This window comes from Nocardia sp. NPDC052254 (assembly GCF_040679495.1).
Classification (GTDB): Bacteria; Actinomycetota; Actinomycetes; order Mycobacteriales; family Mycobacteriaceae; genus Nocardia.
This window is the reverse complement of record NZ_JBFAUW010000007.1, coordinates 143,737-259,079: the sequence shown is the minus strand read 5'-3', so window position 1 is coordinate 259,079 and position 115,343 is coordinate 143,737. Positions and strand designations below refer to the sequence as shown.

At 65.2% G+C, this 115,343-nt stretch carries 98 protein-coding genes, 1 tRNA gene, 2 pseudogenes and 2 riboswitches (1 of these 103 running past the window's edge); of the genes and pseudogenes, 60 read left to right on the top strand and 41 right to left on the bottom strand.

Annotation, left to right across the window (positions count from 1 at the left end; translation table 11 throughout):
• Positions 1-458, top strand: the 3' portion of a protein-coding gene (locus AB0L57_RS19970; protein ID WP_364964329.1) for a TetR/AcrR family transcriptional regulator. Its footprint begins 172 nt before the window's first position; only the last 458 of its 630 coding nucleotides appear in the window; its start codon lies off the left edge, out of view; the stop codon is at positions 456-458.
• 128 nt (positions 459-586) lie between these two features.
• Here the strand turns inward: AB0L57_RS19970 and AB0L57_RS19965 are convergent, their stop codons facing one another.
• Both AB0L57_RS19965 and AB0L57_RS19960 read right to left on the bottom strand, forming a co-directional pair.
• Entirely contained in the window at positions 587-1,012 is a 426-nt protein-coding gene (locus tag AB0L57_RS19965) for a holo-ACP synthase (RefSeq protein ID WP_364964058.1), read from the bottom strand.
• Positions 1,013-1,075: 63 nt separating this feature from the next.
• Positions 1,076-10,369, bottom strand: a complete 9,294-nt coding sequence (locus tag AB0L57_RS19960; RefSeq protein WP_364964327.1) for a fatty acid synthase subunit beta domain-containing protein — start codon at positions 10,367-10,369, stop codon at positions 1,076-1,078.
• 453 nt (positions 10,370-10,822) lie between these two features.
• Here AB0L57_RS19960 and AB0L57_RS19955 point away from each other — a divergent pair.
• From AB0L57_RS19955 to AB0L57_RS19945, 3 genes are all read left to right on the top strand, one after another.
• Positions 10,823-10,904: transfer RNA gene (locus AB0L57_RS19955), tRNA-Leu, on the top strand.
• A 313-nt stretch (positions 10,905-11,217) separates the two neighbouring features.
• Complete coding sequence (locus tag AB0L57_RS19950; protein WP_364964056.1) at positions 11,218-11,502, top strand: hypothetical protein; 285 nt, start codon at positions 11,218-11,220, stop codon at positions 11,500-11,502.
• 4 nt (positions 11,503-11,506) lie between these two features.
• Positions 11,507-12,544 (top strand): tyrosine-type recombinase/integrase, encoded by a 1,038-nt coding sequence (locus AB0L57_RS19945; RefSeq protein ID WP_364964054.1) that lies wholly within the window; start codon positions 11,507-11,509, stop codon positions 12,542-12,544.
• Positions 12,545-12,887: 343 nt separating this feature from the next.
• On the opposite strand, the gene AB0L57_RS19940 is transcribed toward AB0L57_RS19945, so the two are convergent.
• The 3 genes from AB0L57_RS19940 to AB0L57_RS19930 all read right to left on the bottom strand — a co-directional run bounded on the left by AB0L57_RS19940 (position 12,888) and on the right by AB0L57_RS19930 (position 17,311).
• Entirely contained in the window at positions 12,888-13,295 is a 408-nt protein-coding gene (locus AB0L57_RS19940) for a hypothetical protein (RefSeq protein ID WP_364964052.1), read from the bottom strand.
• 238 nt (positions 13,296-13,533) lie between these two features.
• Positions 13,534-15,951 carry a hypothetical protein gene (locus AB0L57_RS19935; RefSeq protein ID WP_364964049.1) on the bottom strand — a complete coding sequence of 806 codons (2,418 nt, stop codon included), beginning with the start codon at positions 15,949-15,951 and terminating at the stop codon, positions 13,534-13,536.
• Positions 15,952-16,837: 886 nt separating this feature from the next.
• Positions 16,838-17,311: a hypothetical protein gene (locus AB0L57_RS19930; protein ID WP_364964047.1), complete on the bottom strand. Its 474-nt coding sequence runs from the start codon at positions 17,309-17,311 to the stop codon at positions 16,838-16,840.
• 397 nt (positions 17,312-17,708) lie between these two features.
• Here AB0L57_RS19930 and AB0L57_RS19925 point away from each other — a divergent pair, with 397 nt between their 5' ends.
• The 5 genes from AB0L57_RS19925 (at position 17,709) to AB0L57_RS19905 (ending at position 23,508) form a co-directional block, all read left to right on the top strand.
• Positions 17,709-18,077, top strand: a complete 369-nt coding sequence (locus AB0L57_RS19925; protein WP_364964044.1) for a hypothetical protein — start codon at positions 17,709-17,711, stop codon at positions 18,075-18,077.
• 325 nt (positions 18,078-18,402) lie between these two features.
• Complete coding sequence (locus AB0L57_RS19920; protein ID WP_364964041.1) at positions 18,403-18,585, top strand: hypothetical protein; 183 nt, start codon at positions 18,403-18,405, stop codon at positions 18,583-18,585.
• Between the two features lie 11 nt (positions 18,586-18,596).
• The gene (locus AB0L57_RS19915) at positions 18,597-18,929 is read left to right on the top strand and encodes a hypothetical protein (RefSeq protein WP_364964038.1); all 333 of its coding nucleotides are present in this window, start codon (positions 18,597-18,599) and stop codon (positions 18,927-18,929) included.
• A 505-nt stretch (positions 18,930-19,434) separates the two neighbouring features.
• The gene (mobF, locus tag AB0L57_RS19910; protein ID WP_364964036.1) at positions 19,435-21,225 is read left to right on the top strand and encodes a MobF family relaxase; all 1,791 of its coding nucleotides are present in this window, start codon (positions 19,435-19,437) and stop codon (positions 21,223-21,225) included.
• Positions 21,226-23,508, top strand: coding sequence for an AAA family ATPase (locus AB0L57_RS19905; protein ID WP_364964324.1), 2,283 nt, complete (start codon positions 21,226-21,228; stop codon positions 23,506-23,508).
• 12 nt (positions 23,509-23,520) lie between these two features.
• Here AB0L57_RS19905 and AB0L57_RS19900 read toward each other — a convergent pair whose 3' ends face one another.
• Entirely contained in the window at positions 23,521-23,775 is a 255-nt protein-coding gene (locus AB0L57_RS19900) for a transposase (protein WP_364964034.1), read from the bottom strand.
• 98 nt (positions 23,776-23,873) lie between these two features.
• Here AB0L57_RS19900 and AB0L57_RS19895 point away from each other — a divergent pair, with 98 nt between their 5' ends.
• Positions 23,874-24,743, top strand: coding sequence for a hypothetical protein (locus tag AB0L57_RS19895; RefSeq protein ID WP_364964031.1), 870 nt, complete (start codon positions 23,874-23,876; stop codon positions 24,741-24,743).
• A gap of 346 nt (positions 24,744-25,089) precedes the next feature.
• On the opposite strand, the gene AB0L57_RS19890 is transcribed toward AB0L57_RS19895, so the two are convergent.
• Positions 25,090-25,359 carry a hypothetical protein gene (locus AB0L57_RS19890; RefSeq protein WP_364964028.1) on the bottom strand — a complete coding sequence of 90 codons (270 nt, stop codon included), beginning with the start codon at positions 25,357-25,359 and terminating at the stop codon, positions 25,090-25,092.
• Positions 25,360-26,105: 746 nt separating this feature from the next.
• Between AB0L57_RS19890 and AB0L57_RS19885 the strand changes: the two genes are divergently transcribed.
• A complete protein-coding gene (locus AB0L57_RS19885; RefSeq protein WP_364964026.1) occupies positions 26,106-28,292 on the top strand; it encodes a hypothetical protein in 2,187 nt (728 codons plus the stop codon).
• Between the two features lie 346 nt (positions 28,293-28,638).
• Here AB0L57_RS19885 and argS read toward each other — a convergent pair whose 3' ends face one another.
• The 5 genes from argS to AB0L57_RS19860 all read right to left on the bottom strand — a co-directional run bounded on the left by argS (position 28,639) and on the right by AB0L57_RS19860 (position 34,626).
• On the bottom strand, positions 28,639-30,405 hold the full coding sequence (argS, locus tag AB0L57_RS19880; RefSeq protein WP_364964023.1) for an arginine--tRNA ligase: 1,767 nt from the start codon (positions 30,403-30,405) through the stop codon (positions 28,639-28,641).
• 71 nt (positions 30,406-30,476) lie between these two features.
• On the bottom strand, positions 30,477-31,184 hold the full coding sequence (locus tag AB0L57_RS19875; protein ID WP_364964020.1) for a nucleotidyltransferase domain-containing protein: 708 nt from the start codon (positions 31,182-31,184) through the stop codon (positions 30,477-30,479).
• On the bottom strand, positions 31,181-32,098 hold the full coding sequence (locus AB0L57_RS19870) for a class I SAM-dependent methyltransferase (RefSeq protein WP_364964018.1): 918 nt from the start codon (positions 32,096-32,098) through the stop codon (positions 31,181-31,183). The genes AB0L57_RS19875 and AB0L57_RS19870 overlap by 4 nt, the downstream gene beginning before the upstream one ends.
• Positions 32,091-33,614: a pyridoxal-dependent decarboxylase gene (locus AB0L57_RS19865; RefSeq protein ID WP_364964015.1), complete on the bottom strand. Its 1,524-nt coding sequence runs from the start codon at positions 33,612-33,614 to the stop codon at positions 32,091-32,093. Before AB0L57_RS19865 ends, AB0L57_RS19870 begins: the two co-directional genes overlap by 8 nt.
• Positions 33,615-33,942: 328 nt before the next feature.
• Positions 33,943-34,626 carry a hypothetical protein gene (locus AB0L57_RS19860; protein ID WP_364964012.1) on the bottom strand — a complete coding sequence of 228 codons (684 nt, stop codon included), beginning with the start codon at positions 34,624-34,626 and terminating at the stop codon, positions 33,943-33,945.
• Positions 34,627-34,771: 145 nt separating this feature from the next.
• Here AB0L57_RS19860 and AB0L57_RS19855 point away from each other — a divergent pair, with 145 nt between their 5' ends.
• Together AB0L57_RS19855 and AB0L57_RS19850 are read left to right on the top strand one after the other, a co-directional pair.
• Positions 34,772-35,890: a hypothetical protein gene (locus tag AB0L57_RS19855; RefSeq protein ID WP_364964009.1), complete on the top strand. Its 1,119-nt coding sequence runs from the start codon at positions 34,772-34,774 to the stop codon at positions 35,888-35,890.
• Positions 35,871-37,034 (top strand): hypothetical protein, encoded by a 1,164-nt coding sequence (locus tag AB0L57_RS19850; protein WP_364964006.1) that lies wholly within the window; start codon positions 35,871-35,873, stop codon positions 37,032-37,034. The genes AB0L57_RS19855 and AB0L57_RS19850 overlap by 20 nt, the downstream gene beginning before the upstream one ends.
• Before the next feature lie 237 nt (positions 37,035-37,271).
• On the opposite strand, the gene AB0L57_RS19845 is transcribed toward AB0L57_RS19850, so the two are convergent.
• Both AB0L57_RS19845 and AB0L57_RS19840 read right to left on the bottom strand, forming a co-directional pair.
• Positions 37,272-37,745, bottom strand: coding sequence for a hypothetical protein (locus AB0L57_RS19845; RefSeq protein ID WP_364964003.1), 474 nt, complete (start codon positions 37,743-37,745; stop codon positions 37,272-37,274).
• Positions 37,746-37,806: 61 nt separating this feature from the next.
• On the bottom strand, positions 37,807-39,876 hold the full coding sequence (locus AB0L57_RS19840) for a GNAT family N-acetyltransferase (protein ID WP_364964000.1): 2,070 nt from the start codon (positions 39,874-39,876) through the stop codon (positions 37,807-37,809).
• Between the two features lie 828 nt (positions 39,877-40,704).
• On the opposite strand from AB0L57_RS19840, the gene AB0L57_RS19835 reads away from it, so the two are divergent.
• From AB0L57_RS19835 to AB0L57_RS19825, 3 genes are all read left to right on the top strand, one after another.
• The gene (locus AB0L57_RS19835; protein ID WP_364963998.1) at positions 40,705-41,730 is read left to right on the top strand and encodes a site-specific integrase; all 1,026 of its coding nucleotides are present in this window, start codon (positions 40,705-40,707) and stop codon (positions 41,728-41,730) included.
• Between the two features lie 121 nt (positions 41,731-41,851).
• Positions 41,852-42,679 carry a serine/threonine-protein kinase gene (locus tag AB0L57_RS19830; RefSeq protein WP_364963996.1) on the top strand — a complete coding sequence of 276 codons (828 nt, stop codon included), beginning with the start codon at positions 41,852-41,854 and terminating at the stop codon, positions 42,677-42,679.
• Positions 42,676-44,058: a hypothetical protein gene (locus tag AB0L57_RS19825; protein WP_364963994.1), complete on the top strand. Its 1,383-nt coding sequence runs from the start codon at positions 42,676-42,678 to the stop codon at positions 44,056-44,058. Before AB0L57_RS19830 ends, AB0L57_RS19825 begins: the two co-directional genes overlap by 4 nt.
• On the opposite strand, the gene AB0L57_RS19820 is transcribed toward AB0L57_RS19825, so the two are convergent.
• A complete protein-coding gene (locus tag AB0L57_RS19820) occupies positions 44,024-44,800 on the bottom strand; it encodes a hypothetical protein (protein WP_364963991.1) in 777 nt (258 codons plus the stop codon). The genes AB0L57_RS19825 and AB0L57_RS19820 overlap by 35 nt on opposite strands.
• 302 nt (positions 44,801-45,102) lie before the next feature.
• On the opposite strand from AB0L57_RS19820, the gene AB0L57_RS19815 reads away from it, so the two are divergent.
• From AB0L57_RS19815 to AB0L57_RS19800, 4 genes and pseudogenes are all read left to right on the top strand, one after another.
• On the top strand, positions 45,103-45,681 hold the full coding sequence (locus tag AB0L57_RS19815; protein ID WP_364963988.1) for a hypothetical protein: 579 nt from the start codon (positions 45,103-45,105) through the stop codon (positions 45,679-45,681).
• A gap of 150 nt (positions 45,682-45,831) precedes the next feature.
• A complete protein-coding gene (locus AB0L57_RS19810; protein ID WP_364963985.1) occupies positions 45,832-46,068 on the top strand; it encodes a hypothetical protein in 237 nt (78 codons plus the stop codon).
• A gap of 11 nt (positions 46,069-46,079) precedes the next feature.
• Positions 46,080-46,352 (top strand): creatininase family protein, encoded by a 273-nt coding sequence (locus tag AB0L57_RS19805; RefSeq protein WP_364963983.1) that lies wholly within the window; start codon positions 46,080-46,082, stop codon positions 46,350-46,352.
• 975 nt (positions 46,353-47,327) lie between these two features.
• Positions 47,328-47,552, top strand: a pseudogene (locus AB0L57_RS19800) (Tn3 family transposase); the annotation flags it as partial.
• A 179-nt stretch (positions 47,553-47,731) separates the two neighbouring features.
• Here AB0L57_RS19800 and AB0L57_RS19795 read toward each other — a convergent pair.
• Complete coding sequence (locus tag AB0L57_RS19795) at positions 47,732-48,589, bottom strand: alpha/beta hydrolase (RefSeq protein ID WP_364963980.1); 858 nt, start codon at positions 48,587-48,589, stop codon at positions 47,732-47,734.
• 172 nt (positions 48,590-48,761) lie between these two features.
• Positions 48,762-49,106: a hypothetical protein gene (locus AB0L57_RS19790; RefSeq protein ID WP_364963978.1), complete on the bottom strand. Its 345-nt coding sequence runs from the start codon at positions 49,104-49,106 to the stop codon at positions 48,762-48,764.
• Positions 49,107-50,276: 1,170 nt separating this feature from the next.
• Between AB0L57_RS19790 and AB0L57_RS19785 the strand changes: the two genes are divergently transcribed.
• From AB0L57_RS19785 to AB0L57_RS19775, 3 genes are all read left to right on the top strand, one after another.
• Positions 50,277-51,482 (top strand): peptidogalycan biosysnthesis protein, encoded by a 1,206-nt coding sequence (locus AB0L57_RS19785; RefSeq protein ID WP_364964322.1) that lies wholly within the window; start codon positions 50,277-50,279, stop codon positions 51,480-51,482.
• 19 nt (positions 51,483-51,501) lie between these two features.
• Positions 51,502-52,386, top strand: a complete 885-nt coding sequence (locus tag AB0L57_RS19780; RefSeq protein WP_364963975.1) for a pyridoxamine 5'-phosphate oxidase family protein — start codon at positions 51,502-51,504, stop codon at positions 52,384-52,386.
• A gap of 71 nt (positions 52,387-52,457) precedes the next feature.
• A complete protein-coding gene (locus AB0L57_RS19775; protein ID WP_364963973.1) occupies positions 52,458-52,742 on the top strand; it encodes a WD40 repeat domain-containing protein in 285 nt (94 codons plus the stop codon).
• A 186-nt stretch (positions 52,743-52,928) separates the two neighbouring features.
• Here the strand turns inward: AB0L57_RS19775 and AB0L57_RS19770 are convergent, their stop codons facing one another.
• Complete coding sequence (locus AB0L57_RS19770) at positions 52,929-53,939, bottom strand: alpha/beta fold hydrolase (protein ID WP_364963970.1); 1,011 nt, start codon at positions 53,937-53,939, stop codon at positions 52,929-52,931.
• 29 nt (positions 53,940-53,968) lie between these two features.
• Positions 53,969-55,027 carry a substrate-binding domain-containing protein gene (locus AB0L57_RS19765; protein WP_364963967.1) on the bottom strand — a complete coding sequence of 353 codons (1,059 nt, stop codon included), beginning with the start codon at positions 55,025-55,027 and terminating at the stop codon, positions 53,969-53,971.
• Between the two features lie 118 nt (positions 55,028-55,145).
• Here AB0L57_RS19765 and AB0L57_RS19760 point away from each other — a divergent pair, with 118 nt between their 5' ends.
• The 5 genes from AB0L57_RS19760 to AB0L57_RS19740 all read left to right on the top strand — a co-directional run bounded on the left by AB0L57_RS19760 (position 55,146) and on the right by AB0L57_RS19740 (position 60,058).
• Complete coding sequence (locus AB0L57_RS19760) at positions 55,146-56,024, top strand: nitrilase family protein (protein WP_364963964.1); 879 nt, start codon at positions 55,146-55,148, stop codon at positions 56,022-56,024.
• Positions 56,021-57,220 carry a hypothetical protein gene (locus AB0L57_RS19755; RefSeq protein WP_364963961.1) on the top strand — a complete coding sequence of 400 codons (1,200 nt, stop codon included), beginning with the start codon at positions 56,021-56,023 and terminating at the stop codon, positions 57,218-57,220. Before AB0L57_RS19760 ends, AB0L57_RS19755 begins: the two co-directional genes overlap by 4 nt.
• 88 nt (positions 57,221-57,308) lie before the next feature.
• Positions 57,309-58,622, top strand: a complete 1,314-nt coding sequence (locus AB0L57_RS19750; RefSeq protein ID WP_364963958.1) for an amidase — start codon at positions 57,309-57,311, stop codon at positions 58,620-58,622.
• Positions 58,623-58,907: 285 nt separating this feature from the next.
• Positions 58,908-59,240, top strand: a complete 333-nt coding sequence (locus AB0L57_RS19745) for a hypothetical protein (protein ID WP_364963956.1) — start codon at positions 58,908-58,910, stop codon at positions 59,238-59,240.
• Positions 59,241-59,311: 71 nt separating this feature from the next.
• Positions 59,312-60,058: a hypothetical protein gene (locus AB0L57_RS19740; protein WP_364963953.1), complete on the top strand. Its 747-nt coding sequence runs from the start codon at positions 59,312-59,314 to the stop codon at positions 60,056-60,058.
• A gap of 116 nt (positions 60,059-60,174) precedes the next feature.
• On the opposite strand, the gene AB0L57_RS19735 is transcribed toward AB0L57_RS19740, so the two are convergent.
• Positions 60,175-60,660, bottom strand: a complete 486-nt coding sequence (locus AB0L57_RS19735; protein ID WP_364963951.1) for a carboxymuconolactone decarboxylase family protein — start codon at positions 60,658-60,660, stop codon at positions 60,175-60,177.
• 90 nt (positions 60,661-60,750) lie between these two features.
• Positions 60,751-61,227: a carboxymuconolactone decarboxylase family protein gene (locus AB0L57_RS19730; protein WP_364963948.1), complete on the bottom strand. Its 477-nt coding sequence runs from the start codon at positions 61,225-61,227 to the stop codon at positions 60,751-60,753.
• A 174-nt stretch (positions 61,228-61,401) separates the two neighbouring features.
• Here AB0L57_RS19730 and AB0L57_RS19725 point away from each other — a divergent pair, with 174 nt between their 5' ends.
• Positions 61,402-62,292 (top strand): RNA polymerase sigma-70 factor, encoded by an 891-nt coding sequence (locus AB0L57_RS19725; RefSeq protein WP_364963946.1) that lies wholly within the window; start codon positions 61,402-61,404, stop codon positions 62,290-62,292.
• A 30-nt stretch (positions 62,293-62,322) separates the two neighbouring features.
• Here AB0L57_RS19725 and AB0L57_RS19720 read toward each other — a convergent pair.
• A pseudogene (locus AB0L57_RS19720) lies at positions 62,323-62,604 on the bottom strand (Tn3 family transposase); the annotation flags it as partial.
• A 589-nt stretch (positions 62,605-63,193) separates the two neighbouring features.
• On the opposite strand from AB0L57_RS19720, the gene AB0L57_RS19715 reads away from it, so the two are divergent.
• Positions 63,194-64,525 (top strand): cytochrome P450, encoded by a 1,332-nt coding sequence (locus AB0L57_RS19715; RefSeq protein ID WP_364963944.1) that lies wholly within the window; start codon positions 63,194-63,196, stop codon positions 64,523-64,525.
• Between the two features lie 190 nt (positions 64,526-64,715).
• Positions 64,716-66,608 carry an acyl-CoA dehydrogenase family protein gene (locus tag AB0L57_RS19710; RefSeq protein ID WP_364963941.1) on the top strand — a complete coding sequence of 631 codons (1,893 nt, stop codon included), beginning with the start codon at positions 64,716-64,718 and terminating at the stop codon, positions 66,606-66,608.
• A 140-nt stretch (positions 66,609-66,748) separates the two neighbouring features.
• Here AB0L57_RS19710 and AB0L57_RS19705 read toward each other — a convergent pair whose 3' ends face one another.
• Entirely contained in the window at positions 66,749-67,348 is a 600-nt protein-coding gene (locus tag AB0L57_RS19705) for a hypothetical protein (protein ID WP_364963939.1), read from the bottom strand.
• Between the two features lie 502 nt (positions 67,349-67,850).
• Between AB0L57_RS19705 and AB0L57_RS19700 the strand changes: the two genes are divergently transcribed.
• A complete protein-coding gene (locus AB0L57_RS19700) occupies positions 67,851-68,642 on the top strand; it encodes an MspA family porin (protein WP_364963936.1) in 792 nt (263 codons plus the stop codon).
• Positions 68,643-69,192: 550 nt separating this feature from the next.
• Positions 69,193-69,999, top strand: coding sequence for a thioesterase family protein (locus AB0L57_RS19695; protein ID WP_364963934.1), 807 nt, complete (start codon positions 69,193-69,195; stop codon positions 69,997-69,999).
• A gap of 28 nt (positions 70,000-70,027) precedes the next feature.
• Here the strand turns inward: AB0L57_RS19695 and AB0L57_RS19690 are convergent, their stop codons facing one another.
• Positions 70,028-70,654: a TetR family transcriptional regulator gene (locus AB0L57_RS19690; protein ID WP_364963931.1), complete on the bottom strand. Its 627-nt coding sequence runs from the start codon at positions 70,652-70,654 to the stop codon at positions 70,028-70,030.
• A 135-nt stretch (positions 70,655-70,789) separates the two neighbouring features.
• On the opposite strand from AB0L57_RS19690, the gene AB0L57_RS19685 reads away from it, so the two are divergent.
• From AB0L57_RS19685 to AB0L57_RS19650, 8 genes are all read left to right on the top strand, one after another.
• Positions 70,790-71,524 (top strand): nuclear transport factor 2 family protein, encoded by a 735-nt coding sequence (locus tag AB0L57_RS19685; RefSeq protein ID WP_364963928.1) that lies wholly within the window; start codon positions 70,790-70,792, stop codon positions 71,522-71,524.
• Positions 71,525-71,629: 105 nt separating this feature from the next.
• Complete coding sequence (locus AB0L57_RS19680) at positions 71,630-72,334, top strand: phosphatase PAP2 family protein (protein ID WP_364963925.1); 705 nt, start codon at positions 71,630-71,632, stop codon at positions 72,332-72,334.
• A gap of 54 nt (positions 72,335-72,388) precedes the next feature.
• Positions 72,389-72,940 (top strand): CYTH domain-containing protein, encoded by a 552-nt coding sequence (locus tag AB0L57_RS19675; protein WP_364963922.1) that lies wholly within the window; start codon positions 72,389-72,391, stop codon positions 72,938-72,940.
• Between the two features lie 282 nt (positions 72,941-73,222).
• Positions 73,223-73,708 carry a DUF2231 domain-containing protein gene (locus AB0L57_RS19670; RefSeq protein ID WP_364963919.1) on the top strand — a complete coding sequence of 162 codons (486 nt, stop codon included), beginning with the start codon at positions 73,223-73,225 and terminating at the stop codon, positions 73,706-73,708.
• 172 nt (positions 73,709-73,880) lie between these two features.
• Complete coding sequence (locus AB0L57_RS19665; RefSeq protein WP_364963917.1) at positions 73,881-74,090, top strand: hypothetical protein; 210 nt, start codon at positions 73,881-73,883, stop codon at positions 74,088-74,090.
• 77 nt (positions 74,091-74,167) lie between these two features.
• Entirely contained in the window at positions 74,168-74,488 is a 321-nt protein-coding gene (locus AB0L57_RS19660; RefSeq protein ID WP_364963914.1) for a hypothetical protein, read from the top strand.
• Entirely contained in the window at positions 74,488-75,069 is a 582-nt protein-coding gene (locus AB0L57_RS19655) for a carboxymuconolactone decarboxylase family protein (RefSeq protein ID WP_364963911.1), read from the top strand. Before AB0L57_RS19660 ends, AB0L57_RS19655 begins: the two co-directional genes overlap by 1 nt.
• Positions 75,070-75,175: 106 nt before the next feature.
• Positions 75,176-76,819, top strand: a complete 1,644-nt coding sequence (locus AB0L57_RS19650; RefSeq protein ID WP_364963907.1) for a GMC family oxidoreductase N-terminal domain-containing protein — start codon at positions 75,176-75,178, stop codon at positions 76,817-76,819.
• Here AB0L57_RS19650 and AB0L57_RS19645 read toward each other — a convergent pair.
• Positions 76,816-77,034: a hypothetical protein gene (locus tag AB0L57_RS19645; protein ID WP_364963904.1), complete on the bottom strand. Its 219-nt coding sequence runs from the start codon at positions 77,032-77,034 to the stop codon at positions 76,816-76,818. The two genes, AB0L57_RS19650 and AB0L57_RS19645, sit on opposite strands and share 4 nt — an antisense overlap.
• Positions 77,035-77,242: 208 nt before the next feature.
• Positions 77,243-77,445: riboswitch (cobalamin riboswitch) on the top strand.
• A 130-nt stretch (positions 77,446-77,575) separates the two neighbouring features.
• On the opposite strand from AB0L57_RS19645, the gene glyA reads away from it, so the two are divergent.
• The gene (gene glyA / locus AB0L57_RS19640) at positions 77,576-78,880 is read left to right on the top strand and encodes a serine hydroxymethyltransferase (RefSeq protein WP_364963900.1); all 1,305 of its coding nucleotides are present in this window, start codon (positions 77,576-77,578) and stop codon (positions 78,878-78,880) included.
• On the opposite strand, the gene AB0L57_RS19635 is transcribed toward glyA, so the two are convergent.
• On the bottom strand, positions 78,844-79,533 hold the full coding sequence (locus AB0L57_RS19635; protein ID WP_364963896.1) for a GntR family transcriptional regulator: 690 nt from the start codon (positions 79,531-79,533) through the stop codon (positions 78,844-78,846). The two genes, glyA and AB0L57_RS19635, sit on opposite strands and share 37 nt — an antisense overlap.
• Before the next feature lie 70 nt (positions 79,534-79,603).
• Between AB0L57_RS19635 and AB0L57_RS19630 the strand changes: the two genes are divergently transcribed.
• From AB0L57_RS19630 to AB0L57_RS19615, 4 genes are read left to right on the top strand one after another with little or no spacing between them, the layout of a single operon-like run.
• Complete coding sequence (locus tag AB0L57_RS19630) at positions 79,604-80,980, top strand: LLM class flavin-dependent oxidoreductase (protein WP_364963892.1); 1,377 nt, start codon at positions 79,604-79,606, stop codon at positions 80,978-80,980.
• Complete coding sequence (locus AB0L57_RS19625; protein ID WP_364963889.1) at positions 80,981-82,183, top strand: CoA transferase; 1,203 nt, start codon at positions 80,981-80,983, stop codon at positions 82,181-82,183.
• 51 nt (positions 82,184-82,234) lie between these two features.
• Positions 82,235-83,146 (top strand): CoA ester lyase, encoded by a 912-nt coding sequence (locus tag AB0L57_RS19620; protein ID WP_364963886.1) that lies wholly within the window; start codon positions 82,235-82,237, stop codon positions 83,144-83,146.
• Positions 83,147-83,163: 17 nt separating this feature from the next.
• On the top strand, positions 83,164-83,667 hold the full coding sequence (locus tag AB0L57_RS19615) for a flavin reductase family protein (RefSeq protein WP_364963883.1): 504 nt from the start codon (positions 83,164-83,166) through the stop codon (positions 83,665-83,667).
• A 4-nt stretch (positions 83,668-83,671) separates the two neighbouring features.
• On the opposite strand, the gene AB0L57_RS19610 is transcribed toward AB0L57_RS19615, so the two are convergent.
• The 4 genes from AB0L57_RS19610 to AB0L57_RS19595 all read right to left on the bottom strand — a co-directional run bounded on the left by AB0L57_RS19610 (position 83,672) and on the right by AB0L57_RS19595 (position 86,466).
• The gene (locus AB0L57_RS19610; protein WP_364963881.1) at positions 83,672-84,373 is read right to left on the bottom strand and encodes a hypothetical protein; all 702 of its coding nucleotides are present in this window, start codon (positions 84,371-84,373) and stop codon (positions 83,672-83,674) included.
• Positions 84,374-84,778: 405 nt separating this feature from the next.
• Entirely contained in the window at positions 84,779-84,994 is a 216-nt protein-coding gene (locus AB0L57_RS19605; RefSeq protein ID WP_364963878.1) for a CbtB-domain containing protein, read from the bottom strand.
• 8 nt (positions 84,995-85,002) lie between these two features.
• Positions 85,003-85,151, bottom strand: a riboswitch (adenosylcobalamin (AdoCbl) riboswitch).
• A gap of 389 nt (positions 85,152-85,540) precedes the next feature.
• Complete coding sequence (gene rsrA / locus AB0L57_RS19600; RefSeq protein WP_364964320.1) at positions 85,541-85,807, bottom strand: mycothiol system anti-sigma-R factor; 267 nt, start codon at positions 85,805-85,807, stop codon at positions 85,541-85,543.
• A 44-nt stretch (positions 85,808-85,851) separates the two neighbouring features.
• Positions 85,852-86,466 carry a sigma-70 family RNA polymerase sigma factor gene (locus AB0L57_RS19595; protein WP_364964317.1) on the bottom strand — a complete coding sequence of 205 codons (615 nt, stop codon included), beginning with the start codon at positions 86,464-86,466 and terminating at the stop codon, positions 85,852-85,854.
• 455 nt (positions 86,467-86,921) lie between these two features.
• Here AB0L57_RS19595 and AB0L57_RS19590 point away from each other — a divergent pair, with 455 nt between their 5' ends.
• The 3 genes from AB0L57_RS19590 to AB0L57_RS19580 all read left to right on the top strand — a co-directional run bounded on the left by AB0L57_RS19590 (position 86,922) and on the right by AB0L57_RS19580 (position 88,531).
• The gene (locus AB0L57_RS19590; RefSeq protein ID WP_364964315.1) at positions 86,922-87,422 is read left to right on the top strand and encodes an aminoacyl-tRNA deacylase; all 501 of its coding nucleotides are present in this window, start codon (positions 86,922-86,924) and stop codon (positions 87,420-87,422) included.
• A gap of 146 nt (positions 87,423-87,568) precedes the next feature.
• Entirely contained in the window at positions 87,569-88,069 is a 501-nt protein-coding gene (locus AB0L57_RS19585; protein ID WP_364963875.1) for a MarR family transcriptional regulator, read from the top strand.
• A 135-nt stretch (positions 88,070-88,204) separates the two neighbouring features.
• Complete coding sequence (locus tag AB0L57_RS19580) at positions 88,205-88,531, top strand: hypothetical protein (RefSeq protein WP_364963873.1); 327 nt, start codon at positions 88,205-88,207, stop codon at positions 88,529-88,531.
• Positions 88,532-88,560: 29 nt separating this feature from the next.
• On the opposite strand, the gene AB0L57_RS19575 is transcribed toward AB0L57_RS19580, so the two are convergent.
• Positions 88,561-89,394, bottom strand: a complete 834-nt coding sequence (locus tag AB0L57_RS19575) for an SOS response-associated peptidase (RefSeq protein WP_364963870.1) — start codon at positions 89,392-89,394, stop codon at positions 88,561-88,563.
• Positions 89,395-89,539: 145 nt separating this feature from the next.
• Here AB0L57_RS19575 and AB0L57_RS19570 point away from each other — a divergent pair, with 145 nt between their 5' ends.
• Positions 89,540-91,081, top strand: a complete 1,542-nt coding sequence (locus AB0L57_RS19570; RefSeq protein ID WP_364963868.1) for an aldehyde dehydrogenase family protein — start codon at positions 89,540-89,542, stop codon at positions 91,079-91,081.
• A gap of 57 nt (positions 91,082-91,138) precedes the next feature.
• Here AB0L57_RS19570 and AB0L57_RS19565 read toward each other — a convergent pair whose 3' ends face one another.
• Entirely contained in the window at positions 91,139-91,330 is a 192-nt protein-coding gene (locus AB0L57_RS19565) for a hypothetical protein (protein WP_364963865.1), read from the bottom strand.
• Here AB0L57_RS19565 and AB0L57_RS19560 point away from each other — a divergent pair.
• From AB0L57_RS19560 to AB0L57_RS19545, 4 genes are all read left to right on the top strand, one after another.
• Positions 91,285-91,803 carry an alpha/beta fold hydrolase gene (locus AB0L57_RS19560; RefSeq protein ID WP_364964312.1) on the top strand — a complete coding sequence of 173 codons (519 nt, stop codon included), beginning with the start codon at positions 91,285-91,287 and terminating at the stop codon, positions 91,801-91,803. The genes AB0L57_RS19565 and AB0L57_RS19560 overlap by 46 nt on opposite strands.
• 15 nt (positions 91,804-91,818) lie before the next feature.
• Positions 91,819-93,138, top strand: coding sequence for a 3-phosphoshikimate 1-carboxyvinyltransferase (aroA, locus tag AB0L57_RS19555; protein WP_364963863.1), 1,320 nt, complete (start codon positions 91,819-91,821; stop codon positions 93,136-93,138).
• Complete coding sequence (rsgA, locus tag AB0L57_RS19550) at positions 93,135-94,136, top strand: ribosome small subunit-dependent GTPase A (RefSeq protein WP_364964308.1); 1,002 nt, start codon at positions 93,135-93,137, stop codon at positions 94,134-94,136. Before aroA ends, rsgA begins: the two co-directional genes overlap by 4 nt.
• A 79-nt stretch (positions 94,137-94,215) precedes the next feature.
• The gene (locus AB0L57_RS19545; protein WP_364963860.1) at positions 94,216-95,424 is read left to right on the top strand and encodes a hypothetical protein; all 1,209 of its coding nucleotides are present in this window, start codon (positions 94,216-94,218) and stop codon (positions 95,422-95,424) included.
• 54 nt (positions 95,425-95,478) lie between these two features.
• Here AB0L57_RS19545 and AB0L57_RS19540 read toward each other — a convergent pair whose 3' ends face one another.
• From AB0L57_RS19540 to AB0L57_RS19530, 3 genes are all read right to left on the bottom strand, one after another.
• Positions 95,479-97,419, bottom strand: coding sequence for a ThiF family adenylyltransferase (locus AB0L57_RS19540; protein ID WP_364963858.1), 1,941 nt, complete (start codon positions 97,417-97,419; stop codon positions 95,479-95,481).
• Positions 97,420-97,577: 158 nt separating this feature from the next.
• The gene (gene secA / locus AB0L57_RS19535; protein WP_364963854.1) at positions 97,578-100,424 is read right to left on the bottom strand and encodes a preprotein translocase subunit SecA; all 2,847 of its coding nucleotides are present in this window, start codon (positions 100,422-100,424) and stop codon (positions 97,578-97,580) included.
• A 206-nt stretch (positions 100,425-100,630) separates the two neighbouring features.
• The gene (locus AB0L57_RS19530; RefSeq protein ID WP_364963851.1) at positions 100,631-101,113 is read right to left on the bottom strand and encodes an Rv3235 family protein; all 483 of its coding nucleotides are present in this window, start codon (positions 101,111-101,113) and stop codon (positions 100,631-100,633) included.
• A gap of 212 nt (positions 101,114-101,325) precedes the next feature.
• Here AB0L57_RS19530 and AB0L57_RS19525 point away from each other — a divergent pair, with 212 nt between their 5' ends.
• From AB0L57_RS19525 to bluB, 6 genes are all read left to right on the top strand, one after another.
• The gene (locus AB0L57_RS19525; protein WP_364963849.1) at positions 101,326-102,750 is read left to right on the top strand and encodes a wax ester/triacylglycerol synthase family O-acyltransferase; all 1,425 of its coding nucleotides are present in this window, start codon (positions 101,326-101,328) and stop codon (positions 102,748-102,750) included.
• 40 nt (positions 102,751-102,790) lie between these two features.
• On the top strand, positions 102,791-103,318 hold the full coding sequence (locus AB0L57_RS19520) for a hypothetical protein (protein WP_364964306.1): 528 nt from the start codon (positions 102,791-102,793) through the stop codon (positions 103,316-103,318).
• A 94-nt stretch (positions 103,319-103,412) separates the two neighbouring features.
• Positions 103,413-104,582 carry a ferredoxin reductase gene (locus AB0L57_RS19515; protein ID WP_364964304.1) on the top strand — a complete coding sequence of 390 codons (1,170 nt, stop codon included), beginning with the start codon at positions 103,413-103,415 and terminating at the stop codon, positions 104,580-104,582.
• Between the two features lie 196 nt (positions 104,583-104,778).
• Positions 104,779-106,179: a fatty acid desaturase gene (locus AB0L57_RS19510; protein ID WP_364963847.1), complete on the top strand. Its 1,401-nt coding sequence runs from the start codon at positions 104,779-104,781 to the stop codon at positions 106,177-106,179.
• 97 nt (positions 106,180-106,276) lie between these two features.
• Positions 106,277-107,533 carry an acyl-CoA desaturase gene (locus AB0L57_RS19505; RefSeq protein ID WP_364963844.1) on the top strand — a complete coding sequence of 419 codons (1,257 nt, stop codon included), beginning with the start codon at positions 106,277-106,279 and terminating at the stop codon, positions 107,531-107,533.
• Between the two features lie 104 nt (positions 107,534-107,637).
• The gene (gene bluB / locus AB0L57_RS19500; RefSeq protein WP_364963841.1) at positions 107,638-108,267 is read left to right on the top strand and encodes a 5,6-dimethylbenzimidazole synthase; all 630 of its coding nucleotides are present in this window, start codon (positions 107,638-107,640) and stop codon (positions 108,265-108,267) included.
• Between the two features lie 25 nt (positions 108,268-108,292).
• Here bluB and AB0L57_RS19495 read toward each other — a convergent pair whose 3' ends face one another.
• The 6 genes from AB0L57_RS19495 to AB0L57_RS19470 form a co-directional block, all read right to left on the bottom strand.
• On the bottom strand, positions 108,293-109,585 hold the full coding sequence (locus tag AB0L57_RS19495; RefSeq protein WP_364963839.1) for an acetyl-CoA C-acyltransferase: 1,293 nt from the start codon (positions 109,583-109,585) through the stop codon (positions 108,293-108,295).
• A 124-nt stretch (positions 109,586-109,709) separates the two neighbouring features.
• Entirely contained in the window at positions 109,710-110,372 is a 663-nt protein-coding gene (gene raiA / locus AB0L57_RS19490; protein ID WP_364963838.1) for a ribosome-associated translation inhibitor RaiA, read from the bottom strand.
• Between the two features lie 319 nt (positions 110,373-110,691).
• Entirely contained in the window at positions 110,692-111,336 is a 645-nt protein-coding gene (locus AB0L57_RS19485) for a ComF family protein (protein ID WP_364963836.1), read from the bottom strand.
• Between the two features lie 101 nt (positions 111,337-111,437).
• A complete protein-coding gene (lpqB, locus tag AB0L57_RS19480; RefSeq protein WP_364963834.1) occupies positions 111,438-113,249 on the bottom strand; it encodes an MtrAB system accessory lipoprotein LpqB in 1,812 nt (603 codons plus the stop codon).
• A complete protein-coding gene (gene mtrB / locus AB0L57_RS19475) occupies positions 113,246-115,138 on the bottom strand; it encodes an MtrAB system histidine kinase MtrB (protein ID WP_364963832.1) in 1,893 nt (630 codons plus the stop codon). The genes lpqB and mtrB overlap by 4 nt, the downstream gene beginning before the upstream one ends.
• Before the next feature lie 25 nt (positions 115,139-115,163).
• Positions 115,164-115,343 (bottom strand): winged helix-turn-helix domain-containing protein (locus tag AB0L57_RS19470; protein ID WP_364963830.1); only part of this gene is annotated, 180 nt, incomplete at its 5' end.

The window sequence follows — 115,343 nt, the reverse complement described above, 5'->3', positions numbered from 1 at the left end:
ACGTCATCGTCTGCGAGCTGAATCGGCAAGACCTGGTGGCCGTTTCCCAGGAGCTGGCCGATTTCCACGGCGAGATCCCGTCGATGGACTGGCTGCGGCACATGAACAAGCTCGTCGACCATCTGGCCGAGCTGTGGATGACCGATCCGTCGCGACGCGAGGTGTGGCTGGCCATGCAGTCGACACCGTCGACGCGTGCCACCGGCGCCATCCACGAAAAGGAATTCGCCGAGGCCGTGCAGCAGATGCTGCGCCCGTTGATGCCGCGCACCCCGCGCGTGCGCCGCTCGATGATGGCCCAGGTGCTGGTGCACGTGGTCTATTCGATGCTGAATTTCTCGGTGCAGGACGGCCTGAGCCACGAGGCGGCCGTCGCCGAACTCAAGCGGCTGATGGTGGCGTATCTGCTGATCGCGGAGAAGGAATCGCGCACGGGACAACGCGATACCGCGGGCTGAGGTCCGTCGCCACGTTCTGCTTCCGTCGTTCCGACGAAGACCGGAACCGATACGACGCGTGAGCGGGACGTCGCCGGTTCCGGCCTTCGCAGGAGCGACGGCAGGTCATGGCCGGGGCCACGAAAGCCTCAGGAGTTCTCGATCAGATCCGCCAATTCGCCCGGATCCTCGAGCACGACCATCGCGGCGGCCATATCGCCGTCGTGCGTGATCGACAGGTGCACCCGCACCCGAGGCAGGAATTCCGCTGCCAGGCCGTGCAATTTGATGCTGGGCCGGCCCCAGGCGTCGTTCACCACCTCGATGAGCGGATACGGATTGTCGCCGATCTGCGGGCTGCGAGCGAACCGGGACGAGGCCCAGGCCTTGAGCACGGCCTCCTTGGCCGCCCACCGCGCCGCGAAACTCCGCGCCGGGTCGGTGCCCTTGCTCTGGCAGTAGCGCCGCTCACCCGCGGTGAAACTCTCCCGGAGCATGGTGGTTCCGGCCCGTTCGAGCTGTTCGGCGAATTCGGAGATGGTCACCAGATCCAAGCCGATACCGAGGATGGTCATGAATCCGAAGATACGGATCGCGCGAACCATCCTCGGTATCGGTACATCGTTACCGGGGAGTTGTTACTTGACGGCATCCCGATCGGCCGCCAACTCGCCTGTCCCGCAGGAGCCGTGGGCCAGGTACAGGCCCTCGGTACCCAGGCGCGCCGAGTCCGACAGCAGCACATCGGCCTCGAGCTGGCGAATCTGCTTGGCCGGGGTGCCTTCCCCGCCCAGCCGGCGATCGGCCGGCCGCTCGTAGAGCGGCTCGCCACCGCACATCGCCTCCACCAGCCGCTGCCGGCCCGCGAGACGACGCTCCTCGGCGCGACGCAGGTAGTCCTCGCGGCGCTGCGGATCCAGCGCCTCGACGAAGGCCTGCGGATGCACGACCGCGAGCAGCCCGGAGACGTGCCCGAAGCCGAGCGAGGTCACCAGACCGGCCTTGAGCGCGAACCGATCTCCGAACCGCAGCGGCTGGCGTGCCCACACCAGATGCGGGTACTCGGCCATCTTCTCGTCGACGCAGTCCAGGCTGCGGTTCGGCGGAATCACGCCCTGTTCAAGCACCTGGCACAACCCGATCAGCTGGAAGGCGGCCGCACCGCCCTTGGCGTGACCGGTCAGCGACTTCTGCGAGACCACGAACAGCGGAGCACCGTCGGAGCGGCCCAGCGCACCGGCCAGCCGCTCGTGCAGCTCCGATTCGTTGGGGTCGTTGGCGGCGGTGGAGGTGTCGTGCTTGGACAACACCGAGATCTCGTCCGGTGCGACACCGAGTTTGCGCAGTGCCGCGGCCAGCCGCGATTCCGCACCGCCCCGGCCCGCGCTCAGGGCACCCAGGCCCGGAGCCGGAATCGAGGTGTGCACGCCGTCGGCGAAGGACTGCGCGAACGCGACCACGCCGAGTACCGGCAGGCCGAGTTCGGCGGCCACGTCACCGCGAGCGAGCAGAACCGTTCCGCCACCCTGGGATTCGACGAATCCGCCGCGGCGGCGGTCGTTGGCCCGGGAGAAGTAGCGGTCGCTGATGCCCTTGGCGCTCATCGCGGCCGAGTCGGCGGTCGCTGACATGTCGCCGAAGCCGACGATGCCCTCGATACCCAGATCGTCGTAGCCACCGGCCACCACGACCTCGGCCTTGCCGAGCCGGATCTTGTCGACCCCCTCCTCGACCGACACCGCCGCGGTCGCACAGGCCGCCACCGGGTGGATCATGCCGCCGTAGCTGCCGATGTAGGACTGAACCACATGCGCCAGTGCGACGTTGGGCAGCGCCTCCTGCAGGATGTCGTTGGCCCGCGGCTCACCGAGCAGGTTGTCGATGTAGAGCGAGCGCATCGACGACATACCGCCCATACCGGTGCCCTGGGTATTGGTCACCATCGCCGGGTGCACCCAGCTCATCAACTCGGCCGGGCTGAAGCCGCTGGACAGGAACGCGTCCACGGTGCACACGATGTTCCACAGCGCCACCCGGTCCACCGAGCTCGCCATATCGGGCGAGATACCCCAGCGGGTCGGATCCCAGCCCTCGGGGATCTGACCACCGACGGTGCGCGACAGCTTGGCCTTGCGCGGCACCCGGATCTCGGTGCCCGCCTGACGGATCACCTGCCAGTCGCTGGAATCGGCGACCGGGTTGATCACGGTGTGCTCGGGGTCCGCGGCGTGGAAGGCCCGAGCCTCGGCCTCGCTGTTGACCACGAAACTCAGATCCCGATCCAGGAAGACCGAGGTGAGCAGCGGCGCGGCATTGTCGATCATCGAGCCGTCGTCGCCGTAGCGGCGGATACCGCACCGCTGCACGACGGTGTCGTGGTACCGCTCGGCGATCTCCGATTCGTCGACGTACTCGCCGCTCTCGGTGTCGTACCAGCCCGGCTTGGGATCGTTCTCCCAGGTGACCAGACCGGTGGTCCAGGCCAGCTCGAGGACGCCGGCCGCGGACAGCTCGTCGGCGACCTCCATCTCGAAGCGGGTGCGCGCGGAACCGTAGGGCCCGAGCTCGCCGGCGCCGATGATGACGACCATATCGGCGAGATCGGCGGTGACCGGACCCCACGCGGGGGTGGGCAGCGCCGAGGTCAGGGTCGGCGGAACCGGCAGTGCCGCAATGGTTCCCGCCTCGTCGGCGGTCTCCGCCGCCGGCTCCCGCTCGGCCTGTTCGGCCAGCTCCGACAGATCCAGCTTCGCACCGGCGAGTCCGCCGGTCAGGTCGATCTGCTGCGGCGCGGTCGCGGTGACCGTGCGGGCCCGGGAGGTGCACCACTTGAGCAGTTCGTCGGCCATCTCCTGGGTGGACCAGGTCTGCACACCGGCGTTCTCCACGGCGGTGACCAGCGGATCGTTATGCCCCATCAGACCGGTGCCGCGCACCCAGCCGATCATGGCGTGTACCAGGGTGACCCGCTGCGCCCACGACTTCTCGACCCGCCACTTGGCGATCACGGCGTCGAGTGCGGCCTTGGCCTCACCGTAGGCGCCGTCGCCGCCGAACATGCCGCGGTTGGGCGAACCCGGAAGCACCACATGCAGTTTCGCGTCGACATCATGGTCGGCGCCGATCCAGGACAGACCACCGATCAGCCGTTCCACCGACCACAGCAGGACCCGCATCTCCATCTCGGCGCGAGCTCCGGCCTCGGTGAGGTCACCGCCGACTCGCGGTGCCGCGAACGGCAGCAGCAGCGTCGGGGTCATCGCGGGCTTCACGAGAACCTTGGCGCCACCGGCGTTGTCGATCTGCTCGTTGCCGACCCACTCGATCAGCGCGTCGATATCGCTGTAGGAGGCCATGTTCGCGGGCACGACCCACAGCGCGGCGCCCGCCCGGGCGTGCTCGCGGTAGAGCTGCTTGTAGAAGGCGAGGCGATCGTCGTCGAGCCGCGAGGTCGTGACGATGACCGTGGCGCCACCCGAGAGCAGACCACCCGCGATCGACGCGGCGATGGATCCCTTGCTGGCACCGGTGATCACGGCGGTGTCGGCGGACCAGACACCCTCGTCGGCGGTGTCGACGGCGATCTCGGCGATGCGCTGGTAGGTCCCGGCCAATACCGACCGGGCCTCCTTCATCGCCTGCTGCCGCCACCAGTTCGCCTGCGCGGCAACGGCTTCACCGGTTCCGGCGAAGCTCACGATCCGGTCCTCGCCCAGATCGCCGTCGGCGGCCAGCCACAAGGTGGCCAGATCCTCGCGGGCGCTGGCCCAGCGGTCGTCGATCAGCACGGACTTGCGGGCGTCGAAGGCCGGAGCCACCAGACGCGGCCAATCCGAACCCAATTCGGCCGAGACCAGGTCGACGAGCGATTCGTCGGTCGCCTCCGGAGCCGACACCTGATCGGTGAGACCCAACTGCTCGAGCATCACCCGGGCAGTCGTCGCCAGCACACCGTCGCGGCCGGTGATCTGCTCGGTGAACTCACCCAGCGCGGCGGCATCCACGGTGGCGCCACCGCCACCACCGGCGGCGGGCAGTGCGACGCTGATACCCCGGCGGCCGGCGACCGCCTGTACGGCCGCGTCGATCGCCGCGTCCACGGCGGCACCGTCGCTCAACGCACCCGACACCAGGCCACCGAGGTCGCCGCCGCGGATGCTGGCGCCCTCGCGGGTGCCCAGTGACACCTCGGCGGTGACGTGGTGTGCCCAGCCGTCGCCGAGCTCCCAGACCTTCTTCACCCGATCGGCGATGGCGGCCGGGCGCTTGCCCGACGGGCCGAAGACCTTGCGCAGGTGATCACCGACGGCATCGGACAGCACCGAACCGAACGGCTTGTAGGTGCGGGCCAGACGATCGACCGTGGCCGACAGTGCGCCCATATCGGCATCGGCGGCACCGTCGATCGCACCGAGCGACAGTTCCGAACCGAGGTCGACCAGCAGCTGATTTCGCCGCGAGGACACGCCGTCGCACAGCGCCTCGATGGTGTCCACCGGGCCGATCTGATCCATCCGCAGCTTGGTCCACAGCGCGATCAGCACGCGGGTGGCGTCGGCGGCGCTGAAGGTGATGTCGTCGGGACGCGGGCCGCCCGTCGCCACGGGCGCCGGTGCCGCGGCGACCGCGGCCGCCGGCTCGGCGGCCGGAGCCGATTCGGCCACAGCTTCCTCCGGCTCGTCGACCGGCGCCGGATCGGTGTCGGTGGAGTACACCACGCCGGCCTCGCGCTCGATGTTGAGCACCTCGACCGTGGTGGCCGAGTACTGCGGCAGCTTCAGGGTGTTGCCCGCCAGGTTCGCGACCGTCGGGGTTGCGGCCAGACCGATCTCGACGAAACGCTCCACCCCGAGGCCACCCTGCGCGGCATCGGTGAACAGCAGATCCTGGGTCTCGATCCAGCGCACCGGGCTGGCGAACTGCCAGGCCAGCAGCTCGATCAGCAGCACCCGGCACAGGTCGTTCGGACGCGCCGACCAGGAGTCGAAATCGTCCAGCACCGCGCGCAGCGGTTCCGAGGGCACCAGGTCCGCGATCTCGGCGACGAACTCGCGTTCCAGCGTGAACGGCCGCGGGACCAGGTTCGGAATGTAGCGTCCGGCAAGGATTTCCGGGTGCAGGTTCGCCGGCAGCAGTTCCTCGAGCTTGTGCCGGAACTCCGGCACACCCTTGCGCAGCACCGTGGAGTGGAACGGCACGTCGATACCGGGCACCAGCACGAAGGCCCGCTTACCGCCGAATTCGGCACGGCGGCGCTCGATTTCGGCCTCCAGCTCTTCCAGGCCGGCGACCGTGCCCGCGATCGCGTACTGCGAACCACGCAGGTTCAGGTTCACGACCTCCAAAAATTCACCAGCACGAGCGCCGATTTCGGAGACGAAGTCGATCACCTCGGCATCGGGCAGCCCGATCTGCGAGGGCCGGATCGCGGCCATCCGATAATCGCTGCGGCCCTGGGCATCCCGGGGCACCAGCTCGTGCATCGCCGAGCCGCGCTGGAAGACGACCTCGAGGACGGCCTCGAGCGGCAGCACACCCGCCACCGCGGCCAGCGCGTTGTACTCACCGACCGAGTGGCCGGCCAGCATCGCGCCCTCGACGAAGGCACCGGCCTCGCGCAGCTCGGCCACCTGGGCCACACCGAGGGTCGCCATCGCGACCTGGGTGAACTGGGTCAGGTGCAGAACACCCTGCGGGTGGCGGTATTCCACGCCACGGGCCTTGAGGTAGGTCGGGTTGTCGCGCACCACGGCGAGGATGGAGAAGCCCAGTGCCTCGCGGGTGTGCTTGTCGGCGCGATCCCACACCTGCTTGGCCGCCTTCGACCGCGACCGGGCGTCCAGTCCCATCCCCTTGGTCTGGATACCCTGACCGGGGAAGGCGTAGACGGTCTTCGGGGCCGCGAGCCGGGCGGTGGCGGTCATCACCAGATCACCACCGGTCCGGCAGGACACCTCCACGATCTCGCAGCCGCGGTCGACGGCGATCCGCTCGACCCGCACATCGATCTGCGCACCGGGCCGGACCATGCCCAGGAATCGGGTGGTCCAGGCGGTGACTGTCCGTGCGGGCAGCGGAGATTCGGGATCCACGGCCGATACGGCGTGCTGCGCCGCGGCCGACAGCCACATACCGTGCACGATCGGGCTGCCCAGACCGGCGAGCTTCGCCGCGGCGGAACTGGTGTGGATCGGGTTGTGGTCGCCGGAGACCTCGGCGAAGGCGGCCATCGCGCGCGGCGCGGTGAGCTCGACATCGCGACGACGGCGGCGCGGGGTATCGCTCGCGGAGTCGGAGACGGACCCACCGGCCTGCGGCGGATCGGTCAGCTCACCGCTACCGTTGCGGCCGCGAATCGCGAAGCGCTCCACCAGGGTTGCCACGGTCGGGGTCTCGAGGCCGTGATCCCGCATCACACCGACGGTGACCCGCACCTCGACGACCCGGCCCAGATCGGTGTCGACCACCGAGGCCGATTCGGCCCGCACACTGAGCACCGCTGCCTCGCTGGGCAATTCGCGCACGAGGTCGATCCGGTGATCGAGGTGGACCAGGTCGAGCATGCCCTCGATGACACTGCTGACGCTGCCGTTCTCACCCTCGGCCCGGCTGGCACCGAGCACCGCGAACACGGCCGGCCAGCAGGCGCCGACCAGTACATCCGGCACCTGGCGGCCGATGGTGCTGAGGCCCGCGGGCAGACCCGAGCCGGTCACCCCGGCGTGGTCGGCGATCATGTCCGGCGTCCAGGCCAGATTGACGTGCGCGACATGAGATGTCCCCGCGGACTTGACCTCCGGCAGTTCCTTCCCGGCGGCGACGGCCAGCAGCGCGGACATGGCCGCCTCGGCGTCGGCCTCGGTGACCACCGGGGCGCCACCGCCGTACACCGACTCCGGCACGGTGATGCGGATCCGCACCTCGTTGGCCGGCGACAGTGGAACGGCCAGCTCCACATACGCGTGATCGATATCGGGTCCGGCGGCGGGAGTCAGCGTGGCGCCGGTCGGGCGGTGCACGGCGCCCTGGGCATCCACGGTCCACGCGTCCAGGTCACCGAGCCGGTGCACCGGGTTGGCGGCGGTGCGCCCGGCCCACTGCACATCGGGTGCGGCCAGCACGACATCGATGGCGCCGGAACCGATTTCGGCGCGGCGGCGGCCATCGACGGCGGCGGGGGTGACGCCGCCCCGGATCAGCGTGTAGGCGGTGTCCTGCTCGAAGCGATCGAGCAGCTCGCCCACCGGCTCGTCGGCGCGGGTGATACCGGCGACCGATACCGTGCCCGGAATGACGCAGACCTGATCGGCGGTGTAGCGCGGATCGTGGGCCTGCCACAGCGAATCCGAACGCCACCACCGGCGCACATCGCCGTCGACGACCGGCACGAAGTTCACCGGCTTACCCGGGGTCTTGCACAGCGAGACGAAGAAGGGCACGTCGGCGGGGTGCAGGACGGTGTCCGCGGCGGCCGGGTAGTGCTCCTTCAGCGCGCAGATCACGTGCACCGGCTGCTCGAAGGCGCTGTCCTCGGCGAACAGGGTGGAGATGCGGCCACGGTCGGCGGGGTTGAGCCGGGCCTCCGCACGACGCACCATCTCGGCGAACCGGTCGCGCCAGGTGATGTCGGCCCAGACCGAGCGGGTGGCGTCGGCGATGGCATCGGCCAGATCGCTGCCGCAGTCGAAGCCGTCGCGGCCGGGCCGCATGTTCTCCGGCAGCAACGCGGCCAGTTCGACGTAACGCTCGAGCCAGCGCAGGTAGGTCATGGTCGCGACATCGCCGAAGTACGGCTTGGCGGTGCGATCGAGTGCCTCGATGATCTCCACGCGGCGGGCGGCGACGGCCTCGCCGTCACCGGCGACCTCGTCGAGCAGCCGGCCGGTCTGCGAGGCCGAGTTGTCGATCTCGTGGATATCGGCGCCCAGTTGGCTACGGCCGGAAGCCATTCCACCGGTCGCGGTGCCGGCGGCCACCCAGTCCGGGGTTCCGGGGGTGTCGACCAGCAGCTGCTTGACCTCGGGTGCGGTGGTGGCCTCCAGGGTGGCCATGGCCGCGGTACCGACCAGCACACCGTCCAGCGGCATCGTCGGGTAACCGTGCGGGACCGACCATTCACCGGTCAGATATTCGGTGGCCCGCTCCGGGGTGCCGATTCCGCCACCGACACACACCACCACATTCGCCCGGCTGCGCAGTTCGGCGTAGGTCTCGAGCAGCAGGTCGTCGAGGTCCTCCCACGAGTGGTGGCCACCCGCGCGACCGCCCTCGATATGCACGATGACCGGGTAGTCCGGCACCTCGTCCGCGATCCGCAGCACGGCACGGATCTGAGCGACGGTGCCCGGCTTGAACGCGACATGACTGATGCCGGCCTCGTTCAGTTCCTCGATGAGCGCCACAGCCTCGTCGAGTTCGGGAATGCCCGCGGTCACGACCACGCCGTCGAACGGGGCGCCGGCCGCGCGCGACCGCTGCACCAGACGCTTACCGCCCAGCTGCAGCTTCCACAGGTAGGGGTCGAGGAACAGCGAATTGAACTGCACGGTCCGGCCGGGCTGCAGCAGGGTCTGCAGTTCGGTGACGCGGTCGGCGAAGATCTGCTCGGTGACCTGGCCGCCACCCGCCAGCTCCGCCCAGTGGCCGGCATTCGCGGCGGCCGCGACGATCTTCGCGTCCACCGTGGTGGGAGTCATACCGGCCAGCAGGATCGGCGAGCGGCCGGTGAGGCGGGTGAAGGAGGTCTCGACCACGATGCGGCCGTTCGGCAGGCGAATCGGCTTGGGCGCGAAGGCGCTCCAGGCCGGGGCCACCTCCGGCGCCGCGCCCGGTGTGAACAGGCTGCGCTGTCCGGGGCGGGTCGCCACTGCGACGATGCCCACACCCGTGCCCTTGAGCGAACCCTGGGTCAGCCGGCTCAGCAGGTCACCGGGGCCGATGTCCAGAATCCACTGCGCACCACCGGAAACCGTGGTGTCGACCTCCTGCACCCAGTCGACCGGATCGACCAGGATGCGGCGCGTCAGCTCGGCGGCGACATCGGTATCGATATCGCATTGCGCGGCCCATCCCGAGACCAGCTCCACGGTCTCCGCCAGTGCCGGGTGGTGGAACGCGATCTCGACCTGCACATCTTCGAAGACCGGAGCGAAGACCGAGCCACCGCGCTTCTTGGCATCGCGGTCGCGGCTCTGCTCGGCATGGATCTCGGCGCACCGCTGCCGCACCCGCTCGAGCTGGGACACCGTGCCGGACAACACCGCCCGGCGCCGCCCGTTACGAATGGACACCACCGCGGCGACAGCCGGGTCCACACCCGCCGACACCTCGGCCACGACGGCACGCAGCTGCTCCGGATCGACATTGGACACCGCCACCATCGGCGACTTGTCCCCCACCGGGATGACCCCGCGCCGGCGGCCCACCAGCGTGGCGGCGGCACCGATCAACTGAGCCAGCGCCAGCAGTTCGACGTCCCGGGTACCTGGCGTGGCCGCGGCCTCGGCGGCCAGCAGCCCCTGTGAGTGCCCGACGATTCCGGTCGGCGCGTGCTCGGCGGTGTCGAGCCCCTGCATCCGCAGCGACCGCAGCGCCGCCACCTGGGCGAGGAAGACACCGGGCATGGAGACCGCGGCCGAACGCAGCGCCTGCGCGGACGGCGCCGCCGATTCGGCATCTTCGGCATCGTCGTCGAGTTCGTCCTCGAGCATCCAGGCGATCGGATCGAAGCCGACCGGACGGACCACCAGAAGGTGCGCCGCGACCGGGGCCAGGCGCGCCTCGGCCTCGCGCACCAGTCCGGTCAGCTCGGGCTCCAGGGCACTGTCGCGCCCGATCTCCTCCAGCTCACGCAGCCACTGGGCACCCTGACCACCGAAGGCCAGCGCATACCTCTCACCACCGAGCAGGCGATCCAGCAGCGACGACTTGATACCCGTATCCGAAACTCCCCCAACGACCTTCGCGTTCGGTTCGGTCCCGGTGCGTTCGTTGATCGTCAAGACGTATCGACTTCCTTCTCGTGGCGGCTCCCCCCGCGGGGCCCGCTCCTGGTGTGCACAGGTGTCCCTCGCCCCTGAGGACCTGAGGAAGCCTCAGGTTCGCACAAAATCATGAGGAAAGCCTCACGTTTCCTCTCACCCCCCACACCTACCCTCGAGTATTTCGGTACGTACGTACAAGAATGACTTCAAACATGACTCGAGCTCATTTTTGAACCCCCAGGTGGCAGGGTTACGCCCCGGTAAGAAAGTTGAGGGTTCCTCATATTGGGGGTTACCCAATCGTTATATTCCCAGGTCGTGTTACTCGTGGGTAGACGACACCCGTGCGCAGCTTCGCGATCGGCGCACGGACCGGTAGAGTTTGGACGGTCGTACCATCACGCGCGAGTGGCGGAATTGGCAGACGCGCTGGATTTAGGTTCCAGTGTCCTCGGACGTGGGGGTTCAAGTCCCCCCTCGCGCACGATTTCGTGTCACTGGTGACACATTCGGCGTCGGCGTGTGTGAGCGCACTCAACCACGCGAAGGACGACCAGTGACAACAGTGCGTGACCTGACCACTTTTGTGGCACGAATGCTATTTTTCGGTGCTTTCGTTCGAACCTCATTGCCCCGCGGCGTGTGGGGGTGGTGCGCGTGATCGCACCGGTGATCCCACCGCAGACGCCGTTGCAGCAGCTGATCCACGGCCCACATTCGCTTGCCCCGCTGCCGGTCCCGCTTCGAACGCCGACGTGGTCATCGGGGTGTCCACGGTCGGCCAAGGCGGGCGGGTCGTGGATCGCAAGGTCTTCTCCGCATTGGGCTGGGAAGCCGACGAACGGCTTACGCTGCGCTGCGCCGACGACGGAATCCTTGTCGCCTCCTCCGACGCCGAGGGCCCGATCCTGATGCGCGACTGGTCCATTCACATTCCCTTGCGGCAGCGGCGCCGGGTGCAGCTGGTCATCAGCGACCGCGTCCTCCTGCTCGGCAGACGCACCCACGGCCACTTGGCGATCGTCGCGCCCTCCGGGATGGAGACGCTGTTCGCCCCCGCCCTGGCATCGCTGGAGCGGTGACACGATGGCCACCAACACAACACCGGCGGCGTCGGCCGAGGCGGTCGCGGCCGCGCGAGTCCTGCTCGCGCAGATGGGAATCAGCCCCGCCGATCTCGTCGACACCACCGCGCTCGTCCCAACCTTCGCCGACGTAGTCCCGCAGGTCCGGGCCACGCTGCGTCCCGGCACGATGCGCACCTACGACGCGCATCTGCGGCGGCTGGAAACGCAATGGGCGACGCGACGCCTCGACAAGCCGACCCAAGCCGACCTCGAAGCCATGGCCCGAGCCGTACAAGAGCGCGCCCGCGCCAACCGCGCATCGCGCGGCGGAGGAAGCGCGGTCGAGCATTTCGTCAGCGCGGTGCGCTGCGTGTATCGCTATGCCGAGAGCACAGGCTGGATCCGCCCCAGCGACAACCCGGCCCGCAAGGTCGCCAAGCCGACCCGAAAACCCTCGCAACGCTATGCGATTCCGTCCGGGCAGCTGGCCGAGATCTGCGCGGTGGCCGCCGTGACCGGTGACGACGGGGAGCTGGACTCGTTGATCCTGCGCCTGCACATCGAGACCGCGTGCCGGCGCAGCGGGGCATTGGCTCTGCGACCGCACGACCTCGACGCCGACCAATGCCTGGTGTGGCTCCGCGAGAAAGACGGCACCGACCGCTGGCAACCGGTCTCCCCCACACTGATGCGTTACCTGCGTGCGCACGCCGCCGATCGCAACGCCCGTGTATCGGGGCAGCTGCTGCGCTACCGCAACGGCACACCGATCACTTCGCGGCGCTACGACCACATCTGGGCGCGCATCGGTGAAGAGTTGCCGTGGGTGGCGGTGCAGGGCGTGACCATGCATTGGCTGCGGCATACGACTCTGACGTGGGTGGAGCGCACCTTCGGCTACGCCGTGGCCCGTGCTTACGCCGGTCATCACGGCAAGGGCGCGGGCCCGACGGCCACCTACGTCAAAGCGAACCTTCTCGAAGTCGCCGCCGCCGTCGCCGTACTCACCGGCGAGCCCCATCCGTTGGCCACGGCCGGAGGACCTACGGCCACATGAACACTGCCGCGTGCACACCGGATCCCCGTTCACCAGAAGGACCGCACCACATGCCCGCACCCGACACAATCGTGCGCACGCCCACCTCGCCGAACAGCCCGGACCGTGCGCACGGTCGCGACCGTGCGCACGCCTTCTTCTGGTGTGTGCTCGTCGCCTCAGCGACGGTGAGCGTGACCGGCAACGCTGTGCACGCTGTCCTGCACGCACCGGTGCCGCCGATCGCGTTGCTGACCGCTGTGCACGGTGTCACCGTGCTGCAACGAAAGCAGGTGCGCACCACCGCTGCTCACCGGCTCGCCGCGTTCGCTCCGCTTCCTCATATGGATGAAAAGTCGTCAGGTCAAAGGCGGTGTATGTCGCGGCCTGCCTGGATTGTCGTGTTGCCGTCGCCGGTGGCGTTCACAGTCTGAGTGATCGTCGTGGTCGTGTTCCTGGTCGTGCCAGCCAAAAGCGGGGACAACTCGTCGTTCACCAGATGTCGGAGCTCTACCACCAGATCAGGATTTGAAGCCACGAACCGACGCAGACGAGCCCGCCACTCTCCGGCTAGCGCCTCGCGGGTCTGCGGGTCGTCGCCGGCAGCGACGATCTCGTCGTGGAGCTGGTCAAGATCGGCTCCGATCTGCCCCGCCTGCTCAGGATGGTGCTTACGCCACCACCCGACCACTACATCCTTCGCACCGGACCAGACGTCGGTCGCCATCAGCTTGACCAACGCTGTACCCGCTTCTACCACAACCGGATCCACAATCCCCCCATCAGCTCCTGGCGACATGATCCCCGCCATCATAGAGCCCCGGCGCCCCAACCTCATCGAGCGATGTCCACTCTCTGCCCGGAGCTTGCAGAACAGCTGGCGCCGCGGTCTGTTCAAGCGTTGCGCCCGGACCTGGGACATCAGCGGCCGTGGCAGCTTCCGGCGAAGGTGTATGTCGATGGTGCCGCTACGAATGCTAAGTCGACTGGCGACCTCTCGCGGGCCGTCCTCATTTGTCGAACTTACGACGGTAACCGGAAAAAATGTCTCTGGTAAACCTATCTACCTGATCGAATTTCCTGATCCCTCGATACGGGTGCGGTAACCCATCCCTGAAATCGCTGGAGTTGAACTTCGGCTGAAGAAGCCGGACGGAGTTCTCTGTTGCGAATTCATTCTCAACCGTGAGGGCGCCCTCCCGGATTCTGAATCGTGGGTCGAACTCGGACCGAATGACGCCGCAGATCTCGTTGCCGAACCGGGTTGCTTCGAGCATTAAATCGCACACGAGGCTTTGGGTATGCGAAAATTGATCGAGTAGCTCATCGTATTCATCCCGCGCATGGAAACCAGTTTTGTACACCCTCACGATCTCTAGATCTTTTCTTATGGGGTGTCGATCTGAGTATACGTCGAATTGCGTCAGAATATCTTCCAGGACCGACGTCATGCCATTGATGAGATTTTTCAAATTCTCATGCCTAGGTGGCCAAAATCTTTGTTGGACCCAAGTCGCAAGACTTCGGAGGCGGTCATATTCTTTCTCTAGCATACGCGGTGCGGGTGCCGCCAGGATGTAATTTGTAAAGGCGGGCCAGCGATCCCAATCAATTCTAGAATTAAATTCACCGATCAGTTGTGTCCAGATCTCTTCTTCAATCTTTGCCATTTGATGTAATTCGAGTTGCTGCGTCGCGCCGCGCTGGCCGAAGCGGTTTTCGTTGTGGCTGGATGAAACTTCCGACGGGTCCGGCTCTCTGACATCCGAGCTGGATGTTGAGTTCGTCGCCGATGGTCCGCCACCTCTGTTGAAGTGCGCGTCGCCTTCGACATAGATATGAACGATGTCACGGCCGGCTTGGTAGACCGAGTTGCCACTGCCGTGCATGACTGCCGATTGACGCATCTGATCTGTTGTCGCGCACCGCAGTTCGTCCACGAGATCAGGTGTTTGCGGTTCGAAGCCCATCCAGTCAGCGCTGGCGCTTGTTGCGTCTGGCTTGGATAATCCATCGCCTTCGCTAAGGCCCCTGGCAAGTGCACGTGGCGAGGGACGCTCTGGCCTGTCTGACTGAGAGCGCTCGCGGTCGCGCCAGAAATTGACGAAGTGGGCGTAGGGGTCCGTGTCGGATGCGGATTTCTGAGGAATGAAGAGCCGGTTGAGATCCGCATAGTGGGGTCGGAAGCCGCACCACATATCGAATATCCGAAGCATGGTATTCGGTCCGGGAGAATGGTGGAGATGAACGACGGCGACTCCAGCGCCGGCTGACTCGCTGGTATTACCGACGCTGGCCACGACTATCTTCCACATGGCTTCCGATCCCGTGCCGAGATCTCCGGCGATCGGATCGTCGCCGATCTGGTCCAATGCTGCGGCCAGCGCTGGTGCCAGTTGTTCGAAGGTTGTGGGTAGCTCAATGCCTGCTTCACGATTACACGATATGGGAAGAATATCAGTCTCGAAAAGCTTGTGTAGGCGGCGCTGCCCCCGCGGCCTGGCATAATCGGCCGCGCGCCAATAATCCATGAGTTTCTTGCGAAGCGCTGACTGTTCATCTCTCTTCGGAGATGCATGGACAAAGAGTATGTGTCGGAGAAGCGAGTCCTCGGCGTGGAGGGAACGATGGAACTTCATCGCACCGGTGAGAACGAACGCGTCAATTGCGGCGAGCAGGCCGGCCTCATCATTCCCGACGCGGCGGACGAAATCGTTCTCTGCCGCACCCGACGATTCAGCTTGCACGTCGTACGTGTCGAAAAACGCGTCCGGCCCGAGATAGCCAGGCAGTTTCGGTGCACATACTCTGAAATCGGTCTGGTCGACGGTGGATCTGTCGAGGTACGGACCTGCCGTGTACGTGACATATTGAGCTCGTGGTAGGGCGCGAAGCAGCGACTTGACGCTGCGGCTGACTTGAGAGCTGGGTTGTGCAATGTCCGTGTCCAGGTCGATTATGAGAGTAGGGATCTCGGCGACGGCCGACGGGTGGGCCTGAAGATCTGACTTCAGCTTCCAGAGGACGTCCCTATTCTTCTTGACAACCAGCAAGTGTGCCGCAACGCCACGCAGGTTCTTTGACGAGTTCAGAGGAAGATCGGGGACCCGCTTCTCGAAATTCAAACCGTTGACTACCGAGCCCTGTGTGCCATAGTCGAATTCGAGCCCCGTCAGGCGCACGATGCCAGGCGCCTTAGACATAGAGGGAAGGTCGGCGTCCGCTCGCAGCTGCACCCGACGACGGAGCTCGTTTCGGTTTCCTGTGAGCACGATGACGAGCCGGTATCCGGCATCGACTGCTTTGGCAATCAATCCGATCGCTGCGCTTGTGCGGTCGTACCCAATTTCGAACAAGATCACGCCAGCGCGGCGGCAGGGCTTTCTGGACGAGGGTGCAACGAGTTGGGCCAGAACCTCGTTCGCCACAGCTTCGGTTTGAGCGAGGACCGCGGGTGGCTGGCCGCACAGTGTGACAGCCTCCTTGTAGATAGTCCAACACCGTCCTTCCGGACGTCGGGTCGCTCCGCGGGGCGGAGCTGCCGCACCAGGCCGCGCCAGCAGACCCTCATGGTCAAGCTCTCTGACTCGTTCCCTCGGCGGTGCATCGCCGGCTGCGCGGATTGCCGACTGGGACTGGGGGTCTGACATGGCAACCATCCTGCCGCGTGACGTGGGGCGACGCATGGGAGTGTTGAGGTGGCGTCCACCCGCTCAAACATGCGCCAATCGGCCGCCTCCGGGCATGCAAGCACACACCTGGGCATGTGACACCGACCTGGGTCTGGGCGTTTCCCGGGCGTGGCTACCGCGATTGTCGGCGCACCGACGCTGCCAGCCCTCGTTGCAAGTCCGCGTAACACGTTCTGGTACAGCAACATCGGGCGGCAGCGGACCTGCGGTCAGTGGAGTGCGTGCATCGAACGGCAGCGACATGGTCGCCGACACAAGTGATGCGGACGCATCCGCAGGCGGCCGAGCGACAACCGGCATCGACCGCCGCTGATCGGAGCAAAACCAGCGACGCGCCGTAGAGATGCAGAACGAGGAAATCGGTAGGGGGATCGCCGTTTCGTCGGTTGAGTCGTCGTAGTGGACTCTATCCAAATACGTCATATCTCGGTCGTACCGGTCGCCGACCGCGAGAGGACCCCCAAGTCACACAGCTGGTGTGACCTCGAGCGATTCAACCGATGGATCCTTCGAGGCTCCAACACCACCGGCTGGTGCCCCTACCGGCCGATACCGACGCGCGTGGCCGGCGAACCGACCACGCGCCGACACAGAACAGATAGCGAGGAGGCGTACGCAGCTGTCAGGCTGCGTCGTCGTTCGGCAGCAGGGGCACGCCAGCGGCGTGAGCGGTGTCGTCGATCCATTTGATGAAGGTGAGTACCGAGCCGCCGGCGTACCGACGGACCCGATCCTGGATGGCGCGCAGGTCGTGGCCGGGCAGGAAGTCGCGGGTGGAGTATCCGCCACAGTCACAGGCGCAGAGGCGCTTTCGAAATTCGGCTTCTTCGGGCAGGTCGATGTAGCCGACAGGGTTCTGGGATTTGTTCGCCGCCGGGTCGGGCTGACCGATCCAGGCGTCGTACACCGGGTGTCCCTTCGCGAGCAGTGGGCCCTGGACGGCGAACCGGTCATCGTAAGGCACGACCTCGTCGATCTCTCCGATCGCGAGGACGGTCCCGCCGCCAGTGACCAGCGCGAATTTCTCTCGTCCGAGCCTGTCTGCGTTGGCCTTCCACGTTCCGCGGCCGGATTCCCACGCCTCTTCCTCGGTCATCCGCGGGAACCAGCCGACCCACTCCCGTCCCATCAGTTCCGCACCGTCGATTGGGGAGTACGTACCGAGCTTGAACCGAACAGCCATGATGGCATCCTCTCAACGTGAAACCGTGCAAGAGAGATGCTACATCTACTTTTCACCTCAGAATAGAACGATGCCATACCGTCATCTTCCCTCGGCCGTAGAGAGTCGGTGGCCATATGGGTGAACTGGATGTGAGGTCCAGATCCGCAAAAAGTTACGCCAAGCCTTCAGAACCCGTCTCGTACCTGGTGGCGCAAGCCGGAGCGGGCGGCAGGCCACGGTGGTGGTCCCGTATCACCCGCGCCTCGTCCTGCGATAGATCCCGCGAGGGAAGGAACCTCGCAGTGTTCAAGGGAGGCAGGGGATTCCGATGGAGTTGGTTGTAGGCGAGCAGCCCGAGTTCGAGTGGCGCCCGGAGCTGGAGGTGACCGTGACCGAGAAACTGCTCATGACTGTGGCGCTGGCCCGAGCCGCTGTCAGCGCCATCGCGATAGCTGGCCAGACGATCACCTACGGCAAACTGGCGACAGCTCTCGACGATCGGTTCAACTACCGACGGCCGGGCGTAATACTCGACCTGCTGTCACTCGACTGCATCCGCCGCGACGAGCCGTCTCTCGCTGCGCTCGTCGTCCAAGCCTCGACCGGCCGGCCAGGCGACGGCTACGTGCACGGCGACGTGCCGATCAAGAAGTACCAGAGACAGGTCCAAGAGTTCTGGCAGCAGCCATACCGGTGACCCTGGACGGTCTCCGGGTCCCAGACAGTCGCCCGAGATCCGGGTGCCATGGAGTTCCTGCACCGCCTGGGACTCCGAGCGTCGCCGGACGGTGCCAGACGATGACCTATCTGCGGTAGCCCGCTGTGTTGGTCGGATTGACAGCCAACCCGCTTAGCGTGACTTCTCGCGGATCCGGTCCCCACACCCCGTGAACGCGGAAGTTGTTGCCAAATAACAACGTTTATCGGGCGACTGGCGCGAATCCGATCTGCCCGAACCGTTCCGCCGCCCGGCGTTCGCTTCCGGGTTATCGGGCAACTTCGCCGATCGAGAGGAGACCACCGTGCGCAGCGGCACCGAAGTGGACGACGATCCGACTGTCGGCGATCCGGAGGTCGTGGCGCCGATCGAGGTGCATATCGCCGACTTCGTCACCGATCTGCGCAACATGAAAACCCGGCGAACACGATCCGCGCCTACCGCGCCTACCTGGTCGCCTTCGCCGAGCACGTCGACGGCGACCTGAAGGCGATGGGCGTGGATCCGGTGCGCGCCTTCCTGTCCGAGACCTCCGACCTGGCGCCGGCGACGCGCAAACACAAGCGCGCCGCGGTCTCGGCGTGCTGCCAGTGGGCGGTGCGCCACGACCAGATGCCGGCCAACCCGATGGGCAAGGTCGACACCATCACCGTGCCCAAATCTCTACCGCGTTCGGCGCCAGCCGCTGATATCTACCGAGTTCTGGACGCGCTCTGCGCGCGCTGGCCCCGCAAGTCGGGGCCGATCGATACGTCGAGCTGGGTGCTCACATCGCCGTCGACGGCCAACTTGAACCCTCGAATCATCGGGGACGCCGCATGCATCAACTGACACGACCCTTAAGACCTCAAGAAGGTCTGGCACTACCTCGCATGCTTCGGCCAGGCCGGGAAAAGAACCCACAACGGCCGTGGGCACTGACATTTCGGTAGCGAAAACTACTGACACCGAGTCGCGAACCCGCTGTTCAGCTACTGACATCGCGATGGCCTGGCGCATACCAGCGCCCGTGCTTATCCACCCCGCGACGCCGGGCCGCTTGCGGCAATGGAAAGCCAGAGGCAATCACCCAGCAACCCCACCATCGCACTCCCCATCACCCACTCACCAGATCATCACACCCCCACACACATTCACACCCACATTCCACTCAAACACATAACCCCCAACTCCCCTATCCCCCATAACCCCTCACCCCCATAACCACACAACACATGCAGACCTCTTGCACTCAGGCTGAGAATTTCCTTACGACTTGCGGTAATGCTGAAATTGATAAAACTACTACCCCTTCCAACCCTCGCATTCCGAATACCTATGGGTGTCTGATGGATACGTGACAGCGACGCTGCACAAAATTCTCGCCGGCACCAGCTACCTGTACTACCAACGCCAGGTAGCCGCCGCCGATGCCACCGACCTCGGCACATCCAGCCTCGCCGACTACTACTCCACCCGAGGCGAAGCACCCGGAACCTGGCACGGCACCGGCCTTACCGCCCTCGACATCTCAGCCGGCGAACAAGTCACCGAAGACCAGATGCGGTCCCTGTTCGGCCTCGGCCGACACCCCAACGCCACGGCCATCGAATACCAAATCCTCACCGACGCGATCGGCAAAGGCGCCAACCCCAAAGACGCCGTGCACGCGGCCAAACAGGCCAGTCGACTCGGCAAAGCCTTCCCGGCACGCCACGGCGACAACACCTTCCGCACCCGATGCGCCCAGGCATACCGAGAACACAACCTCGCCCACGGACTCGACGCCAACGCCGCCATCGATGAAGACACCCGCGCCCGCATCCGGACCGAGGTCGCGACAACGATGTTCGTCGAGAACTACGACCGCGCACCGCTCGACGATCGTGAACTCTCCGGGTTCGTCGCCCGCATCTCACGGCCTCAATCCGCCGCGGTCGCCGGGTTCGACATCACCTTCTCCCCCGTCAAAAGCGTCTCCGCGCTGTGGGCCATCGCGCCCAAACCGATCGCCGACGCCATCCAGGCGGCTCACGATGCGGCTGTCGACGATGCCATCGCGTGGCTGGAAAACAACGCCACCTACACCCGCCTCGGCACCGGAGGGGTGCGGCAAGTCGACGTCGAAGGGCTCGTCGCCGCACGGTTCACCCACCGCGAATCACGCTCCGGCGACCCTGATCTGCACACCCATATGCTCATCGCCAACCGGGTACGCACCCTCGACGGCAAATGGCGCACCCTCGACGGCGCCCACATCTACCGCAACCTCGTCGTCGTCAGCGAGATCTACAACACCCGTCTCGAACACCACCTCGAAACCAGCCTCGGCATCGGATTCACCGAACGCCCCGCACCCATCCCCAACAAGCGACCCATCCGCGAAATCAGCGGCATTCCAAACGAGTTGATCCGGCATTGGTCGCGCCGCGACGCCGCCATCAACGACCGACTCGGCACGCTCGCGGTGTCGTTTCAACAGCAGCTCGGGCGCGAACCGACACCGAAAGAAATGTTCGCCCTCGCCGAGCGCGCCACCCTCGAAACCCGCCCCGCCAAACACCTCTCCCGCTCCTACGCCCAACAACGCCACGACTGGCACACCGACGCAGCAACACTCCTCGGCGGAACAAAAGCTCTCCAGGACACCACCTCTTCGGTGCTCCATCGCCCTACAGGTGCGCGCCCGACGATCGACGAGGCATGGATTTCCCGCACCGCCGACGAGGTCGTCGCCATCGTTTCCGGGCAGCGTTCGGTGTGGCAACACCACCACATCCGTGCCGAAACCGAACGTCAAACCCGCGGCCACATCCACCCGACACAATGGCCGAACGTGGTCGAAGCCGTCGTCCGCGAAGCACTCTCGCCCACAAAATCTCTCGCCCGCAGCGACCCGGACATCACCGCCGAACCCGTCCTCCAGCACCCACCGACAGCCTTGCAACGCCGCGACGGAACCAGCGTCTACACCGTCCCCGGCAGCCAGACCTACACCTCCGCACGCCGACTCGGCACCGAACAACGCCTCCTCAACCTCTCGATACAACCCGGCGCCCGCACCCTCGCACCCGATCTGATCGCCGACGCGATTCACACCTACAACACCGATCCCGCCAACCACGGCAAGCCGTTGAACCCCGGATAGATCACCGTCGTCACCGAATTCGCGACCTCGCCCCTGCGCATCGCGGGCGCGAACGCGCCCGCCGGCACCGGCAAAACCACCGCCATGCGCGTGCTCATCAACGCCTGGCACGTCTCCGGCGGCACCGTCTTCGGACTCGCCCCCACCGCCGCCGCAGCCGCAGTGCTCGCCGAAACCACCGGCATCCGAGTCGAAACCGTCGACCGCCTCCTGTACGTCCTCGACCAACACACACCCGGCGCTCAGCCGATCACCGACTCCGCATACCCGCCGCCGCTACCGGAATGGCTGCTACAGATCGACGCCCGCACACTCGTCGTCCTCGATGAACACGTCAAACTCGGCGACGACAAACGGCTACGACTGTTCGAATTCCTCACCACCCGCGACGCCACCATCCGCTGCCTCGGCGACACCGCCCAACTTCCCTCCATCGAACCGGGCGGCACTGCCACCGACCTCACCGCGGCAAATACGGTCACCATGACCGACGTCGTCCGTTTCGCCGACCCCCACGAAGCGGCCGCGAGTCTCGCCCTACGCCAGGGTGATCAATCCGGCCTCGGCTACTACCTCGACCACCAGCGCATCCACTCCGGCACCCCCGCCGCTATCGCGGACAAGACGTACATGGCATGGTTCGCCGACCACCACGCCGGACGAGACACCCTCATGCTCGCCCCCACCCACGACCTCGTCACCGAACTCAACACCCGCGCCCGCACCGACCGCCTCACCCGCACCACCACACCCGTCGACGCAGAAATCGTTGTCTCCGACGGGCAACGCGCATCGGTCGGAGACGTCATCTGCACCCGCCGCAACAACCCCCGCCTGCGCCTCGGCGAGAGCGACTGGGTACGCAACGGCTACCGCTGGACAATCACTGCCATCCACCGCGACGGCAGCCTCACCGCCACACACCTGCGCGCGGGGCAACAACTCGGTGCCGCCACCGTGCTGCCCGCCCACTACGTCGCCGAACACGTACGCCTCGGCTACGCCATGACCATCGACTCCGCCCAAGGCATCACCGTCGACACCTGCCACACCGCACTCACCGGCAACGAATCACGCAACCAGTTCTACGTCGCCATGACCCGCGGCATCCACGCCAACCACGCCTACATCCCCACCACCCTCAAGTGCAGCGAACACTCCTACTGGACCGAACCCGCCGTCCTTCCCCACACCAGCACCGAAGTCATTCAACACATCCTCGCCCGCGACGCCACCCACACCAGCGCCCACGCCGACCTCCGCGGCACCCTCAACCCCCACAAACGACTCGGCCGCGCCGTCGACACCTACCACGATGCCCTCGGCCTCACGATCGAAAACGTCCTCGGCGAAGAAGTCCTGGACCGACTCGATCACGCCGCAGAACAGCTATTACCAGGACTTACCCACGCACCCGCCTACCCAGTACTACGCCAGCATCTCGCCGCCCTCGCCATCACCGGACACGACCCAGTCCGCGCACTCCAACGAGCAGCAAATGAACGCGAACTCGACACCGCACGCGACCCGGCCGCCGTCCTCGACTGGCGCCTCGACGCCACGAGGGCGCATTCCACCAGCGCGGGGGCGCTGCCCTGGACGCGCGCGATTCCGCTCGAACTCCGCAACGACGAGGCGACGCAACAGCTCCACGCCCGGGCCCGCATCATCACCACACTGACCCACCAGATTCACACCGACACTCAGGCATGGACACCAGCAACGGCACCCACATGGGCACACTCACTACTCCAAAATCGCTACCTCACAGCACAACTCGCTGTATGGCGAGCCGCCCACCACATCCCCGACACCGACCTACGCCCCACCGGACCACGCCGCTACCCAACCACCGAACGCCACTACCAACACCGGCTCGACACCCAAGTCACCGACGCCCTGGGCGATCTTCACACCGCCACCCACACCTGGTCCGCCCTCGCCAAGCGCATCGACACCCGGCTCACCACCGACCCATGGTGGCCCGTCCTCGCCCGACACCTCGACACCGCCGCCGACGCCGGCCACGACATCCAAGCCCTCCTCACCACCGCAGCCACGCAACGCCCGCTCCCTGACGACATGCCCGCCGCCGCCCTCTGGTACCGACTCGACCTCACCAGAGAAGCCGACGCAGAACCGTCACCACACGCTCGGGCGATCCAAGACGCCATCGATATCGCCCAACCAGAGGAAATCGAATTCGATGGCTTCAGGCCAGAACTGCTCGACCACGCGGAACCGGACACCGGCGCCGAGCCTGGCTACGATCTCGATCTCTAGAGACCCACGTCATCAATCAGCGGCACCGTGTGTGGGTGCATTGTGGTCCGATGAGCGGCTCATTCGATGCACTCGGTGGTCCGCGCTGGAGATCTCGACTGGCGCGGTGCCGTTGTAGGTCGCATACGCGGCCGCTGTCGAGAACCGTGTCGCAAGGCCGGTGCGGCCGACCAGCCGAGCTGCCAGTACCGGGCCGATGCCGTCAATGATCCGCAACCGAACGGGAAGTCGCCCGGACGCAGTCAGCTTGGTATGGGTGACAGACATGGGGCGATCTGGCGGATGAATTCTGCTCCGGGCCTACCGGTTTGATGCGGGTACCGCTGTCGCTGGTGTTGTCAGAGGCGACTCGTATCCTGCTGTTCATGGCAACGCGAAACCTGGCAACCAGGCTTCAGGCACTGATCGACGAGGCAGCGAACCTTGAGGCATTAGCAGACAAGATTCAGTGCGCCGACGAGGCTGCCGGTTTAGCAGCTGCCAGGACGTTATCGACGGAATACAGGAGTTGGTACAGCACCGCCTTGAGCCTTGTTTCCGACGACCTACGGGATCGGTTCCGTGCAGAATACGAAGGTGGCACGTGGACATATAAAATAAAATCATTTCTCGAAAAGTCACGCGAGCCGAACCCTTTCTATAATCCCGACCAAACCGCATCGGGCCTTAACTTCACCTTTTGGATGTGCCCGGTGAAAGAAAAATTCACCTCCCCTTTCCGGCAGCAGGTTAATTATCTCAGCGAGACACTTGCCCGAATTGGTTCAAACTCATCATCTGCGACGGCATTGGATTTTCTAGAAGGTGCGTCCAGGAAGCTTCCAGTCACCTTCGCACTCCTGACCACGGGCCACAGGGGGCGGACCGGCATTAGCGTAGACGATGAGTACGACGTGCAGCATATCCTACATGCGCTTCTCGTATTACACTTCGAGGAAGTCGAACCCGAGGAGCCTACCCCTAAAATGGCTGGCGCGTCGTCACGACTCGACTTCTTACTCAAACAGGAACGGGTTGCAATAGAAACGAAGATGATCCGACCGGGCCTGACCAGGAACAAACTTCGTAGCGAACTGGCTGACGACATAGTGTATTTCCGCGCCCATCCGCATGTAGATTCGCTCTTTATCTTAATCTACGATCCGTTGCGCAAAATTACAAATCCTACCGGATTTGAAAACGATTTAAACTCCGACTACGATGATTTCAAAATAAGCGTTGTGATTGCTTCTTAGGTATCCAACAATTCACGAAACCACATAGTAACAGGAAGACAGGCGTCGACCTACCCACGGCTATCGCTGAACGCATCTGATTGCAGACTAAGCAGCGAGGGCTGAGTTCCGATGCCTACACATGACCTGCGGTAACACTCGCCCAGGCAGAGCACAGGCGGCGCTGCCACCAGAACCACAAGCGCCGATCCAAACGCTACCCGACCAGGTTTCCAACACTGGAATGGGACAAATGCCAATTGCCGCACATCAAGGCTCGCGAGAAGACTATTCGTCTACCTCGGAAAGGCCGGGATGGCCCTTCGACGTTCGGTGGTCGAGATCGAGACTGAGCCTGGATGTTGCGCTACCGCCAGTGATGGTCCCGGGGTGCAGCCGCTGCCGAGCCGCAGTCGGCGAAGATCCACTCGAACGCTGACGTATCGACAACGCCGGAGGCGACGACATTGAGGGCGATCCCGGCGCTGGCCCACTCGGTGGTCGGGGCGACCCCACACACCCGGCGATTCAACGCCCGCTTGGCAATCCCGTAGCCACCCTCCGGGCAACCCACGGCCGGATCGGCGGCCAGATATCTCACAGCGGCCGTCTCGTTGCAGTCGAGGTGAGCCTCCATGATTCGACCGTCAGCGGCGCCAGCAACGACGTCGAGGACGCACCCACCGCCTGAGGAGCGGCCCTGCGCGCCAGCAACGGACGCAGCCCTTGCAACGTCGCTACCGCACCACAGTAACTCGGCTCCAGCAGAAGGGTTTTCCCGCCGCCCATGATCGCCAGTACCGCATCGATCGGACGGAACTAATCTCCTGGTTGACGAGGGACCGTCGCCCGTTCGGCGTAGGCAAATTGGCGTGGACCTCGGCATTGTCAAGATCGCAGCCGATCACCTCAGCACGACCGCGCTCGCAAAGCACCGACGCAGTCGCCGCACCGATTCCGGAAGCCGAACCAGTAACCACATAGGTCGGCCCCGCAACACCTCTGCGCGAAGTCATCGCGTCCTACCTACCCGCCCAGTCTCCTGGCTCGGCCACCAGTGCCGGGATACGCCATCACCGGACCTGTTGGGTCCAAGGCACTTTCGCTTGACATCAACTGCGAGTGTTCTTATCTTAGGGATGTCGCGCCCGTCAACTGCGGGCACTGCACACTGGGAACCGTCCGAGTGGCCCTCAAGAGGGCCGGGGAGACGGCCGGGCAAAGCAGTTAATGCTGTGATGCCCTGCCGGTCACCGCGTGCTGTGCATCAATGGTGACGAGACGCAGCGCGGACGATGCAATGCCCCCGCGTGCCGCCGATGAGCGGGCAGGGCTTCCGGACTTAGCCGGAATGACCTCGTGGCAAGCAGGTTTGGAGCCATCATGGCGACACCCATTTTCTCCGACTCCGGCGACTCGCAGCACGAGTCAAATCCGCCTAAGCAGGACATGGTTCCCGGTGCCGTGGAGACGGTCTCGCTCGATGTCGGCGGAGAGCCATTGGAAGTAGTGAATTTCCACAGCACACTGCCGATTCCGACTACTGCGAAGGACCGCAGTACTTTCGTTCGCGCGGCGGAAGCCGTGGGATTGCTCGACGAAGATGGTCAGCACGCGATGGCGCGGGCGCTGGTGCGGCCGGAAGCGGCGGCGCCGTTGATCAAGAATGGCCTGCTGGTTACCGAGACGGTCGAGAAGGCGACTCTCAGCCAGGTTCCCGGACATGTGTGGACAACGGAATTGTGGCCATTGCTGCAACCTCGGACCGAAGCCGAGTCGCTGACCGTGTCTCGGCCGAAGGTGCGCGGCACTCTCGACAGTGCCGGTAACCCGCTGGCCGAGCTGGCGCTCACGTTCAAGGACGTGCAACACCTCGCTGACTACATGCACCAGACGATCGTTCACACACGCCGGACTGGGAACGACTACGCGCCATCGATCCTAGCGAGACGCGTCGGCAGGCCAGTCCTGGCGCATGCCGTGCGGCTGGAATTCGAGGACGGTTCCCAACCGTTCCAGGTCTTGGCCGTGCGAGATGGCTTGACTCGGCTCGTCTGTGCGATCGCAGCCCGCTTGGGCGATAATGCTACTCCGGACGAAATTGCTGCCCGAATGATCAGCGATCTGCTCGCCACAGCACCCCCGAGGGCCGGCAAGGCGCCCGATGCCTCGCAGGATCACGCTCGCGGTCGCGAACGGGTAGCCAACGAGCTGCGGGCCCGCTTCACTGCTGGGGTCGCGACCGGATCCCCGACCGAGGAAGCGGTACGGATTGGGCAGACGTTCACGCTTCCGGCGCAGATCTATGTCGAAGTCAAGGCGACACCGACAGCGATGCTGCCAGCGGATGAGGTATTCGCTGAGGCGATCAGAGCGGTCGTCGGCTCCATCCACACGGAGTTCCGTAGCTGGGACACCGCCGCGCAGGCCATCGACGTCGGTGAGAGAGCGCTAGTACGCGCCCAGCACACCGGTCATCTCGAACAGGACGTAGTCAAGCTCGCGACAGGGGTGCTTGGCCCGGAGTACACAAGTCGAGTGTTCGGCGACAACACCATCCCCAACACCGCCCTCTGGCGCGCAATCTATTTGATCAGCACTGTTTCTCAGCCCAAAGCATACGAGGCACTCAAGAACCAGCTCCGGTCGTTGCTCGGAATGACCAAGATCCACAACAAGCGGTTCGCCGGCTATCTCGGGCCGTTGGTCGACATTCCATGGCGATCCACCAAGGGCCGTAGCCTCCAGCCAGCTCGGCGCGCATGGAGCAGCGGTGGTCCGATCCCATTCACCCTGTTCGGGACCGATTGGGAGCCAGTGCCGACGGATGATTTCCTCTCCCTGGTACCACGGTCACTGGACGGCGACGCAAATGCTCGACGAACCCTCCAGGTAGCCGGTGGTGTCGCCCTGGTTGCCGACCGGCTGCTCGCCAGCAACATCGGCAGTGCTCTGCACTCCGGCACAGTCCCGTTCCGCGCCGAGCCCAACGACATCATCGCGAAGTTGAGTGCACCGGACAACGTCGTCGGCCTCTATCAGCTCGCCTACGCTGCCAAAATGTTCCGGTCCGACCAGCCAGCAGTAAACTCCTTCAGCGAAAGGGACTTTCGGGATCAGGGCAACCTCCCTGCCGACATCTATACGGTGCCATCGGTCGATCCTGCGGACCCGAGCCAAGTTCTCCTCGATGCCGCCGGGCAGCCCCGACCGCTGACCCAGTTCGAAGTCGTGCGCATTTCTGACCCCGTACGTGCTGCCCAAGCCGTCGCTGAGGCTGGTGTGGAGAGCCAAGAGGGCTACACGATGCCGCAGAGCCCAGAAGCCCAGGCCAAAACCCTCAGGCAAAAACTGAGGACCGACTTGGAAATCGTCGACGACACCCTGTCCAGTCTGCTCGGACTTGCCGGGGGCGGGTCGGTGCTCGGCACTTGGGGCGACTGGTCTGAAATATCAACTCGGGCACAGAAGATCAGTTCACAGATTACCGTTCACGAACCTCCGGAGGAAGACGACCACCACTCGAGCGAGACCGACAACGACTACGACGATGAGCTGACCGAGGACTAACAGAGTGATTGCGGATCCCCGCAGATCTGCAGGGATCCGCAATCCGACGCCGTCGTGACCGACGAAACCGAGACGAACTCGCGGCTCCGTCTGACCGTCAGGCTGCACAGTTGGCCAGCGCTAATCGACTCGATCACCGACCGGAGGTTTTGTGCATCCCAGCCGTGCAGGTCACCATGACCTGCCTACCTCTTCGTGCCGCAGCCTCTAGAGCATTACGGCGTGGCGTGGCCCGCAGGCCAGATCTACGTTCCGCCGCTGTGTGATGCTTCTGGCCCGACGGTGAAGCCGGCGCCGCGGACGCGGTAGACCACGTCGCGGCGGCCGAGTTCTCTTCGATTAGCGTCTACATCCGCTCGGGCGCGGCGATTCCCAGCAATCCGAGCCCATGGGACAGTGTGGCCGCTGTGAGCCGACACAACGCCAGCCGGTTGCCCCGCACAGGTTCGTCCGCACTGAGGACCGGGCAGTTGTCGTAGAACGTGGTGAAGTCGCGCGCCAGCTCGTACAGATATCCGCACAATCGGTGTGGTTCGAGAGTTTCGGCGACCTCGCGGACGGTCGAGCTGTAGGCGTCGAGTTCCAGGGCGAGTGCGCGTTCGGCCGGTTCCAGCACCAGGTCGACATCGACGAGCGGTACCGGTTCGCCCGCCTTGCGCAGGATCGAACGGATCCGAGTGTGGGCGTATTGGAGATACACCGAGGTGTTTCCGTTGAACGCGATCATGCGGTCGAGGTCGAAGGTGTAGTCCTTGACCCGCGAGGTCGACAGATCGGCATACTTCACCGCACCGATCCCCGCCTGTTCGGCGATCTTGTCCAGCTCCGCCGAGTCCAGATCAGGGTCCTTCTCGGCCACCACGGCACGAGCCTTCGCGAAAGCATCGTCGAGCAGGTCCATCAATCGAACGGTGCCACCGGCGCGGGTCTTGAATGGCTTACCGTCGGGACCGAGGACCGTGCCGTAGGCGATGTGCTCGGCATCGATCTCATCGGTGAGCCAGCCCGCGCGCCGTGCGGTTTCGAAGATCAGCTGGAAGTGCAGGGCCTGCCTCGAATCGGTGACATACAGCAGCCGTTGCGCACCCAACTCGGTGATTCGATAGCGGATCGTGGCGAGATCGGTTGTGTCGTAACCATATCCACCGTCTCGCTTACGTACCATCAGTGGCACCGGCCGGCCGTCTGGACCGTTCACTTCCTCGGAGAACACGACCAGCGCACCGTCGCTCTCGACCGCGATCCCCTTGCCGACCAACTCGTCGATCGTGTCCACCAGCATCGAGTTGTAGAACGATTCCCCCACCGAATCCTCGGCTGTCAGCAGCACCCCGAGCCGGGCGTAGATATCAGCGAACGCCCGCTCCGACTCCGACACGATCTCGCGCCACCGTGCGAGTGTCGCCGCATCACCGGCCTGCAACGCCACCACCCGTGCCCGCGACCTATCCGCGAACGCCGAGTCGACATCGAACTCCTTACGCGCCGCCTTGTACAACGCATCCAACGCAGACACCGACGAACCGTCCTGCTCAGCGAGGTCTTCATGGCGCCAGCGAGCATCCGGATGCTCATCCAAGTACTGGATCAGCATCCCAAACTGAGTTCCCCAATCCCCCAAGTGATTCTGGCGAACCACATCCGCACCCAGAAATCCCAGCACGCGGGCCAGGCTGTCACCGATGATCGTCGTCCGCAGATGCCCGACGTGCATCTCCTTCGCGATGTTGGGCGCCGAGTAGTCGACCACCGTCCGGCATCCACCCTCCGACGCAGCGACTCCGAGGCGATCATCGGCCAGCCGTGCCGCCACCTGTTCCCAGACTGCCGTGTCCGACACTCCGATATTCAGAAAACCCGGCCCGGACACATCCACCGAAACCACCGGCACCCCAGTCAATTCCAGACTCGACGCGAGGTCGGCCCCGAGTTCGATCGGCTTGGCCTTCACCCGCTTGGCCAGAGCAAGAGCGACATTGGACTGGAAATCGGCGTGCGCGGATCGTCGGACAACCGGGTCGGCCCCTGCCACGTCGGGTCGGACCACACTGACCGCACGAGACACGGCATCAGCGACAAGGTCGATCAACGGCAGAACCCCGGTTTGGGCCACGGGAAAAATCCTCCTGAATAGTAGGGATGAGCCAGTATCCCAGGCCGGCAAGCAGCAGGCCCGTCGACCTGTCAGCTCTGTTGCGGTCGATCCGTCGGTTTGCAGATGTGTGTGCCGTCGATGTCGCTGATGGATCCTTCGGCCATCAGTTCGCTCAACCCGCGCGCGAGTGTCGACCGCAAGTGCGCGCCGTCGTCGTATCCCAGGAAGTCCTTTCCAGCCGCGCTCGCACAACAGACGACGGCGCGGCTGATATCTGACATGCTCACGACCGCATCCGGAGTCATTGCCAACGCGAGCCGTGCCAGCGCTGCTTCTGCTTCCTGCAGGTGCATGCGATACCGAGTGGTGTTGCCACCAAGAAAGATGTGCGGACTGGTGAGGGCGTTGAGCAGCAGGCGCGCTCCAAATCGAGGGGAGTTCAGAAATGCGGGTTCAGCCACGACTGGAACTGCACGGATTGTTCCGTCCTCGTAGTCGAAGCATCGCAGTGCGATGGCGTTGTGGACGTCGTCGAAGGTGGCGAACAGCTTCGTCTCGTAGGCGACTTCGGTATCCAGGTTGAGCCCGAATCGATCGTGGAGGGCGCAGACCTCTGCGATGAGCCGGCTCATTCGTGTCGCCGGAAGTCGTTGAGGACCGATCAGGACGAGATCCAGGTCCGATGTCGCCGTGCCGGTCCCGGTGGCGTGCGAGCCGTAGACCAGCCCATATCCCTGGCGGCCGACGTAGTCGCGGCGGATGCGGCAGGCCTGTTCCACTGCGGCGAGAATGCTCATGGCTGCCGCCGCGGGATGTGGCAGACGGGGTGACCGCTGCGCCGGAAATGGATGACGTGAGCCCCGCTCGGCAGGGCGACCGAACCGTCAGACAGCGCGTAGTGATCGATGAATTCCTCGATCTCCGCACGGACTTGCGGGTCTCGGACGAGTGCCGGATAGCTCTTCAGATGCACAGCCAGGAACCATCGCAATGCCGCTTCCCGGCTGGGTGCTACGGCGGATCCACCACAGCGCGTGTGCGACAGAACGCCATCCCCACGGTCCTCGGCGGCACGTAGCCCGTCGAGCAGGAGGTTCAGCGTATAACTGCGCCCGCCCTCGGGAAATGGCGAGACTCGTTCCCACAGTCGAGTGACAAGCCGCTGTTCGGGCGTCGCGGCGTCGAAGTGCAGAGCTATGAAATGTCCTTGCGGTGCAAGTAGTTTCACCATGTCTCCGACAAAATGCCTGGCTCGCTCACGAGCCAGGTCGACGTCCTCGCGAGGAGTGATCGCGTGCGCGGACATCTGCTCGAAGAACTCCCCTATCGGATAGCTCAACGACCAGAACGCCGCGACGACATCGAACCGCCCGTCTCGACCTTCACGCAACAACTTCGCCACCGCGTCACGAGTATCCGCCCACATCGTTTCGTCTACCGCGACGTTGTCGACCACGGCATCGATCATGGCCGCACTGTAATCACAGACCACCAACCGAGAGGCATACGCCTCCAATGCGGAAATCATTCGCCCTGTACCGCAACCGAATTCAACAATGTCCAGCGCCTGGCAGGGCGCGCCGATCGTGCGCTCGAGCAGGTCCGTGACCAGCGCTACGTCATCTCGGCCGTCGAAGTAGTGCGGCAACAACAGCTTGTCGTACACACCAGCGGACTCGTACACGGCCCGGAACTGACCGAGTTCACTCATCGCAGGCCTCCACCTGTCGGCAGAGCTCTGCCACGTAGTCCAGGACCTGGGTCATGTGACTTTCGGTCAGCCTCGGATTGTTCGCCATGAACCGCAGCGCATGCACGATCTCTCCGCGGCGAAGCACACCGTTGTCATCGGGCAGGGTGAAATGGTGGAGATACCAACGCCCGTCCTCGAGCATCCGCTGATGGACACGGGCGTTCAGCACGTTGATCTCCTCCAGGTCCGCGGAGGTGAGACACCCATCGGCGGAAACGCCGGACGGAAGACAAGCGAAGGCAACTGCCGCAAGCTCAGGTTCATGAAGGCGCCGCAACCCCGGCCGCTCATCCACCAACTCTGAAAATCGACGTGCCAGCGCGATTCGCCGATCGGCGATTTCCGCGAGTCCGGTTCGTCCGTTGGTCACCATCATCATCCACAGCTTCAACGACGACCAGTCCTTCGTGCCGATGAACGGCGTAGCCTGCCCGAAGGCAAAGTCCTCCTGCATGATCAGATCAGAGTGACTCGCGACCATGCGCAAACTGTCCGGCCGCCGAACCAGTAACGCGCTCAACCCGTATGGCACCGCCATGACCTTGTGTGGGTCGACTGTCACGCTGTCGAACAACTCGATGCCCGCCACCAGGTGACGCAGCGCGTCGCTGAATGTGGCGACCAGACCCCAACATGCATCGGCATGCAGCCAGATCGCCGGATCGGCGGCGCGAACCACGTCATGGACCTCGCGCAAATGGTCGACAGTCTGCGTACGGCTGTCGCCGGCATACGCGACCACAGCCATCACCCGACCCCGGTGCTCATCCAACGATCGCGCCAAATCGTCCAGGTCATAACGAAACCCGCGAGTCTTCACCTCGATCACACGCGTCCCGACGCCGATCCAGGCCAGCGCACTCCTCACGCTGTAATGGCCGATGCCACGAGGAACTACAACACCGAACCTCTCGACGTCAGTCACACCGCCCACCATCGTTTCCCGTGCTCGCGCTTCGCGTGCCAACAACATCGCGACGGCATTGCTCGTCGTCCCGCCGTGCGTGACCACGCCACCGACGTCCCACACCGACGACACATCGGCGACATCGGCATTGGTGTACCCGATCAACTCCCGCAACCACCGCAGTACCGCGATCTCGATGAAGGTGGCGCTCGGCGAATCGAAACTCTGATTGATCAGGTTCTGCTGCGTCAACATCGCGAGCACACCACCGACCAACGCTCCCGGATCATCACCGGTATCACCGAAACCGAGGAATCGAGGACTCGCCTCGTTCTTACACAGCGGCAGGACCTCAACAGTAAAGCGATCCAAGGCCTGCTCGACTGTCAGTCCCTCCGTCGGCAACTCGGTGACCACACGATCCCGAATCTCATCGGTCGACATCCGCCTTGCGAAAACATCAGGCTGCCTCTTGAACAGAATTCCGAGATCGAGGGCACGATGCAGCGGGGCGCTGGCCGTATCCGCGGCCCGCCATCGGTCGGGCTCGTTCGGCTTCCTCGGCATGGCTTTTTCTTTGATTCGGTGATGGAGATGCATTCTGCCCCTTTGCGTTTCGGATCTATTGGCAAGCGAGGTAACGGTGGAGCCGGCTATGGCAGTACCCAGAGGCGCTCACATGGGAGCCGCGGACACGTACGATCCGGCGGTGCGAGCGTGACGGTGTCGGGCCGGTGATAGGCAACCCAGTACTCGGCGAACCGGCGGGCCGCCGACTCGCAGGCAACGAACCTCAGTTCCTGTCCGCACAAAAGGTCGATTCGGACACGAAGTAACACATCCGGTTCGCTCGGAATCGGCGAATCGCACTCAGCTGCAGAAGATTCCGCGACTCTCATGACAGCCTGCTAGAACTCCCCGTCGCAGCGCTACCAGCTGACGGGTCAGTGGCGGTCCAAGCGCCGGCATCAAGTGCCAGGTCGTTGAGCCCGTCCAAGACGTCGAGCAAGATACCTGGACTCACGCCGTCAGGCAGCGAACCGGAGCCCTCGCGATGTGGGCGGAACGACAACCCACGCGCGGCAGCTCGTTCACGCGGACTGTCCACCGGCGGGACAATCTTGCCTGCGCGAACGAGGAAGCTGTAGGCGGTGACTTTCCGCGGGCAGTCGAAGGCACGACAACCTATGTGCTGCTGCATAATTCGACGAGCCGACTCGGCCGTGAGCGGGTGTTCGGGGTGCGAATGCGGCGGGCCCGCGGTACGCGAGTCGACAGCCGCCCAGGTAGCGGGAGGACTGACCGTCTCGAGGTCGAGCATCTCGCACACCCGGCTCGGTGTGTGATCGACGGTCTCGAGGTCGTAGACGATCAGGGCGGCCGCGCTCGAGCCCGCCGCGATTCCGAGCGCGTAACCGACTGGGTCGATGATCTCCGCAGGCGCTCGCACAGTGGAGGTGTAGGCGTAGCCCATTTTCTCGGCGTGGCGGCGGACTTTGTCGGCATGTTCCGGCAGTCGCAGTCCCGATACGTCAACGCGTACCAATCCGACTGCTCGTGGTTGCTGCTGTGCTGCCATACAGGCACTTTCGCCCGAGCCCAAGTCACCTTTCGTCCCACCGCATGAGCTGTTTCGGCTCATAGAGTCTCTTTTGGTCGCATTCTCGGTAGGATCCCTCTGGTATCGCACACACCCTCGGTGCAGGAGGTCAGGCGGTTCGACCATGACCATCGCCCTCAAGGTCCTTCTCCAAGACCAGCGCTTGCATGAACACTCCGCCTTCTCAGCGGAGTACAAAAGGCACGCCACAGCACTGGGATTGGACAGAAACGCGGCGACCCCGCCAACAAAGGGCCAGTACTACAAGTGGCTCGCCGGAACCCTCAACAGCGTTCCACGAGGCCATCACTGCCGCGTCCTGGAAAGCATGTTTCCGGGTTGGACAGCGGAGGATCTCTTCTCCTCGACCGAGCTGGTCGCCGACCGTTTGAAACGGCTGTCCCGCAATAGTTTCGGCCGAGGACAGCTTGTCGATTCCGTCTCAGCGGCCCTACAGTCGCGAGACATCAGCGTGACGGGCTGGGGCCTCGCTCGTCTACCGGCGGCAGTTGGCACCGGCGCACCGCAATTGCCCGATGCCGTGGGCGATTTCGACGCAGCTGATCTCCCTCCAGATGCAAGGCGGATCGGTAAGAAGCTTGCAGCACTCGCTCAGGTTCTTCGACTCAGCCCAACGGAGACGGTCCAGCTGGCCGGCTTGGTGGGCAACGTGGTGGAGTTGGAAGTTCGAATTGAAATCCACATCGACGGCAACGGCGGCTCCCGACTGGTCTATACCCACGACCTGTTCAATATGTCCGGCGAGCCACTGACCCGCGTCGCCCGCCAGCTATGGTTCGAGCACGCCGCACCGAACGGCCTGCGCATCGAACCTCTCCGCCGAGATCACCGCCAAATCTCCATCGACCGCACCCACAATGCGGGCCCCACGATGGCCAAGTTCTCCTGCCAGGTTTCGCCTGCGATCCAACCCGGCGAGACCGGGGTGATCAGCTACACGTGCACTGGTGGCCAGTTCATCGACGCCTTCTACTGGCGGCAAGACATCCTCCGATTCACCCGGCGCTTCACGATTGTGATGCGCCAGGCAGGCGGGCACCGGCTCGTCACCTGCACCGGCGAGCAAGTACAACCGAACGGTCTGATCAACAGCGCGACCGAGGACCTACTGTGGGATTACGACGGCGACGACATCGTGGTCACGCTGACCAGAGACTATCTGCGACCGAACGAATCGGTGACGCTACGTTGGGAGACCAATCGTGACCAGGCAACTGCGTGACGCCGCCGAGCACGTTCTACGCGCCTGGAACCGATATGAGATCGAACGAGGCGCGCACCCCGTCATCGACTACGACTGCTCGCCCACAACCTCGGACGTCCCGGCAGTCGACAACAGGCTCGAAGCCCTGCAACGGCTGTCGGAAATCAAGGCTGAAGCCGCAGCGACCGGCGACACCGCCCTCGCTACCAGAATCGACGCAGACATCGCCTACTGCGCCGCACTGCTCGGTGAGCATGACTCGCTCGATCGATACGTTCTCCGCACTCAGGGATGCCAGCCCCAGGGATGGTCGGGTGAATACGTCCAGCAACATCTCGAGCGAGCACAACACTGCTTGGCCGCACTCGGCATCGACTGGGGTCCCAAGACCCTGGCCGACTTGATGGAAGCCGAAGGCCCACTCGATGTCTCGGACAGTGCGGACGCGATCCGCGAAGCCGCGGCCGACCTCGAACCGAGCGTCCGCACGGCAACAGGGTCGACCGCGGACTACGACCTCACCATCGAATCCGTCGACGTCGATGCCTACTGGAGCTACTGGCTCGACGGCGCCGGCCAGAAACCCCGACTGCGAATCAACCTCCGAAACGCCCGCTTCACCGAGGTCGTAGCCCGCCAATTCGCACTCCACGAAGTACTCGGCCACGCACTGCAATTCGCAAGCATCTCCGCACGATGCGCCCAAGAAGACGTGCCGTGGATCCGCCTATGCTCGGTGCACTCCCCGAACCAAGTCCTGTTCGAAGGGCTCGCCCAGGCGATGCCATTGTTCGTCACCCCCGACGACCACGACCTCACCGCCCGAGTGCGATTGGACCATTACCACCAACTCATTCGCGGCCAGTTGCACCTCGCGCTCGCAGCCGGAGAGCCCATCCTCGACCTCGCCGAACGTGCCCGACGCAGCGTGCCGTACTGGACTGATTCCCAGATCGCGGACTTGCTCACCGACCGCGGCGCAAACACCCTGTTGCGGTCATACATGTGGTCATACTCCGCCGGAATAGACTGGTTCGTTCGCCTTGCTGACACCCCCGGCGCGCCAGCAGAGCAAGTCCTCCACGCCGTCTACCAGGCACCGCACACCCCCGACGAACTAATGACGTATTGGCCTGAGGGCCCGACCATCGGGGCCGAGTGATCACGGGCAATCGGCCCATTTTGATTCAGGCTCGCCAGCGCGACTGTAACTGCACGACGGACCAGAAGGCAGACCACTCGAAATCGTGCGTGTTGACTGGAATACCGACATTCGGTTCGACAACTTCGCGAACTGCCACTGCGCAGTGACACCAAATCTGTTGTAAGCCAACATGTAACGAGGTCGACGACCTCCGCTTGGTATTTTCCGACTTCCAGGTTCAGGTTGTGCGTTCGCTCAATTTGTCCATGCCGCAGCAAGGTTTGCGAGCGGTGCAGGATCCGTAGGGGCGATGTATCGGTAGCTCTGGGGTGGCCGGAAGCTAGCGTGAGTGCGCAACCAATTGAGCGTCAGCGGTTCTGGCAGAGCTCGGGGAGCGGCGATCGAAAGTGCTGTGGCTTGTTCGGCGCCAGCGAAATAGTCGGAAAACTCGCGTCGCGACAGGCCCACGCTGTCGCGGTATCGGCGCCAGATCGTCGCCGGGCTGGCGGTGTCCCGATCCTTCAGCGTGGCGACACCTACGACGGCCATCATCGGGGAGCTGGCGTAAAGAACGAGCAGCGTACCGGGGACTGCCGATACGCGGGTCCGCCGCAACTCGACCGTCTTCGTGCCATCGAGAATCGCCTGCGCAAACCTGGGGCGAAGCGACAACAGGAGGGGGCGTGGCTCCGCCAGAAGTTCGCCTTCGGGTGCTGGTGTCGCAGTCATGGCTCGAACCTTATCCATGGACGGTGCATCGAACACACATTCGATACGTGGCCTTTGGATGTTACTGGAGGTGTTCGGTTCCAGCCTGATATAGGGCGGCGAAGAGTTGTGGATTGATGCGCTGAGGGCCATAGAACGTCTTCGGCCCTCCATGCTGCTCGCGGAGTCGGTCATATGTTCGGTTGGAAATTGGCCTGTCGAACAACTCGGTATCGGAGAAGCGGAGGGCCTGCAGAGTCGGTCTGCCAGCTGCGAATTCCTCCAAGTCTGGCAAGTCGAGCACTCCGTAATGCCCGAGAGCGGCATGAAGCCGCGCCGGGCTCCCAACGTCGATAAGGTCTAGCAAAGACGTGCCGACAATCGCCGCGGAGGTGTAGCGAGTTTGACTGACGCGCCACACCACCCGCGCGGGGGCAGTCAGCTTGGCATCGTGGGTTCGGTAGTACACCTGTTCACGGCCCAGCGACAGTTCGACGGGGCGAGTCGTGAGCTGGATCGGATAGCCGAGAAGGTCACCGCTCCACCGGGACTGGATCGGAATGACATAGTACGGCAGAGCGGTGTCAATGAGCTTGGCCGGCCAGAGGGATCGCTCGATCTCGGCAGCCGCACGGGCCGGAAGTCCAGGCCGCAGTAGCGGTCCCGGCCCCGCGCCGACGAGTCGACGAGTCTCATTGGCAGCCTCACCTATGTCCTGACTTGTCCCGCACATAGGAACGACCCAGGCGTACCAGTCATCACCGTGATGATGGAAGGAATCTGTCGCCAACGCGCGCGTGAGGACGCCACCAACGTGTCGATCGGAGACTTCGATGACACGGGCACCTTGCTCCTGGGCAAGTCGACGTAACAACCAAAGAAGTTGGCGGGCGATAGTATCGGACAGCTGGTGACCAATCGTCCGTATCAGCGGTACGCGAAGGATCTGCCCATCAAGGCAGGCGGCATAACAGGCGATGGCAGGTTCGTCGACCGTGTGGACCAGCCACCGCGGCACTTGTTCTCGAGCGAGCGTTCGCAGTAGATCGCGCAGTTCGCCGCGTGTTTCGCCGGATGTTTTGCCGATGAATTCGAGCAGACGGTGCTCATCGTCTGCGCCAGCTCGAATTTGGTCGTATGCGCTGTTTTGCAGCCGCGCAGGCTGGTAGGCCGACGCTTGTGCAAGTTGGTCCAGGTGGGTGACAACGTGGTCCGGGTCCAGGACATGGAAGGAGGCCAGGGCCTGCACAGCCTTCTGCAGCTCTCTGAACCGCCTACGCAGGTTGTTATCCCATGTCAGCAGAACGCCGACTCCTGCGGCCACAGCCTCCGCAATTTGCCACAGATCCCCTTCGTCCTGAGCAGACAGCTGCTTGTGTCGTGTAGTCGATACGTGAATGAGCTGTGCGAATAGCTCCTCAGCTCGGCTGGCGCTAGCAGTTCGTCGTGGGTAGTGGTTCGCCGCCGCCTCCATCGAGGCTCGTTGCGTCTCAGGACGGCGAGCCAATTCGCGGTCGACAGCATTCGTGACGACCAAGCGGAGTCGACCTACCAAGTGGTCAGCGACCAGTACCTGGGATCGTTTCGCATTCGCGGAATCTGCCCGGATGTGCAAATCCATGAGGATATTCAGGTCGAGCGCCGCTTCCAGCAGGTCAGGCTCGCCGACCAAGAGCTCGGGTTCAGTGAGAAAGCTGAAAAGGTCCGCATGGCCGTGGTCCAGCCACCATACGGTCATCGGGCTCCGGTCTTTACCGCGGCCGACAGTGCGACTGCGGGCCCGGAAACCCAACTTCTCCCACATGGGGTTGAGCTCGTAGTCGTCTCGACACTTGGCGAGTATGCCCAGCTGCGACGAGTGCTTGTCCTGGATCTCGGCTACCAGTGCGCGGGCCACGCCCGACTTGCGGACCTGCGAGACTACGCACAGGTGCGACAACATGACCTGATTGTTGCGGGGCAGCCGGAAGAGGGCATATCCCACGAGCACACCGTCGATCCGTGCGTCGATCAAACCGCCCCAGTGTATGGCATCCTGAAACGCTCCGGCAGGCATCATCCCCAACGTGCGGCTGTACCGTTTGCTCAACTTGATGATCTCGTCGACGGCCGGATCCCCGGGCCCCACCTCGCTGATCCTGAGCGTCCCCATAAGACGTCGATTCTACCGGCTATCTCGCCGCCAAGCATGGGATCCGACTCTGCCGCAACCAATTTCGAACCAGCATCGATTTGCTTCGTTCGTAGGTGTCGCAAGAGCGGACGCAGCGTTCGCGTATTTCGTCGGTAGGCGCCTCGATCGACCGTAAGTGCTGGGGAACGATGAGAAGTCTCGCGTAAGTCGAGGTGGCCAATACCTACTTACCACGATTGGTCTTCCGCCCGTAAGGCCTGTCTAATCAAGATTCGACATACCACTTTCATTACCAACGCAAAAATGTCACGCTTGAGTAGAACTGGCGCACGCGAGGACTCGATCACTCAAATTTGAATCGAGGCTCATTGTGGCGCATACTGCAAGTTCCGACGACGGGCACCGTCTGACCGGTCTCGACATCTCGGCGGCCCAGACGGATAATGCGACCCGCCGGGCTCGAGGATTACCTCTCCCCTCCCTGAGGCGATTACCCCTCGGTCATCGGCTGGGGCCGCATATCGCAGTGTCGAAAGTCAGCCCCGGCGGCAGACTGGCCATTGCAGGCCCCGTTCGCCATCTGGAATGGGCACCGGGGCAGCGGCTTTCGACACAGCTAAATGATGATTGCATAGAGATTCGACCTGCAGGTGATGGAGAAGTCGGCGTTCAAATCGATCGTTACCTCCACCTGCACCTGCCGGCATCATTGCGACACGCGTCCGGCATTCGGTCCGGCGACACGGTGCTCGCGGCCGCGCTCACCCCCGCCCTCCTCAGGATCTACCCATTGATGAAGCTCCAAGCATTGCTGTTCCCATCCGCGGAGCGCAATCGAGCGCAGCGATGAAGGAAGCCGATGTTGAGGCTGCTCGAATCGTGCTGCAACGCCTGGGCGTCCGTCCGGAGGACCTCGTCAACGGCGTCGCAGCGCCGACAACCATGCCGACCTTCGGCGACTACATTCCGCAACTCCGCGCCGCTGTACCCGCCGGAACATCGCGGGCTTACGCGAGTTATTGGAGGCGCATCGAAACCCTCTGGCACGATCGTCAGCTCGACGAACCGACCGCCTTGGAACTCAAACAGCTGGTCGAAACCGCCAGAAAGAACGCGATCGTGCGACGCAACTCCCGAGGCGGACGCTCTGCCGCCGAGCACATGGTCGCCGCCATCCGCTGCCTGTACCGCCACGCCCACGACGACGGCTACCTCATCCCAACTGAAAATCCAGCAACAACATTGGCTAAACCGCGACGGGCACCGAGCCCTCGCGGCGCCCTCACCGACCAGCAACTGTCACAAATCATCCAGATCGCCGAAACCACCGGCAACGACCCCGAACTCGACGCCCTCATCCTACGACTGCACATCGAAACAGCCTGCCGCCGCGGCGGCGCACTCGCCCTGCGTCCCAAAGACATCGACCCAGACCACTGTCTGCTGTGGCTGCGCGAAAAAGGCCAATCCGACCGCTGGCAACCCATCTCCCCAACCCTCGCCGCCGCGCTGATCGCCCACGCTGACCGAGGCACCAATCCCGAAGACCAACTCCTGTGCTACCGCAACGGCAGACCGATCACCGGCCGACGTTACGACCACCTCTGGAACCGCATCGGGCGATACCTCCCGTGGGTGCGCACACAGCAGATCACCGCACACTGGCTGCGCCACACCACCCTCACGTGGGTCGAACGCAACTACGGATACGCGATCGCCCGCGCCTACGCCGGCCACTCGGCACAACCCGGCAACGTCGGCACAACAATGACCTACGTGCGCGCAACACTTGCCGAAACTGCTTCGGCTCTATCAGCATTGACCGGCGAACCACACCCCCTCGTCTCATGTGGACAGACGTCTGAAAGTTGAGGGTTGCTCGAGCGTGGTTCAGGCGAGCCGATCCCATACCCAATCATCACGCATGTAAACCTGCCTGCTCTGTATCCTTGCGTGGTACTCGGATGGGTTGTCTTCGTGCAGATGAGGGGAAATGGCGAAATCGCCGCGTTTTCAGGCGGAGGAAGTTGCTCCCGCCCTGGGTGTAGCTACTGTCGAGTTTCTGGGCGGAGGCGCGTTCGGTGACACGTGGAGGGTTGGGGACCGGGCCGTCAAGATCATCTGCGACGACAAGTACCCTGCGGATCGAGTCGCTCGCGAGGTGGGCGGGTTGTCCCGCGTCGACAGCCCACACGTGGTGAAGCTCTACGATGCTGGGGCAGTGCACTTGGGTGGGATGAATCGTCCGGCACTGACGTTCGAGTACGTTCCCGGTGGCGACCTGGACCAGAAGGTCTCCTCGGAGATCCGGCCGTCCAACGAAGAAGCCGCGGCGCTGCTACGCGGCCTACTCACTGGCCTCAGCGACCTGCATTGCGCTGAAGGCACTGTGCACCGCGACATCAAGCCAGAGAACATCGCACTGAGAGGCGGCAGCTGGGCCGAGCCGGTCATCCTTGATCTCGGGCTCGCGAAGGCGATGACGGAAGAGACCCAAACCGTGTACCCAGCGATGCTGGGTACTTGGCTGTGGGCATCTCCCGAACAGCTCGAGCACAAACCTGGCCGCAAGCAATCCGATGTGTTCTCTGTCGGTGTGACGGTTCGCTATGCGATTACCGGCGAGCATCCTTTCATCGAGGACTGGCGGTCGATCACCTCGCTGGATGAAGTCACCAGCGCAATCGCGGCAGGTCCCAAACAGCTACCGGACTCGGTGCACGCCTCCCTGAAGACGGTTCTAGATCGTATGGTCCAGCCGATCCAGAACGAACGCGGAAGCGCCGCCAGCAACCTCAGACTGTTGGGAGACGCCGCGTGACCGATCAATTCGACGGCCTATTTGACTGGGATGAGTCTGAGGACCTGGATGCGCTAGACACCGATGAAGATCCTCCTCTGGCGGATGACATCATCGATGAACAGAGGCCGCGCGTCATCACCGCTCTTCCGGCTGGTGACGGTTCATTGGTCCTGAGAGGTCCGGGCGCAGGCCGGACGATCGTGCCCTCGTCATCCGCATTGGCTGGCGTACCAACAACAAGCGCTGGCAAGCTCCCCACGCGAGACGAGGCCCTCGACGGCAGCCACGCGCTCATGATCGTCCACCGGCCACACCAGAATATCGATGACATCCCCCGCCTACTCGCATCGATCCTGGCTGAAACAGCAAGCGACACAAGCTTAGGTGTTTCGGTGCGGTTGCCGCAGGCGAAGCCCACCGCCCACGCGAAATGGTTCGACGAGTGCGCGGCAGCTGCGGTCAAGATCGCCGACCCTGCGTGCTATTTACTCGATCCCGCCATCGTTCGCGTGAAGCCGATATCGGAACGGCAGAAGGGCTACGCGCCATACCTCGCCGACCCGCCGCCGTCTGTCACCGAGGTCCTGGATGCACAACGCGAGGCCGGGGCCAATCTCCTGCTGTCGTCCGGTCGAGCGTTGGACCCTTCCGAAGGCCAATCGGCGCTCGATGTCGTTTTCACTGAGGCAACCGCGGCCTTGGCCTCGTTGTCTGGGAATGAGCGGCTCGCCCTGAACCTCACTCTGCCGTCACAGTGGTTGACACGGCCGACTGCACGGAACCTCCTCCTTGATCAACTTATGGAGTTTTCCCACTTCGATCTTCTATATGTTCGCGTGCAACTACCAGCGGGCCTATCCCCCTTCCAGCAGCCAATCGACCCAGACCTTCTTGAGGGATACCGAAAGCTCGCGTGCTTCGCTGCCGACGAGGAGCGCACCCTGCTGCTACCGCAAACAGGACTGACGGGGTGGCTGCTGCTCGGGCTCGGCGCCACGGGATTTGGTGCCGGTCCATATGGATCCAGCCATGCTTTCAGAGAGGAGAAAGCACAGCCAAGAGGGGGGAATATTCAAGAGGTCGAGCGCTACTTCGAACCAGCGCTACTTCATGCAGTCGAACGAAGCGTGCACGACGTACTGAGTGAAGACCCCACCTACGTTCTGTGCGACTGCCCATACTGTCCGACACTGCATGAGGGAGCATGGACACAACGAGGCGCGAAGTTGCACCAGCTGCATTGGCTTGGACGTCTCGCTGCTGACGTGATGTCAGGTAGATCTCCGATATCCAAGGTTCGACGACGCGTCCACGCAGCCCAAACGGCCGCCAACAGCGCTCTCCTGTCAGGACAAAACATCCCTAGACACCTGCAAGCCTGGGATCCACTCCTGTAGTCGCCAGCAGCGTCTGCCCAAAGACCGGGTGAATGTCGCCAGACACTCGGCCGGCCAAGTGCAGCCCTGCCGCACGCTCGGCCAAGAGTTCGCGCTCAGCGTTAACGCACCGACGCGAGCGGGGATCGATGACAGCACGCACCACCCCGTCCAAAGACACCGTCGCCAAACCGATTCCGTATGTTGTGAACCAGTGCTGATTTCCCAGTGCTGCGCGGGCCGCTGCTTCATCGATCGCAACCCACGCCGCATCCGCCACACCCCTGTGTCGGGAAGCCTGAGCAATAGCTCCGCGCCAATCACGCAACTTGGCCTCGACGGTTACGATCCGCTTTGCAAGTGACCGGTACCGGTACATCGGCATCCACTGCTTGCCGACCCTCTCCAGATGCCCGCCAGCGACGAGGCGCGGTAGCACCGACCGTCGTAGGTACGTCGAAGTCAGATGCACGTGCGAAGCCACATCGTCGGCAACCCACGGCCGGAGTGCTCTACCTCGACCACCCGCGACCGCCATCATGACGCGGAGCTCAGTTAGGTCCGTCAGTGCCGTCCGAGGCGCCCGTTCGGCGAGCCCCTTCTCGTCGAACTGGATGAAGACAATGTCAGGCACACCAGCCGTACAGGGGATCTCAAACAGCGGATTCATTCTGTGGGCGAACAGAGGCGATCTCGCCAGGTAGTCGAGCATGTCAGCTTCAGCGCGGAACCCGGTACCAGATGCGCACGCCGCCGCCGTCACACCAGCCACTCTAGACACACCGCCTCTGAAGGGGAACCTCCCCGGAGAGTGCCGACTTTACAGGCCGTTCGTCCGCGCGGTCGGGCCACAGGCCACAGTCTCGACAAGCCTTCGTGCATCACTGAACCGTCCCGTTGGGCCGCCCGTCCCATCTCGATGAGGCACGGACTCGGAACCGGTCATGGCTTCTCCGAATCCGCCCGGCGGCGATGATCTGCCGTAGCTGATCCATGGCCTTCGGCGGCAATGGCCGCCCCCAAAATTCTGATGCCGATCACTGCCAGCTTCGGCACACTGATGCAGTGGGATATACAGACGATCCGGAGGGATACGAGAGGGCAGTCGAAGCCAAGCTGCAGCCAAAGAGCATCCGGTTCGCCTTGATGTTCGCTAGCCTGCTCCAGATGCTCCATGAGCGGCTGAAACTGGTTGTGCTTGACGAGGTTCGAGAATTCTACAGCGTCGGCTGCGATGACTCCGGCCGCAGCGTCGTCAACGAGGATGCCTACCGGCGCGAGGTGCTGGATCGGGCACCGAAGAACAAGTTTCGGGCCTCGCTGCTCTGGCTGGTCGAGTCCGAAGCCATCACCTTGGCGCAGGCGGACCGGTTGGACGACATCTACGCCCATCGGCACGCGGTCACCCACGAACTCATCAAGTACATCGTCGATCCGGACGAGCGGCTAGACACCGATCTGTTCGTCGAGGCAGTGGAGATCCTGAAGGCCATCAAGCGGTTCTGGGCAGAGATCATGGTGTTCACGACGGTCGATAACCCGGGGGAAGTCGATCTAGATCAGGTTTTTACTCTCGACATGATAGTGCTGCAGCGCTGTGTGAACGCGGTGATCGAGGGCACGCGGGAACGGGCCGGCGAGTAACGGCGACGGAATCGGCCGCGCAGGACTGGCCGTGGCCGTGTTGTGAGACGGTGCATCTGTGTTGCCGAATGCGACAGCACGCCGGGCCTGGTGACCGCAACAGAGTCGACCGATCTGCAGGCGACGCTTCCGATCAAGGAGCGTGCTCCGATGACCAGCTACAGCCGCGAGAAGTTCGGACAGGTATGGGCCGACGACAACGACGCCCCCGGCGGGCACAACGGCCGCGATTACATCGCGCGCCGCGACCTCTCTGACGTGGCACCAACAACCGGCTGCGAAATCACCTCCGGCACACTGCACGACACCGAAAAACGACAATGCGCCCCAAGTCGCCCGCCGTGCCATGACGATCCTGACCGACACATACTCCAGTCGCACCTCTAGCCAATTGCGTCGTGTCGCTGAAAAGCTCACTAGCCAAAGATATTTTGGCGACGCCCGCAAAACTCGAGCACGAACTACGCCGGGCCTTACGACTGCCCGAGAGAAAGGAGAAACACGTGAACTTGAGCACCACAGCCGCCCCGACCGACGAGGCCCGCCGCGGATCCACAGTAGCCGTGCTGCCCATCGGCAGTTTCGAACAGCACGGCGAGCACCTACCGCTGATGACCGACACCGTATCGCCTGCACCATCATCCAACGCCTGGCCGACGCCTACGGGGTGAAGGTTAGGTTCCGCCCTCTTCACAACTGATAGTCGGCTTCAATCACCAGCTGCCCAACAGAAACCGCAGGTCACGCCCGTTTCCATGTTCACAGTGCCCCGCCGAGGGCGCGAACCCGCGACAACAGCCCGGTCCCGCCTGCGGCGTCCACCGGATAGCCTGGTGTCGGCCAAACGCCCTGTCCCAGACCCTCGCACACTGGTTGGCCTCAGGCGGCTCTGAGCCGACACCTCCACTACATATCCACACGAAATCTGCTACTGTCCAAACCCGTTGGAAGCAGCATCAACAGATGCGCTCATACACCCGACCGGCCCAGCCGTGTCGCTGCGGGGCGATGTAATCCCCCCTCGCGCACCGCTCGAACACTCATTCAAGGCAAATCTGCCGGAAGAGCGTGTCTCGAACACTCCTCGCACACAGACCCCCGGCACATTTGCCGGACGTGCGTGCCAGGGAGTTCGAGCCTCACTCGAACCCCTGGGGCGAGCTCGAGGGCGGCTTCCGAACTGGTCGAATCTTCGGGTATGCTGGCATCGACTTCCGGCCTCGACATACCTCGAATGCCCGAGGTATGTAAACGACCCCGCCTCCATGATCACCCGCACGGGTCGCCCGAGCAGCTACTCCGCGGTCCGTTGAACCGCTCCGCTCCGAGCAGGCAGCCGAGGCCGGTAACGCCGTTTCCGGGCCGCATCGCAATCGAACCGATCAGCGCCAACGAACGAAACCCGTTGGCGGCGAATCACACTCAATTCCTGACCACGGCCACAGCTCGCGCCTCCGGAAGAACCGACGGCAGTAACACCGGTCGGACACCGCGCGTGCCGACCCGCCCCCGACCCGCAGTCACACGGGCAATACCTTCCCCTGTCGACTCCTCCAACCAGCGCGCCGATCCGCGCCCGCACTCGCAGCAGCGGGACAAGGTCCGGGCTGCGACCGCTGGGCCACGAGCCAACGAGGGATAGTCCCAGCATGGCCACGAACGCGGTAACCGCTTGGACCACAAAGTATTACGGTCTCGCGGTGGAGCAGGTGCGCCGGACCGGTCGGCGCATCGATGACGAGGTGTTGGCCCACATCTCGCCCACGCACAGCGAGAACATCAACTTCTTCGGCGCGATCGAGGTCGACATCGACGCCGAACTCGGGCCTACCGGGTACGGGCCCCTGCGGGTGCGAGACACCCTGTTCTGACCCACGGTGGTGGACCTCGCGCGGTGTGTACTCTCCAGATCGTCTCGATGACTTCGGATCTGTTGTTCCCGAGGCGGGCGCGGTGCTTGGCAGAACGAGCCTGCTGGGGCGTGGCCGAGCTCGCGGCCGGGGCGGGAAGACCGAAAGCGATACTGGCCACACGGACTTCGGTGCCGGAGTCAGGACAAGAACTTCTCGAGGGCGGTCAGCCATTGCTGGGGTTGGTCGATGTGGGCCATGTGACCGGCTTCGTCGAGCACCATGGCCTCGGCGTTGGGAAGTGCTGCGGCAGTTCGCTCGGCCAACTCCGCTGGGAAGACCATGTCTTGGCGTCCGTGCAGCAGAAGTATCGGCACAGCGGTTGCCGACAGAGCCTGGATCGGGTTGTCGATGCGTGGGGACTGCAATGTTCCCGCGCTACGCGCGCGGTCCCATTCCGCCGAGAACCGGACCGTATCCAGGCGCCGCAGGTAGTCCGGCAGCGCTTCGGGCCGCCACACATTGGCCCGGGCACCGGCCAACGCTGCGGCTTGAGTGCGTTCTGGACCGAGTGCGGACCGTGCCCAGATCTCGAGTTCCGGTGCCCGGCGATCCTGTCTTTCCTGCCAGCCTGCGAAGGCATCTGCAGGAACCGGGAGGAGACTGCTGGATGCGATGATCAACCGGTGGACCCGCTCGGGCGCGGTCACAGCGAGTCGTTGTGCGAGCAGGCCACCATAGGAGAAACCCAGCACATCGGCGGCGGCGATGCCGAAAGTGTTCAGGATCCCCAGCAGATCAGAGATCACCGCGTTCGGGTGGTATTCCGTGATGGGCAGGCCGCGGGACGAGCGCCCGCAACCCCGCAGATCGGGCAGCAGCAGACGACGCGTACCGGACAACCCCGCGAGAGGCTCGCGCAGGTAGCTGTGGTCCCAATCGGGCCCACCGTGAATGACCAGCAGCGGATGCCCAGCGCCGACTTCTGTGTACGCGACGAACAGTTCGACATCACCGGACACGATGCGTTGTTTCCACACGCTGTCAACGCCTACCACGTCGCACGCTGTGAGATACCTTGCGAGAGCGCACTCTTCGAGCGCGTGGCTGGTCGACCAGCCCATTCCACGCGATAAGGCACTCGACTTCGGCGCGACAGTCGCGCTGACGAAACTGCCGCGTATAGGCGCTGGATCCAGTGCTACCCGCCCGATGACTGGCGCAGTGCAGTTATTCCAGATATGCGCTATTCCCTGCAGGCGCGGAGCCGGCATTGACCCGCAGGGGTGGAAGGGGGCGCCAGGACACCGGCACCTGGCGCATGAGTAAGGCACAGTCGAGCACTGCGGTGCCGGGCGGGAACCGGTCCTGGTCGTCGAAGACCGTGGACCGAGCCGAGCGGACCTCGACCGGCTCGACGTGCCACGAGTTCGTCTGGAGTTCGAGCCCATCGAGGCATCGACCGCCACGCGTGGCCGAGAATCCCGCCGAGCCATGCCGAAAGAACTCCGATGCCTGCGTGAGATCGGCGAACAGTTCGCTTCCCTGGAACCGCTCGGCGATCCGGACATCCACGCTCACCGAGATCGTCTCGTCATGACTGTCGAACGTTACGTGCAGGTCCTGACCCCGCCGACGACGCGAGCCTGGCCGACCTCGCCGAGGAATACAGCGTCGGCCGCTCCACCATCCACCGCATCATCAGCGGAGCCGCACCACGAGCTTGAAGCTCATGTACCTGGTGACACGTTCCTTACGGTTACCCCTGGTGGGGAGAAGGACCGTTGGCGGGAGGCGATGCTGCGCGAGACCCGCGCCGGCACATGGCTCGACGTCCGCCACCAGCCTCAGGCCGCACCGGCACCAACGAACGTCACCGACGCCGAGCGCGAGAGCATCTTCAGTTGTTCGCAGCGCACTGAGACCACCTCGACATCGGCCATGCGCACCAACGGCTCTCGCTCAGCCCCATCGCGTTGCGGCACAACGTCAGTCGCACCCCCGGCGGGAGTGTGTTCAAGCCCGGTTACGCACGACGATCAACTCGGCCTTGACCTCACGGACGACCGTGCGGCGTTCGATGGCAATCGGCCGGCACACACGCTCGCATGGTCTGCGTACCGCAGGCTCGCCGGTCGCGCGAGATACCTGGGTGGTGTCGGCTCGGCCTGGCGCTCGTGTACGGCGAAGTAGGAGCTTCTGACGCCAGTGTCATGGTCTCTCGCGAGTCGACATCGCGCTGTCTCTCTTCGAATCCGCCGCTTCCCTTTGCCAGGTCAGAGCGACGGTCGCAGTACGGTGACTGATGTCGATGGCGCAGCCCGCCGTAGAACAAGGTGTCAGGAAGGGCATGCGCACAACGTAGCGGGTGAACCTTCGTGGGCCCATTGAGGCGAGCAGAGGTCAGGTGCTGCTGTTGAGTAGTGCACCCTGATTCGCGTGCTGGCAACTTCTCTGCGTTCACTGGCGATTGTTGCTAAGTTGAAACGATCGAACATACGGCGACTCGAGCAGCGGCAGGCGACACATCGGTTCGCGATTGCGATCGAGTCGTATTCGCTTGACATGAGGAACGCCGATGTACAGCACAGTCCAGGGGGCGCAATCCGCCGCAAGGCAACCGGTCTCGGGCCAGGTCGAGGATGGGTACGCCGTCCACAGAACCGCGGTTGCCCAGTGGTGACCAGGAAGAGCCGAGACCAGCCACTCGATGAGCATCGGCGGTGTGGACCTGAGAACGTGTCCATGGTCAACCGACGAGCACCGGCGGTGTGGACCGGTCACGACCGCGTCGCCGGAACAACCGCGACGACAACGCCCTCGGTGACACAGCTCGTCGATACGGCTGCCGCCATCGACGCGGTCGAGTGGGACGATCTCGTCGGGCCCGGCGATTTGTTCTGTAGTCATGCCTGGTTGCGTCACCTCGATGAAGCGGCGACCGCACAGCAGGTCGTGACCGTTAGAGCCGAGGGCAGGTTGATCGGTGCCGCACCGTTGTGGGACGGCGAGAGCGAACCCGGCCTGTTCCATCTGCCAAGTTTCTTTCCCGGACTGCCCGGACCGTGGCAGCACCCGTTCGTCTGGCTCGGCGCCCGCCGCTCGGTGCGCAACGGCCTGATCTGCGTGCGCGGGCCGCGGCGGGCGCCGACACTGTCGCAGCTACTGAACGGTGGCCGCGAGCACGCGAAGGAGAACGGGCGGGCCGGAGTGATACTGCCCTATCTTCCCGTCGACGCCGCGACGGAACTGGCACGCGCACATCCCGGTGCGCAGGTCCTGCTGCATTCCGCCGACGCGGTGATAGCAGTGCCCGAGCACGGCACGGCCGAACTCGTCGCCAACGCGAGCGGGCACAACCGCAAACGGCGCCGCCGGGAACTGCGCGAATTCGCTTCTGCGGGTTTCAGCCTGGAATGGGTTGATCCGACGCCCGAGGTCATAGCCGCGATCGTCCCTCTGATCACGGCCACTCGCCGCCGCTACGGCAGCCGACAGGGCGACGAGTGGTTACATCGCGTTTTCGCCGCCCAACGCCGCGTCGGTCTGCTCGAAGATGCCAAAGTCTTGCTCTGCCGAAGAAACAACGCCCTGGCCACCGTCGCGGTGTGTTATCGACACGGCGACAGCCTGCACGGCAGGTACTTCGGCGCGGACGAGACGAGGAGCCGAGATGGCTACCCGTACTTCGTCACGACCTGCTACGCCCCCATCGATTACGCCGCACAACAAAGACTTCCGCGCCTGTTTCTTTCGACTTCATCACTGGAAGCCAAGATCCGGCGTGGCGCGACGATCGAGCCGCTGGCAGCGGTCGTTGTCCTGGCCGACGGCGAACTCGACATCGCACGCGCGGCAACACACAACAGCGAACTGGCCCGTGCTTACCTGGATCGGTTCACCGGCTACTCGGCCTCGCTCAGCTCCGACTGGCTCGATTTCCTGTCCTGACCGAAACGAAAGGCACCCGATGTTGCACCTGGTCTACCGATTCCGGCCCACGGCGAAGGCGAGAGCGGATCTGCCGGGGTTCTGGCGGTGGATCGCCGATCGCCAGCTCTGGTTCTACGCGGACCTCGATATGGTGCTCGCCACCAAGTGGTTCACCGTGACCATCGGCGACGACGTGCACTGCTTGGAGCATCACGTCACCTTCGCCGACGAAGCCGAATGGGGTAGGTACCGTCGCGAAATCGGCGCCCGCTCGGGCGATCCGGAGTGGGAGAAACGACGTACCAGCCAGGACGAGTGGTACGACATCATCGATGCTCGCATACTCACCGACCCGAAGATCCCCATCCCGCTGCCCACACTCCAGCGGTCGACTCCGGTGACCGGCAGTGCGGCACTCGTCACGCGCAGCCGGCTACTGCTCGATCGGGCCAGGTTCGTGACACTCGCGACCAGCGGGCCGTCCGGTCCGTGGTCGTCCACCGTGAACTACGTCGTGCTCGCCGATCCGCTGCGGCTGCTGTGGTATTCGCTGCGCGAGGCACAGCACTCACGCAATATCACCGTCTGCCCGCAGGTGTCCGGCTCACTGTTCCTGAGCGGGCTGACCGGTACCGAGGCGCCCTCCGGTATCCCGATCGACGGTGCCCAGTTCACGGGCAGCTGCCGCGAAGTCACCGCTGCGGAATTACCCGCCGCCCACCAGTACTACTACGAAACGAACTTTCCGGATCCCGGGGTCCGCGCCGATTGGATGCTGCCCCTTGCCGAGTTCCAAGGCGAAGGCCCCCGTCGTTTCTATCGTCTCGATATCGACCGGTGGTGGCTCTATGACGCGCAGCGCTGGACCGAGGACAAACACGACAGCAGAATCGAAGTCAGGACAGCCGACCTCGCGCAATAATGGCAGCGGGCTGGACGCCGTGGTGGTGTAGTCGGTGTCCACTCAGGTGATGGTGCTGGCGAACCGGTTTCGTGCCGCAGGTTTTCGGCACGGTGACAGTGTCGTTCTGCCGTTCTGCAACTTCCGAATACGGCGCAGGTCGTAGTTGTCACGCCGGCGTTGATATCGGCAGGCATCCGCCCGGTCCTGGCGCTGCCCGCACAACGGGAGCGCGAAATCGCCCACGTCTGCGAAACACCGACAGGGTGACGTCGGTGGCATTCAGCCCGGACGGCACCGGACTCGCCACCGGCAGCTGGGACCACACCATCTGGTTGTGGAAAGCGAGAAGCACCGACCCCACAGGAGGCGTGTAATCGTGGTCCGCTGCGCTTGGCTCATCGATGGCAGCGGACAGCACCACGAGCAGTGCAAGATCTTGGCCCCTTCGACGCTCCACCTCGCGCACCGCCTGGTGCGGCATCTGCGGCCCGTCTTATCCCGGTTGCCGGCCGAGCCGCGCGGTCGATCCACTGCCCGCCCCAGCGGCGGGTCGACGGGGATCAGCCGGCCGATTCGAGAAGCTGTCGCACCTGTTGGCCGATCATCTCGGCGCCGCCGGGGTCGACGCCGCCGCCTGCTTGGTGGCCCCAGACGCTGGAGATCGTCAACGCTTTTCCATTCGGGATCTGGGCGACGGCCGCCGCCTCGTCCTCCGGCGGGAAGTACAGATCGGTCTCGCATGCGAGTGAAACGAGGGACGCCTCGATCGCGCCGAGTGCCGCGGCCAGGTCGCCGTCGAACCGAGAACCACGCGATATGTCTCCGGTGATCCAGGTATCGAGCTGGCTGAGTAGGTTGTCGACATCGAGATCCGAGAAGTTCGCGATCCAGAATTTCTCGGTTGTCTCCTCGGGAGAGGAGAATTCGAGTGCGCGGTAGGTTTCCTGGCGATGGAAAGATTGTGAAAAGCCCCAGGCCGCGAACACTCGCGCGAATGTCTCCAGCGCGGTGCGCGGCGGAATCGTGAGTTCTCCTGCTTCGTTCGACGACGCGGTGAGCGCTGCGCGCAGGCTGTCGACGAAGAGTCGGCCGTGGGCCGGGGTCCGGGGCGCACCGCAGTACGGGAGGGCGCGCCGGACCATGCCGGGATGGTCGACTGCCCACTGATAGGTTTGCATCGCCGCCATCGAACAACCGAGAACCAGGACCAGCTCGTGGATTCCGAAGCATTCGGTGACGAGTCGATATTGCGCTTCGACGTTGTCCCGCATGGTGATACGCGGGAATTTCGGTCCATCGAAGGGTGCCGGGGTGTTCGACGGGGACGAGGAGAGCCCGTTGCCGAATGTGTTCGGGACGATGACGAAATACCGGTCGGTGTCGATGGGGCGGCCGGGGCCGATCAGCCACTCGTTGGCCTGATGGGTTCCCGCGAACCAGGTGGGGAACACGATCGCGTTGTCCTTCCCGGGGGCGAGCTCACCGTAGGTTGCGTACGTGAGAATCGCCTCGGGTAGCGTCTGGCCGCTTTCGAGCTCGAAGTCGGGCAGGACGAAGTGTTCAACAGCCATGATCGTTTCCTTGCTTGTGGTGATGAGTGTTATTCGGTGACTCCGAAGTCCGACGACGCCCGGACGACGAGTTCGGGTGGCAGGGATCGGCTTTCCGGGTTCTCTCCAGCGATGATCCGCGCCAGGGTGGCCACGGCTTGACGACCCATTCCGTGCATGTCGGAACGCACCGAGCTCAGCGGTACGGCCAGTTGCCGGGCGATGGATATGTCGTTGAAGCCCACGACCGCAAGATCGTTTCCGACGGTGCGCCCGTGCTCGCGGGCCGCCGACATGGCGCCGATCGCCGCGAAATCGTTCACCGCGAAGAGCCCGGTGATTCCGGGACGGGCACGCAGGAGGCGATCTGCTGCTTCAGCACCGGATTCGGCGTCGAAACCACAATGCGCCAGGAGTTCTTCCGGAACCGGATACCCGTGTTCGGCGAAGCACTGCGTGAATCCGCCGCACCGATCGATGCCTGTGCTGGCATAGGGCTGCGCGGCGATGACACCGACGGTCCGGTGTCCGTTGGACAGCAGATGTTCGGCGGCGAGCCGGCCGCCGAGATGGTCGTCGCAGGTGATCGAGGTATGCCCGGGCGCCGTGCGGTTGACCAGCACATAGGGAACCCCGCGGTGGCGCAGTTCGTCGGCGGCCGCGCCATCGAGACGAGAGTCGCCCAGGATGACGCCGTCGACCTTGCGAGAGATGGCGAGTTGTATCTTCTGCTCCTGGACGGCCGGATCGTCGAAGGTGTTGGTGACGAACGCGGTGAGCCCGATCTCGGTGGCGGCCTCGTCGATACCTTCGAAAATTGTCGAAAGAACCAGGTCCGACAGCCGCGGAACCAGTGTCGCGATCTGATTGGTCCGCTTCGTCCGCAGCCCCGTGCCCAGCGGGTTGGGGCGGTAGTCGACCTCTTTCGCATAGGCCCGAACCCGTGCGACGGTCTTCGCCGAGGCCGCCTTCGCGCCGTCGGCGGCGGAAGCGTTCAAGATGCGGGACACCGTGGAGACGTGCAGCCCCAGATCGGCTGCGATCTGTTGCAGGGTCGCGGAGCGCGGGGTCGACATCTTCAGTGGGTCCTCTTCAACTCTTGACAACATGTTCTGGATCACATTAGCCTTCCGACCACCTCCTACCCAAACGTTTGGCTTTACTTCCGCACCGTAACCCAAACGTTTGGCTTATGGCAATAGTTCGTCAGACGAAAGAGTCGATGCCATGTCAGTCAGTCCTGTGACCATCGCCGTAGTTCAGTCCGATCCGCAGGTCGGCCTCGAGCACCGGGAGAAGAACCTGGCCGACGGCCTGGCGGCCGCGGAAACAGCCGCGGCCGACGGCGCGAATCTCATCGTGCTGCCGGAACTCTCGTCCTCGGGCTACTCCTTTGCCGACCGCGCCGAGGCATTCGCGCACGCCGAACCCATCGACGGCCCTTTCATCGACGCGTGGTGCGAATTCGCATCCCGACGCTCGGTGTACATCGTCGTCGGATTCGCCGAACTCGACGGAGTGCGGCTGTTCGACACCGCTGCACTCATCGGTCCCGGCGGCCTGATCGGCACCTACCGCAAGACCCATTTGTGGAATCAGGAGAAACTCTGGTTCACCCCAGGTGATCTGGGATTTCCGGTATACGACACACCCATCGGCCGGATCGGAATGCTGATCTGCTGGGACATCTGGTTCCCGGAAGTGCCGCGAATCCTGACTCAACAGGGCGCTGACATCATCTGTTCCAGCAACAACTGGGTCTGGACACCACCGCCACTGTTCGACGAATCCGGCCGGTGTATGGCCGACTACCTGACGATCACCGCGGCTCACTGCAACAACGTGTTCATCGCCGCGGCCAATCGCGTCGGCCTCGACCGCGATGCCCGGTTTCTCGGTTGCTCGATGATCGCCGGTACCAACGGTTGGCCACTCGGTGATATCGCTGGTCCGGAGGAAACCACAATCGTCTCCGCATCCGTCGACCTGATGACTGCCCGCAGTGCGCCGATCTGGAACGACCTCAACGATCTACACCGGGATCGCCGCACAGACCTCTACGACCCGATGCTGGGATACACACGCAGCGAAGGCTTTCCGCGATGAAGGGCTCGGTGCCGGCACGCGCGCTGCTCGATGCCCGGCATGGTTCCGCCCTGGGTGCGGCGATTGTCGCCGGGGTTGTGTCGGTATCGGTTGTGGCGACCCTTCCCGCACTTGCGCGCACCACCACGGGCACGCGTTGGCCGCGCTGGTTCGACGTCGTCTCCTCGCACGTCCGCGAACTCGGCGCCGCCCTCCTCGCCGACCTCGCCGATCCGGTGTTCTACGGCACGGCGGCAGCCGGACTGCTGATGCTCGCCGGTGGCGCATTCGCACACGCCATCCGCGACAGGAATGTTGCTTGGCGAGGATTCGCCGTCGCGTGCGGCTCCGGACTCTGGGCGTGGATGGTCACTTCCGGGCTCCTCGCCCTGGTCCTGAGTCATATCGCCTGGGGCTGGACCCGGTCGGCGGACATCCCGTGGCAACCGCTGTTCGTGCCCTTCGTATCCGTGTCGCCCGCGGTGGTGTTGATGTACGGAAAGGGATGGCGGGTCGCACTCACCGCCGCGATCCTGGGCGCCGGGCTCACCACACCTGCCGCGATCGCCACCGCGGCATTTGTCTGCACACCCCTGCGCATTCCGCAGGTAGCCGGTTTCACCGCCGCGATGGCGGTCACCGCGTACACCTCGTTCGCCGTGTGTCACCGGTTGCCCTGGCTCGCGACACGCTCGCGCACCTACGCGAACGAGGCCCGGCCCGACGGGCGGAGCACCGTCCCCTCACCTGGGCCGCAGTCGGCCACCTGGATACTGCGCCGGGTTCTTGCCGACTTCACCGAGGCGCCGTTCTTCGGCAACGAGTGGGCCGGTGCGGGGTTGATCGTCGGAGCCGTTCTCGCCTACCTCGCGATACACCCGTCCGAGGGAATCCCTGCTCTGTTTCCGCAGATCCTGGGTGCGCAACTGGTGGCCGGCACACTGTCGGTGATCGTCTGGCGGGGCCGGTGGCGGGTGCACGGATGGTATCCGAGCTTCGTCCCCATCGTCTCGGTCGCGCCCGCCGCCGTGATCGCCTTCTCAGCGGCACCGATTCCCACCGGGATCGCCCTGGTGCTCGGTGTGCTCGCCGGACCGCCACTGGCTTTCCGGCTCGGTGATCTCCTCCCCCGGCATGTCCACAGATTCGTCGGGTGCGTCGGCTCGATGGCGATCTGCGCGGCCACCATCGTTCCAGCTATCGGCCTGTTCCTCTGATCCCGAATAGGACCTCACTGCCATGAGTCCCATCAAGACTTCTCGCTGTCGACCGAACACCCGCACCACAGTGCCATCCATCCGCGACATGTCCTCTCGGCTGCGCACCGGCGCGACCACCGCGACCGAACTCGTCGAGCAGGCACTCGCACGGATCGAGGCGGTGAACACCGAGATCAACGCCTTCACATATGTGGACCGGGCCGGTGCGCTGCACCAGGCCGCCGGCCTCGACCGCGAACTACACCACCGAGGCGTACGGGGGCCCCTGCACGGGATTCCCATTGCCGTCAAAGACGTTATCGACGTCGCCACCATGCCGACCGAGTGCGGTTCGCGGCACATGGCCGGAAACATCGCCGCAGCGTCCGCGCCCATCGTGCAGCAGCTCGAGGAACTCGGCGCGGTCGTGCTCGGCAAAACCGTCACCCACGAATTCGCCTACGGGCCGACCGGAGACTGCTCGGCCGCCGGGCCCGCTCGCAATCCGTACGACCTCACGCGAATGGCGGGCGGCTCCAGCGGAGGCAGTGCCGCGGCGGTCGCCGCCGGGATCGTCGCCCTCGCCCTGGGAACCGACACAGGCGGATCATCCCGCATCCCGGCCGCGCTGTGCGGGACCACCGGTTTCAAACCGCGGTACGGACAGATCGGCACGGACGGCGTATTTCCCCTGGCACCGAGCCTGGACCATATCGGTTTCCTGCTCGCCGACCCCGCCGATCTCGAGCTCATCAGCCGGGAACTGGGACTGGAATCATCCGAAACCCCGGACGGGAACGGGCCGATCACCGTCGGTTGGCTCGACCCGTCCCAGTTCGGTCCCACTGACCCCGCTCTGGTCGAACGCTGCCGCACCGCACTGTCCCGGCTCGAGTCCGACGGGACGATCAGGCTCGAGGAGGCCCGGCTACCGCGGCCGCAACGATTGCAGGCCATATTCGAGGTGATCCAGAGCTTCGAAGTGGCCGCTGTGCACGAGACCATGGTGCGAGACCATATCGACCTGTATCAACCCGATACGGTCGACCGTCTACTGCGTGCCCGACAGGTGACCTCGAACGATTACGCGGCCGCCCGCGCGGAACTCCCAGCCGCCACAGCGGAGGTACTCGAACTGTTCACGGGGTCGGATGTACTGGCCACGACCACCACACCGATGACTGCTCCCCCACTGGGGCAACGACTTTCGACTGTGGCCACCGAGCCGATAGCCACCAAGAATGCGCTGCTGTCGATGACCAGTATCTGGAATCTGGTCGGCACGCCTGCCCTCAGCGTGCCGGTAGGCCACATCCGCCAATTGCCGGTCGGTCTGCAACTCGTGGCGCACCGTTCCCTGCGACCGCTGATCGCACTGGGCACCGCCGTCACCTGCGCGACCCACGATCCGACCTGCTGAAGGCAATCGCGTGGCCGACACCGAATCAAGAGAGACCGGGTGGGCAAAGCCGCACCCGTATCCGAAAAGAGAGATGAGATCGTGAATATCTTGGCCCGAACAGCGGCGGTCGCCGTAATGGCTGCCGCCGCGACCACGGCGGCGACAGCAATCTCCTGCGCCGCACCCGCGGACTTCGATCCGACCCGCGATCACACAGTTGTCCAGGTTGATCGGCAGCAGGCCCCCGGGCCGGATACGACGGCCGGAGCCGCACTCTCGTCGGCCTCTGGAGTGAGCCAACCGGTGACACCGCAACAGCGGCAAGCGGCGATCGACCGAGCTGTCGGCGCGACTGCCGCGGCCTACGGTGGCGCCGCGGGCGGAGGACAGATGCTCGGCACTCTGCTCGGCGTGGGTATCGGCTGCTCCGTCGGCGCCGCGACAGCGGGAACGCTGACCCTGGTCGCCACGCTGGGGACGCTCACCCCGCTGGCAGTGGCAGGCGGTTGTGTCCTCGGTGGAGTCACTCTCGGAGGACTGGGCAGCGCGCTCGGCGGCGCCGTGACCGGCGTGCCGGCACTGCTGCAGACCGGCACGCAACAGTACAACCAACTGCGCGCCGACGGCGTCCTCTGACGCGATCCGAGCCCACGGATTTCACGCTGCCCCACCGACCCATCTCCGCTCGACGATTCCGAGGACGAACCATGAAAGACACGATCATCAAGTCGGGAGCTGTCACGGCACTGACCACGCTGGCACTGGCGGGCGTCGTCAGCACTGCCACCAACTCTGCCGCCACCCCCGCGGCCCGCCCGTCGCCGACCGGCGGCTCCGACACCGTATCCGTTCAGGTGGCACCCGGCGCCGCGTTCACCGGCACTCCATCGACCGACACGGCGACACTGCGTACCCCTGCGGGTGCGCTGTCGGTGCGGGACCGCCGGATCACCGTCGCCGGCAGCAGCGGGAGTCCCCTGTTCGGTGCGAGCGAGGCCGATCAGATCTCCTCCGGTCTCGATCGGCCCGACCTGGACAGCCGTACTGAGCGGAGTTCGACCACGCTCGTCGCCGACGTGGCGGCGCCTGCCGACGGCATCGCCGACCTCGCCGAAGCATGGCGTCGAGCCGGCCCCTACACCTCATTGGCCTCCGGCGTCGGCGCCACCGCGGGCGCACTGACCGGTATGGCGATCGGCTGCCCCGTGGGCGCTGTGACCGGCGGAACCTTGATGACCGTGGTCTCCGCCGGAACCCTGACGCTCCCGGCGGCAGCGGCAGGATGTTTGGCCGGCGCGGGTGTTTCGGCCGCCTTCGGTGGCATGGTCGGCGGTCTGGCGGCAGGACTACCTGTCGGGATCGCTGTCACGATGCAGAAACTCGGCGAAATCCAATCCGAACGAGCCGACCCCGCACCGCAGACCTCGGCCGCGCCCAACAGTTGGTCCCTCTGAGCTGATCCCTCTGAGCGAGACGTGGCCGCGTCGGAAACATCCAGAGATGTCATGGCAACCGTGCCGCTCAGCACCACGCCCGCAACGCCGTTCGTGATCAGCACTTCATGACGGCCTCAGGAGTTCGGGGCCGTCTGGGCGGGCTCGTAGGCGCCGCCGCGCTGCCGGTTGATGACGGCGAACCGGTTGGTGGCGTTGATGAGGGCGATGAAGGCCACCAGGACGGCGAGTTGGTCCGGGTCGTAGTACTCGGCGGCGCGCTCCCACGCCTGGTCGGTGACGCCGCCTGCGCCGTCGGCGATGCGGGTGCCCTGTTCGGTCAGTTCCAGTGCGGCGCGCTCGGCCTCGGTGAACACCGTGGTCTCTCGCCACGCGGCGATCAGGTTGACGCGGGTGGCGCTCTCTCCGGCGTGTGCGGCGTTCTTGGTGTGGACATCGGTGGCGTAGCTGTCGCCGTTGATCTGGCTGGCGCGGATCATCACCAGGTTCTGGGTCGCGGTCGGCAGGGTCGACTCGCCGATGAGCACCGGGGCGGCGGCCCCGTAGTGCCTCAGGGCCTTGGCGACGACCGGGCTGGCGAAGAGATTCAATCGGGTATCCATGGCGGCTTCCTTGTGGTTGTCGTTGATCGAAAGTTGAGCCCGGATCGAATGATCCTGGGCTGTCACCGGATTCGGCTGTCGGTCGGTTCGTCAGGCCGGGTAGCTGCCGGGCTGGTAGTCGCCGCCCTGCTGGCGCACGATCACGCCGAGCCGGTTGGCCGCGTTGATCTGCGCGACCAGGGCGACCAGCGCGGCGATCTGATCGTCGTCGTAGTGCTCGCGCACCTGTGCCCAGGTCTCGTCGGAGACACCGGGATTCGAATCCGCGATCCGGGTGCCCTCCTCGGCGAGCGCGAGGGCGGCCCGTTCGGCGGCGGTGTACACGGTGGACTCGCGCCAGGCCGCGACCAGGTTGACGCGCGTCGCCGGTTCACCGGCGTGTGCGAGGTCCTTGCTGTGCACGTCGGTGCAGTAGGCGCAGCCGTTGATCTGCGAGACGCGCAGCATCACCAGATCCTGGGTGGCCTTCGGCAGGGTGGATTGGGAGATCACCAGGCTGGCATTGCCGAAACGCTTGGCGAACTTGGCTCCGAGCTCATTGGTGAACAGGGCGAAGCGGGGTTCCATGATGTCGTCCTCAATATGTGGTGTTTGGTTGAACGACCACAAGATGCCGGGCTCCCCACTCGTCGTGACAGCCCGGAGCTGTGACTCATCCCACTGATCTTGGGTGTCACAAACCGGACGTGACCGGCATCGTGTGCGTATCAGTGTCGAGCGAACAGACAGGGACCACTGCCGATGAGCACATCCACCGATGACGCCACCGCGGCGTTCGTGACCCACCGCAACCTGCTGTTCACCGTCGCCTACGAAATGCTCGGCTCGGCCGCCGATGCCGAGGACGTGCTGCAGGAGACCTGGATGAAATGGGTGGGCGTCGACCTCGCCACCGTGCAGGATCCACGTGCGTATCTGGTGCGGATCACCACCCGTCAAGCGCTCATGCGGCTGCGCGCGCTCGGCCGCCGCAAGGAGTCCTACGTGGGCCCGTGGCTACCCGAGCCACTGCTGACCGTCCCCGACGTGGCCGAGGATGTGGAACTGGCCGAGCACGTGTCGATGGCGATGCTGCTGGTCCTCGAGACCCTCGCACCCACCGAGCGCGCGGTCTTCGTGCTGCGCGAGGTATTCGACCTGGGGTACGACGAAATCGCCGACGCCGTCGGTAAAACCCCGGCTGCGGTCCGTCAAATCGCCCACCGCGCAAGGGCCCACGTCGCCGCGCGCCGACCCCGCGGGGTGGTCTCTCCGGCCGAGACCCGAGACGTGATCGAGTCGTTCCAGCGCGCGATCGAAACCGGCGATGTGCAGGGCCTGCTCGATCGGCTTGCACCCGACATCGTCTTCCTGGGCGACGGTGGTGGCATCAAACAGGCGGCGTTGCAACCCATTACCGGCGCTGACCTGGTTGGCGAGCTGCTTGCGAACAGCCTGCCCAGACTCGGCCGCGAGATGACGGCCGAACCGGCACAGATCAACGGCTACCCGGCCCTGATCCTCCGCCTCGCCGGGGAGATCGATACGGTCCTCGCGGTACGTATCGACAACGGCCTGATCACCGGGCTCTACTCCGTACGCAATCCCGAAAAGCTCTCACGCATGGAGGCAGAGACCTCGCTGCGCCGCTGACGCCGGTCCGGGCATCGAACGTTTCCAGGCTCATCCCCGCCATGATCGGAAGAGGGTGTCGCGCACTCGCAGCGGCCGGTATCCGGTGGGGCCGAGCCGGGCGAGTTCGGCGTCGCGAACGACCTCGAGCGCGCCGAAGAAGTTGATGTTCTCGCTGTGCGCCGGGGAGATGTGGCCCAGCACGTCGTCATCGATACGGCGACCTTGACGGCAGATCTGCTCGATCGCGAGCTCGAAATACCCTGTCGTCCAGACGATCACCATATTCGCGGGGAAGGCAGGGCGCCAGGCTCGTTCGGTCTCGGCTTCCAGCAGCAACCACTCACCAGCACTCCGTCCGGCGACAACCACACCACCGGCAGCGAAACAACGCATCAGGTGTGGAGCTGTGCCGCGACGTGATGCACAGGCCGATCACTCAGATACGACAGCGACCCCCAGGGCATCTGCCATGCCGATCATCAGAGAGCCGGGGGACTCCGGTCGTCACAACCCCATGCGCATCGGCGGGGGTTTTGGCCGGTTCACCTCGGCCTCTGTCATATCTACTGAGCGGTAACGGGTCTCGGCCGGATTCGGCCTGCGAACGTCGCAACCTGTGGATATGATGTAAGGGTTTGGCCGCGTCGAAATTTGCTGCGGTCGAGCAACTTTCACGTACCGGACGGTTCGTTCGGGGATGTGGAAGCTCAGCGTATGCCGACCGGGCCAGACGAGCAGGAGTCCAGGTATGTCAAGACCGTCACCCGGGGCGACGCAGAGAGCCTCCTCATCGTGTCCTCCATCGGCGTGACCGATCGCCGCTGCCTGCCTGCACACGGTCGCGCCGCGTCGGCAACGACGGCGCCTCCGAGTGGGTTCTCGAAAATTGTCCCCCAGGATATCCAAGGAGCGTTTCCACGTGAATTCGCCGCAGCAGACTCAAAGTCTCTCGGACGGAACTTCGAAGGTAGACCATCATGTAGTCAATGAACGAGTCGCGATTTACACCGAAGATTTCGCAAGGCAGCCGCACGCATACTACGACTACATGCGTCAAAAGTACGGAACATTGGCGCCGATCTGGATTGACGAGGATGTTCCGGCAACACTGGTCATAGACTATGAGACGGCGAAGAAGATTCAGTACGACTCCAGTCATTTCCGGTCGGACCCGAGGGCGTGGCAACAGAATCTCACCGATAGATTTCCTGGCAGAAGGTTCGACTTCTTGCCGATGGTGGAGTGGCGCCCGAACGCATTGCGCAGCAATGGAGACAGTCCCGAACATCAGCGCTATCGCGCCGCGACCAATTTCGCGCTCGACGGGATCGACCAGTTCGCCCTGATCAATCGAGTGGAGGAAGACGCACACGATCTCATCAATTCGTTCTGCGTCGATGGAGCATCGAGGGAAAAACCGCTCGATCTGATCAAAAACTACATCGACCCGTTGTCATTTCGAATATTGAACATGATGCACGGATCCAATGACGTCATCATGGCGCAGATCGCCAAGGCCAGCGCCGATTTGTTCGAGGGGCAGGATACAGCCGAGACCAACGCACAGTTCGGTAAGGCGTTCGGTGATCTGATCACCCTCAAACGTGAAGAACTCAGTTATCAGCACGCCAACCAACTGCCGCTCAACGAGGACATCGTCAGTCGGTTCATCCGACACCCCAGCGAACTTTCCGACGAAGAGATAGCCCATCAGCTGGTCACCTGCCTCTCAGCGGGTACTCAGCTGATCTCCGACCTCGCCTCCAGTGCGATGGTGCTATTGCTGCGCCCCACCGAGAGTGGTCTCCCGCTGTCCAACCAAGCCGCCGTGAACGCGGTTCGCGTGAACGACCCGCCGCTGGCCAACTATCTGATCACCTACCCCACCAACCCGATCAACCTCGACGGGGTATGGCTGCCCGCGAACGAGCCGATACTCATCAGCATGGCGGCATGCATGAGCGATCCGCAGCATAGGCGCAGCGATCAGCAACACGCCCATGGCGACCTCCTCACCGTCGGCTGGAATATCAGTGGCGGCATCGGACCGCACCAATGTCCCGGGGCCGCACAGAATGCGTCCAACAGGATTGTCGATGGCATTCTCAGCTACATTTTCGACATTGTGCCGGAAATAGAGCTTGCGGTACCCCCCGAGTACTTGGAGTATCGGCAGGGACCGTTTGCCCGAGGCCTCAAAGCATTGCCTGTCACTTTCCCTCCGACTCCCGCTGCACCCTTGAACCGTTGAACCACTGAAATTAGCCCAGGGCCCGGCTGGTAGGAGAATTCATGCGATGACGAATGTTGGATAGCAGAACGCCGAGGCGGCACAATCTTGCTGCCTCGGCCAAAGAACAGCCCTCGCACCAGAGGTAGCTCCGCGCCACGAGCGCTATTTCTGGGCGCGAGAAAAGGCGTTACCAGAGTGGGTGCTCGATATGACGACAACTGATCTACCTCTGCCCTATCCGGCCAATCCGGTCGATAATCCTCTTACCGAGTCGACGCTCGGATCCGAAGACTCACCGACAACCGCTGCACTGCGCCGAGCGATCTACGGTGACCATGGGCTTCTACACAGATGGGTGAGCAGCATCGTGGCCGGCCTCGGCGATGTTCCTCGATCCGGCCTGACTTATTCCGAAGAAACTCTCATCGCACCCAGGCTGCTTCCGGTGGTCATTTCGCGGCTGGGCCGTCCCGCCCGCGAGATCGCTGCCGACCATCAGCTGCGAGGCGCCTTGTGCGACAGTGCACAGGTGTCGGCGACGCGGCTGCTCCTGATACTGACCGGCCACTTCTCGCTGTGCATCAGCGCGATACTCAGGCTCGGAAATGGGAGCGGGTATCAGCAGGACATCCTCGACGAGCTGGACACCGCGCGAGCTGTCGGACTGCTCTGCTTGACCGAACTGGGCGGAACGAATGGCGCCGACCATGTGACCGAGGCCCATTGGGACCCGGACACCGACGGCTACTGGATCACCGGCGACGGGACCGCGTCTCAATATTTCATGCCCAATGCCGCCTCGGTGGTGCCCAAGGTCGCGGTGGTCACCGCGCGCCTGATGATCGACGGCGAGGACGAGGGGGTCCTGCCGTTCCTCGTCCGTTTACGCGGTAAGCCGCGGCTGGGCCGGCGCGTCCTCGTGCGGCTGCTGCACATCGTGGCGCCGAGATCTCGGGCTCTGCAGAATCTGCGTACATCCGCCGGCATGGCAAAGGGGGTCGATGTTGCCGCGCTGCCGGACAAGTCGTCGGCGCCGATGGATCACGGAATCTACCGATTCGACCGCGTGTGGGTTCCGCGTGATGCGCTACTCGGCGGCGACTGGGCGCGGATGGACCCCGACGGGAGCTTTGTCTGCGATGTACCGAAGCGCCAGCGGTTCCATCGTGCGATAAGTGTCCTGAGCGATGGACGGTTGGACCTGGCCAACGCTGCGATTGCCTCGGCACGGGCGGCGCTGGCGGGCATGGCGAACTACGCGTGGCAGCGAAAGCCCGGACGGGTGGTGATGGCCGATCGCGATAACGTACAGCTGGACCAGGTCTCGGGCCTCGCGGCGGCCTACGCCACCAGCGTGCTCGGGCGCCGGATCCGAGACATGCGCGCCACGACCAGCGCGGATGACCGCAGCGTGGCCGTATGGTCGATGCTCGCCAAGCCGCTCCTCAGCAATACGGCATTGCGGATCGTGATCAGCTGCCAGCAACGGGTCGGAGCCCAGGGAGCGCTTCGCAGTAACCTGTTTCCGGACTGGATCGGCAACATCCAGGCCATCATCACTGCCGAGGGCGAAAACCGGATCCTGCAGATCAAGGCAGGCACGCCCGCCATCGAAGAGCTGCGACTGCCAGGCACCCCCGAACAGCTGCCGTGGTACATCGAGATGTTGATGGATCGCGAGAGCCGGATCGCGGAAAGCATTCGCCACGGCGACTTCGACCGGGCCAGCGCCGCGCTGGGTCCCGAATCGATGGCTGTCGAGATGGCCGAGGCGACGAGCCAACGGCTGGCCGCTACAGCTCTGTTTCTGGAGTCCGTTGCCAGTTCGGATCCGGCCGCTGCGCGGCTGACGGAGTCCGCGGCTGCGGCATATGCGCTGGGATGTATTCACGCAGCTGCGGTTTGGTTCGTCGATCACCCCCGGCTGCCGCAGGTGGCAGTCGCCCTCCGCGAGCACCGCGGCGTTCTGATCGACAACCTCGAGATAATGCTCGACGCCTTCGAGCTGCCCGATCTGTCACATGCTCCCGTCTTTTCCGAGAATTACCTTGAAAAGTACGAGGATTGGACAGGTTGGGCTGGTTCGTTCCCGGCAACATAACAAGGACGGGCCCGCCAGGCTCTGGCCGGCAGCATTCGAAATTCGATCCGTGCAGCCACGGTGCTCGTGGCTGCACGGATCGCGCATTCATACTGCCGAGGTCCGACACGAGCACATATGCCGGCACATCGGTGGTCGCGCTATGCCACCGCCGGTGTCGGGGCATCGGTCGCGCCGATGGGCCCGGCCGTCGGCGGGACGGGCGCGGTGATTCCCACGATCGTCCCGACCGCCGCCCCGAGTGCGCCGCCGAGCGCGGCAGCGGGACCCGCGACAACCGCGACACCGACGGCCGCGCCGAGCAGTGGGCCGACCACCACACCGGTCGGCAGGAACGGCAGGCCGACGACGAATCCGGCTGCGGCGCCGAGCATTCCGGCGGGAATCGCGAGTGGTGCGGACACCGCCGCCCCGATCCCGGCCCCGATGGCCGCGCCGACGCCCGCATCGACGACGGTCGCGGCGCACCGGTCGGGATCGGCGGGGACCTGTGCACAGAACGCCTCGACCGGATGCTGGTCCACGGCCGGTGGCGCATCCACGGCCTCCGCGGGGGGCGCGGTCACGGCTTCGGCGGATGGCACGTCGACCGGCTCGGCCGGGGCCGGGCCGTCCTCGGCGGGCGAATTCCGTGGAACGGCAACCCCATCGGCGGGCGGCGCCGGCAGTGGCAGCGGGAACGGGAGCAGCCCTTGCACATCGCGCGCGATCGATTGCCAATCCAATGCCGGCGAGGGCATGACGGGCGACTGCGGGGCATCGGCCGGGGAAAGAACAATGTCGGCTGGGGATGCGGTGGCCACTCCAGCTCCCAGAAAGACCGCGATTGGCAACATGCCCGCAATCAGCATGGAACGTGACATCCGCCGATGACCAGCATCCGGCATTTCACACCTCCTGAGCGATTGTCTCTCTGTGATCCCCGACCTCTAGCAGGTTTTCTTATGTTACGGATGAGGTAGTTTAAACACCCACTACGGCCGGTCAGTAGAGAACTGCCGAATCCGTATACGACCGAGAAGAGCGAATTCACCTCTCGGCACGTCCGAATCCAGCCATCCTGCACGGTCGAATTCGAATATCGGGCAAATAGGTAGCCATGCTCCAGCGGAGCGCGACACGCGCCGCTGTCACGAGATCTCGGACCACCATCCGGCTATGCTTGCCAGTCGTTAGCGATATGGGTCTGTTCACGCGAGTTCGCCGCCGCTGATATACATCCGATTCGAAGCAGGATCAGATATGCGACCTTCCGCCGTCCCCATCACCATCGGTGCGATCTCGGCCGTCTTGGCCGCCACGGCCTTCTGGGCAGGTGGCGCCGAGCAGAGCCGAGCTGAGCCACCGGCCGGACCGCCTCCCCCGCCGCCTGCCGCCGAGGCAACCGGCGCCGGGATGCATCTGACGGTCTCGGTGGGCAACGTGAAGGTGGATCCACCGGGCGATCGGACGCCGAACTTTCTCATGACGTTCGCGCATGCCGCCCAGTTGTCCGGGGACTACGCGGTGAATGTGGACGGCGCTCCGGTGACATCCGGCCAGTCCGTCGCGGGTTTCATCCTCGGCTGCGCTGTCAGTGTGGCCGGTGGGGTCACCGTGGGCATCGAACCCGGGCAGGGAGTGGAAGCCAGCATTTCTCCCGACTTCACCCCGCCCAGCGTGGCGGCGGCCGCTCCGGCCGCGCCTGCGGCAGCACCGAGTACCAGTACCACCCCCTCGCCCCCTTCGACCCCCTCCAGCCCCTCGGTCAGCCCGCCGTCCCTGAGCCTCGGGCCCAGCGTGGGCGGCAATCTCGACCTGACCGAGGTTCTGACCGCCACCTTGGGACCGGGCCAGGTCACCACCGCGACGACGGCAACGGTGGACCTGAGCGACAAGACGACGTTCCCCTATCACCTGATCTTCAACAACGCCGCGTTGAACGTATCCCAATGCGCGTCACCGGTATCGGCCGTCCCGTTCGTCACCGCCACGGTGAGCAGTGCCCAGGGCATGCTGCAAACCACCGCTTACGGCGCCCAGTTCACCTTCTGATGATCGCGCCCGTCCGGCCGAAGTACGACCGCTCGAACCGCAATTCGGGTCCCCGCCCCGGGCGAACACGTGAACACCCACCCCGCGATATTCGTCGCGCCGGACCGTATTCAGCGGATCGCTGACCACCGGAGGATATGTCGCGGCGCCTCGATTCCCGGCCAACGCCGTCGTCGCGTCACGGTGACGGCACTTTCGATCCGCTCACACCGGCGACCACGGCCGAGCCGAGTCCATTTCGGTCACCACCGGATTCGGTGATCGCGTCCGCCGCCGGCCGATGCGCGTCGGCGGCGCGGGTGGAGTAGTCGAGGAGGCGTTCGCGTTGTCCGGGGGGGGTAGGTGTCGATGTTCGCGACGATGTCGTTCGGCTTCCAGCCCGCCATTCACCCCACGGCGGCTCGATGGAGCGAGACTACGCGGCGCGGCGGCCGGGGCAGTGGACGGCGTACGAATGCCGGGCGATAGCGTGCTGTTCGCCCTCGGCTCGGCGCCGGGCAGCGAACAGCAAGCGATCCGGGCAACCGCATCGCCGTCGAGAGGAGTCCCGTTGCCGACCGGCGCAGCACCCGAACCGTCGAGCTACTTCGTCCGCGTGGACGAACACGCCTTCGAGCCCACCGTGCACGTCGGCGGCGCCTGGAGTGCCGACGAACAACATTTCAGTCCACTGGGCGGGCTGATCGTCCATGAGATCGAGCGGTCACGGACCGGGCGTCCGCCGATGATCGCGGGCCGCATCTGCTTCGACATCCTCGGCCGGATCGCGTTCGACCGATTCGAGATCCACGTCGAGACCATCCGTCCGGGGCGGACGATCGAATTGGTGCAGGCGAACGTCGTGATCGGCGGGCGGGCCGTCGTGACGGCGCGGGTGTGGTATCTGACCGTCCAGGACACCGGCACCGTCGCCGGGAATTCGTTCCGGTCCACAGCCGCGCCCGGCACACTGCAGCCGTGGCCGCTGACCTCGGTGTGGCCCGGCGGGTACATCGCCTCGCTGGAGACACGTCCGGTCGGCACGCCGACTCCCGGACGCACCACAGCGTGGGTCCGCTCCCCGATCGACCTCGTCGCCGATGAACAGGCGGGTGCGACGGCTTCCTTTGTGGCACTGGTGGATACCGCCAACGGCATCGCGGTGCGGCAACCGCCGACGGAGTGGATGTTCCCCAATCTCGACCTCACCATCCACCTGTTCCGCGAGCCCACCGGTCGATGGACCGGCCTCGACACCTCGGTTGCCTTCGGCGCGACCGGTCAGGGGCTGACCAGTACCGTGCTGCACGACGTCGACGGCCCCGTCGGACGAGCCGAGCAGATTCTCACCGTCCGGCCGCAACCACCCGTCGCCTGACACACAGGGCCATCGATCACGGACGGTGTCACCCTCCGCCGGCGACAGCGAGCAACGGCACCACGATGCCGACCGCGGTGTCGACCAGCCGATCGCGTTCGATCATCAGATTGCCGTCCGCCCACTCCAGATAGACCGCGGTCAATGCTCCCGCCAGCGCGGTGCCGACGGTCGCCAGCGCAGCGTCACTGCTGGTGAACAGCGCCCCGGCACCCTCGCCGAGAATCGGGGCCAGCGCCCGGATCACCGCGGGGGTGCGACGGGTGATGTGCCGGCGCAGAGTGTCGTCGGCGAGAGGTTCCCGGAGCAGCACCCGGGCCCGGCGGGGATCCTCCTCGAAGAAATCGGCACAGGACTCCAGTGCGGCCCGGATGGCCGCCTGCGGGTCTCCGGCGTTCGTGATCGTCGAAAGACGTTCTCGCAGAGCCCCTTCCACGCGGTCGTAGACGGCGGTGACCAATACCTCGCGATTGTCGAAACTCTCGTAGAAGTAGCGCGGGCTCAGATTCGCCTGCCGCGTCACCGCACGCATGGTGACCGCACCGGCGCCGGCGGTACCCAGCAGGTCGAATGCGCAGTCGAGCAGCTGGTCGCGCCGTTCGCCGGAGCGATCCTGGAGGGTCTGGCCGCGCCAGAGTTTGGGTGCGGAGGTCACCACGTCATCCTCCCATCCGGTCCGGGCACCTCATTGACATCGCTCGATTCTACATGAATCATATGATTCACCTTGCGGTGCAGACCACCCCCATCTCGCGGTCCGCACCCCATCGACCAGGTGAAAGGCATCATCATGTTCAGCGAGGAACAGTTCCAGCAGGCCTTGCGGCAGCCCCGGTTGTCGAAGCCGGTACCGGAATTCCTGAACTCCAACCGTGCCGTGCCGATCCGCGCGATTCCGGAGGCGGAACTGCAGGCCACCACCCTGGAGTGGTTCGGTGAGTTCGAACGGAAGCTCGAGGCGTACAGCAAGCTCGGCGTCGATCTGAGCTGGGTGATGACCTGGGCGAAGAAGTACTGGTGGAGTTTCCTGGTCCGGGACATGAGCCTCAATCACGAGCTCTACACCCCCGATGTCCGCTACACCGATGTGACCACCTTCGGCCGCACCATCGTCGGCATCGACGAGTTCGTGAAGTACAACTTCGCCTTCTTCGACGCGATCCCGGACTGGCGTTACGACCCGCTGCCCGATCAGGTCTATCTCGACGTGACGCCGGAAGGCAACGTACGCACCGTCATCCGCTACATCGGCAGCGGTCACTGGACCGGCCCGCTGCGACTCTATCCCTATGACGATTCGGCGCCGGTCATCCACGGCAACGGACGCTTCATCCAGTGCCCGGCCGTCGACCGCTACCACTTCAGCGCCGACGGACTCATGGAGGAAGGCGAAACTCTCTACGACTTCCTCGACGCCACCCAGCGCGGCGGTGTCCTCCCCCGGGACGACAGCTGGCAGTTCCGCGCACTCATGGCCGCCTCGAAACTGCCGGCACTGCTGTCTCGATTCGGGAACATCCGGTAGTCACACAGGCCGGTCGCATCGCGTTCTCAGCGCCGTCACAGCAGTCCTTCCGCACAGTGGCGGTATGACCGACGAGAAGTGGCCGACCCGGCCCACAGGTGAGGCATGAACAGCGCATTCGATGGTTCGGGTATCGACGGTTCGCTGTTCGTCACGATCACCGGCTTCGCGCGGGACACACCCTGGCTCAACACCGCCGCGCAGTGGTCGACCGACGCCGTGCTCGTGGTATTCGCGGCCCTTGTCGTCCTGGCCTGGTGGCGCGCCCGACGCGCGGATGTCGCCACCATGGCCGCCGCGCTCACCGCTCCGCTCGCGGTCGCGATCGGATTCGGCGCCGTGGAGGTGGTGAAGAATCTCGTCGCCGAGGCGCGTCCCTGCGTTTCGATGCCGCACACCTACATCATCGACACCTGTCCGGTCACCACCGATTACGCGTTTCCCAGCGGCCACACCGCTTTCGCCGCAGCGACGGTCGGGGCGCTGTGGGTGGTCGAGCGCCGACTCGCGTGGGTCGCGGCCCTGCTCACAGTGGTGGAAGGGTTCAGCCGCGTCTACGTCGGCGCGCACTATCCGCATGATGTCGTGGGCGCACTGGTGATCGCCGGTCCCGTCGCACTGTTGTGCGCTCTTTCCGGGAGACGCCTGCTGCCCGCCGCGGTGGCGCGTCTGCGCTGGGGATTCACCACCGCGTTCGTCGGTCCGGGGCCTGCGGCAGGCGAGGTTCCTCCGAAATCGGTGGTCGATACGCACGGCGAGTGGTCCACCACGTCGGCGGAGAGCGACTGTACTGGACGGAATTCTTTATAGCCCAGGACAATTCATGTGGAACGATCCAGTCGAGATGACGATTGGAGGCCGATGATGCCCATCGAGCACGAAGCCAAGGTTCTCGATATCGACCCCGAGACCACCGAACGCACCATTCTGGACAAGGGAGGCCGGAAGCTCGGCGAACGATTCATGCGCCGCTACGTCTACGACATCGCTCCCGGCGACAAATCCAAGTGGATCCGCCTGCGAGACAATGGAAACAGCGTCACACTCGCGGTCAAGCAGATCACCGGCGACGCCATCGACGGAACTCATGAAGTGGAAGTGACCGTCGACGACTTCGGTGCCACCAACGAACTTCTCGGAATACTGGGCTTCACGCCGAAGTCCTACCAGGAAACCGAGCGCGCCAGCTTCACTCTCGACGGCGCACAGCTCGAAATCGACAACTGGCCGCTGATTCCGCCGTACCTGGAGATCGAAGCACCGACGACAGCGGAGGTCATCCGGGTCGCCGAGCTGCTCGGCTACACCGAATCCGAGCTCACCGGAGAAAACACGATCAAGATCTACGCCCGCCACGGGATCGATCTCGACACCGTTGCCGAACTTCGCTTCCGAGAGCCCCGGGGCACGCGGTAGGCCGTGGCGCCGGCGGGGCTCACGTCATCGGGGGATCTCCGCCGGGCCGGCCGCACACCCGCGCCGAACGCAACGGCGGCGGCCCGTAACGCGTCCGTGTCGATGTGACCGAGACGTCATGCATGCGACTCACCAGCGGTGATCGTATTCCGTGCGACGTCGCGATTCCCAGGGAACTCGCAGCCGAGGCTCCGGTCGAGCGTGATCCGCGGCGATACGATCGACCCACACCGCGGTGACCGGGCTGCGTCGCCCGATCGTCCCGATTCGCCGAGGAGTGTGATGGACGAAATCAACGGTCTTCCCGCGCACGTACTGCTCGTACATTTCGTGGTCGTCCTCGTCCCCCTGACCGCCGTACTCGAGATCGTGTGCGCACTGTGGCCCGCCGCACGACGCGGCGCACTGCTGTGGCTGACCCTGATCCTCGCGGCGATCACCATGGCCCTGACACCGATCACCATCGATGCCGGCGAGTGGCTCTACGACCTGCGCAAGAATCCGTCGCCGACGCTGCGCGAACACGCCGACCGTGGCGGCACGATGCTGTACTTCGCCATCGCGCTGCTCGTGGTCGCCGTACTCCTGACGGCCTTGCGACTCGCCGAACAACGCCGCCCGAACCCCGCCACCCTCGCCCGGGTGGCCGTCGCGATACTCGCCGTCGTCGTCGGCATCGCATCGATCATCCAGATCTATCGCGTCGGTGATGCGGGCGCACATTCGGTGTGGGGCAACGAGATCACACATCTGAGGAAGAGCGGATAACACTCGCGCCCAGAGGTCGAATCTCGTCGTGCCGAAACAGGCCGTGCTCCCCCGCCGCGCTCACTCCCGTCCCGGCGACGGCCGGACCCGGCACGTCATCGGTCTCGTCGTGGTACCCGATGACCCCGCGCCGAACCCGGCCGAGGAGCCCGGCGCCGATTAGTCTGACGCCATGAGCTCCAGCGCGTTCGGACCGGGTGACGTCGTCATATTTCCGCGCGGCCCGTTCAGCGGCATCTGCGGAGTCGTACGCGAGGTCGATCTGCGCCGGGCCACGCTGCGCCTGGAATTCAGCGAAGGAGTGGTACACCGCGAAGGGAATGTGCTGCGCGAGCGCCGCCACGCCATGACCGTCGCCTTCGACGAGGTCGAGCTCATGTGAAACCGGCCGCGCCCGGGAACGCCCATGGTCATGATGACCGAACGCCACCGATCGGCGCACGAGAGACGGAGGCCGTCGTGCCGAACGAAAAGCAATCGAGGTACCGAGAACTGGCGGATCGCATCCGCACCGGCAAGGGCGCCGTCTCGGCGGAGCTGCGCGATCGCACCTTCCGCAATGCCGACCTTCCACCAGCCCTGCGCCCCTTGATCGACAAGGTCGTCAGCCGGCCCGCCGAGATCACCGACGCGGACTTCGCCACGGCCGGCGCCGCCGGTTTCGACGAGGATCAGCTGTTCGAGCTGGTGACAGCCGCCGCTGTCGGGCACTCGTCACGCATGTACGAGTCGGGACTCGCGGCCTTGGCCGAGGCCACCGGCGGGAAGGCGGACGGCTGATGCGTCCCGGAATCCTGAACCACGGTTACCGCCCCGGCACCAAGATCCTGTTCCGGATCATCCGCCTGCTCACCGGGCAGCAGCTGCCCGACGCCGCGAAACTGACCTTCTACCGGCCCGATTTCTATGGCTCCCACGCCAAGAAGTTCACCCATGAGGCGATGCGCGGTCCATCGGAGTGGTCGGTCGCGGATCGAGAACTCATGGCAGCCTACGTATCCCAGGTCAACCAGTGTGCCTTCTGCATCGGCGCGCACACCGCGACGGCTCGTATGGCCTACGCCGACGATGCGAAAGTCTCCGCGGCACTGAGTGATCCGGATTCCGCACCGATCCCGGACGGCCTGCGAGCCACGCTACATCTACTGGGCAGGCTCACCAGGGGCGCCGCGGTGACCGCCGACGACATGCGCGCGGTACTGGCCACGGGCGTCTCCCCGGCCGGCATCGAGGACGCGCTGGCGGTCTGCGCCGCCTTCGACATCACCAATCGTCTCGCCGACGCCTTCGACTTCGAACTGCTCAGCCCGGCGGGATTCGATTCGGGCGCAAAGTATCTGATCGAACGCGGCTACCGCTGAGCCGAGTCGCCCACTCCGGGAGCCACGCGGCCACCGATCACCCCTTGCCGCGCGCAATCGCCAAGAGTACTGTCCAGACAGTTGTCCAAGGCGAGGTGCGTGAGCTATGAGCGAAAAATCCGTCGGAGCGTCCGGACGCGGCAGCGCGACCGAGGCCGACTACGTCGTCGTCGGCGCGGGCAGCGCCGGCGCGATCGTCGCCGGCCGGCTGGCGGAATCCGGGGCGAGCGTGATCCTGCTGGAGGCCGGGCGCAGGGACAACACCCGGCTGGTCACCATGCCGGGATCGATCGCGATGGTGCACACGGTGCCGCAGCTGAAGAAGCGCGTCACCTGGAAGCAGTACTCCACCCCGCAGAAGCACGCGCACGATCGCAGGATTCCGATGACCCGGGGCAAGGTGCTGGGCGGATCCAGTTCGGTCAACGGCATGCTGTTCGTGCGGGGCAACAAGGCCAACTTCGATTCCTGGGCCGCCGAGGGCTGTGCGGGCTGGAGCTACGACGAGGTGCTGCCGGCCTACAAGCGGCTCGAGAACTGGGAGGACGGGGCCGGCGAACTGCGCGGGGCCGGCGGGCCGATCGAGGTCACCCGGCAGCAGCACCTGACCCCCATCGCCCGGCAGTTCACGCAGGCCGCCACCGAGACGCTCGGGGTGCCGGAGATCGCGGACTACAACGGTGAATCCCAGGAAGGCATCAGCACCTTCCAGCAGAGTGTGCGTAACGGGCTGCGCTACAGCTCTTCCCGCGGCTATCTCACCAACCGACCGAATAAGAATCTGACGGTGGTGACCGACACGCACGTCGCGCGCGTCGTCGTCACCGGCGGCCGGGCCACCGGCGTGGAGGTGATCGGCAGGCAGGGCCGGTACCAGATCCGCGCAGGCAAGGAAGTGATCGTTTCCGGCGGCGTCGTGGGGTCGCCGCAGATTCTGATGCTGTCCGGAATCGGCCCGGCCGCGAAGTTGCGTGAACTCGGTATCGAGGTGCACGCGGATCTGCCGGTCGGACAGAACCTGCACGACCACCTGTTCGTGCCGATGACGTTCATCTCCAAGAACGCCGTACACCGCAGCACGCCCACACATTTCGCCCCGGCCGTCCTGCGCGAGCTGTATCGGCCGGGCAGCAGCTGGTTCGGACGGACCATGTTCGAGATGGTCGGATTCGTGAAAACCTCCTTCGCCCACGATGTTCCGGACATGCAGATCCACACCCTGCCATGGGGATATCCGACGCCGAATCAGGACGAGGACACACTGCACACCGTGGACCGCCGCGCGGCGCTGACCATCTTCCCCACCCTGATCTATCCCAAGAGTCGCGGTGAGCTGACCCTGGCCTCGGCGGATCCGCTGGATTCCCCGCTCATCGACCCCGGCTATCTCACCGATCCCGCCGACACCGAATTCCTCATCGAGGGTATGCGGATGATCCGGGAGATCATGGCGCACAAGGCCATCGCGGGTGATGTGGTCGAGGAGCTCGCTCCCGGTCCGGACTACTTCGACGAGACGGCACTGCGCCGGGAGCTGCCGACCCGGGTGCATTCGGTGTATCACCCGGTCGGCACCTGCCGGATGGGAGTCGACGAACGCGCGGTGGTGGACCCGCAGCTGCGGGTCCGCGGTATCGAGGGCCTGCGGGTGGCCGATGCCTCGATCATGCCCAGCGTCACCGGCGGCAACACCAACGCGCCCTCGTACATGATCGGCGAACGGTGCGCCGAATTCATCACCGCCGGTTAGCTGTTGACACTCCAGCGAGCTCCCGCGTCGTCGCGACGGCGCACCAGCTCCGAGCCCGGAGTGAGCCGGGCGCCGAACGCCTCCCACAGCGAACCGTCGCAGACACGCTCCACGGTGAAACGATGCTTGCCGTAGCAGGCGCGCGACAGCACCGACAGCCGGGACTTGCCGATCAGTCGGTAGAGCTGCCCGCCGATTCGCACCGTCGAGTTCATGTACGCCCCTCTCGTCGCTGTCTGTTGTCCGACAGCGGCAAGAATCGCAAGATGCGCCTGAATGGCTCCTGAAGTGAGCTGAAGTCCTTTTCAGGAGCCGGTCGAAACCCCGGGTGTGCCGTCGCGCCGGACGGCGCAGTATGCTGCCCGCGCAGCTGGTTCGCCATGATCACGGTGCCGGGAGCCCCCGCTCGGTCATCGGCGTCGAAGCCACACGCGGCACACGGTGTGCCGACGTGGGGTGAAGAGGGAACCCGGTGGAATTCCGGGACTGTCCCGCAGCGGTGAGCAGGAACGAACGCCGTCACGAGCACTGGATGCGCGCATCCGGGAAGCGACGGTCAGTAGGTCGGCCCGATTCTGGTCCGGTGCCCGCGAGTCCGAAGACCTGCCCGTTGTGCCGGATGCGCCGCATCCGGCGGTCGCCGCCTCGTGGATCGGGCGCGTCACCTGCCGTTCGCACCGGTGTCCCCGGAGCGAGGTGGATCGGGGTGTGCTCAGTAGGGCGGTGGCTGTCCCTTGCCAGCCGACGGAGTTCATCATGGTCGCTTCCACTGCCCGTACCTCTTCGCTCGACAACCTGTCGCTTGTCGAGCTCGATCCGGAGCTGGCTGCCGCGATGGCGGGCGAGCTCGCCCGTGAGCGCGACACCCTCGAGATGATCGCGTCGGAGAATTTCGTGCCGCGCGCGGTGCTGCAGGCGCAGGGCAGTGTGCTGACCAACAAGTACGCCGAAGGGTATCCGGGTCGCCGCTATTACGGTGGTTGCGAGCATGTCGATGTGGTCGAGGATCTGGCGCGTAATCGGGTCAAGGAGTTGTTCGGCGCCGAATTCGCCAACGTGCAACCGCATTCGGGTGCGCAGGCCAACGCCGCGGTACTCATGTCGCTGATGAACCCGGGTGAGAAGCTCCTCGGTCTCGACCTCGCCCATGGTGGTCACCTCACCCACGGCATGCGCCTGAACTTCTCCGGCAAACTCTACGAGGTCCATTCGTACGGCGTTTCCGAACAGGACCATCGCATCGATATGGATCAGGTGCGCAAACAGGCCCACGAGGTACAACCCAAGGTGATCGTGGCCGGCTGGTCGGCCTATCCCCGGCACCAGGACTTCGCGGCCTTCCGCGAGATCGCCGACGAGATCGACGCTTACCTGTGGGTCGACATGGCGCACTTCGCCGGTCTGGTCGCCGCCGGGCTGCACCCCTCACCCGTCCCGCACGCCGACATCGTCTCCTCGACCGTGCACAAGACTCTCGGTGGTCCCCGCTCGGGTCTGATCCTGGCCAAGCAGGAGTTCGGCAAGAAGCTCAACAGCGCGGTGTTCCCGGGGCAGCAGGGCGGTCCGCTGATGCATGTGATCGCCGCGAAGGCCGCCGCGTTCAAGATCGCCGGCACCGAGGAATTCCGTGACCGGCAGGAGCGCACGCTGCGCGGTGCGAAGATCCTGGCCGAGCGGCTCACCGCCGCCGACGTCCGCGATCGCGGAATCACCGTGCTCACCGGCGGAACGGATGTGCACCTGGTGCTGGTCGACCTGCGTAACTCCGTTCTGGATGGTCAGCAGGGTGAGGATCTGTTGCACGAGGTCGGAATCACGGTGAACCGCAACGCCGTTCCGTTCGACCCGCGCCCGCCGATGGTCACCTCCGGCCTGCGTATCGGCACCGCCGCACTGGCCACCCGCGGCTTCGGCGACACCGAGTTCACCGAGGTGTCCGACATCATCGCCACCGCCCTGGCCGGCAACGCCGACCTCGACGCACTGCGCGCACGGGTCTCCAAACTGGCTCTGGACCTCCCGCTCTACGAGGGCCTCGAGGACTGGAAACTGCTCGGCTGATCGGCCGCCGACTCGCGCTGCCGCAACCAGCCGACGAGCGACTCCCCCGCATCGAGCACATGCCGTTCGGCGAGGGCTCGGGCTTGTTCGGCATCGTGGGCGGCGAGGGTGTCGAGCAGTTGGGTGTGCTCGTGCAGGGCGTGCTGTTCGTGGTCCGGGAACATGCGCAGGAAATTCGACGGCACCACCCGCGACGCCAGCTTGATCTGGGCCAGTAACCGAGGCGAGTGCGCGGCGCGGTGGATCTCCTGGTGGAAGTGCCAGTTGGCCTCCCCGATGCGATCGTCGCCGGACAGGCGTTCGACATCGGCCGCGAGGGTGCGCAGGTTCTCCAACTCCTCGGCCGTGGCACGTTGCGCCGCCCACGCCGCGGCCTGACCGGTGAGCACACCGAGCAGGGTGAAACTGTCGCTGATATCGGCGGCGCCGATCCCGAGCACGGTGATCCCGCTGCGCGGCGCGACCCGCACGAGCCCCTCGAACGACAACTCCAGCAACGCTTCTCGCACCGGGGTGCGACTGGTCGCGAACTCCTCGGTGATGGCGTCGAGATCGATCCGCGCCCCGGCCGGCAGCACTCCGGTGAGGATGCGGTCGCGTAGTTCACGCGCGGCCCGCTCACGCACGGTTCCCGAGATATCCACACCCGCCATGGTCAGGGAGCCTAGCAGCGCGGCAATACCAAGTTTGAAATCTGATATATCAGATGTTAGATTTCTAACCATGGCTCAGCGGCGCGACGACACCATGGCACTGGTCGCCTTCATGCAAGCGGGAAACACTTCGGTCTACGCGGGCTCCTGGCGACACCCGGCAACCGAGCACGGTTATCTCGATGCCTCCTACTACGCGAAGATCGGCCGGCAGCTCGAAGAAGGCTGTTTCGACCTCATGTTCTTCGACGACCGGCTGGCGATGCCGGGCATCTACGGCGGCAGCGTCGGCGAGGCGGTCCGGCACGGCGCCCGCCCGGTGAAACTGGATCTGGGTGCGGTCCTGGGCGTGTTGTCCCAGGCCACTTCCCGAATCGGTTTGGGCGCAACCTATTCCACCACCTACTACCAGCCCTTCCATGTGGCGCGCACCTTCTCCACCCTGGACCATCTGTCCGGCGGGCGGGCGGCGTGGAACGTGGTCACCTCCGTCAACGATGGCGAAGCCCAGAACTTCGGCCTGGCAACACATCTCGGACACGACGAGCGCTACGACCGCGCCGACGAATTCCTGAACGTGGTCACCGGCCTGTGGGACACCTGGGAAGACGACGCGATCGTGCACGATCGGGCCGCGGGCATCTACGCCGACCCGGACAAGGTGCACGAACTCAACCACTCGGGGCAGTACTTCACCGCGCGCGGACCGTTGACCGTTCCCCGCACACCGCAGGGACGGCCGGTCATCATTCAGGCGGGCTCCTCCGGGCGCGGCCGCGAATTCGCCTCGCAGTGGGCCGATGTCATCTTCACCGGCGATCCCGGCCTCGAGGTGGCGCGTGCGCACTACGCCGATCAGAAGGCCCGGCTGTCGGATGCCGGCCGCGATCCGGCCGCGGTACGAATCTGCCCCATGGCCTACGCCGTGGTCGGTGAGACCGAGCGCCATGCCCGCGAGCGCGAGGACATGCTGCTCAACGATCTGGTGGATCCGATGGCTTCGCTGACGCTGCTGTCGGAGCTGATGAACTACGACTTCGCGCAGTACGCGCTCGACGATCCGGTCACCGATGAGCTGATCGCCTCGGTCAGCGGTATTCGCGGGCTGGTCCAGAATCTGCGCGCCCATCTCGGCGGCGAGACCGTGACGGTCGGCGATCTCGCCGGGCATCGGGCCACGCTGCTGCAGGGACCGCGGTTCGTGGGCACCGGCGCGCAGGTCGCCGGGCAGATGGCCGAATGGTTCCACGGCGACGCGTGCGACGGATTCGTGCTGGCCGCAACGCATCTGCCCGGTGCGTTCGAGGATGTCGTACGGATGGTCGTGCCACATCTGCAGCGCGCCGGCCTGTTCCGCACCCGGTACACGGGTACGACTCTGCGTGACCACCTGGGTCTGGCCCGCCCGCAGCGCCGCACCGTGGTGCCCCTCGGGACGAGTGCGTAGATGAACCCGGCGACACAACCGCTGCACGGAATACGGGTACTCGATTTCGCCACCCTGGCCGCGGCTCCGCTGGCGGCCACCTATCTGGGCGAGTTCGGCGCCGAGGTGATCAAGGTGGAGCAGCCCGGGACGGGTGATCCGTTGCGCGGCTGGGGCAATCAGCGCGACGGCGTCGGCTTGATGTGGAAGTCGATCGCCCGGAACAAACGCTGCGTCACCTTGGATCTGCGACGCGAACCGGGGCAGAAGTTGTTGCGACGCCTGGTGGAGCAGGTGGATGTGGTCGTGGCCAATACCCGTCCGCACACCTTGCGCGCCTGGGGCCTGGACTACGAGAGCCTGCGCGCGGTGAACGACCGCGTCGTCATGTTGCACATCACCGGTTTCGGACTCGACGGCCCCAAGAGCGATCGCCCCGGCTTCGGCACCCTCGGCGAGGCGATGAGCGGATTCGCCCATGCCACCGGCGAATCGAGCGGTCCGCCGACCCTGCCACCGTTCATGCTCGCCGACGGCATCGCCTCGCTCAATGCCGCCTACGCGGTGATGATGGCGCTCTACCACCGCGATGTCCACGGCGGGCCCGGGCAGCTCATCGACATCAACCTCATCGATCCGCTGGCCCGGTTGCTGGAGCAGAACCTGCTGGGCTACGACCAGCTGGGCATCGTCGCTCAGCGAGGCGGTAACCGCTGGGACATCTCGGCGCCACGCAACACCTACCGGACCTCCGACGGGAAATGGCTGGCCATGTCGGGCAGTTCACCTGCCTTGGCGCTGCGGGTATTTCGCGCGATCGGTCGTGCGGATCTGGTCACCGACGCCGATTTCGCCGATCCGCAACGCCGGCTGAAACGGGCGAGTGAGGTCGACGCGGTGGTCGCCGACTGGGTCCGGGTACACACCCTCGACGAGGCGATGGCCGTCTTCGAGGCCGAGCAGGTCGCTGCCGCACCGGTTTACGACACCGCCGACCTGGTACGCGACGAGCAACTGCGCCACCGCGAGGTCTTCGTCCGGACACCCGACGAGGAATTGGGAACCATGACCGTGCAGGCGCCGGTACCCCGGTTCTCGGCGACCCCCGGCAGCATCACCCATCTCGGCCCTCGCCTCGGCGCCCACAACACCGAGGTCTACCGGGACCTGCTCGGACTCGACGACACCGAACTGTCCGCCCTGCGCGCGCAAGGCGTGCTCTGACCGCTTGCACCGGTACAGACTGTTTCCATTACAGCACAAAGGATTTCGACCATGACCGACCTGTTGCGCCGCTCGGAGCTGGCACTGCCCGCCGTCAACGACCACATGTTCGACAAGGCGCTGTCGTGCGGCGCGGATCTCGTCTTCCTGGATCTCGAGGACGCCGTTCCCGCCGCGCACAAGATCGAGGGCCGTAGCAAGGCGATTCGTGCGCTGACCGAACTCGACTGGGGCACAACCGTTCCCGCCATCCGGATCAACGGGCTGGACACCCCCTGGTGTCACGACGACATCATCGAGGTCGTCACCAGGGCCGGGAACAAGCTCGAGACCATCGTCGTCCCGAAGGCGCGCACGGCGCGCGACGTCTGGTGGGTGGACATGCTGCTGACCCAGCTGGAGACCAAACTCGGCCTGTCCCGGCGCATCCGGCTGGAGGTCCTGATCGAAGAGGTCGAGGGGCTGGCGAACGCCGAGGCCATCGCCGTCGCGAGCGATCGGGTCGACGCGCTGATCTTCGGTGTCGGCGACTTCTCGCTGTCCCAGGGTGCGCGGGTGGACACCAATTTCGAGCCCCTGGGTGACTATCCGGGCGACTTCTGGCACTACGCGCGGAACAAGGTGCTGGTGGCCGCCCGGATCGCGGGGATCGACGCCCTGGACTCCCCCTATCCCGACTATCGCAACCTCACCGGCTACGAACGTGATGCCGGGCGGTCGGCGCTGCTCGGCTATACCGGAAAGTGGGCGATCCACCCCGATCAGGTGCCCGTCGCCAATCGGATCTACGCGCCCACCGCGGACGACATCGCGCTGGCCGAGCGTAATCTCGCCGCCTACCGCGCGGCCGAGGCGCGGGGACGCGGCGCCGTCGGCGTCGAGGGCGTACTGGTCGACGCCGCACACGTGAAGATGGCGGAGGCGACACTGGCCCGCGCGGCGCTCGTTTCCGCTCGCGGCTGATCCGGCGAGGCACGACCATGCTCGAATTACTCGAGGAACGCACCGACGGACTGGCGCTGCGGCACATGTTCGCGACCTTCCCCGCCGGGGTCGTCGCGGTATGTGCCGACATCGACGACGCGCCCTGCGGTTTCGCGGTCAGCACCATGGTGCCGGTGTCCCTGGACCCGCCGCTGATGCTGTTCTGCGTGCAGCGCACGTCGACGACGTGGCCGCAGTTGTCCACCGCCGAGCGCCTGGGCCTGAGCCTGCTCGGCGCGGACCAGCACGCCGCGGCCCGGGCACTCGCAGGTCCCGGCGGCGAACGCTTCCGGGACCTGCGAGTACATCGCGGCGATCGGGACGCCGTCTTCATCGACAGCGCAACCTGCTGGGTCGAGGGCTCGGTGCACAGCATCGTGGACGCCGGTGACCATCTGGTGGTCATCCTCGGCATCCATCGAACAGCCACTCGCGCGGGCGGGCGGCCGCTGGTCTTCCACGACCACGGCTTCCGCCGGCTGCAGGAACCCGAGGTGTGACGGGCTAGTTCTTCGGCTTGTTCAGTGTGTCGAAGAACTGGATCCCGCTGATCACCGCGACCGGAACCCCCAGGATGATGGTCCCCGCCGCGGCGCCGAGCGCGGCACCGGCGGAGCCGCCCGCGAGGCAGCCGCCCGGTGCACCGGCGAAGAAGATCGGGGGCATCAGCGCGGTGCCGACCAGCGCACCGGCCACACAACCACCGACCAGGCCGATGGCGGTTCCGACGAGCACACCCAGACCGGTCGCGAGACCGATCTGGTTGGCCGCCACACCGAGGGCGTCGTTGAAGTCGGCCTGATCATCGATCGGAGTCAGATCCGGTGTCGTCGAGGCGACCGCCTCGGCCGGATTCGTGCTGGGCGTCAGCACCGCGGTCCGGCCGTCGACCTGCGCCGCGATCGGCCAGTCCCGCTGATCGTGCTTGTAGGTCAGCGGCAGGCCGGCGACGAGATTGCCGTTGTCGTCGAGGATTTCGAATTGGTTGCCGCGCACGTTGAGCCGGCCGCCGTCGGTCCGCAGCACCACCGAGTGGTCGACCACATTGGCCGTGTAGTGGATCCCGGGCAGCACATCGGTGCTCACGGTCGAGCCGGGCCGTTCCTGCGGGGCCGCCGGGGCATCGGCATTCGCGGTACCACCGGCGACGGTCAGTGCCGCGATGGTCAGCGCGGAGCCGAGAACGAGTGAGGTCCTGGTCTTCATGGGATTTCCTTGGTGATCGATCGGAATGGCCTGGTGGACAGCGACTCTCGTGGTCGCCGTGGATACCGTCGGCGGCGATCGCGACGTGCAGGGCATGACTTCTCCAGATGCCGGCACGACGAGGGGACCGTCCCGCTCATGCGGGCGCGGTCATGAGACGAACGACAACGCGAGGTGCTGCGGACCGCCTGTCGAGGCGGTCGGCTCGGCACGGCGACAGCCGCGCGCCGAGCTCACCTCATCGACCACTGTGCGGCGTTGCGGCGGCATCCGAGGATGCCGCGATCACACCGGTCGCGGTGTCGATGACTGAATGTTTTCCGGCACAGACGAATACCGAATATCCCAGGAAGCTCCGGCAAGCTCCGACGGATGGTTCGCCGTCCGGCGGTGAAACCCGCGTGCTCAGTGGCAGGGGAAACCGAGGAAATGACGTGCGTCGTGCACGAATTCGTGGACATGCATATCGCTGCCGAAGATCGACACCGCGCCCTGATCCACACCGATGAAGTAGTACGCCAGCAGCGCGAGGATGGTCGTTCCCGCCAGCCACAACGCCGTGGTCGGGATGGACAGCGACACCGGCCGGATACCGGCCTGAGGTGCATACGACGTGGCCATGAACTTCTCCTCACCTGACGGGGATATCGCGTCCCCGGGCACTACTACCGGCGACGATCAAGGGTCCGACTCGAAGTTCCGACAAACTCCACACGGCGGCGCGACCGTCCCGGAATCTCACCGGGTTCCTCTACTCATCGCTCGTATCACCATAAGAGAACGCGAATGCCGAGGTCAATCCACCGGGGTGGACTCGTTCGAAAACCGCACTTCCGCCGGGCCGTCCGCGGCTCCGGTCACGCCCGCCGCGGCGCGATCCGATCCTTGACGAGCGGTACCTGGCGAGACGGCCGATTGCGGCGTCCGGCCCGGCCGCATGTAACCTTTTCTCCCGGAACTCGCACCTGAGGCGGGTTGATCCCCGTCCAGGGGCCAGAAGGGAGATACCGATGGGTAAGCGTGGGCGTAAGAAGCGCAGCCGCCGCAAGAATGCGGCCAACCACGGCAAGCGGCCGAACTCCTGAGCCGTCGCGCCGTGCGATAAACGCCGAATGCGGCATGTCATCGATGGATGGCATGCCGCATTCGGCTTTCATGAGTGTGTGCTCAGCGCTCCGGTTCGACCCGGGTCTCGGTGATCGTGACCGCCTGCCGGATCTCAAGGGTGAGCCGCTCACGCAGTGATTCGGGAGCCCGGTCACCACCGCATTTGCGGCTGAGCAGCCGCTTGAGCTTCTCCTCCAGGCCGTAGGCCTCGATACATGGAGAGCAATGGTCCATGTGGTGCTGCAGACGCGCCCGGGTGGCATCGTCGCATTCGCCGTCGAGCATGAGCCACACGTCGGTGAGCACCGCCGAACAGTCCAGCTCCATTCCGTCCCCAGCGCCCCGATCGTCGTGCTCGTGCCCACTGTTGCTCACTGGGTTACCTCCTGACGCGCGCCGTTGCCCGGTCGGTTCCGGTCGAACCCCCGCTCGTGTGCGACATCGGCCAGCAGCCCCTTGAGCTGCTTACGTCCGCGATGCAGCCGGGACATGACGGTGCCGATCGGAGTCCCCATGATGTCGGCGATCTCCTTGTAGGGGAAGCCCTCCACGTCGGCGTAGTACACCGCCATGCGGAATTCCTCGGGCAGCGACTGCAGGGCAGCCTTGATGTCGTCGTCGGGCAGGGCCTCGAGCGCCTCCATCTCCGCGGATCGCAGACCGGTGGACGTGTGCTCGGCCGTGGCGGCGAGCTGCCAGTCGGTGATCTCGTCGGTCGGATACTGCGCGGGCTGGCGCTGCTTCTTGCGGTAGGAGTTGATGTAGGTGTTGGTGAGGATTCGATACAGCCAGGCGCGTAGGTTGGTGCCCTCCCGGAACGACCGGAAGCCCTGGTACGCCTTGGCGAAGGTCTCCTGCACCAGATCCTCGGCATCGGCCGGATTACGGGTCATCCGCAGGGCCGCGCCGTAGAGCTGATCCAGCAGCGGAAGTGCGTCGCGCTCGAAGCGCCGGGCGAGTTCGGTGTCGTCGGCAGTGCTGCGCACGGTGGATTCCCCGACCTCTACGGCGGCATCGGACGAGGCGGTCGCCTCGTCTTCCACCGGGTCGTCGGGGATCTCGATGTCTTCCGGCCGGGAACCGCCCGCGCTCTCACCGCGGGGGCGATCGGCCGCCAGTTCGTCGTCGCTCGTCACGGAAGTCCCTTCGGTCGCCGTAGCAGTTGAATCTACCGCGCGCGCGGGATGCCGGCCGAACCCGGTGTCCGGGGTCACGATGTCGATCAGCGAGTACGCGTGCGAGTCGCCGATCGTTACCGGGCGTTCGTCGACGAGGACGGTCACCGGCTTCTCCTTCGAGCTGTCTGGGTCGCGTGCGGTTGTGCTGACAACCGCTCCGTGCTGGCGGAACAGTTCAACATGGCAAGCGCCCGCTGTGTTCCCGGCCGACCCCGCCGACAGGCAGAAATCCCGTTTGCCGGGTGGAAACGGACATCGGTACGGTGGCCGGCATGGCCGCATCCACACCCGCGATCGGAGCGCTGATCCGTGCCCGGGTCCCCCATGTGGTGCATTCGTATCCGCACGATCCGCGCAGCGACAACTACGGCGACGAGGCGGTCGCGGCGTTGTCGGAGCGGGTGGGTGTCAGCGCCGAGCAGATCTTCAAGACGCTCGTCATCGAACTGTCCACCGGAGCCGCGGCCGTGGCGGTGGTACCGGTGCCGCGATCGCTGTCGTTGAAAGCGGCCGCCGCGGCGCTGGGCGCGCCCAGGGCGGCGATGGCCGACAAGGTCAAGGCACAACGCATCACCGGCTATGTCCTGGGCGGAGTGTCACCATTGGGTCAGCGGCGTGCACTACCGACGGTGATCGACGATTCCGCCTCGAATTGGGATCGCGTGCTGTGCAGCGCCGGTCGTCGCGGGCTCGAGATCGAGCTGGCACCGGCCGATCTGATCCGTCTCACCACCGCCGTCACCGCTCCCGTCGCGGGCCCCTGACCCGTCGGTGCCCCCGGCAGCCGGCGCCGGCGCGGTCCGAAACATCGCCACATCACAACCGCTTTGTGTATACAAATAGTTGATTGCCGCAAGTAGTTGGTCGCCGCCGGTGACACGGCGGGGACGCACAGCAGGAGGCCGCGGAGATGGACGGCGAACAGGTGACCGACACGATCGGCCAGCAGCTGATTCGCCTCGGGCGCATCCGAGAGCGAACGAATGCCCAGGTCGCGGCCGCTTCTCATGGCGAGGTCGACACCTCCGCGTATCGCATCATCTTCCGGCTGCTCAGCGATGGGCCGATGCGGTCGGGCACCCTGGCCGAGGCCATGTACTCCGATGCCTCCACCATCAGCAGGCAGGTGGCCGGGCTGGTCAAACGGGGCCTGCTCCGTCGCGAGGCCGACCCCGACGACGGCCGCGCCAGTGTGCTGATCGTCACCGAAGCCGGCCGGGAGATGGCCGTGCACCTGCGCGCCCTGCGCAACGAGATGATCGGGCGCATCCTGACCGACTGGAACGACGCCGACCGCGAGCAGTTCGCGATCCTGTTCCATCGCTTCGTCGACGATTACGAGGCCGCGCGCCCGGCGATGCTGGCCACGGATGTACATCCGGAGGCAGTGGCACCCGAGAAGGACGGATAGCGACACTCCGGCCGGACACGCAGAACCACGGGTGCGATTCACAGGAATCACACGAACCACACCGCCGGCTGTGCGTTACTTGTCGGGCAGTTCGTTCTACCCCCGATTCGTTTCGAACCGAGGATGTGATGCGAAATGACCCACCGTCCGCGCGTGCGCAGCCTGATCGTCGCGGCCACCGGCGCCGCACTTCTCCCGCTGGGAGCCGGTCTGCTCACCACCGCACCGGCGAATGCGGCACCCCGCCCAGCGGTTCCCGCCCGCAATCCGAACTTTCCGCTGGGTGGTGGCGAAGCCGAGCAGCCGGGCAAGCCGGAGAAGGAGCCGCGGACAGAGAAGGATCCACGGGCCGAAAGGGCCGAGAAGTTGGGCGGAGCCACCGCCACCGACATCATCAACATGAGCGCGCACCTGCTGAAATGCGGGCTCAACATCGCGGCACCGACCGTGAAATGCGACTAGCCACACCGCAGCGCGCCGGGGGCCGGGGTTCAGATCAGGCTGATCTGCCCGGCCTCCTCGCCACTCGCGCCGGGCGCCGGGTCCAGCAACCGCGGCCCGTTGTTGCGCACCGAATTCACCAGAGGTGCGACCGGTCGCGCGACGATCGACGAAACCAGCTGCGCCCCTGGGGTTTCCAATAGATCGGCCGGTGCCGGATGGTCGGGATCGAGCCACGCGTCCCACTGCGCGCGCGGCATCATCAGCGGCATCCGATCGTGAATGCGCGTGAGGTCACCGACCGCGTCGGTGGTCAGGATCGTGCAGGACAGCAGTGGTGCCATGTCCCGGTGCTCCGGATCCCGCCAGACCGACCACAACCCGGCCATGTACAACCGGTGCCCGTCGGCATCGGACATGTAGTACGGCTGCTTGACCGCCTTGCCCGACCCCGTGGGGTGCGGTTCGGCGAGCCACTCGTACCACCCGTCCATCGGCACCAGACAGCGCCGCTTCTTGACCGCGTCCCGGAACGAGGGCGCGGTTGCGGCCCGATCGGCGCGGGCGTTGAACAGGGGCTTCCCCTTGGCCGGAACCCCCGGCTCACCGGCTTTGGCCCACACCGGCACCAACCCCCATCGCATGCGGCGGATGCGCAGCGCGGGATCGTCGTCGGGATGATCGTGATCGTGGCGGCGAACCACGGTGAGTACCCGGTTCGTCGGTGCGACGTTGTAATTCGCACCAGGCGCACCCGCGCCGGATTCGCCGGCCCGCGCAGCCGTGCCGTTCCCCGGGGCGATGCTGTCGCCGGTCTCGTCCAGAGCGTCGAGTTCGACCGCCAACCTCGCCGGATTCGCCGTGGTCGCATATCTGCCGCACATGTCTCCATGCTGCCATCGCGCACCGACGACGACCGTAAGCTCGGAGGTATCCGCGCGACGAGAACAGACAACTGAAGGCGGTTGACATCACATCTTGGGTGTGAGAACTTCTTGCCACAACTCTCTCAATAGGGGTCGCCGAATCATGTCCACCACCGAATCCACCGCTGAGTCCACCGCCGCCGCGGCGACGGCATCCGCATCTGCCCCGGCCACCGAGCTCACCTCGGTGAATCCGGCCACCGGCGAGGTCCTCGCCACTCACCCCATCGCCGACGAAGCGGCGGTTCGCGCGGCCGTCGCCAAGGCCCGCGCGGCCGCGCCCGTCTGGAGCGGACTCGGCTTCGCCGCCCGCAAGCGCGCACTGCTGCGCTGGTCCAGTCGCCTGGTCGCGCGCGCCGACGAATTCTGCGATCTGATCCACGCCGAGAACGGCAAGCCGCGCGACGACGCGTATCTGGAAATGATGCTGGCCCTCGAGCACATCGCCTGGGCAGCCAAGCACGCCGAGAAACTGCTCAAGCCCAAGAAGGTCTCCCCCGGCGCGCTGATGTCGAACTTCGCCGCCTCCATCGAGCAGCGCCCGCTCGGCGTGATCGGGGTGATCGGGCCGTGGAACTACCCGGTGTACACGCCCAACGGTTCCCTGGCCTATGCGCTGGCCGCGGGCAATACCGTCGTGTTCAAGCCGAGTGAGTACTCGACCAGCATCGGCAATTTCGTCACCCAGGCCTTCGCCGACGCCAATCCCGAACTGCCCGACGGCGTCTTCACCACGATCAACGGCTACGGCGCCACCGGTGCCGCGCTGGTCCAAGCCGGTGTCGACAAGATCGCCTTCACCGGATCCACCGCGACCGGTAAGAAGATCATGGCCGCCGCCGCCGAATCGCTGACCCCCGTTCTGCTGGAGTGTGGCGGTAAGGACGCGGTCATCGTCGCCCCCGATGCCGATATCGCCGCCGCGGCGGACGCGGTCGCGTACGGCGCGACCATGAACAGCGGCCAGACCTGTGCCGGTGTGGAGCGGGTGTACGTCGACAAGTCGATCCGTGAACCATTCCTCGCCGAGGTGAAGAAGATCCTGTCGGATGTGCACTCCGGCTCCGACAACAAGGCCTCCTACGGCCCGATGACCATGCCCTCGCAAATCGACATCGTGCGCCGGCACATCGAATCGGCGCTGGCCAACGGCGGCACCGCGATCGTGGGCGGCCCGGATTCGGTGCACGCCCCCTATGTCGAACCGGTGGTGCTGGTCGATGTCGACGAGGACTCGGACGCGGTGTGCGAGGAGACCTTCGGTCCGACCGTCACCATCCGCACCGTCGACAGTGTCGACGAGGCCGTCGAACTCGCGAACAAGTCGAAGTACGGACTGGGCTCGGCGGTCTACTCGCGCAAGCACGGCCTCGAGATCGCCCGGCGCCTGCGGGCCGGTGCGACCTCGGTGAACTCGGTCCTCGGATTCGCGGCCATCGCGGCCCTGCCCTTCGGCGGCGTCGGCGATTCCGGAATCGGCCGCATCCACGGTGAGCCCGGCCTGCTGGAGTTCACCAGCCCGCACTCGATCGCGGTGCAGCGCTTCGCGATTCCGGGCATGGCGCTGATGAGCTACAAGCGCACCGATGCCACCATGAAGCTGCTGCGCCGCATGGTTCCGCTGCTGCACGGTCGGAACAAATAGCGCCGCAAGGCTTTCCGTGGGCTCGCATCGAATTCGGTGCGAGCCCACGGCATTTCGTCATCGACCGGCGCCGAACATCGCGATCAGATCGCGCTCGTCTCCCGTCAGCTCGCCGGCCCCGACCACCTGCTCGACCGGCAACATCCCCGAGGCCGGGCTCAGCACCACGGCGATGTCCGCGCGCAGCACCGTCGCCGGACGCGATTCACCGTCGAGTCCGACATGCACTCCGGACGGATCGATCCGCACGGTGGCGAGAGTGCCGTCGACCTCGACCCCGGTCTCCGCGGGTTCGTCGGCCGCCCGTCCCCGCGCTGCGGAATCGATTCCGCAGCATCGCCCTGGACCACCCCGGATTCCGACCGTCCACCGCGGCACCCGGCAACCGATACTCCCCCGAGGAACATTCCGCCGTGGTCGTCGCCTTCCTCGACCTGCTCGGACAGTCCGGTATCACCCTCGTCGCCCACGATCGGGGCGGGCCGATCGGCCTCGCCGCGGCCGGGCAACGGCCCGTACCGTTCTCTCACCTCGTCCTGGCCAATACCTGGGCCTGGCCGTTGAACGGCACTCCGACGGCGAAGATCGCCTCCCGGGTCGCGGGCGGACCCATCGAAACTTCCCCACCACACGACGGTGATCGTGCACGGAGCCGGCCATTTCGCGCAGTCCGATGCCGCCGCGGAGATGGCGCGGCCATCACCAATTGGTGGAGCGCCTGACACAGCGCCCCTCCCATGAGAGAAGATGGTGCGGTGAGTTTCTGGCCCGCGCCCCATATCGACCATGCCGTGCACGCGACCGTCACCCTGCCCGGGTCCAAATCGATCACCAACCGGGCACTGATCCTGGCCGCGCTCGCCGACCGCCCCGCGACCATCAGCGGTGCCCTGCGCAGCCGGGACACCGAGCTGATGATCGCGGCATTACGCGCGATGGGCACCGCGATCACCGGCGACGCCGACGTGCTCGCGGTCACGCCGGCTGAGCATCTGCACAATGCCACCGTCGACTGCGGACTGGCCGGCACCGTGATGCGCTTCCTGCCGCCGGTCGCAGCGCTGGCCCAGGGCGATGTCGCGTTCTTCGGTGACGAGCAGGCTCGCGCCCGCCCACTGAACACGATCCTCGACGCGCTGCGCACCCTCGGAGTCGATATCGACGGCGACACCCTGCCGTTCGTCGTGCGCGGAAGCGGATCGCTGCGCGGCGGTGAGGTCACCATCGACGCCTCCGGTTCGTCACAGTTCGTCTCCGGGCTGTTGTTGTCGGCGGCGCATTTCGAATCCGGGCTCACCGTGCGCCATCAGGGCGCCCCGCTGCCATCCCTGCCACACATCGAGATGACGGTGCAGATGCTGCGCCAGGCGGGGGTCCGTATCGAGGCGCCCACCGATCCGCGCAAGGAACAGGTCTGGACCGTCCAGCCCGGACCGATCCACGCGGTCGACTGGGAGGTCGAACCGGACCTGTCCAATGCCACGTCTTTCCTGGCCGCCGCCGCGGTCACCGGCGGCGAGGTCACCATTCCACACTGGCCGCAGCTCACCACCCAGGCCGGTGATGTGATCCGCGAGATCCTGGTCCGCATGGGCGCCGAGGCCCGCCGCTTCGACGGCAAGCTCACCGTGCGCGGCCCGCGCAGCCTCGCCGGTATCGATATCGACCTGCACGATGTCGGTGAACTGACCCCGACCGTGGCCGCCCTTGCGGCACTGGCCGATTCACCGTCGCGACTGCGCGGGATCGCCCATCTGCGCGGCCACGAGACCGACCGGCTGGCGGCGCTGACCACCGAGATCAACCGTCTCGGCGGCAAGGTCACCGAAACCGAGGACGGCCTCGCCATCGAGCCCACCCCGCTGCAGGGCGGCCGGTGGCATTCCTACGCCGATCACCGGATGGCCACGGCGGGAGCCATTCTCGGCCTGCGGGTACCCGGCGTCAGCATCGAGGACATCGGCACCACCGCCAAGACCCTGCCGCAATTCGTCACCCTGTGGGAGTCGATGCTGTCCGGCGCCGACACGTTATCGGGTGAGGGAGCGGCCCACTGAGGCGCCGGGAGTACGACGAATCCGATGTCCGGGTCCGCCCGGGCAGGGGTTCGCGTCCCCGCACCAAGACACGGCCCGAACATCGAGATGCGATGTCGGCCATGGTGGTTTCGGTGGACCGGGGACGCTGGGGTTGTGTCCTGGGCGGTGATCCGGATCGGCACGTGGTGGCGATGCGGGCCCGCGAGCTGGGACGCACTCCCATCGTGGTCGGCGATCAGGTGGATGTGGTCGGCGACCTGTCCGGAAAACCCGACACTCTCGCACGTATCGTGCGTGTCGCCGACCGCCGAACCGTCCTGCGCCGCACCGCCGATGACACCGATCCGTTCGAGCGGATCGTGGTCTCCAATGCCGAACAGCTGTTCATCGTGGTCGCCCTCGCCGATCCACCGCCTCGCACCGGTTTCGTCGAACGGGCCATGGTCGCCGCCTACGCGGGTGGCCTGCGCCCTGTCCTGTGCCTCACCAAACACGATCTGGCCGCGGACTCCGAATTCGCCTCGGAATTCGCCGATCTGGATCTCACCATCGTTCATGGCGGCCGCGACGATCCCCTCGAGCCGATCCACCGACTTCTCCAGGATTCCCTCACCTGCCTGCTCGGCCACTCCGGAGTCGGTAAGTCGACACTGGTGAATCGCCTCGTCCCCGAGGCAGATCGCGCCGTCGGAACGGTATCCGGTGTCGGTAAAGGCCGGCACACCTCCACCCAGTCGGTGGCCCTGCCCCTGGTCGACGGCGGGTGGGTCATCGACACTCCGGGCATTCGCTCCTTCGGCCTGGCCCACATCTCGCCCGACGACGTCATCGTCGCCTTCCCCGATCTGTCGGAGGCCATCGAGAAATGCCCCCGCGGCTGCACCCATCTGGGCCCGCCCGCGGATCCCGAGTGCGCGCTGGACGAACTGCCGGGCAAGGAACGCCGCGTGGCCGCGATTCGTCTACTGCTCACGGCGCTGAACTCCAACGACCCGTGGGTCGTCGGCAACGGCTGAGCCCTCTCCCGACTCGCCACCAGCGGGAACGCGGCGCCACTGGGCACAATACGGTAAGCCCTCATAGAGTTCTTCCACTGTGGGAACACATGAGCAGCAGTACACATTCGCACAGCACGTCATGCTCCGATTGGCCAGATCCGGGGCGGTGGGATCGGCACGCGTCCGTTATCAGGCGGACGAGTTCGCGATCACGGTCGGTGACGATCAAGTGTTGTTCCTGAGCAATATCTTCCACCAGACCGACGGCATGGCCCAGGATGAGCGTGATGCGCGGATCGATCGGTTCCTCGCCGCGCTCATGAGTACCGACGCCCCCGAGAGGGCGGCCTGGAATGACGTCCGCGGCGCACTGCGGCCGATTCTGCGCACGGCGACCTATGGTCTCGGAGCACCCGGGAAGACGCCGGATCTACTGTCGCGCGAAGCATTTCCGTTCATCAACGAACTGGTGGCGATCGACCGGGAGGACACCCGCGCGATCGTCACCACCAACGACGCCGAACGATGGGGTGTGCCGGCCGAAGAGATCTTCGCCTGCGCCCGGGAGAATCTGGCCGCCACCCTGTCGGCGGCCGCGCTCTCACCGGGGGCGCTGAGCCGATTCGTCGACGATGGCAGCGGATACTTCTCGTCGTATCCGCTGATGTCGGAATGGCTTGCGGCACTGGCTACTCCGGATTTTCGGCCGGTCGTGTTCATTCCCGATGTGGACAGCTTGCTGCTGGTGCCCGACGATCCGGAGATCCTGGACCGGATTTTCGACATCGTCGAGGAGCAGTATCGGGAGGCGCCCCGACCGCTGTCACCGCAGGGCTACACACTCGATGATCACGGCACCGTCGTGCCTTTCGATCGAGCCGGACCACATCCGGCACTGCCCGCCGCCCAGCGGGCCGCCGCGGGCCTCGCCGTCACCGAGTACACCACGCAATCGGAGTGGATCGGCGATCGGTTCGACACCGACCTCGAAATCGAGGAGTTCGACCTCGAACCGGCCTTCCCCGCCACCCCGCTCTTCGTGGACGGAGACGACGGCCCATTCACCATCACCACCTGGGGCGAGGGCGCCGAATTCCTTTTGCCCCGAGCCGATTACATCGCGTTCTGCATCATGGACGAGCAGGAGGAAGTCAGCACCCTGTGCACCGTCCCGTTCGACACGGCCGCGCGGATCACCGGGATCACGGCCGTACCCGGATTGACTCCGGAACGATTCGAGGTCCGGCACTGGCCCGAACCGCCCACCCTCGCGGCACTGGCCCGCGCCGACGTCGTGCTGGCCTGATCCCCGGGGCCCGGACATCGCGCGCCGGCGCCGATGCGACGCCGGCGCGCGATGTCACCGAGCACCGACAGTGTTCGATATCGGTGCGGCATTGCGCGCCGGTATCAGCAGCTCGTCGAGATCTGTGTAGTAACGACCGGATTCGCACGGCTGGTCCAGCAGAATCCGTCGCGCGGCATGGGTGACGAGGGCACCGCCGAGCATCACGCCGGATGCCAACTGGGGCCAACTGCTCAGCGTGTGTCCGATGCGGCCGATCGACTCGGTGATGGCGGGGCTGGCATTGCCGACATCGACCATCGTCAGCATGAGCTCCAGTTCCTGCGCCTTCGACACCTCACGGATATCGGACGACACGAGAGCGCCGAGCCGGCCGTGCAGGACCGGGCGATCGGGCTCGGCGTCGAATCGCTCGATATCGAGCATTCCCCGATCGTTGCAATCCATCACGACCGGAATCCGGCGCGCGCGGGCCTGCTCCCGTGCGACCACCTTGATGTAGGCGGTATCGCATTCCTCCACGAGCAGGTCCAGGGGACCGTCGCCGCCGTCGAAGAATTCGGTGATGTTGTCGTCGGTGAGCCCATTCGGGAAGAGCTCGATATCCAGGTACGGGTCGATTTCGAACATCTGCCGGGCCGTGATGACGGTCTTGTTCACACCGGCCGCGGTGACACCGGCACGCAACCTGTTCAGGTTGGTCATCTCGAAACTGTCGTGATCGGCCAATTTGTACGCACCGCCCACTCCTTCGAGCGCGAGGGTGAGTGCGGCACAGTTACCGACCGACAGACCGATGATCCCGATTCGGCGATTCAGCAACCGCCGCTGCTGTCCGCGAGTGATCTTCTCCCGGTTGCGATCGGTGCGAATCAACCGAAATTCATTGCGCGGCAGCACATGTACCAGGTCTCCGGACCACGGATACCAGGCCCATGAGCCGTAGTCCGGCATGTCGACGCCGCCGAGCTGCTCGGTGATCTCGGCACCCAATTGCTCCGGCGTGAAGCGCTGCCCGGGGTCGCGGCTCCGGATGAGCTCTGCCAGCTGGCTGCGCATGGTGTCGTGAACGGCACGCACCTGGCCGGACGCCAGGAGCGCGGCCATATCGGCTCGGCTGCCCGGATCGGCCGGCGTGAACAGTACCGGTCGCCAACTGGTGCGATCGACGTCGTCGGCCGGGGCCGCGGCCGCCGGTACCGGCTGTGCGGAGGCGGGGGCCTCGTTCGGCATCGGATCATCGGTGGTGATCAGTGTCGGGAATCGGGCCGCCAGCTCGGTGACCAGATCGTGGAACTCGTCGGCGCCGTCGGCGACTCGCTGCGCCATGATCACGACATCTTCGGTGTAACTGTCGACGTAGCGGCGGGTGCCATCGATGCGACGGAACCCCAATCGCGCGTAGAAACCGTCCTGCCCGTCCTTCGTCCCCGAGGTACCGATGACGGCGCTGGCCCCCAGATACCACGCGGCACCGATGGACAGAGCGATCAGATGGAGACCGAGCCCCAGCTTTCGGCTGCGGTGCTCGACCACGAGCCTGCTGGGCTCGAAGGTCGAGCCGGGATCCAAACCCTCGGCAGCCAGCATGTCCGCGTATCCGGTGTCGCCGAGATGAGCGCGCGAATGCAACAGCTGCCCGCTGTCGGGTGTGCCCAGCCGTACGTATCCCAGCGCCGGACCGCCGGGTTCGGCTGCCGCGACGAAATGCCAGGCGTTGTAGTCGAGATCCTCATCGTCGGTATAACCGCCGTCGGCCGCACGGAAATCGGGCCGGCGGCCATGGTCGAACAGAATCCGGGCGCGCAGTTGCCTGATCTTCGACAGCATTTCGGCATGCCCCGCGACACCGCGACGTAACTGAAATGCCGAAATGGACCAGGAATCCCCCGGTCCGGCCTCCGCCACCGGGCGCACAGGTGCCGGATTGTCGGCGCGGCCGAGGGATTGTGCGGATTCGTCGGCGGCCGAGCGGGAAACCATGAACTTATTCACCGAAGCTTTCTATTGTGGTGAAAACCTTTTACCCGCACAGCTTCTCAGCACCGGCCCCGGCTCCCGCGCCGCTGCCCCCAACGATGGGGAGAAGCGTCGAGCCGCACGAAAAAGGCCGGCCCACCTGAGAGGTGGACCGGCCGCTGATCTCGCCGAAACTACCGGCGCCGCTTGGACTTCGGCGGCTTGGCCCCCTTGGTCTCCGACCGCGCCGCCTCGCGACGCTCACGGCGGGTCATAGCCGCGGCCTGGCCGTCGCCGTACTCCTGCTCCGCGCTGTGCACAGCCGCGTGCCCTCCCTCGTCGGGGCCGGAGAAGCTCAGGCCGCGCGGACCGCTCTCGTCGATCCCCTTGGCGCGCAGTGCGGCCGGAGCGTTGGCGGCGGATCCGTTGGGAGCCTGGGCAGCCGGCACGGCCGGGGCCGGGGCCGGGTGCGAGGCGCCCAGCGGGGAGCGCAGGCCGGGTTCGACCGCCTGCTGCGGGGCCTGCTGCACCTCGACCTGGAGGTTGAACAGGAAGCCGACCGACTCCTCCTTGAGGCCTTCGAGCATCGCCGCGAACATGTCGAAACCCTCGCGCTGATATTCGACCAGCGGATCGCGCTGGGCCATCGCGCGCAGGCCGATGCCCTCCTTGAGATAGTCCATCTCGTAGAGGTGTTCGCGCCACTTGCGGTCGAGCACCGACAGCAGCACCTGGCGTTCCAGGTTGCGCATGCTGCCCGGCCCGGCCAGATCGTCGATCTCCTTCTCACGCCGCGCGTAGGCGTCGTGCGCGTCCTCGAGGACCGCGTCGAGCAGTTCCTCGCGGCTCAGCTCGCCGATCTCGCCGGTCCGGCTCTCACCGGTGAGGTCCTCGTATTCGATGCCCACCGGGTACAGCGTCTTCAACGCCGTCCACAGTTTCGCGAGATCCCAGTCCTCGACGTACCCATCGGCGGTCGCGCCGTCGACGTAGGCGGTGAGGACGGCGCTGATCATCTCCTGAACCTGGCCCTCCATGTCCTCACCGGACAGGATGCGCTGACGTTCGGCGTAGATGACGGTGCGCTGCTGGTTCATCACCTCGTCGTACTTGAGAACGTTCTTACGGATCTCGAAGTTCTGCTGTTCGACCTGGGTCTGCGCGCTCTTGATGGCGCGCGAGACCATCTTGGCCTCGATCGGCACGTCGTCGGGCAGGTTGAGCCGGGTCATGATCGACTCCAGCGCCGCACCGTTGAAGCGCCGCATCAGTTCGTCGCCGAGGGACAGGTAGAAACGGGACTCACCCGGGTCGCCCTGACGGCCGGCACGACCACGCAGCTGGTTGTCGATACGCCGCGACTCGTGCCGTTCGGTACCGAGCACATACAGGCCGCCGGCGTCACGCACCAGATCGGCATCGTCTTCGACCTGCCGCTTGACCTCGTCGAGCGCGGGCAGCCAGTTGGCCTCGTAGTCGTCGGGGGTGTCCACCGGGTCCAGGCCCTGACGCCGCAGCAGGGTGTCGGTGATGATGTCCGGGTTGCCGCCGAGCACGATGTCGGTACCACGACCGGCCATATTCGTCGCCACGGTGACCGCGCCCGGCCGACCGGCCTCGGCGATGATCTGGGCTTCCTGCTCGTGGAACTTGGCGTTGAGCACGTTGTGCGGAATGCCGCGCTTGGTGAGGGCCTTGGACAGATACTCCGAGCGTTCCACCGAGGTGGTACCGATCAGCACCGGCTGATTCTGTTCGTGCCGCTCGGCGATGTCGTCGGCGACCGCGGCGAATTTGGATTCCTCGGTCTTGTAGATCAGATCGGCCTCGTCCATACGGACCATCGGCTTGTTGGTCGGGATCGGGACCACACCGAGGCCGTAGGTCTGGTGCAACTCGGCCGCCTCGGTTTCGGCGGTACCGGTCATACCCGACAATTTGTCGTACAGACGGAAGTAGTTCTGCAGGGTGATCGTGGCCAGCGTCTGATTCTCCGGCTGGATCTCGACCGATTCCTTGGCCTCGATGGCCTGGTGCATACCTTCGTTGTAGCGGCGCCCGACCAGAATGCGGCCGGTGAACTCGTCGACGATGATGACCTCGCCACTGCGGACGATGTAGTCCTTGTCGCGAACGTAGAGTTCCTTCGCCTTGATCGCATTGTTCAGATAGCTCACCAGCGACGAGTTGGCGGACTCGTACAAATTGTCGATACCGAGCTGATCCTCGACGAATTCGACACCGGCCTCGTGCACACCGATGGTGCGCTTCTTGATGTCGACCTCGTAATGCACGTCCTTCTTCAACAACGGTGCAATTCGGGCGAATTCGGCATACCACTTACTGGAGGCATCGGCCGGGCCGGAGATGATCAACGGGGTACGGGCCTCGTCGATCAGAATCGAGTCGACCTCGTCGACCACGGCGAAGTTGTGCCCACGCTGAACCAGATCGTCCAGCGAATGGGTCATGTTGTCGCGCAGGTAATCGAAGCCGAATTCGTTGTTCGTGCCGTAGGTGATGTCGGCGCCGTAGGCCTGGCGGCGCTCGGCCGGCGTCATACCGGACAGGATCGCGCCCACCTGCAGACCGAGGAAACGGTGCACACGGCCCATCCACTCGGAGTCGCGTCGAGCCAGGTAGTCGTTGGTGGTGACGATATGAACGCCATCGCCACTGATCGCGTTCAGATATGCGGGCAGGACCGAGGTCAGGGTTTTACCCTCACCGGTCTTCATCTCCGCGACGTTGCCGATGTGCAGGGCCGCGCCACCCATCACCTGCACCTTGTAATGCTTCTGATTCAGCACGCGCCACGATGCCTCGCGCGCGGTCGCGAACGCCTCGAGCAGCAATTCGTCCAGGGATTCGCCATCGGCGTAGCGTTCTTTGAATTCGTCGGTCTTGGCGCGAAGATCCGCATCCGACAGCTCGGCGAATTCGTCTTCCAGACCGAGCACTTCATCGGCGAGATTTCCGAGCCGCTTGACGGTGCGGCCCTCACCAAAACGTAGCAACCTCGTCAAACTCAGCGCAGGCACGGGTCTCGTCAGTCCTCTGGTCGATGTTGTCGTCTTGCAGTGCTACTTCCTCGGCACACCGCGCTACTGCGCGCATACCGGAGCCCCGCCACACATCGTATGGGCGAAATCCCCGGCGCGTGGATACGCGGCATCGTCCATGGTAATGCGGCCTCCATCGTAAGCGTCCGCGTGGCGGCCCCTCACACCCCGCGGCCACCGGCGGCTCAGCGCATGCGCAAGGCGCCCACGCGCCAGCGTCCGCGCCGCAGTACCAGGCGCGCCGCGATCGCGAATCGCCGTGGACCGCGGTCGTAGCCCGCGAACACCTCCGCACCGTACGCGGTGATCTCGGAGATTTTCACGGTCACCAGGACGGCGCTGCCGAGGCGGCGTTCGGCCGCGGCGGTCCTGGCCAGTGTCTCGACCGCCGCCAGCACGGTCGGCTCGACCACCGATCGCAACTGACCCGCGGGGCGGCGCCCGTCGATCACCTCCAGCACCAGTCGCAGTGAACGGTCGGCGAATCGGGCCGCGGCGCAGTCGCCCTCGCCCGCGGCTCCGAAGCACACGGTGGGCGGGGCCGGTGTGCGCGGGGAGCGCCCGTCGTGGGTGCCGCGGCGGCGGGCCCGCAGCCCGGTGACGGCGGCACTCGAACCACCCGCTCCCCCTGGTTCCAGGGGTGGTTCGAAATGGGGTGCGGCGCCCATCGAGCGGTGGGTGTATACCGGGCTTACAGAAGACTCGAGCATTCGACACTCCCCCTGGTCGGCCTGCCTCGGGCACGGATCGCACCAGCATGCCATGCCCCTCGGCACCGACGACGGGTTTTCCGGCGGCACGACAAATCCCGGCTGTAACGCCGTGATCGGTTTGTGTGACTCCACAATGGAGGAAGTCACCGAGAGGAGTATCCGACAGCGTGATCACGAGACTGACGCCGCAGGACGCATCGTTCTTCCGTCTCGAGTCGAGCAGCAATCCCATGCATATCGGCTCGCTCGCGATCCTCGGAGTGGCGAATCCACCCGCCGGTGCCGGGGATGCGGCCGCCGATCTGGACTATCAGGGCCTGCTCACGCTCGTCGACAGCCGCCTGCCGATGGTTCCGCGCTATCGGCGCAAGGTTCGTGAGATCCCGTTCCGGGTGGGGCGCCCGGTCTGGGTGGAGGACAGTCGATTCGACCTCACCTATCACGTGCGCCGCTCGGCGCTGCCCGCCCCGGGATCCGACGAACAGCTCTACGAACTGGTCGGGCGGCTGTCGTCACGACCGCTGGATCCCAGTCGCCCACTGTGGGAGATGTACCTGATCGAGGGCCTGTCCAGGGGCCGCTGCGCGATCTTCACCAAGACTCATTCCGCGCTGGTGGACGGCGATATCGCGCTCGAGATCGGGCATGTGATCCTGGATTCCGGACCGCAGCCCCGCGAGGTCGGTCCCGATACCTGGGTGGCTCATCGCGAACCCGGCGAGGTCGAACTGCTGGGGATGGCTCTGGCCGAGATGGCCACTCAGCCCGCCACCGCCTGGGAGGTGATGCGCGATGCCGGTGCCAATGCCTCGGCGGTGGCCGCGGCCGCGGGTAAGGCCGTCGATGCCGCCGTCTCCCGGGTCCGCACCGCCGGTCGCGGCGCACCCGACAGCATCTTCAACACCGCCATCTCGCGCAGCCGCCGGTTCGACATCGCCAAGACCTCCCTCGAGGACTACCGCCGCATCCGCAAGCGGTTCGACTGCTCGATCAACGACGCGATCCTCGCGGTGATGACCGGTGCCCTGCGGATATTCCTGCAATCGCGCGGTGAGGTGCTGATCGAATCGGCGGTGCTGCGCGCGGTCGTTCCGATGTCGGTGTACGTCGAAGGCGCGGGCGACGAACTGCGCCCGGCCAGCGAGGTGTCCTCGTTCCTGATAGATCTGCCGGTGGGAGAACGGAATCCGGTCATCCGGCTCTCGCACATCTCACATGCCACCGGTGAGCACTCCCGCAACCACCGCGGGGTGCGCGCCCGTACGCTGGTCCACATGGCGGGCTTCGCACCGGCCAGCCTGCACGCGATGAGCGTGCGGGCGGCGAGTACGTTCGCAGAACACACATTCAACCTGGTGATCACCAATGCCCCGGGTCCGCAGCAGCCGATGTACATCGGCGGCGCGCGGATGCTGGAGATGTATCCGGTGTCGCCGTTGCTGCGTAATCAGGCGTCGAGTATCGGAATCACCTCCTACGACGGGCAGGTGTTCTACGGTCTCAATGCCGACCGCGAGGCAATGGCCGATATCGCCGTACTGGCGGCGGCGGTACGCGAATCCATGGAGGAGATGCTCGGTGCCTGCGTCTGATCAGGGCAAGCTACGCGTGTATGTGCCGGTGACCATCGCGATGCTTCGAGAGTTGGTGACGGAGCGCGAAATCCGGGCCGTCAACGACACCGCCTTCGCGGTCACCCCCGCCCTGCGGGAGGCCTATGCCTCCGGTGACGACGAGGAATTGGCCGAGGTCGCGATGATCGATGCGGCCCGCGCGTCGCTGCGGCTGCTGGCCGCCGAACGCGAGGCCGCGCTCCTGCACTCGAGTGATGAGGACGACGACACCGAGGCGAGCGACCCCGGCTATTCGGCCCCGGTCTATCGTCGCGCGGTCATCGCCGCCGATGTGACGGATACCACCCTGCGCTCCGATCTCGACGATGCGGTGGTCCGGCTGTCCGGCCCGATCGAATACAACCGGATCGCATCCGTGCACGTCGATCTGTCCGAGGCCGAACCACAGGTCGCGAAGGCCGTCGATGTGATCGACGCCGCCGATCTCGGCGACCCGGACGCGGAATTCGTGCTGGGTGATGCCGAAGACCACCAGTTGGCCTGGTATGCCGCACAAGAGTTGCCGTTCCTGCTCGACCTGCTCTGAGCCGACCGCTAACCTACGATGCCGTAACCTTGGGTCGGGGTGGATGGATGGATGCGCTGCAAGCGCGTGAGCACAGGAAATGAGCATTCGCACGATGGTGTCGAAATCGGTAGAAGGCCTGCGGGCGTGGCTCGAGGCCCCGGTCGCCGACGCGAAGATGGCGGGGCGGACGCGGCTGGACGCGCTGCGCGGCGCGGCCGCCCGCATCACCACCCCGCTGCTGCCCGACGACTATCTGCATCTGGTCAATCCGCTGTGGTCGGCGCGGGAACTGCGCGGCCGAATCCTCGAGGTCCGCAAGGAGACCGCCGATTCGGTCACCCTGGTGATCAAGCCGGGCTGGGGTTTCGACTTCACCTTCACCCCCGGTCAGTACATCGGTATCGGCGTACTGGTCGACGGTCGCTGGCACTGGCGTTCGTATTCGCTGACCTGCCCGCCGGACTGGACCGATCCGGACAACCGCGCCAAGCGGGTGATCTCGATCGCGGTCAAGGCGATGCCCGAGGGTTTCCTGTCCAGCCATCTGGTCAACGGCGTCCCGCAGGGCACGGTCGTGCGCCTGGCCGCACCGCAGGGTGGGTTCGTCCTGCCGGAACCGCCGCCCGCGAAGGTGTTGTTCATCACCGCGGGTAGCGGCATCACACCGGTGATGGCGATGCTGCGGACGCTGGACCGCCGCGCCGCCGATCGCACCGACGGCGACGCGATGGACGACATCGTGCACATCCATTCCGCTCGCACCGCCGACGATGTGATGTTCGGCGCGGAACTGCGCGCGCTGCACGACAGGCATCCGGGATTCACCGCCCACATCCACCTGACCGGTGAGCAGGGCAAGTTCGATCTGGCCGAACTGGACACCCGCTTCCCGGATTGGCGCGAGCGCGACACCTGGGCGTGCGGTCCGGCCGGGCTGCTCAACGATGTCGAAAAGCATTGGACGGCAGCGGGTATCGGCGACAAGCTGCATGTCGAGCGGTTCGAGGTGGAACGGTCGGCGGTCGGCGAGGGCGGCACGGTGACCTTCGCGCGTACCGATCGCACCACGGAAGTCGACGGTGCGACGAGTCTGCTCGAGGCCGGCGAGGCGGCCGGTGTGCAGATGCCGTTCGGTTGCCGGATGGGCATCTGCCAGACCTGCGTGGTCACGCTCACCGACGGGCACGTCCGCGATCTGCGCAACGGTGCCGAACATCAGGCCGGCGAGAAGGTGCAGACCTGCATCTCGGCCGCGGCGGGTGACTGCACCCTGGACGTGTAGCCGCTTTCCGGTGGTGTTCACGAGATCGCCCCCAACCGGCACAAGCGATCACCACCGGTAACCGATACTCTGAAGACGAACAGACCGAGACCTCCCACCGAAGTGCAGCGGAGGCAATCCGATACCCGGCCGGCCGACGCCACGCCGAGGCATTCATTCGACACCGCCGGAAGCGAAGCGGAGGCATTGCAGGACCGTGGCGATCACCGATATCAAGGCGTATTCACACCTGACAGCTGCCGACATCGACACCCTCGGCAACGAGCTCGACACCATTCGCCGCACAGTGGAGCAATCCCTGGGCGAACGTGACGCGGCGTATATCCGGCGCTCCATCCGCGCCCAGCGCACCCTCGAGGCCGCCGGGCGGGCGGTCTTGTTCGCCGGGCGCAACAAGTGGGCCTGGGTGGCCGGGACCGCGATGCTGTCGGTGGCCAAGATCATCGAGAACATGGAGCTCGGCCACAACATCAGCCACGGCCAGTGGGACTGGATGAACGACCCGGAGATCCACTCCACCAGCTGGGAGTGGGATATGACGGGCACCTCCGGGCAGTGGAAGCGCGCGCACAACTTCTCCCATCACACCTACACCAACATCGTCGGCATGGACGACGATGTGGGCTTCGGCATCCTGCGCATGACCCGCGACGAAGAGTGGAAGCCGATCAATCTCGCGCAGCCGGTGGGCAATCTGATCCTGGCGGCACTGTTCGAGTGGGGTATCGCGCTGCACGATCTGAAGATCGAGAAGTTGCAGACCGGTGTGCCGGGTTCCGAGCTGCTGTCCGAGCCCAATCGACAGTTCTTCCGCAAGGCCGGGCGCCAAGTGGCCAAGGATTTCGTGGTCTTCCCCCTGTTGTCGGGGCCGGGCTGGAAGCAGACGCTCAAGGCGAATGCCACCGCGAATCTGATCCGCAATCTGTGGGCATACGCGGTGATCTTCTGCGGCCATTTCCCCGATGGTGCGGAGAAGTTCACCGAGGAGCAATTCGCCGACGAGACCCGGGCGGAATGGTATCTGCGGCAGATGCTCGGCAGTGCCAACTTCCAGGCCGGTCCGGCGATGGCGTTCATGAGCGGCAATCTCTGCTACCAGATCGAGCATCACCTGTTCCCGGACATTCCGAGCAATCGGTATCCGGAGATCTCCGAACAGGTCCGGCAGTTGTGCGACAAATACGACCTGCCCTACACCACCGGATCACTCGGTCGGCAATACCTGCTGGCGTTTCGAACGATTCACAAACTCGCACTGCCGGATCGGTTCCTGCGGCGCACCTCCGATGACGCACCGGAGACCTCTTCCGAGCGGAAATTCTCACTCCTGACGCTGGCCTCGACGAGTCTTTCCGACGAGCCGTCATCCGGCGTGGATCCGCTGACCGGACACCGGCAGGGATTGCGTTCGGCACTGGTCGAGGCGAAAGCCGCATTGCGAGAGAAGGCCCGGCAGGAAAAGGAAGCACTGCGCGAGGCCAGGGTCGTACTCCAGGAAAAGGCGCGAGCAGAGAAGCAGCTCCTGCGACGCCGCGCGCTGCGCGAAGGAGCGACGGTTCGCTTCCGGTTGCGGCAACGACGAAAGCGACTAACTTAAGCAGATGTAGGGCACGATCACAATGCGGGATACGCCACAGTTGTAATCCGATACGGAGACAACCTACGGAACCGTAACTTACGGTAGTGTAACCACCATGGCGATCTCGGATGTCAAGGAATATGCGCACCTCACCCCGGAGGACGTAGAGGCGATCGGTGCGGAGCTGGACGCGATCCGCCGTGAAATCGAGTCGTCCCGGGGTGCCCGCGATGCCCGCTACATCCGCAATGTGATCCGGCTGCAGCGTGTGCTCGAGATCGGTGGCCGCGGGGTGCTGTTCGCCAGCTTCCTGCCGCCCGCCTGGCTGGCCGGTACCGCAATGCTCTCGGCGGCAAAGATCATCGAGAACATGGAGATCGGCCACAATGTCATGCACGGCCAGTGGGACTGGATGAACGATCCGGAAATCCACTCGTCCAACTGGGAATGGGACAACGCCGGCCCGTCCGAGCACTGGAAGATCACGCACAACTACCTGCACCACAAGTACACCAATGTGCTGGGTATGGACGACGACATCGGCTACGGCCTGCTGCGCGTCACCCGCGATCAGCGGTGGTCACCGTTCTATCTCGGTCAGCCGGTCTACAACCTGCTGTTGCAGATGTTCTTCGAATACGGCGTGGCCATCCAGCATTTGGAGCTGGGCAAGGTGGCAAAGAAGAAGTGGGCCGCCGGTTCGCCGGAGCGGCTGCAATTCGAGCACGACCGCCGTGTCGTGCTGAAGAAGGTCGGCAAGCAGGCCGCCAAGGATTATCTGATCTTCCCCCTGCTGACCGGTCCGGCCTTCCTGTCGACACTCACCGCCAATGTCACCGCCAATGTCGTCCGCAATATCTGGACCAATGCGGTGATCTTCTGCGGCCACTTCCCCGACGGTGCCGAGAAGTTCACCAAGGGCGATGTGGACAACGAGACCCAGGGCGAGTGGTATCTGCGGCAGATGCTGGGCAGCGCCAACATCAGCGGCGGCGCGGTCATGCATTTCATGACCGGCAACCTCTCGCATCAGATCGAGCACCACCTGTTCCCGGATCTGCCCAGTAACCACTATCGCGCCATCGCGGTGCGGGTGCGCGAAATGTGCGACAAATACGATCTGCCCTACACCACCGGCTCACTGCCGGTGCAGTACGCCAAGTCGTGGCGCACCATCATGAAACTGTCGCTGCCCAACAAGTATCTGCGGCGCGGTACCGACGATGCTCCCGAAACCAAATCCGAGCGCGCTTTCGGCGGTGTGGGCACCGTCGACCCCGCAACCGGACGGCGCCGGGGCCTGCGCACCGCGCTGCGCGAGGGCAAGCGGCGCGTCGCCGAACGCCGCCAGGCCGTGGGCTCGGCCGCCTGATTCCGAGCACCGCAACGGGCACTCGAACATCTCGCAGAGGGGCTCCCCGATTTCCGGGGAGCCCCTTTGCCATGAGAATCGACCGGAGCTGGTTCACTGAATACGTGTCAGTGCCAGAACCCAGCATCTACGACGTGATCCGGCAGCGCCGCGATGTGCGCGCCGAATACACCGGCGAACTCGTCGACGATGCGACCCTGCTCCGCATCCTCGACGCCGCCCATCGCGCACCCAGTGTGGGCAATTCGCAGCCGTGGGACTTCATCGTCGTCCGCAACCGGGAAACCCTCACCCGGTTCGCCGCGCACGTCGCCGACAAGCGCGTCGAATTCCATGATTCGCTCCCGCCCGAGCGGGCAGCCACCTTCGAGCCGATCAAGATCGAGGGAATCACCGAGAGCGGGACCGGCATCGTCGTCACCCACGACGACAGCCGCGGCGGCCCGCAAATCCTGGGGCGTGCGACGGTACCCGAAACCGGTTTGTACTCCACGATTCTCGCGATCCAGAACCTGTGGCTCGCGGCCACCTCCGAGGGGGTGGGCGTGGGCTGGGTGAGTTTCTACGACGCCCCGTTCCTCACCGAACTCATCGACCTGCCGCCCGGCATCCGGCCGGTGGCGTGGCTCTGTGTCGGTCCGGTACACGAATTCCAGCAGACCCCGGATCTCGAACGCTTCGGATGGCGCGACCGGCGACCGCTCGAGGACGCGATCCACTGGGAGAGGTACTAGCCCGGCCGCCTCTCCGAGCCTGGTACTACACCCGTTCGAGGACCGCGGAAGCGCCGTGTCCTCCTGCGGCACAGATTCCCAGGAGTGCGGTGTTCTTGCCCGTCAGTGCCAATTCGTTGGCCATGGTCGTCACCATGCGGGCGCCTGTTGCGCCGAAGGGATGGCCCAGCGATACCGAGCCGCCGTGCACATTGAGGATGCCGGGATCGATCTCGCCGACAGCCTGGTCGCGGTCCAGCCGGGACTTCGCCCACGTGTCACTGCCGAGTGCGGAGACCACCGACAACGTCTGTGCCGCGAAGGCCTCGTGGATATCCACGAAGTCGATATCGGACAACGACATTCCGGCCTTGTCCAGCGCACGCGGCATCGAGATCGCCGGGCCGATCAGTACCTGATCGGCGGGATCCACGCTGACGAAACTCCAGGATCGGATGGCCGCCAGCGGCGTCAGCCCCAGTTCGCGGGCCTTGTCCTCGCTCATCAGCAGCACCGCCGCGGCACCATCGGTGAGCGGGCTGGCATTTCCGGCGGTGACCGTGCCGCCGGATTCGAAGGCCGGTGCCAGTGTCGCGAGCTTGTCCACACTGGTGTTCGCGCGCACCAGCCCGTCTCGTTCGATCGTCTTGCCCGCCGGGGTTCGGACCGTCAGGACCTCCCGGTCGAAACGCCCGGATTCGATTGCCGCCGCCGCGCGATGATGCGAGCGCACCGCGAAGGCATCCTGCTCGGCACGGGTGATGCCATGGATCCGCGCCATCTTCTCCGCCGATTCACCCATCACCTCACCGGTGGTGCGCTCCGCGATCCGCGGCCGCCGCGGCAGCAGATCGGTGAACGGCGCCAACTGCGCAACCGCCGACAGATAGTCCTTCGGCTTGGGCTTGCCCAGTGCCAGCGGGGCGCCCGCGTGCACGAGTTTCTGTGGCAGTTTCACCTCGGCATTACTCGTCGAATCGCTGCCGCCGGCGATCATGATGTCGTACTCCCCACGTTCGATGGCCGCGGCCGCGGAGGTGACGGCCTGCAGGCCCGACGCACATGCGCGGGTCACCGTATAGCCCTCACAGCCGTGATCCAGACCGAGATCCAGGGCGATCTCGCGGGCGATGTTGGGCGCCGCGCTCGGCAGGATCACTCCACCCCACACCATCGCCTGCACCCGATCCTTCGGCAAGCCGGTGCGTTCCAGCAGACCGGCCACGGCCGCGGCGCCCAGGTCGATGGTGTCCATCCGGGTGTAGTCGGTGAAGGCGCGCAGGAAGGGAGTGCGGGCACCGGCGACGACGACGGCACGACGAGAACGCTGGGAAGTCATGGAACCGACTCTAAGGTCAGGAAAATTCCGATACAAGGTGTCACAGTAAATTGCCTCGGAACGGAATACGGCCGGGACCCCGTGGGTCCCGGCCGTCATCGGTCACTCGATGATCCGTCGTCGGTTACGCGAGTCTGATCAACCCGTAGTCGAAAGCGTGCCGGCGGTACACCACCGAGGGGCGGTCGGTCTCCCGATCCTGGAAGAGGAAGAAATCGTGGCCGACCAACTCCATCTGATAGAGCGCGTCGTCCACCGAGATCGGCGTCCCGGAGTGCACCTTGGTGCGCACGATATGCCCCGGCCCCGCGTATTCGGCGTCGGCGGAACCATCGGCGGATTCGGAACCGTCGGGACTCGCCGCATCATCGATCAGCGTGGCCGTCGCCTCGGCCACCGAGAGCGGGGTCTTCTCGCCGTAGTGCACCCGGCGGCGATCCTTGCTGCGCCGCAATCGGGATTCGAGTTTCGCCACCGCTTGCTCCAGCGCGCCGTAGAAACTGTCGGCGCAGGCCTCCGCCCGGACCACCGGGCCTTTACCTCGCACGGTGATCTCCACCCGCTGACAGTTCTTGCGCTGGCGGCGATTTCGTTCGTGGAACAGCTCCACGTCGAAGAGGTAGATCGAGGGGTCGAAGCGTTCCAGCCGGGAGAGCCGGTCCGCTACGTGAACGCGGAAATGATCGGGGACCTCGACGTTGCGGCCCTTCACCACGACGTCCGCGTCGGGGGTGCGGGGCACATCGGAGATGGTTTGTTCGGCTCCGTTCAGTTCACCGGAACCCATCTGGGTGCCCGTAACGGTCGAGGGCTCTGGTTCTTTCACTGAAGGTCGTGAAGTCGTCACGCGTACCTCCCGGATATGGCCGCACAACCGATGCATGTGCGGCGGGAATCAATCGTGCCGGGCGGCGAACCGGGATGTGAGGAACCGGTGGGAGGGCTCGCGGCCTGGCCACCCGTGGTCCGCTGTTCACGCCGGGATGCTCGGCACGAGGTCGTCCGAGTTGCACCTCCAACCTCTTGGATCGGGTGTCAGATCGCTCTGTCAGCAACGCTATTACGCCGACGATCCGTCCGCCACTGTTCACGCAAATTTCTCCGACTCAAGCGGCACACGTCACCATCACCGCGCGCACCCGCACCCCTTGCGCGGCCAATGTCCGGACCGATTCAGCGGCCGTCGCCCCGGTGGTGAGTACATCGTCCACCAGCACGATGTCGGCATCCGCGCAGGTTCGCAAGGCGGAAGACGGTGGTATTCGCCCGATGATCCCGCCATCCAGATTCGACCGGCGCGCCGCGGCACCCAAACCGACCGAGTCGCGCACCTCACCACGAGCCGCGAGCACCGGTGCGAGGTGGCAATCGGTCAGCCACCCGGCCGCCACCCGCGCCGTCCGCAGCACCGGATCACCGCCGCGACGACGGGCCGCCACGCGCCGGCTGGGCGCGGGCACGAGGACGAGTGGACGGCCGGGCGCGCGCAATCTGCCTATCCCCCGGGCCAGGGCGAGCCCCAGCGGAGCGGCCAGATCACGGCGACCGGACTCCTTCACCGCCAGCACCGCCCGGCGCGGTGGGCCGGCGTAAGGACCGAGCGCCCAGCAGGGCACTCCGGGATCGGCACGCGGCCGGATCCGCACCGGCGCCGCCGCGAGCGTCCCGGCGCACCGCACGCACCAACCCGTCCCCGCCGATCCGCATCCCCCGCAGTACTGCGGCAGGATCAATTCCAGCAGCATCCGCATCGGGCCAGTGTCACCGAGGGCACCGACATCGAACGAGAACTCGGCCCGCGGACGGCACACACCCCACCCGCCGGCGAGCACGGAACTTCACGAGGGAGCGGTCAGCCCGGAAACACCGGTACGGCGTTCGCACCCAGTCCCGGCACCTCGCGCCAGAACCGGTCGGTGGACGGACCGTCGGATTGCAGCCGCATCACCGCACGTGAGTCCGCGACGTACAACGTATCGGGAGCGGCACTCACCACCCGCACCGATGGCGTGAGGTTCTGACTCGACAGCGCCGTCAGATCCGAACCGTCGACGTAGACCGAATCCACCGGTGGCACATCGCCTTCCCGCCCGATCACCAGCATGTCGGGCGTCGACCAATCGATCGACACCGCCATCATGACGGAATCGACCGCGACCGGCTGCGGCGAGACCAGAGAGTATTTGCCGTCCGGCGCGGCGACCACGACCGCCTGATACACCTTGCCTCCGGCGATGATCGCCGCACGGGCACCGTCGCGGGATATCCGCAGATCCGTGATGGGCAGGCGCGGTACCGAATCCGCGCTGTTGGGCTCGGCCACGGTGAGCGAGGAACTGTCGACATTCTGCATCGAGACATTGCCGGTGCCCCGATCGTGCACGACCCGCACCACCCTGTTGCCGTCGATCACCGTCCACACCGCGCCGCCGTCGGCGGTCCACGACGGCCTGGTGAAGGTGTCGCCCTGGACGACCGAGAACGTGGTGGCGCCGTCGTAGCTGCCGAGCACCAGGGTCTGCTTCGGGGCGGGTGCCGGCTCGCCGCTGTCGGCCACCGCGGCGACCAGTTGCCCGTCCTCGGACAGACCGGCCGCGCGCAGATTGTGCACCGAGCCGAAATAGCCCGGAGTGGGGTCGATCTTTCCCTTGGCGGAATCCACCTTGACCAGCGCGCCGTCCCGTAAAGCGTGCAGCCCGACGCGATCTTCGGGGCGGACCCCTGGATTCAGCGCGCTCACATCTTCCAACGTCCAGCCGTTACCGGCATAGCGTTCGTCGAGCGGCTTACCGTCGGCGAGCAGCACATAAGGCCCGAGAATGCCCGCGCCGGCCAGGGTCAGCACCACCTGGGCCGCCAACAGTTCCCGACTGTGCGGATCCAGCGCCGAAGCACCGGCGAAATCCATCCGGATGCCGCCGAGACCGACACCGACATTGTCGGTCGCGCCATTGGCCTTGGTGATGTCGTCGGACAGGCTCACCGGATCGGCCAGCACATTGCGCACAGCCGGTGCGAGCCCCTCGCGGGGCCCTTCGACCAGCAACGACGTCAGACGCTGCGCGAGCTGCTCCTTGCCGACCGCGATCCAGCGCAGGTCGGGAACCATGGTGGTGCCGGGTCCATTGGAGAAATACAGCGAATACCGGTGATAGGACTTGTGGAAGGCACTGCTGTCGACCACCACACCGGGCTCCAGCTGGTTGATCCGCCAGTCGTCGCCGACCTTCGTCATTTCGATTCTGGTGTCGTAGGTGTTGTCCTGAGCGCGGAACGACCCGTCGGCGGCCAGTTCACCGAGCTTTCGCGCGCGGACCCGATAGGTCGCGGTGTCCTCGGTCCTCGATTCCCGCAAGGTGTCCGGTTTGTCGACGATGATGGTCTGGGCAGAGTCGTCCCAGGTCTGCGAAGTATCCGGGGTGAGGTACTGCCGTGCGGTCTGGTGATTGTCGGCGGGATCGGCGGTGGCCTCCATGAAGTCGTGCAGCAGCAGATCCGGATCCCGCCCGTGGACCGGCGGATGCGGGCCGGTGGACGTCGGTTCGCGGTTGATCGTGCCGAGGGCCTGCGGCGCCGAGGAGTCCGGCAGGTTGGCGCAGCCGGCGACGAGCAGGACGCAGCCGAACAGCGCACCGAGCATCGTCGCCAGACGGGTGCGGTTCATGGGTTGATGTCCTCTTTATGGGCGGGTTCATCGGCGGACGCGGTCTCGTCCGTGCTCCCGGCAGCCTCGTCTGGTCCGTCCGGTGACGACGCTTCGGCCGACGCGTCCGCATCCGACGGATGCGGTGGGCCGGCCGATTCCTCCCCCGGTGTCGTCCCGGCCGGCGGCTCGGCACCGGCTTCGGCATCGACGGTACCGGGGCCGTCGGTGGCATCCGCCGCCCCATCGGTCTCGGGTGCCTCGTCGGCCGGTGCGGGCGCGGGCTCCGCCGGTAGCTCGGCCAGCCGCCGCTTGGGCGGTTCCAGCGACAGCGGGCTCTGGCCGAGCTTGCGACCACGGATCAACGGCAGAGTCAGCCGGAAACTCGCGCCCGCACCGGGTTCACCCCAAGCCTCGAGCCGGCCATCGTGCAGATTCGCGTCCTCGACACTGATCGACAGGCCCAGACCGGTGCCACCCGATCGGCGCATCCGCGACGGGTCCGACCGCCAGAAGCGGTTGAAGACCAGCTTCTCCTCACCGGGACGCAATCCCACACCCTGATCTCGCACCACCATCGCGACGGCATTGGCATCCACATCGCCGCGCATCCGGATCAATACCGGTTTGCCCTCACTGTGGTCGATGGCGTTGGCGAGCAGATTGCGCAGGACGCGCTCCACCCGCCGCGGATCGACCTCGGCCACCAACGGCTCGTCCGGCAGATCGACGACCAGCTCACAGCTCGATTCCTTGGCCAGATGCCGCACCGTCGAGACCGCCGCCCGCGCGCACATGCGCACATCCAGCGATTCGACCTGCAGTTCGGCGACACCCGCGTCGTGACGGCTGATCTCGAGCAGATCGTTGAGCAGCCCCTCGAATCGGTCCAGCTCGGTCACCAGCAGTTCGGCGCTGCGTGCCAGGGCGGGGTCGAGTTCGTCGCTGGAGCCGTGGATCAGATCGGCGGCCATGCGCACGGTGGTCAACGGGGTCCGCAACTCATGGCTGACATCGGAGGTGAATCTCCGTTGCAGATTGCCGAATTCCTCGAGTTGGGTGATCTGATTCGACAAACTCTCGGCCATCTCGTTGAACGACATGGCGAGTCTGGCCATATCGTCCTCACCGCGGACCAGCATCCGCTCCTTGAGACGGCCGTCGGCGAACCGGCTGGCGATCCGTGCCGCCGAGCGAATCGGCAACACCACCTGGCGGGTCACCAGCGCGGTGATCGCCGCCAGCAGGACCAGCAGGACGATGCCGCCGATCAGCATGGTGCCGCGCATCAGGCTCAGACTGCGCTGCTCGTTGTTGAGCGGGAAGACCAGATAGACCTCGAGCGTCGGCACCTCGGTGCTCGGACTGCCGATGATCAGCACCGGCCCGTGATAACCGCCCGGATCCGAGATCGTGGCGAACTGGTAGCTGACCTGGTTCTGCTGCACGAAACGGCGCAGTTCGGCCGGCACCTCACCGATCGGACCGGCCGTCACCTCCTGCTGTCCGTCCCCGACCATGGCCAGAGCCACGGTATAGGTTCCGGCGCCACCGGCCGAGGACGAGGAGCTGCCGCCGGTGGACAGTGCGTTCACCGCGTCCTGCAGGCGCGCCGACTGGGCACTGGAATCCGAGACGCCCGTCAGCTGCGTCTCGACCGAATTCCGGGCACGGGTCATCTCCTCAACGGCCGCATTGACTTTCGCGTCCAGGAGACGATCGGTGATCTGACTGGTCAGCACGACACCGAGAATGGTGATGACGATCAGCGACAGCGTCAGCGTGGATACCACCACGCGCAACTGCAGCGACCGCCGCCACAGGTGCCCCAGCGACTCACCGACCGCTCTGAACCAGGCAACGACCGCCGCCAGCCACCGCTCGAAGCGATTTCTGGAACCAGCGGTCACAACGCTGCCTCGAGGGGGCGAGCGATCACGGCGGTCCGGCCTTGTAGCCGACACCGCGCACCGTCAGCACGATCTCGGGGTTCTCCGGATCCTTCTCGACCTTGGCCCACAATCGCTGCACGTGCACGTTCACCAGGCGGGTGTCGGCGGCATGCCGGTAGCCCCACACCTGCTCGAGCAGGACCTCGCGGGTGAACACCTGACG

Coding starts and splice junctions, on each gene's coding strand:
- AB0L57_RS19965 (WP_364964058.1), bottom strand. CDS start 1,012: ATGACCATCCTCGGTATCGGCTTGGATCTGGTGACCATCTCCGAATTC.
- AB0L57_RS19945 (WP_364964054.1), top strand. CDS start 11,507: ATGGCCACCAACACAACACCGGCGGCGTCGGCCGAGGCGGTCGCGGCC.
- AB0L57_RS19930 (WP_364964047.1), bottom strand. CDS start 17,311: ATGACCGAGGAAGAGGCGTGGGAATCCGGCCGCGGAACGTGGAAGGCC.
- AB0L57_RS19925 (WP_364964044.1), top strand. CDS start 17,709: ATGGAGTTGGTTGTAGGCGAGCAGCCCGAGTTCGAGTGGCGCCCGGAG.
- AB0L57_RS19900 (WP_364964034.1), bottom strand. CDS start 23,775: ATGTCTGTCACCCATACCAAGCTGACTGCGTCCGGGCGACTTCCCGTT.
- AB0L57_RS19895 (WP_364964031.1), top strand. CDS start 23,874: ATGGCAACGCGAAACCTGGCAACCAGGCTTCAGGCACTGATCGACGAG.
- AB0L57_RS19890 (WP_364964028.1), bottom strand. CDS start 25,359: ATGGAGGCTCACCTCGACTGCAACGAGACGGCCGCTGTGAGATATCTG.
- AB0L57_RS19885 (WP_364964026.1), top strand. CDS start 26,106: ATGGCGACACCCATTTTCTCCGACTCCGGCGACTCGCAGCACGAGTCA.
- AB0L57_RS19875 (WP_364964020.1), bottom strand. CDS start 31,184: ATGAGCATTCTCGCCGCAGTGGAACAGGCCTGCCGCATCCGCCGCGAC.
- AB0L57_RS19870 (WP_364964018.1), bottom strand. CDS start 32,098: ATGAGTGAACTCGGTCAGTTCCGGGCCGTGTACGAGTCCGCTGGTGTG.
- AB0L57_RS19865 (WP_364964015.1), bottom strand. CDS start 33,614: ATGCCGAGGAAGCCGAACGAGCCCGACCGATGGCGGGCCGCGGATACG.
- AB0L57_RS19860 (WP_364964012.1), bottom strand. CDS start 34,626: ATGGCAGCACAGCAGCAACCACGAGCAGTCGGATTGGTACGCGTTGAC.
- AB0L57_RS19855 (WP_364964009.1), top strand. CDS start 34,772: ATGACCATCGCCCTCAAGGTCCTTCTCCAAGACCAGCGCTTGCATGAA.
- AB0L57_RS19845 (WP_364964003.1), bottom strand. CDS start 37,745: ATGACTGCGACACCAGCACCCGAAGGCGAACTTCTGGCGGAGCCACGC.
- AB0L57_RS19840 (WP_364964000.1), bottom strand. CDS start 39,876: ATGGGGACGCTCAGGATCAGCGAGGTGGGGCCCGGGGATCCGGCCGTC.
- AB0L57_RS19835 (WP_364963998.1), top strand. CDS start 40,705: ATGAAGGAAGCCGATGTTGAGGCTGCTCGAATCGTGCTGCAACGCCTG.
- AB0L57_RS19830 (WP_364963996.1), top strand. CDS start 41,852: ATGGCGAAATCGCCGCGTTTTCAGGCGGAGGAAGTTGCTCCCGCCCTG.
- AB0L57_RS19810 (WP_364963985.1), top strand. CDS start 45,832: ATGACCAGCTACAGCCGCGAGAAGTTCGGACAGGTATGGGCCGACGAC.
- AB0L57_RS19785 (WP_364964322.1), top strand. CDS start 50,277: ATGGTCAACCGACGAGCACCGGCGGTGTGGACCGGTCACGACCGCGTC.
- AB0L57_RS19780 (WP_364963975.1), top strand. CDS start 51,502: ATGTTGCACCTGGTCTACCGATTCCGGCCCACGGCGAAGGCGAGAGCG.
- AB0L57_RS19770 (WP_364963970.1), bottom strand. CDS start 53,939: ATGGCTGTTGAACACTTCGTCCTGCCCGACTTCGAGCTCGAAAGCGGC.
- AB0L57_RS19765 (WP_364963967.1), bottom strand. CDS start 55,027: ATGTTGTCAAGAGTTGAAGAGGACCCACTGAAGATGTCGACCCCGCGC.
- AB0L57_RS19760 (WP_364963964.1), top strand. CDS start 55,146: ATGTCAGTCAGTCCTGTGACCATCGCCGTAGTTCAGTCCGATCCGCAG.
- AB0L57_RS19755 (WP_364963961.1), top strand. CDS start 56,021: ATGAAGGGCTCGGTGCCGGCACGCGCGCTGCTCGATGCCCGGCATGGT.
- AB0L57_RS19750 (WP_364963958.1), top strand. CDS start 57,309: ATGTCCTCTCGGCTGCGCACCGGCGCGACCACCGCGACCGAACTCGTC.
- AB0L57_RS19740 (WP_364963953.1), top strand. CDS start 59,312: ATGAAAGACACGATCATCAAGTCGGGAGCTGTCACGGCACTGACCACG.
- AB0L57_RS19735 (WP_364963951.1), bottom strand. CDS start 60,660: ATGGATACCCGATTGAATCTCTTCGCCAGCCCGGTCGTCGCCAAGGCC.
- AB0L57_RS19730 (WP_364963948.1), bottom strand. CDS start 61,227: ATGGAACCCCGCTTCGCCCTGTTCACCAATGAGCTCGGAGCCAAGTTC.
- AB0L57_RS19725 (WP_364963946.1), top strand. CDS start 61,402: ATGAGCACATCCACCGATGACGCCACCGCGGCGTTCGTGACCCACCGC.
- AB0L57_RS19710 (WP_364963941.1), top strand. CDS start 64,716: ATGACGACAACTGATCTACCTCTGCCCTATCCGGCCAATCCGGTCGAT.
- AB0L57_RS19705 (WP_364963939.1), bottom strand. CDS start 67,348: ATGCCCTCGCCGGCATTGGATTGGCAATCGATCGCGCGCGATGTGCAA.
- AB0L57_RS19700 (WP_364963936.1), top strand. CDS start 67,851: ATGCGACCTTCCGCCGTCCCCATCACCATCGGTGCGATCTCGGCCGTC.
- AB0L57_RS19685 (WP_364963928.1), top strand. CDS start 70,790: ATGTTCAGCGAGGAACAGTTCCAGCAGGCCTTGCGGCAGCCCCGGTTG.
- AB0L57_RS19680 (WP_364963925.1), top strand. CDS start 71,630: ATGAACAGCGCATTCGATGGTTCGGGTATCGACGGTTCGCTGTTCGTC.
- AB0L57_RS19675 (WP_364963922.1), top strand. CDS start 72,389: ATGCCCATCGAGCACGAAGCCAAGGTTCTCGATATCGACCCCGAGACC.
- AB0L57_RS19670 (WP_364963919.1), top strand. CDS start 73,223: ATGGACGAAATCAACGGTCTTCCCGCGCACGTACTGCTCGTACATTTC.
- AB0L57_RS19665 (WP_364963917.1), top strand. CDS start 73,881: ATGAGCTCCAGCGCGTTCGGACCGGGTGACGTCGTCATATTTCCGCGC.
- AB0L57_RS19655 (WP_364963911.1), top strand. CDS start 74,488: ATGCGTCCCGGAATCCTGAACCACGGTTACCGCCCCGGCACCAAGATC.
- AB0L57_RS19650 (WP_364963907.1), top strand. CDS start 75,176: ATGAGCGAAAAATCCGTCGGAGCGTCCGGACGCGGCAGCGCGACCGAG.
- AB0L57_RS19645 (WP_364963904.1), bottom strand. CDS start 77,034: ATGAACTCGACGGTGCGAATCGGCGGGCAGCTCTACCGACTGATCGGC.
- glyA (WP_364963900.1), top strand. CDS start 77,576: ATGGTCGCTTCCACTGCCCGTACCTCTTCGCTCGACAACCTGTCGCTT.
- AB0L57_RS19635 (WP_364963896.1), bottom strand. CDS start 79,533: ATGGCGGGTGTGGATATCTCGGGAACCGTGCGTGAGCGGGCCGCGCGT.
- AB0L57_RS19630 (WP_364963892.1), top strand. CDS start 79,604: ATGGCTCAGCGGCGCGACGACACCATGGCACTGGTCGCCTTCATGCAA.
- AB0L57_RS19625 (WP_364963889.1), top strand. CDS start 80,981: ATGAACCCGGCGACACAACCGCTGCACGGAATACGGGTACTCGATTTC.
- AB0L57_RS19620 (WP_364963886.1), top strand. CDS start 82,235: ATGACCGACCTGTTGCGCCGCTCGGAGCTGGCACTGCCCGCCGTCAAC.
- AB0L57_RS19615 (WP_364963883.1), top strand. CDS start 83,164: ATGCTCGAATTACTCGAGGAACGCACCGACGGACTGGCGCTGCGGCAC.
- AB0L57_RS19610 (WP_364963881.1), bottom strand. CDS start 84,373: ATGAAGACCAGGACCTCACTCGTTCTCGGCTCCGCGCTGACCATCGCG.
- AB0L57_RS19605 (WP_364963878.1), bottom strand. CDS start 84,994: ATGGCCACGTCGTATGCACCTCAGGCCGGTATCCGGCCGGTGTCGCTG.
- rsrA (WP_364964320.1), bottom strand. CDS start 85,807: ATGGAGCTGGACTGTTCGGCGGTGCTCACCGACGTGTGGCTCATGCTC.
- AB0L57_RS19585 (WP_364963875.1), top strand. CDS start 87,569: ATGGACGGCGAACAGGTGACCGACACGATCGGCCAGCAGCTGATTCGC.
- AB0L57_RS19580 (WP_364963873.1), top strand. CDS start 88,205: ATGACCCACCGTCCGCGCGTGCGCAGCCTGATCGTCGCGGCCACCGGC.
- AB0L57_RS19575 (WP_364963870.1), bottom strand. CDS start 89,394: ATGTGCGGCAGATATGCGACCACGGCGAATCCGGCGAGGTTGGCGGTC.
- AB0L57_RS19570 (WP_364963868.1), top strand. CDS start 89,540: ATGTCCACCACCGAATCCACCGCTGAGTCCACCGCCGCCGCGGCGACG.
- aroA (WP_364963863.1), top strand. CDS start 91,819: ATGAGAGAAGATGGTGCGGTGAGTTTCTGGCCCGCGCCCCATATCGAC.
- AB0L57_RS19530 (WP_364963851.1), bottom strand. CDS start 101,113: ATGGGCGCCGCACCCCATTTCGAACCACCCCTGGAACCAGGGGGAGCG.
- AB0L57_RS19520 (WP_364964306.1), top strand. CDS start 102,791: ATGCTTCGAGAGTTGGTGACGGAGCGCGAAATCCGGGCCGTCAACGAC.
- AB0L57_RS19515 (WP_364964304.1), top strand. CDS start 103,413: ATGGTGTCGAAATCGGTAGAAGGCCTGCGGGCGTGGCTCGAGGCCCCG.
- AB0L57_RS19505 (WP_364963844.1), top strand. CDS start 106,277: ATGGCGATCTCGGATGTCAAGGAATATGCGCACCTCACCCCGGAGGAC.
- AB0L57_RS19495 (WP_364963839.1), bottom strand. CDS start 109,585: ATGACTTCCCAGCGTTCTCGTCGTGCCGTCGTCGTCGCCGGTGCCCGC.
- raiA (WP_364963838.1), bottom strand. CDS start 110,372: ATGGGTTCCGGTGAACTGAACGGAGCCGAACAAACCATCTCCGATGTG.
- AB0L57_RS19485 (WP_364963836.1), bottom strand. CDS start 111,336: ATGCGGATGCTGCTGGAATTGATCCTGCCGCAGTACTGCGGGGGATGC.
- lpqB (WP_364963834.1), bottom strand. CDS start 113,249: ATGAACCGCACCCGTCTGGCGACGATGCTCGGTGCGCTGTTCGGCTGC.